A 113,688-nucleotide genomic window follows, 5' to 3' on the forward strand; every position below is an offset into this window, starting at 1 on the left:
GTTGTCCAGGTCTTGGCGCATCGCCAAGACCGCTCACACCCTGTTCGGTGTAACGATTACGGCACTTGAATACCGTGGCCGTCGTGGTTCGCAGTTGCTCCGCAAGGACTTTGGGTGGTTCACCGGAATTCAGCGCCAAAACGATTCGTGGTCGCAGAACAAGATTCTGACTCAGCGTGCTTGTTCGCAACCAGCTTTCCACCTCGAGTTGATCGTTTACCGTAAGATTAAAGGGTGCTGCTTTCCGGGCCAAAACACAGTCTCCGAGCTCGTAAATAATAGCTCGAATTATAGCGCACTTCCGCTTAGGAATTAACCAGACGGAACACTAGGGCATCCCGATGCTTCAACAAGTCGTCGGCTCGATTGAGCAGAAATTCGGCGTGCTGGAACAGTTGCCGAAGAATGTCATCAGGAATGATGTCAGTCTTGGCCTTGTTTGATCTCTTATGTCCGGACAGCGCGATAGCCGAGCTTTCGGGCCATGGATGCTCAAATCCGTGGGAGGTATCGCGCAGTAATTTCCAGCTTCGTTCCACAGTCGACAAGCGATTCCACTTCGTCATGCTGCTAATTTGTTTCCCCGGCTTATGCGGCGGGGTCAAACGCTGGACGTATTGAACGTAGCGGACCGCTACGAGAGGCGTGACCTGCGCCAGACCGGAGATCCCCTGGTCGTGCAACCAGTTCAGCCAGAGCACCAGATTCTGGAAAATAGTGAAGACCGAGGCATTGCTCAGCGCCTTTTCGCCCCAGATTGTTCGGCCCATGAGGATTTTGGCTTCGGATCTCAGTTGATCGCCTTTGATCCGGGTAAAATCCATCCTCCGCTCGCAATCCCTCCGGTTTCCAGTGCTCTTGGCTCTGGGCAACCACCACTCCGGGTCTTCATACCGGGAAAGCGCATATAACACCCCATCGGCCCGGTCCGTGGTGATGATACCGTGAAGTCCTTCACCCTGGGGCAAAGCCCGCAGCAAACGTTCACGGTCGGCCAGCACCTCTGCGCCGGTAATCTTGCTCATACCGCCATCCTCGCCATGCTCAGGTCTCGCCAGAACGGGTGCGGCTGGTGTTTCGCTCTCTCGCGCTGTTCATTCACGAGCGCTTGACCAAAGTGAGGCGCAATCTCTTCATCGATCAGTCGAATCACTTGCTTGAGGTACTTGGTCCAGCGTTTGCCGCCGAAGGTGTCGTAATTGCGCAGGGCGGCCCAGTAGAAGCTGAACAGGCGATAGAGGTCATCGCCGGTCACCACGAAGCTCTTACATCGGAAGCAGCCGAGGTAGTCCTGACAGGGCTCGCCGTTTTTCGGGGCGCGCTGCCCGCGACGGACATCCTTGCACGACGAAACGGGTGTTCGGTCACTGGCGATAATATTCGGCTGGCTAAGAAGCTCCTGAACACGCGCCTCGCCTAAAAACCGCATGTCGGTTTCCGCTTCCGGTGGTGCTTCCCAGTAGTGGGCATTGCCCGTTGAGACGGCATGTCGGCCTGTTCTGGCCGCCACCAAGGGGTCCTGCCCCGACATTTCCCACACACGATTCAAGAGCGTCTGGCGCAGCCGGCTGACATTCAATGTGAGCGGTTTACCATCGTCCGTTTTAAGCTGGTGCTGGTCAACAAATGCGTTGATGCTGTAATTCAATATGGAGTTCGTCAGTCGGCATGCTTTGCCCACGAACTTGCTACGAGTTCCCTCGTAGACCAGCAGCCGATTTGAGTCATCGAACTGGGCGCGTGTCGTAGCGTTCCTCGCAACGATCAGATCAATGGCATCAGCGGCATAGAGATGGATACTGGCCATCTCTGACACTTCCTCAGACTTTCTCAGTGCGACAACTTGCGTGGCGTTACCACGACGTTTAAAGCTCACTAACAGCCGCAGGTTGGATTTGAGCGGGTGAGGCTGTACGCAGTCTGTGGTCAGCTCCAGGATGGGCGTCAGGTTCATTCCGGTCGACAGCGCAATGGACAAGACGCATACGGCCAAGTCATAGCGACCCAGTGGCTCCGAGTGAGCCACAATACGCTCCATGTCTTTTCGCAGCGCTTTGATCAAAAACCGCTTTTCATTCTTGCTAAGCGCCCTCTGGCCCTTAGTTCGCCTGTTAGAACTCGGAAACGGACTGGCAGGCCAGACCGTTTTCATATCCACTTCTGGCCAGAACCCGAACCGATGGCATGCCACAAGCAGAGATTTGGTATGAGAGAAGTAGTTTTTCTGCGCGCCGTATTTGAGGGGCTCGTTTCTCAAGTACTGGAGGAATTGTTTGATGCTGTCGGCGTCGAGATCGGCCATGGTAAGGCGCTCACCACTAGCGGCGTGGAGTAACGACAGGAAGGGCGCAAAGTTACGAAAGCCATCTTTCCAGTAACTCGCAATCGTGCTCGGGCTGAGAGACTTTCCATTGGTTTTGACGCTTTCTGCGACCAGCCTTTCGATTGTGCGTTGGCAGGCAGCGGTGATGTTGTCATAGCCCTGGCCGTAAAATGGCCCGAAGTCCGCATTTCTGGCGCTTGTTGCGTTTTCGGGAAACGCAACGACGGTGTTCGCCGGTTTTGAAACACGCGCCTGATCAACGGTGGTGATTGTCCCCTCGATTGCAGTCTCGCCACACTCCTGAACACCAACCTCATGCCTCTCTAGCGTGAAATCCTTTTTCATGCGCAGGCCGCCTCCTTCGCCGTTTCTTCAATTTCTCTCTGATAGCTTGTGCGCAAATCGTCTTCGATGTCGTCGAGGAAATGCAGGTATTTTTCCGTAGTCGTGATGCTGCTGTGGCCGAGGCGATCTCGGACATAGATCAACGGATTGAACGTGGTGCTCTTCCGTGACATCAGTGATTTCAACGTGTGCGTCGCGTATGTATGACGAAGGATGTGGGGATGGCAGGCGAACGACAGCTTCAATCGGTTCAGTTGATTGTTGAGCGAGGTTCGAATGCTCCAGGGGTTGCCCTTGGCGGTTACAAAGAGGGCTTTTGGGTCTGTCCCGTGTTTGCGGATCGTTTCGTGACGCTCGTGGATCACGTAATCCCAGAGATCCGTCATCAATGATATCGGCACATGGATCGTCCGTGGTTTGTCTCCCTTGGTGCTCATCTCTTGGGGATCAAGCTCAACCACCACATGACTTCGAGCCGAGATCGACCGGGGTGCAGATATGTAGTGAACTGGAATTGTCAGCAGCTCTTCTTTACGCAAACCCGTTAGCAACGCCAACCGAACGATCAATCGGAGAGTTTTGTTCTTGATGGTTTTCAGCAGCTCATCGACCTGCTCTTTGTTGAGGACTTTGATCTTGGTTGGCGTGGTTTTCAGCAGTACATCAGGCTTTACGGCATACCCCCCGGACGTGTCTGTGTGTGCCAGGAAACCCTTTGTCTGTCTGACTCTCACCGTTTCAAGGTCATACGGCAACGTGCTTACCCAACCTTGTTTGAGGGCAAACTGATAAAACTTGATCACCAGGTGAAGTCGTCGGTTTACCGTGGAGGCGCTAAGGTTAAATCGATCAAAAGAAACGTCGCGATACAGGGCTAACAGGGTTTCGTGATTTCGGTGATCAAGCTCTCTCCAATCAAACCCATTGGCTTCAATGAACTCGAAATAATCACACAGATCCCTTCCAAACGTTTCCCAACTACGTCGGCTTTGCACACTTCCACGTTTTAAGCAGTGATGAACGAGAAATTCCATTCCTTCGACAAACACATCATGATTGGATTTGAGAAGAATCGGGAACCCTTCATAGGAGTGGCCCCTGATTCCAAACTCTGGTGTAGCAAGAAGGAACTCCACCCTCGGATCTCCAATACTGTATTTTTGTTCAGTATAAAGGGGTGGTTTAAGACTGCAACAGGAGAGTTACATTATTTGTGGTACAAAACATGGTCTATCTTTCCTGCTGACAGCCCGGCATCATCTGGCGGGAGCTGGGTACATTGAACGTGGCGGGAGTATACCATTCTGACCCGGGTAAAGGAGACACCCCGTAACGGGGACAAAGGTGTGACAGAGAGCGAGTTCTTCGTTCCGGACCTGTGCCGGGTGCGGGCCGTGTTCCTGTTGCTGGTCACCAGTGAACTGCTGGTTCTGGTGCTCGCCATCGTGCAGGCGGAGCGGGGCTGGATCGACTGGAATTACTTCGGGCTGTTGTCGCTGTTCGTGCAGTGGACCACCCTCACCAGTGCCGCCCTGATCTGCCTTTTGCGCACCCGGCTTGCACGGATGTCCGTCTCCGGTGCGACAACCACCATCGTCGCCATTGTGCTGCTGGATGTGCTCGCCTTCAGCCTGTTCGCCGACAGCGTACTGCACCCCCAGGACGGCGTGGCTGTCTGGCAGGGCGTGGCCAAGAAGATGCTGCTGGCGTTGCTGATCGTGCTCATGGTGCTGCGCTATTTTTACCTGCAGCACCAGTGGCAACAGCAGCGTGAAGCGGAAATGCAGGCGCATCTGGCATCACTGCAGGCCCGCATTCAGCCACACTTCCTGTTCAACAGCATGAACACCATTGCCAGCCTGATTGCCATCAATCCGGAACGGGCCGAAGAAGCCGTTCTGGATCTTTCGGAACTGTTTCGCGCCAGCCTTCGCACCGGCGACCAGCTGATTCCGCTATCGAGGGAACTGGCTTTGTGCCAGCGTTACCTGGCCATCGAAGCACTGCGCCTGGGCGACCGCCTGAAACTGGAATGGCAGATTGAAGAAGGCCTGGAGCACCAGGCCATTCCCCCGCTCACACTGCAGCCATTGGTGGAAAACGCCATCTACCATGGTATCCAGCCGCGCCCGGACGGTGGCACCGTCAGGATTGAAGCCCAGGCCAAAGGCGAATTTGTCTACCTGCTGGTACAGAATCCAAAGCCGGACCAGAATAAGCAGCAACATGACGGCAACCGAATGGCGCTGGCCAACATTCAGTCACGGCTACGGGCGCTTTTCGGTGAGCCGGCGGTGCTCAAACACAGCCACCAGCACGATGTGTACACGGTTACCCTGCGACTGCCGCGACGGAAGGCCGGCGAGCAGAGAGCCCGAAAACAATAAACCCCTGACCAACGGAACCGAGACAAGACATGACTGATACCCGCAGCGTCCTGATCGCCGATGACGAACCCCTGGCCCGGGAACGCATCCGCCGGTTGGTGGAGGCGGTTCCGGGGTATCGGGTCTGTGGCGAAGCTGCAGACGGCGACAGTTGCTTGAAACAGGTGGCGGAACTGGAGCCAGACATACTGTTGCTGGATATCCGGATGCCGGGCATGGACGGCATGGAGGCCGCCAGCAGACTTAGCCAACTGGCCAATCCACCGGCGCTGATCTTCTGCACGGCCTACGACCACTACGCTATCCAGGCATTCGACGTGCAGGCCATCGCCTACCTGCTCAAACCGGTTCGCAAAGAGGCCTTGGCGGAGGCCCTGGCCCGGGCCGGCAGGGTCAACCGGGTACAGTTGCAGGCACTCAACGGCCAGGCTGCCCACAGCCAGGAACAGTTGGCGGTGCGCACGCACCGCGGCACCGAGCTGATCGATCTGTCGGAAATCCTCTACTGCGAGGCAGATCAAAAATACGTCACCATCCATCACGCCCGGGGCGAAACCGTGTGTGACTACACGCTGAAGGAACTGGAAAACAGCTACCCGAGCACCCTGCTCAGGATCCACCGGAACACCCTGGTGGGGGTTCGCTTTATCCAGGCACTGAGACGGACGCCGGATGGCCACAATCTGGTCGCCCTGAGGGAAGGCCGGGGCGAACTGCCGGTCAGTCGCCGCCATGCCAGCAATGTCCGCCAGTGGCTTCAGGAACATCAGCCGGGCTGAATCAGCAGCGCGCCTGAGGCGGGAGCTGCGGGACTTTTCTGCCGCTACAAGGTAACCTTGGCGGACATTTTTCCGAACCGACAGTGAGTGTCATGTCCAAACGTACCCTTCGCATTGCAACCCGCAGCAGCGCCCTTGCGCTGTGGCAGGCGGAATTCATTAAGGCCGAGCTGGAAAGGCTGCACGACAACATCACCGTGGAACTGGTCAAGATAAAGACCCAGGGTGACAAGATCCTGGACGTGCCTCTGGCCAAAATCGGCGGCAAGGGCCTGTTCGTCAAGGAACTGGAAGAAGCCATGCTGGACGGCCGCGCAGACCTGGCCGTCCACTCCATGAAAGACGTGCCCATGGAATTCCCGGAAGGACTGGGGCTGGTGGCGATCTGCGAGCGGGAAGACCCGACCGATGCCTTCGTAAGCAACCACTATGACAACGTTGACGCCCTGCCCCACGGCGCCGTGGTTGGCACTGCGAGCCTGCGCCGGGAGGCCCAGCTGCGGGCCTACCGCCCGGACCTGGAAATTCGCGTGCTGCGGGGCAACGTCAACACCCGGCTGGCCAAGCTGGATGCCGGCGAATACGAAGCGATTGTACTGGCCAGCTCCGGGCTCAAGCGCCTGGGCTTTCACGAGCGCATCCGCTACTGCCTGCCCGACACGTTGTCGCTGCCGGCGGTCGGCCAGGGCGCCCTGGGCATTGAATGCCGGGTCGATGACCAGGATCTGCTAGCCATGCTTGAACCCCTGAAGCACAAAGACACCTGGGATCGCGTCACTGCCGAACGGGCTCTGAACCGTCGACTGGAGGGTGGTTGTCAGGTGCCAATCGCGGCGTACGCGCTTCTTGAAGACGACGATACAATCTGGCTGCGGGGCCTGGTGGGCGCAGTTGATGGCACCCAGATTTTCCGGGTCGAAGGCCGCGCGCCACGGGCCGAAGGCGAACGTCTGGGCCGGGAACTGGCCGAGGATCTGCTGGCTCTCGGAGCCGACAAGGTGCTGGCTGAAATCTATGGCCACACACCAACCTGATCCCGACCTGAACGGCCGGCGGATTCTGATCTGCCGGCCCGAACCCGAGGCATCGCGCCTGGCCAGCCGGTTTCGTGCAGCCGGTGCCGATGTACATATCCTGCCACTGATTGACCGGGAACCTCTGCCGGAAACGCCCGAGCGCCGCACACTCATTCTGAGCCTTGATGAATTTTCCCATGTGATCGCGGTCAGCCCGTTTGCCGCCCGACTGCTGCTGGAAGAGGTGGACACCTGGTGGCCCCAGGTTCCCATGGGCATCCGCTGGTATGGCGTTGGTGCCGGCACCGCATCCGTGCTTGCGGAACACGGTCTCAGCCCGCGGCGGCCGCCCGAGGGCTGGACCAGCGAGGCACTGCTGGCATTGCCGTCACTGCAAAACCTCCAGCATGAGCGGGTTCTGCTCGCTCGCGGGGAAACCGGACGCGAACTGATCCGCGAAACCCTTGAAGCCAGGGGCGCCCGCGTAACCCTGCTGCCCCTGTACCGCCGCTTTCGCCCTGACCACACGCCGGAGCGGATCCGGGCCACCCTCGATACCTTTGCTCCGGAGGCCATCGTCGCCCTGTCGGGCGAAACCTTGAACAATCTCATCGCACTATGTGCGAATAGCGGCCATAATCTATACGATAGGTTATTGATTGTTCCCGCAGATCGGGTTGCCGAACAGGCCCGGGCAGCGGGATTCCGAAATCCGTGTATACCAGGAAGCCTTGCCGATAACGACATCGTGGCCACGGTTGCAGCGCAACTTGCCGGCCGGGACGGTGGCTCCGGAAAAGCCAAGTAAGGACGCCCGTGACAGAGACAACGAATCAACTGCCCGCAACCGTTTCCAAGGAACCGCCTGCTCGCCAGAAACTCTGGCCGGTATGGCTGGTTGCCATTCTCGCCCTCATCATCGCAATCGCCCTGGCGCTCTGGAGCTGGCAACAGTGGAACAATCACCAGGCTGTCATGCAGACACTCCAGAGTCTGAAGCAGGACACCGCCCAGCTTGAAGATCTCTATGGCGACCGCGGCAGCCAGCAAAGCCAGCGCCTGCAGTCCCTCGAAGAGAAACTGGCGAGCCAGCGGGAACTTATTGCCACCCAGCAGCGCCAGATCGACCACAATGCCCGTGAACTGCTGGAAGCCGGAAACCGCACACGCACGGACTGGCTGCTGGCCGAGGCGGAATACCTTCTGCGCATTGCCAATCAGCGGTTGATGATCGAAAAAGACATCCGCGGAGCCATGTCGGCCCTGGAAGCGGCAGACGAAGTGCTGACTGAATCCGACGACATCGGTGTCTACCCGGTTCGCCAGCAACTGGCTCGCGAAATCCTCGCACTCAAGGGCCTGACCGGCGTTGACCGCACCGGACTCTACCTGACACTGGAAGCGGCCATCAACAGCATTCACCAGCTTACCGACCAGGCCCTGATCAGTGAGAACGCGCCCGGCTTTGTGGTCAGCGCTGCGGAAGGAGAAAGCGCTGGAACCGGCGAAGAACCCGGCGCTGTGGTACAGGCCTGGAACAAGGTGAAAGCAACACTGATGCAGGTGGTGGTTGTGCGCCGCATGGACGAACCGGTCAAGCCGCTGCTCTCTCCCGACCAGAGCGCCTATGCCCGACTGAACCTCCAACTGATGCTGGAAGAGGCAGAGATGGCGGTATTGCGGGGCAACCAGCCGCTGTATGAGCGCGCCCTTACCAAGGCCCGAACCACCATTGACGACTGGTACAACGCAAGCAATCCCCGGGTCACCGCCCTGAGTGACACCCTGGCTGAGCTGGCCGGCAAGAACGTGGACCCGGAGCTGCCGGATATCAGTCAGTCCCTGGACCTGCTCAAGGAGCGGCTGGCCGGACGCCTAAATGCCAACAATGATAATGGCGAGGACAACGCCGACGGCGGTAATGGAGGCGATGATTCATGATTCGCCTGTTACTGATCGTTCTGCTGGCGCTGCTGATTGGCACCGGCCTTTCCCTCGGATTGCAATATGATCTGGGCTACATCCGGATCAGCCTTGGCCATTACCTGATCGAAACCAACTTCTGGGTGGGGCTGGGCCTGATCGTGGCCCTGATCGTGCTGACTGTCCTGACCATCAACCTTATCCGCCGACTCAGAACCAGCACCGGCCTGGTGGCGGGCTGGATTGCCCGCGGCAATGAACGCCGGGCCCGACGCCGGACCACCCAGGGTTTGCTGGCGCTGGCCGAAGGCAACTGGCCCAGGGCCCGCAAACTGCTGACATCCTCCGCCAGCCATGCCGACACGCCCCTGATCAATTATCTTGCCGCCGCCCAAGCATCGTTCGAAACCGGTGATCACGAGGCCGTGGATGATCTGCTGCGCAAGGCCTTCGACAGCACCCCCGGTTCTGACATGGCCGTCGGTATTACCCAGGCCCAGCTGCAACTGGCAGGCAACCGCCTTGAACAGGCCCTGGCCACGCTGGTTCGCCTTCGCAAACAGTCGCCCCATCACCCCTTTGTGCTGAAACTGCTCAAAAACACCTATCTGCGCCTGGAAGACTGGCGCGAACTGTCCAGGTTATTGCCTGAACTTCGCAAACGCAGCGTGCTCTCGGAAGCGGAACTCAATGATCTGGAACGCCAGGTCTGGCATAACCTGCTGGAGCGTGCCGCGGAAGATTGCCGGCGCCAGCAGAAACAGGATCCCGATGCATCCCTGGAACCGCTGACCAGGCTCTGGGACGAATTGCCGGGCTTCCTGCGTCGCGACGAATACACCATAAGGGACTACGCCCGCCTGCTTGCCAGCCTTGGCGACGAGGTACAGACCGAAACCCTGTTGCGCAAGGTGCTGCGCAACCACTGGAGCGATGAGCTGATCAATCTGTACGGGCGGGTGAAGGGCCAGAAACCGGATGAACAGTTGTTACTGGCCGAACAATGGCTGAAAGACCGGCCCAACAACCCCGAGCTTCTGCTGGCCCTGGGCCGGCTGAGCCTTCGCAACGAACTCTGGGGCAAGGCCCGTGAATATTTCGAGACCAGCCTGCGGCTGAAGCGGAGCCGGGAGGCACTGGCAGAGCTAAGCCGCCTGAATGCCCACATGGGCGAGGAAGAAGCCAGCGTCAAATTGCTGATGCAGGGGCTGGCCAAGGATAACGGGCTGCCGGAACTGCCAATGCCGAGGGCTTAGCGCCAAGGTGTAATGAAAAAGGGCCAGATGAACGTCTCATCTGGCCCTTTTTTTATTCTACTACACAGGCTGCTTCACGAACGGGGGGCGTACTCCAGCACGTCAGAAAAGAACGCCTCTTCGGGCAGGCCCGCATCTACCAGAGCATCCATCAGTGTGTACACCATGGTGGGCGAACCGCTGGCATGGACCTCCACATTCTTCCAGTCCATACCGGATGCAAGCACCGCGCGAACCAGCTGGTCGTGATGGCCAGCCCAGTCATTATCCTCGTCATCTCCCACCACCGGCAGGAACGTGAAGCGGGGCCACTCGTCCTGCCACTGCTGTGCCAGGGCGCGAAGATACATGTCCTCGTGTCGACGAACTCCCCAGTACAGCTTGACCGGTTGGTCGTAGGACGTTTCCCGGAGGTAATCCACCAGGCTCTTCATCTGGGCAAAGCCGGTGCCGGCAGCCACCAGCAACAGCGGCCTGGTCGGCACTGACGCCAGGCAGGCTTTGCCATGGGGCAGCTCCACGGTTACCTCGCCACCGGACGTCAGGGCATCAATCACCTTCTGCGCGGACACCCACTCGGGGGTCGCCTGGATATGCAGCTCGATATTCTGGTCCGATGGACTGCTGGCGATGGAAAAGTAACAGGGGTCAGCATCAGGCAGATTGACCGACAGATATTGCCCGGCATGAAACGACAGCTCCCGACGCCGCGGAAGCTGTAGCTCAACGCGATAGACATCGTGACTGATCGACCTTACGTCCACGACTTTTGCCTGAAACTTGCCAGGCTGATTGTTTCCAGCTGCCATAACGGCGGATATCTCCAGTTCCAGATCCGTGAGCGCGATGCTACGGCACATCATCAAGCGCTCACCGATCTTTATAGTCTGTTGGTTTCGGGTATTAAGCGCGGCGCCCTTCAGTAACCGGGCCTCGCAGATTTCACATACCCCGTTGCGACAGGCTGCCGGCACAGCTACGCCAGCCCGCGCGGCAGCGCCGAGCAAGTCTGCCTCCGACGCCGCAATGAAGGCGATACCAGAGGGCCAAAGCCGCACCGCCCGATGTTCACTGCCCATATCAGTCGGGGCGCGATGCCGGACTTTCAATACCCAGGGTATCCCACAGCTCGTCGACGCGTTTTTTCACATCTTCGGTCATGGCGATCGGCTCACCCCACTCCCGGGTGGTCTCACCCGGCCACTTGTTGGTGGCATCCATCCCCATTTTGGAACCCAGGCCGGATACCGGCGAGGCAAAGTCCAGGTAATCGATGGGCGTATTCTCCACCAGCGTGGTATCCCGGGTTGGATCCATCCGGGTAGTGATCGCCCAGATCACGTCTTCCCAGTTACGGGCATTCACGTCGTCATCCGTGACAATCACAAATTTGGTGTACATGAACTGCCGAAGAAACGACCATACCCCCATCATCACCCGTTTGGCATGGCCGGGGTACTGTTTCTTCATGGTCACCACTGCAAGGCGATAGGAACAGCCTTCCGGTGGCAGGTAAAAATCCACGATCTCCGGGAACTGCTTCTGCAGAATCGGAATAAAGACCTCGTTCAGGGCCACCCCGAGAATCGCCGGCTCATCAGGCGGGCGACCGGTATAGGTACTGTGATAGATCGGATCCCGGCGATGAGTGACCCGTTCTACGGTGAATACCGGGAAGTGGTCCACTTCGTTGTAGTAACCGGTGTGATCACCGAACGGTCCTTCCGGCGCCATGTCATCCGGGTAGATGAAACCTTCCAGCACGATTTCGGCGCTTGCCGGCACCTGCAGATCGCTCAGCCCCGCCTTGACCAGCTCGGTCCGGCTGCCGCGAAGCAGCCCGGCAAAGGCGTATTCCGACAGCGTATCCGGCACCGGCGTCACCGCCCCCAGAATGGTCGCCGGATCGGCACCGAGGGCCACAGCCACCGGATAGGGTTGGCCGGGATTGCTCTTCTGGAACTCCTGGAAATCCAGGGCACCACCGCGATGACTCAGCCAGCGCATGATCAGACGGTTGCGACCGATGACCTGCTGCCGGTAGATGCCCAGGTTCTGGCGTTCTTTATGGGGCCCACGGGTAATCACCAGTGGCCAGGTCACCAGCGGCCCGGCATCGCCAGGCCAGCAATGCTGCACCGGAATCTGATACAGGTCCACCTGATCCTTTTCGATCACGACATCCTGGCAGGGCGCGGAACGCAGTACCTTGGGGCTCATGCGCATCACCTGCCGGAACAGCGGCAGTTTTTCGATGGCATCGCGGAAACCCTTGGGGGGATCCGGTTCCTTGAGAAACGCGAGGAGCTTACCGATGTCCCGAAGCGCCGTGACGTTATCCTGCCCCATGCCCAACGCTACCCGCTTCGGTGTCCCGAACAGGTTGGCCAGCACCGGCATGTCATAGCCCTTGGGGTTTTCAAACAACAACGCAGGACCACCTGCCCGCAATGTACGGTCGCAGATTTCGGTCATTTCCAGATGGGGGTCGACTTCAACGCTGATGCGTTTCAGCTCACCCAGCTTCTCCAGCTGGTCAATGAAGTCTCGCAGGTCGTTGTATTTCATCGGTTACTCCGTTCAGATATGCCAGTACTACGGAGATCGGTGGTCGCTGGACTGCTTTAAAGCAGTTGGAACAAACTGCGCGCACGTGGCATGAACGGCGGAGCCGGGGAGAACCTCCCCGGACCGTGCATTGCCAGGGATGGCAATGCCGAGCCCCCAGGGATGGGTTCACGGCGTGTCCGGGGAGGTTCTCCCCGGCTCTGCCCGCCCCCAAAACCAGAGGCGCTAGTCCTAGCTAGGAAGAGATCAACGACGCTTCATGGACTGGAAGAACTCGTCGTTGGTCTTGGTGTCCTTGAGCTTGTCCAGCAGGAACTCGATGGCGGCGGTATCGTCGTCCATAGAATGCAGGAGCTTGCGCAGGATCCAGACCCGCTGGATGTCGGCTTCACTCATCAGCAGATCCTCACGACGGGTGCCGGAGCTGCGGATATTGATCGCCGGATAGGTTCGCTTCTCGGCAATCTTGCGATCCAGATGGATCTCCATGTTGCCGGTGCCCTTGAACTCCTCGTAGATAACCTCGTCCATCTTGGAACCAGTGTTGACCAGCGCCGTGGCAAGGATGGTCAGGCTTCCACCTTCTTCCACGTTACGGGCGGCACCGAAGAAGCGCTTGGGTTTTTCCAGGGCATGGGCGTCAACACCACCGGTCAGGACCTTGCCGGAGGACGGGATCACCGTGTTGTAGGCACGAGCCAGACGGGTGATGGAATCCAGCAGGATGACCACGTCCTTCTTGTGCTCTACCAGACGCTTGGCCTTTTCAATCACCATTTCAGCAACCTGCACGTGGCGGGCCGGCGGCTCGTCAAACGTGGAGGCGATGACCTCGCCGCGCACGGTGCGCTGCATCTCGGTCACTTCCTCTGGCCGCTCGTCAATCAGCAGTACCATGACATGGCACTCTGGATTGTTGCGGGTGATGGACTGGGCGATGCTCTGCATCAGCAGTGTCTTACCGGCCTTGGGCGGGGAAACGATAAGCCCGCGCTGGCCTTTACCGATGGGCGCAACCAGGTCCAGGACCCGGGAGGAGAGATCCTCGGTACTGCCGTTACCGGCCTCGAGCATCAGGCGCTCGTCCGGGAACAGCGGCGTGAGGTTCTCGAAGAGAATCTTGTTTCGGGCGTTATCCGGCTTGTCGAAATTGATCTCGCTGACCTTCAACAAGGCAAAGTAGCGCTCACCATCTTTGGGCGGGCGAATCTTGCCTGCGACCGTGTCGCCCGTGCGCAGGTTAAACCGGCGGATCTGACTCGGAGAGACATAGATGTCGTCAGGCCCTGCCAGGTAGGAGGCGTCAGCGGAACGGAGGAAGCCGAAGCCGTCCTGCAGAATTTCCAGTACGCCGTCGCCGTAGATGTCTTCGCCGCTTTTTGCGTGCTTCTTCAGGATTGTGAAGATCACATCCTGTTTGCGCGAACGAGCCAGGTTATCGAGGCCCATCTCTTGCGCAATATCGAGCAATTCGGGCACGGATTTCTGCTTGAGTTCAGTAAGATTCATAGTTTGTTGGATTTTCAGGAATGGAAGTAAACGAGTATTGGAATGACAGGGGTGCCCCTGAACGTATTGATCGTAAAAAAACGCTGAACTTGGTGCTGGCCAGTTGGAGCAACCGGTGTAGATGGAGTCCGGAATTAAGGTACTGAAGCCAGAGAGTGGGAACAACCGTTCGCCGGGCAAGAGCGATCATCGGCCACCTGACTGGCAAATGTCAAGTGCACTGCACAAATTAACAGCAATTTCACGCCAAACCGGCCACAACCGGCCGCTGGCGCCTCCCCCTGATGGGTTACTCCCTTCCATTAAAAGCCCGTGATGGCGATACTGGCGTATAACAACTTTTCAACGATTATGGAGCCCATCCATGAGCAGTGTACCCAGTACCGAAATGAAACCCCTGAACGTTGCCCTGCTGACCGTCTCCGATACCCGTGGGCCTGAACAGGACACGTCCGGGCAATTTCTGGAGGACAGCGTGGTCGAAGCCGGCCACAACCTGGTCGCCCGCCGGATCCTGCCGGACGACGTCTATCTGGTGCGGGCCTTGTTGTCCGGCTGGATTGCCGATTCACAGGTGCACGCAGTGATCATTACCGGTGGCACCGGCCTGCTTGAACGAGATAGCACACCGGAGGCGGTAAGGCCTTTGCTCGACAAAACCATCGAAGGCTTTGGTGAGGAATTCCGCCGCCTGTCAGCCGCCGAAATCGGATCATCAACCGTGCAGTCACGGGCGATGGCGGGAATGGCAAACCACACGGTGATCTTCTGCCTGCCCGGATCGACCGGCGCCTGCCGCACCGGCTGGGAAGGCATTCTCCTCAGTCAGCTGGACAGCCGTCACACACCATGCAATTTCTCGGGGCTGGTCTTGCGCAAACCCGAGAAGCCCATGCAGCGACTCAACGAAGTCATTGGACAGCGCGCCAAGCGCTGAGGCAGAAGACATCCCGATCGGAGTTAAGACTTGATGGCCAAGCCAAACCTCACGCCCCTGGAAGATGCCCTGGACCACTTGTTGTCGGAAGCACCGGTGGTTGCGCAGATTGAAACCGTCGCACTGGCCGACTCCCTGGGCCGGGTACTTGCCGAAAACCACTATGTGCCGGCCGACGTGCCGCCGGCTGACAACAGTGCGGTGGACGGATACGCCCTGCGCAAACAGGATCTGCATGGAGACCGGCCAATACCGGTCTCGGCCCGGATTCCGGCCGGTGAAGCGCCGAAGCCCCTGGAACCCGGCACCGCTGCGCGCATTTTTACCGGCTCAGAGATTCCAGAGGGCGCCGACTCGGTGGTCATGCAGGAGCGGATTGAGGTGACGGAATCCGGCATTCTTGTACAGGCTGAAGTAGACGAAGGGCAGAACATTCGCCGCCGGGGGCAGGATCTCACCCGGGGCGATCTTGCTCTGGCAAAAGGTACACAGGTACGTCCCAATGAAATGGGAGTGCTGGCCTCCATGGGCGTTGCCAGGGTCGCCGTCCTGGCGCGGTTGAAAGTCGCGATCCTGTCAACGGGAGATGAGCTGGTGGACCCTGGCTTGCCGCTCGGCCCGGGCCAGATCTACAACAGCAACCGCTTCACCCTGATGGGGTTGCTCACCGAATCCGGTTGCGAGGTCGTTCTGTGCGAAACACTCAAGGACAAGCGCGAGGCGACCCGCGAAACACTGCGGCGTGCGGCCGAGGCCGCTGACCTGGTTATCACCAGCGGTGGCGTATCCGTGGGCGAAGAGGACCACGTGCGTGCAGTGCTGGAGGAGTCAGGCAGTCTGTCGCTCTGGAAGATGGCCATCAAGCCCGGGAAACCGGTGGCTTTTGGTGCCATCGGGGGGACCCCGGTGCTGGGACTGCCAGGCAACCCGGGGTCTGTGCTTGTCACTTTCCTGATGGTGGGCATGCCCTATATCCGGAAACGCCAGGGGCGCAACCCGAAACCTCTCTCGGGCGAGCGGATACCCGCAGACTTTACCATTGACTCGCCGTCGATACGCCGGGAGTTCGTCCGGGCCCGCAAGGAATCCCGGGGATCCGGGCCGGTGGTGGCCGCCTATCCCAACCAGAGCTCCGGCATCCTGAGCTCTACCTGTTGGGCCGACGGCCTGGCCGTGGTGCCTGAAAACAGCACCGTCAGCCCCGGCGACCTGCTAACCTACTACTCGTTTGCGGAACTGTTGAGCTGACCATGAGTGATAACACGATTACAGTGCGCTTCTTCGCCCGTCTGCGCGAAGACCTGAAAACCGACCAGCTGGCTATCGACGCCAGGCCTGGCCTCACAGCAGGCGATGTACTTGCAGAGCTGGCCAGCCAGGGCGGCCCCTGGGATCAGTTGCAGGGGGACCAGCCGGTTATGATTGCGATCAACCAGGCCATGGCGAAACCGGGCTCTGAGGTGAAAGCCGGCGACGAGCTTGCCTTTTTCCCGCCGGTCACCGGAGGTTGAGATGATTTCGGTCCAGTCTGACGATTTTGATGTAGCCGCTGAATATGCGGCGCTGCGTGACAGTGGTGTCGGCACCGGCGCCATTGCAACGTTTACCGGCCTGGTGCGGGACAGCGGTGACTTGCAGGGCGTTACCGGGCTTTACCTGGAACACTACCCCGGAATGACCGAACAGGTGATCCAGGGGCTCATTGATGACGCCTCGAAGCGCTGGGATGTGCGCAAGGCCCGGGTGATTCACCGGGTGGGCAGGCTGGCGCTGTGCGACCAGATTGTCTTCGTCGGGGTGTGCAGCGCCCACCGTGGGGACGCGTTCGCGGCCTGCGAGTTCATCATGGACGCCCTGAAGACATCCGCTCCGTTCTGGAAAAAGGAAATCACCTCAGACGGGGAGCACTGGGTGGAACAGAAAGAATCCGATCGGGCGCGCTCCGAGGACTGGAAGTAACTGGCCATAAAAAAACCGCCCGTGAGCCTGGGCTCAGGGGCGGTTTCTGGTGACCTGCCTGCAATCAGAGATTGCTGTCCAGGAAAGCCGCCAGCTGGGATTTGGAGAGCGCGCCGACTTTCGTGGCGTCCACGTTGCCGTTCTTGAACAGCATCAGGGTGGGGATACCGCGGATGTTGAACTTCGGCGGGGTCTGCTCGTTCTCGTCAATGTTGAGCTTGCAGACTTTCAGTTTGCCGTCGTATTCGTCGGCAATCTCTTCAAGCACCGGGGCAATCATCTTGCAGGGGCCGCACCACTCTGCCCAGTAGTCCACCAGAACGGGGACGTCGGACTGCAGTACATCCTGCTCAAAAGAAGCGTCGGTTACATTTACGATATTTCCGCTCATTACCTTTTCCTGATTCATGCACTACTGCTGCACATCGGCATGTCCCTTTCAGGGAATAACCTGCCGGGCACAGGTGCTGTTGACTGTCGCTGAAGGCTGTCCGGGTTATACGGACAACCTTTCACCCAAATCACGGTAAGACATACTTTACGCGATTGATCAGCCGGATGTGAAGCGGTAAGAACCGATCCAGGCCTGACCGTCGTCAAATGCGCGGTTTTCCGGTTACTGACAGGCCTGAGGGATTTCGCTTATAGTACCCCGCACGTTCATCTCAAAAGGATTCCGACCACGTGACGGCCGCATCCACCGCCGAAAACGCTGCCGCCTCATCCGAGGTACTCGCAGCCATCGACATGGGCTCGAACAGCTTCCACATGGTGGTTGCCAGACTAGTGCATGGGGAAATCCGGACCCTCGAGAAGATGGGAGAAAAGGTTCAGCTCGGAGCTGGGCTGGACCAATACAACCGGCTCACTGAAGACGCCCAGGAGCGGGCCCTCGCCTGCCTGGGACGCTTCGCTCAACGGCTCAAGGGCATGCCGCCAGAGGCGGTGCAGATTGTCGGCACCAACGCGCTTCGCGTGGCGCGCAATGCCCATCAGTTCATGGCCCGGGCCGAAGAAGCGCTGGGCTATCCGGTAGAGATCATTGCCGGCCGCGAGGAAGCACGCCTGATCTATCTGGGGGTTTCACATACCCTCTCCGACGACATCGGGCGTCGACTGGTTATCGATATTGGCGGTGGCAGCACCGAATTCATCATCGGCCAGCGGTTTGAACCCCAGGAGCTTGAAAGCCTGCACATGGGTTGCGTGTCGTTCCGTAACCGGTATTTCCCGGACGGCAAGATAACCAGGCGGCAGATGGACAAGGCAGTGACCCACGCAGAACAGGAACTGCTCAACATCCGCCAGCATTACCGCTCCGTGGGATGGCAAAGTGCGGTGGGCTCATCCGGCTCGATCAAAGCCATTGCCAGCGTATTGGCGACCCTGAAGATCACCGACGGCACCATTACCCTCGCCGCCATGCAGGAACTTCGCAAGCGGCTGGTGGACATGGGTAAAACAGAAAAACTGGGAGATCTGGGCGTACGCTCGGACCGCCAGAGCATATTCCCGGCCGGATTTGCCATCCTGATGGGGGCATTCCAGTCCCTTGGTATCAAGGACATGGCGTTCGCCGATGGTGCTCTGCGGGAAGGTCTGCTTTACGACATTGTCGGGCGAATCCAGCACGAGGATGTCCGTGAGCGAACCATTTCCGCGCTTCAGGAGCGTTACCACGTTGACCAGGCACATGGCGCTGCCGTTGAGGAAACGGCCGTGGCAGCATGGCGGCAGGTTGCCGACGCCTGGGCCCTGAACACCCCGGCAGATGAAGAAGTACTGCGCTGGGCCTGCCGACTGCATGAGATCGGCCTGACCATTTCCCATAGCCAGTACCATAAACACGGCGCCTATCTGTTGCGCTACTCGGATCTGCCCGGCTTCACCCAGCAGTTCCAGCGCGACCTGGCAACTCTCGTGCGCGGCCACCGGAGAAAATTCGCCTCGGCAATCTTCGAGGGCCTGGACCCGGAAGACATTGCCAGGCTGCGTTACCTCTGCGTGCTGGTGCGCCTGGCGGTTCTGATTCAACACCCACGCAACATGGAGCCGCCTCCGGCCTTCACCCTGACGGCACACAAGGACAAGTTGGTGCTGGAGTTTCCGTCAGGTTGGCTGGATGACAGGCCACTGACCCTGGCCGACCTGGAAAACGAACGGGACTATCTCGCCAAACAGGACTTTGTTCTGGAACTGAACGGCGGCTGAGCGCGCTCAGCCAGCCAACTCGGCCTCCAGGGACTCCACCTCTTCGCTGACTTCAAGCCACTGCGCCTCCACCTCTTCCAGGCGGGCGGTTGCGGTGGCCTGCTCCGCCAACAACTCTTTCAGACGGGTCTTGCCGCTGTCGTCGTAAAGGTCGGGTTCGGATAGCTGCTCTTCCAGAGCTGACAGCTTCTGCTGAAGCTGGTCCATTTCCTTTTCCAGCGCACTCTGTTTTTTACGGTAGGGGCTGAGTTTCTGGCGAAGAGCCGCCTCTGCCCGCTTGCGCGCCTTCCGATCTTCGGCACTCTCGCCCACCGCCTCAGCGGCCTCGGGCACCCCCTCCTGGCCGACCGGCACTCTCCTAGGTGCCTCGGTTTCGTCTTTCCGGCGGTCCGCCAGCCAACGCTCATAGTCTTCCAGATCGCCCTGGTACTCCGTTACCCGACCATCATTGACCAGCCAGAACTCGTCCACGGTGTTCCTTAGCAAGTGCCGGTCGTGAGAAACCACCACAATAGCGCCTTCAAAGTTCTGCAGCGCCATGGTCAGAGCCTGGCGCATTTCCAGATCCAGGTGGTTCGTGGGCTCGTCCAGCAGGAGCAGGTTGGGTCTCTGCCATGCGATCACGGCCAGCGCCACGCGGGCCTTTTCGCCACCGGAAAACGACCGGATGGCACTCAGGGCTTCATCGCCATGAAAATCAAAGCCACCAAGGAAATTCCGTATACTCTGCTCTGACGCCTTCGGGGAAAGCCGCTGAAGATGCAGGAAAGGGCTGGCATCCAGATCCAGGGACTCCAGCTGATGCTGGGCAAAGTAGCCGATGGCCAGATGCTCGCCACAGGTACGATCACCAGACATCAACGTGCCCTCACCCCGGAGTGCATCCATCAGGGTAGACTTGCCCGCACCATTGGGACCCAGCAGCCCGACCCTGCTGCCCGGCAACAGGGTCAGGTTAATGCTGTTGAGGATTGCAGTACTGCCGTGCCCGGCCTTGCCATTGCGTATCGACAACAGCGGATTGGAAACCTTCTCGGCCACCGGAAACTCGAAGCTGAACGGCGAATCGATATGGGCCGGGGCAATGCGCTCCATCCGCTCCAGAGCCTTGACGCGGCTCTGGGCCTGACGGGCCTTCGTGGCCTTGGCCTTGAACCGATCGATGAACCGCTGGATTTCGGCGATCCTGGCCTGCTGGCGTTCAAAACCGGCCTGCTGCTGGGCCAGACGCTCACTGCGCTGGCCCTCAAAGGCTGAGTAATTACCCGTATACAGTTCCAGGTTACGGCGATCGAAATGCACGACATGGGTAGCGACCCGATCCATGAAATCGCGGTCGTGGGAGATAAACAGCAGGGTACCGGGATAGCGCCGCAGCCAATTCTCGAGCCACAGACAGGCATCCAGATCCAGGTGGTTAGTGGGCTCGTCCAGAAGCAGCAGATCGGACGGTCGCATCAGGGCCTGGGCCAGGTTCAGGCGGATTCGCCAACCACCGGAAAACGCCGATACCGGCCGGTTCGCGTCCTCGTCCGAGAATCCCAGCCCGCGCAGCAAGGCCTCGGCCCGGCGGCCGGCGGACCAGGCCTCGTGCACATCCAGCTCACCGTGTATGCGGGCAATGGCATGATCGTCACCTGCGGCCTCGGCCCTGGCAAGTTCACCTTCCAGGCGGCGCAAATCCAGGTCGCCATCTAGAACAAAATCCCTCGCGCTGCGCTCGGTGGCTTCGACCTCCTGCGCCATGTGGGCAATCCGGCAACCACCCGGCAGAGAGACCGCGCCCTGCTCTGGCGCCAACTGGCCCAGCAAGAGCTGGAAAAGACTGGACTTGCCGGCACCATTGGCACCGACGATCGCGACACGCTGGCCGGGTTGCACCGTCAGGCTGACGGATTCTAGCAACCAGACGCCGCCCCGTTGTAAACTGAGATCGGTTATCGTTAACATGCTTTCATTTTATCAACGTAAAGTGTTCAGGGAAGGCACAGCGCCTATGTCGGTCCGCTCGGCGACCACCCCGGATTTTTCGACACCGCCGCTGGAACTTCCGGCAGATCTGGAACCGGACAACCCGCTCTGGCGTTTTGCCCTGGCGTTCTGGAAACGTCCGGATGTCCAGAACAGCTGCCTGGCGCTTCAGAATCAGGGCTGGAGCGTAACGCGGATTCTCGGTGCGGCCTGGCTTGCACTCTCTGGCAGGGTCTTCGCCGGGGTCGAGGACGCTACGGTAACAGAGTGGCGCGACCGTGTAACCGTTGCCCTCCGGAGCGCGCGGAAATCGCTGCCCGGCAGCGCCGACAACTGTCAGAAGCTTCGCACCGGCATCGCCGGCCTGGAGCTTGAAGCCGAACAGATTGAACTGGCCCTGAGCTGGCGAACGCTAATGACCATTAACCCGGAACACGCAGACATGCAGGGACGCGACGCACTGATCATCAACAATCTGTTTGCGGCAGCACCGACCTTACCCGTTGAGGACGATGCAAGGCCCTTGCTGAATACACTGGCCGATACTCTGGCCCACTTTCCCAAGGGAGACCATCAGCCATGATGATGAAATGGCTCATACGGCTCTCGTTCCCGGCTCTCGGGTTATTGCTGTTGCTGATTTTCTTCGGTCTGAACGACCCGGAGCAGGTCTCCGAACCTGTGGCAGAGCACGAGCAGCCCGAGATTCCCGCGTTTGAAGGACTGGTCCCGTCCCCGATTCCCACCGAGGGCCCCGAAATCGTGTTCAAATGGCAGGATACCGACGGCAACTGGCACTACGCTGACCAGCCGCCCGAACAGGGCCGCTGGAACACCCTCGCTATCGAGCGACGTGACAAGGTCTTCCCCCGGATTCAGCCGCAGGAGCCGGAAACAGACTGGCAATCTCCCTACAGCGCACCTTTCTCCCTGGGTCCCTCAGCTGCCGGTACCAACGGCAGCTGAGCTGACACGTCCGGTTTCTTAACACATGTTCAGTGGCATCTGATGCCGGAACCCGTTACCTTCTGCGTTCTGACAAACACAACGCGGGGCCCTGCCCCAAGCACCGACGTTAAAGGATAATGCAATGAAGAAAACGCTCCTTGCACTGGCAGTGACCGGCCTCGTGGCCGGCTGTTCCACACCCCCCGAAGCCCCGGAACAACCGAAACTGGATTCCACCGATCAGAAGGTGAGCTATGGCATGGGCCTGGTTCTCGGTGAGCGCATGGGTAACGACCTGCCGAATCTGCAGATGGACCAGTTCCTCCAGGGCATCCAGCACGGCCACGCCGGCGATGAAGAAGCCAAGCGCATGAGCCGCGAGGACATCCAGCAGGCTCTGATGACCTACCAGCAGCAGCTGCAGGAAGAGCAGGGCAAGCAGATGGAAGAATTGGCCCAGAAGAACCTGGATGCCGGCGAAGCCTTCCTTGCCGAGAACGCAGAGCGTGAAGGTGTGGAAACCACTGAATCCGGCCTGCAATACGAAGTACTTGAGCAGGGTGACGGCGAAAAGCCGGCAGCAACAGACACCGTTCAGGTGCATTACACCGGTGAACTGCTGTCCGGTGAAGTATTTGACAGCTCCCGCGAGCGCGGTGAGCCGGTTACCTTCGCCCTGAACCAGGTGATTCCCGGCTGGACCGAGGGCCTGCAGCTGATGAGCGAGGGTGCCCGTTACAAGCTCTACATTCCGTCCGATCTGGCCTACGGCCCCGGCGGCAACAGGGCGATCGGCCCCAACGAGACCCTCGTGTTTGATGTCGAGCTACTCGAGATCAACCCTGGCTCCGGAGACTAAGCGCCAGAACAGGCAGCTGTCAGTTCTGAGGCTGCCACACGAAAAAGCCCCAGCCGGCGATGCCGGACTGGGGCTTTTTTTGATTCAGGGATTTCTCAGGCAGAGGCTACTTTGCCGGCATGGGCATTGTGCAGATGCTCGATCAGGAAATCCTCCATCTCGAACCGGGTCTCCAGAGTTTCACCCAGCTTCGACAATTCACCGAACAGTTCTTTGACATCCTCTTCGGACAAATCCCGGCCATCCAGCCGGTCATTGAAGTTAAGGGCAACCTCGGTGGTTTGCTCAATACGGGGATAAACCTTGGCAGCCAGCTCCAACCCGCCATCGTTAAATTCCCGGGCCTCTCGCACCAACTGCTCGTAGATCTCGAAATGACCGGTAGACACGTAGTCCACCAGAACTTCACACAGGCGCACGAATTTTTCTCTCAATGCTTCGGTCTGCGAGAAGTCGCTTTCTCCGGACAGGTCGCAGTAATGCACCAGAAGCTCCTGACGCTCCTTGAGCCAGCGATCAATCAGCTCGCTGACGCCGCCCCAGCGCTCCCTGGCATTTCGGCAATTTTCCAACATGACGCCTGTTCTCCGCTTGTCTTGACTACTTCTGTTTCGGTTTTGATTTTTATTAGGTTTGGATCAAGTTACCCCATGGCTGCGGTTCCCCGCAACCGTTTCAGCCTCGAATCCATTCCCGGGGTTTTTGCCGGCGAAACATCAAAACCAGACCGGTGATGACAAGCAGCGAGAAAAAGACAGCAGTCCAGCCGGGAATGCTCAAACCCAGGAACCGCCACACCACTTCAGCGCAGTCCCCGGTGCCCTGGAGCGCGGTAGACAGAACTTCGAACCACGGCAGAACGTCCAGCATGTAGTCCACCGAAGGCCCGCATGCCGGCACCTGGTCCGCCGGCAGGCTCTGCAGCCACAACTGCCGCCCGGCGACACCCAGCCCTGCTCCGGCGGTCAGCACCAGCAGGAACCCATAGATCCGCACGCCGAATCCGGTGGGGCCATGGAGGAAGGCCAGGAAACTGACCAGACCGGCACCCATGAAACCGAAGCGCTGTAACCAGCAAAGCGGGCAGGGCTCGAGCCCCATCACATGCTCCATATAAAAAGCCACACCAAGGAGTGCGGCACATACAAGGAAAATAAGCCCGAAAACCCATCTGCTGGTCAAAAGAACACCTCGAATCGTGAATTGAAACTGCAAGCGGCCACAGGGCCTGCTATTCTCGTCACTTAACCCTAAACCACGATCAACTTCAAGCCTATGACACGCCAGCCAAAATCTGTTCTGACGCTTCTTTTTCTGTTGTTTGCAACGATCTCTTTGCCGGCCGTTTCCCAGGAAGAGGAAAATGCCGACGAGGACGTGGCTGAAGAAGAAAACAGCTTTACCGACTACATCAGCATGGATCCACCATTCGTGACCCACGTGGGTACGCCCGGCAACAAGCCAACCTATCTGAAAGCCGCGGTCAGTCTGCGGGCAAACAGCGCGAGCGCACGGCCTGCCGTGGATGCTCACATGCCCCGATTGCGACACGAACTGGTCATGCTGTTTGGTGAGCAAACGGATACCGATCGCCTCACCTCAATGGAGGGCCAGGAGGCGCTGCGCGAAGAAGCCAAACAGCGAATCAATGCGGTACTGGAAGAGCAGCAGACCGGCGAAAGCATAGCCGGCGTGCTGTTTACGGAGTTTGTCGTGCAGAAGTGAAGCTGGAACCGGCCAGTGGTTCAGGCGATCCGCGAGAACAGATCATCTGACTGGTCGCGGTCATCACGGGCCACCTGATCGGCATCATCCCAACCGGCTTCCCAGGCCGCAATAACGACGTCACCACGATAGGGGCAGCGGGATTTGTCCATGCCCATGTTGGCCGCCATATAGCCCTGTCGGTAAGCCTTGTTCAGGGCTTCCACGTCCCAGCCGAGTTTGATATCCCTTGCCATCGCAATCCCCTCCCGATCCTGATGTTACAAAAATTAACAGCCGGACCGGAGGGAGACAAATCTTTGTTCAGTTTCTGTGCGTCAGGTCCGCAGACTCCTGCGACGCCTCCCGAACCCAACGTTCAAGAGCGCAGGTACTGTTCCAGAAACTCGCTGAACGACAGGGTATCGGCGCTTTCCATGTCGGCCTGCTCGGTCAGGGATTCTGACGTCATAGCCTCAAACGCGCGGCGCACATCATCACCAAGACCTTCCTGCCTAAGGCTCTGCTGATGCTGCCGCGCCATTTCCATACCCCACTCCCGGTGACCCAGGCCAGAGGAACGCATGGCATCGAGAACCCGGGCAGACGGCACGGTCCATTCACCGGTCAACACTTCGCGCTGGGCGGCAAGGGCGTTGCGGTAGGTGTCATCACCCCGCCAACTATCGAGCAGTTCCGCAAGGGGCTCCAGCTGCGACAGAATGTCGTTCGCAGCGTCGGATACCGGGGTACGATGCCCACCACGGCAAAGCGCCAACTCTCGATAACGCCCATTGGCGACCACATCCTTGTAGTTGTCATCCAGGCGTTCACATTCGGCATCGCCAATTCGGGGAGAGTCTGCTAGCAGGCAGTCCAGCAGGAACAGATCCAGAAAATCGATCTGGGCCTCGTTCACACCAACCGGCGAGAAGGGATCAAGGTCCAAACATCGCACCTCAATGTACTCCACACCCCGGGCTTCGAGGGCCTGGATGGGCTTTTCCTCACGCTGCGTCGTGCGTTTGGGGCGCACCGCGCTGTAATACTCGTTCTCGATCTGCAGTACGCTGGTGTTGATCTGGATGAACTTGTCGCCCCGGCGGGTGCCGATCGACTCATACGCCGGCCAGGTGGTGTGAATGGCCCGATCCAGAGTCTGGGTGTAGGTGCTCAGCTCGTTGAAACAGATATTCAGGGATGCCTGTGCGTTGTTGTGGTACCCAAGATCGCCCATCCGTAACGAGGTTGCGTACTCACCGAACCAGGTGCGTTCATCAAATCGCGAGAGATCATGGTTCACGCCGGCTACAAAGCTGGCATCCAGGGCGGGCGAAGCACCGAACAACAACATCAGCAGCCAGCTGCGGCGGCGGAAATTGCGAATCAGCCAGAAATACTGGTCCGACTTGAAGTCTTTCAGGCTTTGCTCGTGGCCCAGCAATTCCTGCCACTTGTGCCAGAAACTGTCGGGCAGGGACAGATTGTAGTGGGCGCCCGCGATGCTCTGCATCATACGGCCGTAGCGCACGGCCAGTCCCTGCCGGTAAACATGCTTGAGTTGGCCAATATTGGAGCTGCCATACTCGGCGATGGGGATACTCGGGTCACCATCCAGCTCACAGGGCATGCTTGTCGCCCAGAACACTTCGTCACCCAGGTTCTGCTGCACAAACGTGTGGATATCCCGCAGCGATTTCAGCATGCCTGCCGTGCTGTCGAACACCGGCGTGATCAGCTCCAGCAAGGCCTCTGAATAGTCGGTGGTAATCCTCGGATGGGTAAGCGCCGACCCCAGGGCTTCGGGGTGCGGAGTCTGGGCGATGAAGCCGTTGCGATCCACCCGCAGCCCTTCTTTTTCGACACCCTTGAGGAAACCATCCCAGTCGCTGGCAGCGAACTGACGAAATACGGAATGGCGGGATTCAGCCATGGTCGACTCCTGCTGCGGCCGGCTTGCTCTTGTGCATAACCGGCCGGTGAAAAGATTGTAAACCCGTCAGCTGTCCTTGCGCGCCGAGGCAAGTGCCTGGGCCAGCGCACCAGCCATGGCGCCCTGTGGGGATTTCTGACCGGAACCGCCATTACCGGCATTCCGGTTTCCGCCCTTGCGGCTGGCTCCGGAGCGGTTGGCAGCCATTGGCTTGCCTTCGTTTTTCTCGCCAGGCTGATCGTCCATACGCATGGTCAGGGCAATTCGCTTGCGCGGGATATCCACGTCCATCACCTTAACCTTGACGATATCCCCGGCCTTGACCACTTCTCGGGGATCCTTGACGAAGGTGTGGGACAGCGCGGAAATGTGCACCAGGCCATCCTGATGCACACCAATATCCACAAACGCGCCAAAGTTGGTCACGTTGGTCACCGACCCTTCCAGCACCATGCCGGGTTTGAGATCGCTCAGGGTTTCGACCCCTTCCTCAAAACTTGCGAACCTGAATTCCGGTCGCGGATCCCGCCCCGGTTTCTCCAGTTCCGAGATGATGTCCTTGATAGTCGGCAAACCGAACTGTTCTGTTACGTAATCCTGGGGATTCAGACCACGCAGGAACGAGGAATCGCCGATGATATCGCCCACTTCGCGATTATTTTTCCGGGCGATGGCCTCGACCACGCCATAGGCTTCCGGGTGCACGGAGGACCGGTCCAGGGGGTTCTCGCCGCCGGCAATACGCAGAAAACCCGCCGCCTGCTCGAACGTGCGGTCCCCGAGACGGGTGACCTTGAGCAGCTGTTTCCGGTTGCGGAACATGCCGTTCTGGTTGCGGAACTCAATGATGTTCTGGGCGATGGTCTGGTTCAGGCCCGAGACCCTTGCCAGCAGTGGCGCTGACGCGGTATTCAGATCCACACCCACGCCGTTTACGCAGTCTTCCACTACGGCATCGAGGCTTCGTGACAGCTGCACCTGGGAAACGTCGTGCTGGTACTGCCCCACCCCGATGGATTTCGGCTCGATTTTCACCAGTTCGGCCAGCGGATCCTGCAACCGGCGGGCAATGGACACCGCGCCGCGAATGGTGACATCCAGATCGGGCAGTTCTTTTGAGGCGAACTCGGAGGCTGAATAGACCGAAGCACCGGACTCACTGACCACGATCCGGGCCAGCTTCAATTCGGGGTAACGCTTGCTGAGGTCGCCGACCAGCTTCTCCGTTTCCCGGGAAGCGGTGCCATTGCCAATGGCCACCAGTTCAATCTTGTACTCCCGACACCAGGCCGCCAGCTGCTCGATGGAACGGTCCCATTGGTTCTGCGGCGCATGGGGGAAGATGGCACCGTGGCCGGCCACCTGGCCAGTGCCATCGATAACAGCCACTTTCACCCCGGTGCGTAGCCCTGGATCCAGGCCCAGGGTCGGACGTGGACCGGCCGGCGCAAGCAGCAGAAGATCCTTGAGGTTGGCGGCGAACACGTTGATGGCTTCGGTTTCTGCCGCTTCGCGGACCTGTGCCATGAGATCGGTTTCAATCTGGGTGGAGAGTTTCACCCGCCAGGTCCAGCGAACCACCTCCGAGAGCCATTTGTCGGCAGCACGACCATTGTCCCGGATATTCCAGCGAGCGGCGATGCGCTGCTCGGCCGGGTGGGGCGCACGGCGGTCATCCTCGGCATCACCAACAACAATCGTGTAACCAAGAACGCCCTCGTTCCTGCCCCGAAGGATGGCCAGGGCACGGTGGGACGGAACTTTCTTAAGCGGCTCAACGTGGTCGAAATAATCACGGAACTTGGCCCCCTCGTTTTCCTTGCCTTCCACCACGGTGACGTTCAGCTGGCCTTCCTGCCAGATAAAGTCCCGCAGGCTGCCCAGCAGCTCGGCATCCTCGGCAAACCGCTCCATCAGAATGTAGCGGGCGCCATCCAGGGCAGCCTTGGTATCTTCCACGCCGGCTTCTTTGTTCAGGTAGCCCTGGGCAGTGGTTTCAGGATCGAGAGTCGGATCATCATAGAGGGCGTCAGCCAGCGGCTCCAGACCCGCCTCGCGGGCAATCTGGGCCTTGGTCCGGCGCTTGGGCTTGTAGGGCAGGTAAAGATCTTCCAGACGGTTCTTGGTGTCGGCGTCCTGGATGGTGGCCTTGAGCTCGTCGGTCAGCTTGCCCTGCTCCTCAATGCTCTTGAGGATAGTGGCACGACGGTCTTCCAGTTCCCGCAAATAGCGCAGACGTTCTTCCAGGTTCCTCAGCTGGCTGTCATCCAGTGAGCCTGTGATCTCTTTCCGGTAGCGGGCGATAAACGGAACGGTCGCGCCTTCGTCGAGCAGTTCGACGGTGGCATTAACCTGTTGCTCGCGGACACCGAGTTCCTCGGCGATACGCCTGGAGATACTGTTCATGCAACCTCTGTCTGATGCTTTGCCAATAAACCAGCAAAGGTACAGCGGCTTACTGCTGCAGGCAAGCGGCCTGTCCCCGCTTGTTCAGGAATTGCACAAGATCCGCCCAGGGCATGGGCCGGGCGTAGTAATAGCCCTGGATTTCATCGCAATGCTGCTGGCGCAGAAACTCCAGTTGCCCTTCGGTTTCCACGCCTTCGGCGACGACGCTGATCTGCAGGCTGTGGGCCAGGCTGATAATGGCCCGGATAATGTGTTCGGCGTCTGCGGAATTACCCAACTCCTGCACAAACGACTTGTCGATCTTCACCAGCGAGATGGGCAGATGCTGGAGATTGCTCAACGATGAAAAGCCGGTGCCGAAATCGTCCAGGGCAAAACTGATACCCAGCTGGTTCAATTCCCGCAGGCAGCGCTGGGCGTACTCCGGGTCGTGCATCATGGCACTCTCGGTCAGCTCCAGCTCCAGCAGACTGGTATCCACGTTGGCGTTAAAGATGATGCGGAAAATGGTTTCGGTCATCTTGCGATCGTGAAACTGCCTGAACGACAGGTTGACCGCGAACACCAGCCCGGGGAAACCGAGCTCGGCGGACTCCTGCAGGCGTTTGCAGGCCTGCTCGATGACCCAGTAACCAATGGGCACGATCAACCCGCTGCGCTCGGCAACCGGAATGAATTCGTCCGGCCCCACCAGCCCGCGCTCCGGGTGATTCCAGCGCAACAGGCATTCGACACCCCGTACTTCTTCCGTGGCCAGATCAATCCGGGGCTGATAGTAAAGCTCCAGTTCCTTGCCTCGAAGGGCGTTGCGGAGGTCTGCCTCCAGACGAAGCTGGTAACCGGCGGAAATGTGCAGCTGGCGGTCGTAAAAACGGTAGCTGGTGCCCGGATCCCGTTTTGCTTCGAACATGGCGCGGTTGGCCCGGCGCAACAGATTCTCGGCGCTGTCTCCGGCTTCCGGGTAGGTTGCGACACCAAGGCTGGCACTGACCACGACCGTCTGGCCATCAATCGTAACCGGCTCATCAAGGGCGTTGACCACCTTGCGGATAATCTGGGTGATATCGAGGGAGTCCTCGACCTTTTCAACAATAATGGCCAGTTCGTCACCCCCGATACGCATCAGCGAATCGACGCGACGAAGAGAATGACGAAGACGCTCTGCCAGCTTCATCATCAACTGGTCGCTTTTCTGGTAACCGAAAGATTCATTAATGCTGCGGAAGTCATCGATATTGAGGTGCAACAAGGCCAGCCGATGGCCTGCACGCTCAGCCCGCAGCAAGGCCTGCTGGAGACGATCGAAGAAAAGGTCCCGGTTGATAAAACCGGTGGCGACTTCGCGGCCCAGCTGACCATGGGCGGACTCGGACAACTGGTCCCGATACCAGAGGCATTTCACGGCCCGACGGAACGTCCAGTGGTCCAGGGTTTGACGACAAAGGTAATCGGCAGCTCCGGCAGCCAGCAACTCTGGCGCGCGCTCCATCGGCGGCTCGGCACTGAGGGCCAGAACCGGTTTTTCATTGCTGGCGACCGCCAGATATTGCAGGAAAGACGCCTCTGAGCCACCATGGAACACGCAGTCCCAGACGATGACATCAAAACTGGCGTTACGGATCAGATCATCACAATCCACCAGATCCGGGCACCAGGTTGCGTCCGCACTGATGTCGACGTCACCCGCCAGAAGAGCATTCAGCCAGAGAAAATCAGCGTAGTCTGGTGTAAGAACCAAAAGGCGCAACTGTCCGGGCCTCATGGTTTCCAGTGGCAGTGTCATCAAGCAGGATCCATTTATGCGTGAACAACCGAGTCCGTTCTGTTAATCATAGTCTATAGATCCCCAAGGTACAGTAACTCTGTCTGGTGTAGAATAAGCCCACGTCCGTTATCCCCATTTCGTTCCATTCTGGCCATTTATTTGTGAACAAGCTCAACCCGAGACAAAGCGAAGCAGTCCGCTATGCCGATGGCCCGATGCTGGTGCTTGCCGGGGCAGGCAGTGGCAAGACCAGCGTGATTACCCGCAAGATTGCCTACCTGATCGAGCAACTTGGAATACCGGGGCGTCATATTGCCGCAGTCACCTTCACCAACAAGGCTGCCCGTGAAATGAAAGAGCGGGTTGGCAGGATCGTTGACCGGAAGCTGACCCGGGGCCTGATTGTATCTACTTTTCACAATCTTGGCCTCAACATGATCCGTGAGGAGCACACGCATCTTGGCTACCACCCCGGCTTCTCGATCTTTGATGCCGAGGATGCCAAGGCCCTGTTACAGGATCTGATGCTCCGGGAAGCCAGCGCCGAGGCCGGGGACGAACTCAACGACATCCAGATGACCATCTCCTCCTGGAAAAACGCCATGCGGGGGCCCGCCGAGGCCCTGAGCAAGGCTGCCGATGAGCGTGAACAGCGTATTGCCATTATCTACAAGAAATACAACGAGTACCTGAAAGCCTACAACGCGGTCGATTTTGATGATCTGATCCTGCTGCCCGTGATGCTGTTCCGCTCGAATCCGGACGTGCTCGCGAAATGGCGGCGGAAGATTCGCTACATGCTGGTGGATGAATACCAGGACACCAACGTGTGCCAGTATGAACTAGTCAAGCAGCTGGTGGCCGAGCGGGCCGCGTTTACCGTGGTTGGAGACGACGACCAGTCCATCTATGCCTGGCGCGGTGCCCGGCCCGAAAACCTGGCCCAGCTCAAGGAAGACTTCCCTAGCCTGAAAATCGTCAAGCTTGAGCAGAATTACCGGTCCACTGCCCGGATCCTGCGCAGTGCCAACACAGTAATTGCCAATAATCCCCACGTGTTCGAGAAGGCGTTGTGGAGTGATCACACCATCGGCGAGGAAATCCGGATTGTCCGATGCCGCAACGAAGACGCGGAAACCGACCGCGTTGCCACCGAGATCCTCGACCAGAAACTAAAAAAAGGGCTCGATTTCCGGGACTTTGCCGTGCTGTATCGGGGTAACCACCAGGCACGACTGCTGGAAATGAAGCTGCAGGCCTACCAGATCCCCTACCGCATCTCCGGCGGCCAGTCGTTTTTCTCAAAGAACGAGATCAAGGACGCCATGTCCTACCTGCGGCTGTTGATCAATCCGGACGACGATGCCGCGTTTCTTCGGGTGGTCAATGTGCCACGCCGGGAGATCGGTCCGCGCACGCTGGAGCAGCTCAGTCACTACGCCCGGTCCCGCAACGTCAGCCTGTTCAAGGCCCTGGGTGACATGGGCGCAGAGACCCACGTGACCGAGAAGGGGCTGGATCGCCTGCGGCGTTTTGCCCACTGGGTGGACGCCACCTGCGAGCGGCTACACAGCGAAAACCCGATACCCGTGATCAAACAGCTGTTCACGGACATCGAGTACGAGGAGTGGCTGCACCAGCACTCCGGCACCCCCAAACAGGCCGAGCGGCGGATGGAGAACATCTGGTACCTGGTGGAGTCCATCCAGCGCATGCTCGACGATGGCAAGGGCACGGCCGATGAGCTCGGCATCGAGGATGCCATCACCAAACTGATCCTTCGGGACATGATGGAACAGCGGGAAGAGGACGATGACAGCGACAAGGTTCAGCTGCTCACCCTGCACGCGTCGAAGGGCCTGGAGTTTCCCCACGTGTTCATCATGGGGCTTGAGGAAGAAATCCTGCCCCACCGAAGCAGTATTGAAGAAGGTAATATCGAGGAAGAACGGCGACTGATGTACGTGGGCATTACCCGCGCCCGGGAAACGCTGACCCTGACTTACGCGGCGACCCGGAAACAGTACGGCGAGAAACTCGAAACCATCCCGAGCCGCTTCCTTGATGAGCTGCCCGAGGAAGACCTCAAATGGGAGGGGACTGGCGACCTGGATGTGGAAGCCAATCAGAAAAAGGGAAAAGCGACTCTCAGTGCCCTTTTGGGCGATCTCGGCCTGTAAATTTCAAATTTTTTTACAATCACTGCAACTTTTGAAGACCTGATCCGTTTCTGCAAGTGGGATACCTCATCCCGCTCCGACAACAACAAGATCAGGAGGACTTCATGTCCAGAAATTCCAATCGCTTGTGTCAGCTTACCGGTTCGCTCTTTCTCATCACGGCAGGAGCCACCCCAGCCAGCGCGGGGCTCCTTGGCGGGCTACTCGGATCATCTACCGATGATTCAATAGTGCAGACGAACCAGGACAGAGACCCGGCAAAAGGCTACTTCAGCGAACCTTTTGCGGAACCAACCATCATCGTCGACGGTGAAGCTGTTGAAACCGATGAGAAATGCATCACCCGGGCCGATGGCATGGATGAGTGCAAACCGGCCGCAGGTACCATGGCCCTGCTGAAAGACGGTCGCCTACTCTACCTGAATGCGCTCGAGGGTACCGAAAACGTCGAGCTGTCAATCGTCGCCGAATTCGGCGAAGTCTCGGTCAACGATCAGACCCGTGTATTGTCGCTTGATGAAAGCGACAACCCGTCCTGGCTCAAACCGTCCCCATTGGATGCCGGTGCCAATCCGGACGGCAATGACAGCGAGACCCTCCTCAACGGCACCGAACTCGACGGCTTGATTGATACTGCAGATAACACCAGTAAAAACGACGGTGCGCTGTTCTGCTCGGATGTTATTGGCCTCGCAAACGGCGATGTGATGGCTGTCGGTGGCACCGACTACTACTCGGAGCCCGGCATAGACGGCCTGCCACTCGGCGTTGCAGAGCTGGAAGGCATCAAGAATTCGCGGATATTCGATGAGGCGACCAACACCTGGCGCCAGAGCGGTGATATGACCTACGGCCGCTGGTACCCGTCGCTGGTCACTCTGGGCAATGGCGACGTCTTTGTGGCGAGCGGCGTCACCAAGCTTTTGAAGCCCGTCTATCCGGACGAGCCTCTGAATAGCGGACGCAACGTCGTCCAAACGGAAACCTACAACCCTTGCGCAGGCGTGTGGACGGAGAATCCTTCGACCGCAGACAGGTCACTGCCGCTTTACCCGCGAATGCATCTCCTGCCCAACGGTCACGTGCTCTATAACGCGGGCGGCCAGGCGTTCAATCCATTTGGCCAGGGGTATGACCAGGCCTTGTGGAACATTGTCGCCAGCTACAATCCCGCAACCCAGCGCTGGAACGACATCGGCTATGCCGGACTGCCCCTGAGACTGGATGAAGTCGGGCTGGACCAGCTCAGCAGCACACTGAATATCACCAATCTTTCCCTGGACCAGATCGGCTCATTGCTGGGCGATGTGCTGGAAGCTCCGTCTGATCTGCTGGAGAGCGGCGCAGAGCTGGGCGTTTCAGAGGACGACCTTCGAATGGCCATTGCCGGTGGCATGCGCGGCTCCACGTCCTCAACCATGTTACCTCTCAAGCCAAACGCCAACGGTGAGTACACGGACGTCGAGCTTCTGACTGCCGGTGGTGTTCCCAGTTACGCTCTACTGACCAATCCCGGCGGCTACCTGCCCACGGATCAGAGCCGGATCGACCGCATAACCACGAATGGCGATGACATCGGCTACGAATCAAGACTCACTGGCTCGCTCAACCAGCCACGCTGGTATGGCACCAATGTTCTCATGCCTGACGGCAGCGTCATGGTATTCAGTGGCGGCAACCGCGATGGTGTCGTAGCACCCGGCCTTGAGGGCCCAATTCGCACGGCCGAGCGCTTTGATCCGGAAACGGGCACGTGGACTGAAATGGCAACGGGCCACAGGGCACGGACTTACCACAATACAGCGGTACTTATGGAAGACGGTCGTGTGATGATTGCCGGGCATTCGCCGATCAATACCGCCTACCTGACCTTCGTCGATCTTCAGGACTTCGGTTTGGCGCCGTATGACGGACGGGATCCCAGCTTTGAAATCTACACACCACCCTATGCCATGCGTGACGACCGCCCGGAAATCCAGAGCGCGCCGCGCAACCTGAGCATTGGTGATCGCTTCAATATAAAGGTTGACCAGGCCGACCAGATCGACAAGGCGCTGCTGATTCGCCGGACGGTCATGACCCATGTGATTGATGGCGACCAGCGCGCCATTGAACTGGTCATGGAAAGAGGCAACGGCAACAAGCTGACCCTGAAAATGCCAGACAACCACAACGTGGTCCCGGCCGGCGAATACATGCTGTTCGTGAGCAAAGAGACGACTGAGGGAAGGGTGCCATCAATATCGGCTCCCATCACCGTGGTCAACGAGAACCTCGAATGCATGGCGCCAACCCAGATGGCGGGCGACACCACGACCGCCGACGGAATTATCGAATCAACACTTGAGATTCTGTAACCAGGCAACGGGAGTACATTATGAAAAACGGACGGATCAGTACTGGCGGCTTGCCACTGGTTTTGTTCGGCCTGATGCCCCTGCTGGCTTCCTCGCCAGCGGGGGCGCATGGGGCACCCGACGCAGAGGGCGCTCCCTCTGAGATCGTGCAGGCCCGCATTACCGAGCAGCCGAACATTCAGGGATTGAACGCGATGATTCTGGATGCCCCACGCCCGGGCATCCTGTTGAGCTACCGGGGCGACACCCCTCTGACAGTATTGGGAACCCAAGACGAGGCATTTCTCAGGTTTACTGGCAAGACCGTCATGGTCAATACCGAAAGCCCGAGCTGGCGGTCTCTGCCAAACGCCCCCACTCTCTCGGGAACGCCCGTTGAGGAGAGTGACAGATGGGCAGTGCTGTCGCAAAGTGCCAGTTTTGGCTGGCTAGACCCACGCCTGGCAGCGATGGAGAGCATGCATCACCAGGAACCAGAACATCAGAGCTGGTCGATCAGCCTGCAAACCGCCTCCGGCGAAACAGCGATTATAGTCGGCGAGCTGAGGCGTAAACCGCTCCCCTGACCGCCTAAACCGGAAGGCCGAAAGGCCATAAGAAAAAGCCCCCGAATATCGGGGGCTTTTCTTTTACTCAAAATAGCCTTACTGACTTTCTGCCACCAGGTGCTCGACAGCCGCCTGAATTTCTTCATCCGGACAGCTTGCACAACCGCCCTTTGCAGGCATGGCATTGAAGCCATTGATCGCGTGACTGACCAGAGTGTCCAGCCCTTTATCGATGCGAGGAGCCCAGGCATCGGCATCACCAATCACAGGTGCACCAGCAGCACCGGTGGTGTGACACGCCATGCAAACCGCGTCATACACTTCGCTACCTGAACGAGGACCAGAGCTGGCGGTCTCGGTCGGAGCAGCAGCACTGCCACATTCGTCACCCTGCAGACACACTTCGCCAACCGGCTGGATACGTGCACGGATTTCATCTTCGACGCTTGCCATTACGGCGCTAGCTGTCAGGCCTGCAACGACCAACACAGCAGCCAGGACTCTCTTCATCTTCACAATGCACCTCGCATTTGAGCGTTATAATCTTCGGTCGCCGCATTATAGCGACTGAAACCCGGCAAAAAAACCAAACAGCAAAATCATAAATTGATTTCAACCATTTTAATTGCGATTTCGTAAGTCAGAGGGTGTTTCGCGAACAATCCGGTTACCATGGTGTTCGCCGACGTTTCATCATTCAGGACCTGTTTCCATGACCAATTCGGAACCGACTTCACCCCACCCGTTGCGCAAACCGCTGCTGATTGCCGAATTTACGGCGCTTGCCGTTTTGCTGGCTTCCATGGGGTGGTTTTCCAGCCAGACCAGCGACGGTCAGACCATCAGCGCCGGCTGGCTGCTGATTCCAGCCTTCGCCAGCCTCGGGGTCTTCATCAGCTTTATCGGCCTCATGTACCTGCGCTGGGTAGCCTCGGCGGAAAGTGGCAACCGGTTCAAGCACAAGGTTATTTTCTCACTTCTGGCCGTCACCCTGATCGGCGTCTGGATCTATGGCATTGCCAACACCTGGTTCAGTCTGACCGCCAGCTAGGAGAGCACCTGATGACATCCCCACACCTGTTGGCGCCGCCCACGGCCATCATTACCTTCTCGTTGATGCTGTCGGTGCCTGTAAACGTGTCGGCACAGACTGAGGAAGCGCCCTCCATTGATTCACCCGAACAGTGCGCCCTGATTGACGATGGCATCAAGCGACTGGCCTGTTTTGACAGCCTCTACAAACCCACTGAGAGCCAGGCCCAGGCATCGGAAAGCGCCAAGGAACAGGCCGAGAAGAGCGCGGAGCAACTGGCGCCCAATGGTAAAGATCTCGATGCCGTTGCCGGCAGTGCCTTGGAAGGCGATTCCGACGCAGGCGTTATGTCTGCCTTGGTGGACCGCTATGTGGCCGCCGAGAAAGCCGTGTTTTCCTTTTCCGGCAGCTTTGTGGGGCACCGGCCCACCTACATCCTGCCGGTGAGCTGGGTGAAAGACCCGAACGAATCGCCATCCAGTCCCCGGCTAGGGTCCATCGGTTATGACTACGACCTGGAACGGGAAGAAGCCAAGTACCAGATCAGTTTCAAGGTCCCACTGCTGACGGGAATTCTGGATGACCGCACAACACTCTGGTTTGGCTATACCCAGACCTCGTTCTGGCAGGTGTACAACCAGGACGACTCCGCGCCTTTCCGGGAAACCAACTACGAGCCGGAGATATTCGCCCGATACCAGACCGACTGGGATATCGGACCGGGCCGACTGAATGGCGTGACCCTCGGATTCAATCACCAGTCCAACGGGCAGTCTGAACCGAAGTCCCGGAGCTGGAATCGCATCATGGGCTCAGCCGCGTACAGTTATGATCGCTGGCTCTTTATGGTCCAGCCCTGGTATCGGATTCCGGAGAACAATGACGATGATAATGCGGACATCCAGCGCTACCTGGGGTATGCCAATTACCATGCGGTATACAAGCTGACCGAGGATCGGACGTTTTCGTTGCGGCTGATGAATAACCTGCGGTCGGATGATAACAAGACGTCGGTGGAGTTCGGGTACAGTTTCCCAATGGGGGATACGGTTAAGGGGTTCTTCCAGTACTACAACGGGTATGGGGAGAGCCTTATCGACTACAACCACCGGATTCAGCGGTTTGGTATCGGGATTATGCTGAACGACTGGCTCTGACTTCAGGTGCAAGACCGACTGGGACGCTTGTCCTCCTGAAACACGCTCCTAACGGCACATCCCTGTGACGCTTGGGCTCCGCCATCCCTGGCTCCGCACAGTTTCATGAGGACAAGCGTCCCACTCGGCCCCAAAAAAAGGGGTTACCTCTCCTCGTTCAACCTCTGCATTTCTGCCAGCAATTCTTCAGTTTTCTCTTCCATCAACGGAATATCCGCCCTCGATTCGACGTTCAAACGCACAACCGGCTCGGTGTTGGACATCCGCAGGTTGAAGCGCCAGTCGTCGAATTCGATGCTTACGCCGTCCACGTGGCTGACGTTTTTTGCGCCAACGCTGTATTTGGCTTCAATCGCCGCGATGACCTTGGGGGGATCATCGATGGTGCGGTTGATTTCGCCGCTGGCCGGGTAGGCTTCGATTCGGGCATCGATGAGGGATGACAGGGTCTGGCCTGACTGGCAGAGGCGCTCGGCGATCAGCAGCCACGGGATCATGCCGCTGTCGCAGTAGGCGAAATCCCGGAAGTAGTGGTGGGCGCTCATTTCGCCACCGTACACGGCGTCTTCGTCACGCATCCTCTGTTTGATGAAGGCGTGGCCGGTTTTACTTTCGATGGCTTCGCCGCCTGCTGCTTTTACCAAGTCCAGGGTGTTCCAGGTCAGGCGGGGGTCGTGAATGACTTTGCCGCCACCGGTTTTGCGCAGGAACTGGTCGGCAAGCAAACCAACGATGTAATAGCCCTCTATGAAACGGCCATTCTCGTCGAAGAAGAAGCAGCGGTCGTAGTCGCCGTCCCAGGCGATGCCCATGGCGGCGCCTTCTGCGATAACGTCGTCGGCTGTCGCCGCCCGGTTTTCCGGGAGGATCGGATTGGGTACGCCGTTGGGGAAATGGCCGTCCGGCTGGTGGTGCACTTTCACAAATTCAAAGGGCAGGTGCTGCTCGAGTTCGTCGATCACCAGGCCGGCGCCACCGTTGCCGGCGTTGCAGACAATGGTCAGCGGACTGAGGGGGCCGGCATCGATGTACCCCAAGAGATGGTCCACGTAGGCGCTCATCACCTCTAGCGGTTCATAGCGGCCCTGCTCGGGCGCATCACCAAAAGGCTCCAGCACCCGGTCGCGGATCTCGTTCAGACCGTTGTCGGAGCTGATCGGCCGAGATTCGGGGCCGACCATTTTCATGCCGTTGTGATCTTTGGGGTTGTGGCTGGCAGTCACCATGATGCCGCCGTCCATCTTGTAATGGCTGGTGGCAAAATACACCTGCTCGGTGCCGCACAGGCCGATATCGAACACATCCGCACCAGCAGCCATCAGGCCAGAGCTGAGCGCTTCGGCAATGTCGGGGCTGGACAGACGGATGTCATAGCCAACGATCACTTTCTTCGCACCGGTGATTTCCACATAGGCGCGCCCGATTTTTTCCGCCAGGACCGGATTCAGTTGATCCGGCACCCGGCCGCGCAAGTCGTAGGCTTTAAAACAGGACAAGTCCATTGTCTGATGTTACTCCGCGGCGGATGACTGAAGCTGGATGTAGTTCTGAATACCCATCTGGGAAATCATTTCCAGCTGGGTTTCCAGCCAGTCAATGTGCTCTTCTTCGCTATCGAGAATGCTGCGGAAAAGTTCACGACTGGTGAAGTCCTGCACTTCCTCGCAGTAGAGGATCGCCTCTTTCAGGTCGGTGTGGGCGATTTCTTCGAGTTTGAGATCGCAGGAAATCATTTCCTCGACGTTCTCGCCAATCAGCAATTTGTTCAGATCCTGGAGATTAGGCAGGCCTTCGAGAAACAGGATCCGCTCGATAAGCTGGTCTGCATGCTTCATCTCGTCGATGGATTCTTCGTATTCCTTGGCGGCCAGCTTGGTAATGCCCCAATCCTTGTACATGCGGGAATGGAGAAAGTACTGGTTGATCGCGGTCAGCTCGTTGCCGAGGACCTTGTTCAGATGCTGGATGACCTTTTTATCGCCTTTCATAGTCGGGCTCCCTGATGGCCGAATAAATCAGACTCCTAGGATAGCCGCTTATCAGGCCGGAGAAAAATAGAACCGGGCAATCGATTCGGTCAGGCGGGCTGGGCGAGCATATTGGCCATGGCCAGGTAATCGGGCCTACGGCTCTCACGCAGAATTTCGCGGGCGGTGCAGGCACAGCGGCCACATTGGGTGCCTACACCCAGCTCTTTACCTAGCTGGCGCATAGAGGAAATGCCGTTATCGGCAGCTTCGCGAATTTCCCGATCGGTTACGCCGTGGCAAAGGCAAACGTACATAGCAGTGACTCACCTATGACAATAAAAGTTAGTGATAATTATTGTCATTGGCATCCAAGAATGCAACCCTTTTGGCTTAATTTTGTGCAATGTTTTGTGTGTCGGGCTCACGACTCACGGGTCAGATTTCGGCAGCCGGCCTCTGTCACCACGACGTTGTCCTCAATACGGATGCCACCGCAGCCTCTCAGCTTGCCGATCAGCTCCCGGTTCAGGTATTGCCCAAACTCCCCTTCCAGCAAGGGATCCAGCAACGAGGGAATAAAATAGAAACCTGGTTCAATGGTCACCACTGTGCCCGGCTCCAGCCTGCGGGTCAGGCGAAGGAAGGGCGCGTCTTCCGGGGGCGGCGTTGGCTTTCCCGCGACATCATGAACCTGTACGCCCAGGAAATGACCGATGCCATGGGGAAAGAAAACCCGGGTGATGCCTTTCTCGACAATATCCTCGTCATCCAGGCCCGACACCAGCCCGGTCGCTGACAGCAAAGCCGCAATCCCCCCATGAGCCTTACGATGTATGTCGATGTAGTCCACCCCGGGCGCGACCATGTCGCAGAGCCTGACCTGAAGCCGGTCGAGACCGTGGATCAGCGCCGCGAAGTGGGACTCTCCCGGGCCTGCCGTGGTGCGGGTTATATCGGAGCAGTAGCTCCGAAAACGGACCCCGGCATCGATCAGCAGGCTGCGGGTCTGCCCTGGCGGCTGCGTATCGTAATACTGGTAGTGCAACGTCCCGGCGTGCTCGTTCAGCCCGATAATGCTGTGATAAGGCGCTTCGGCTTCCCGCTGACCGGTTGCCTGCTGGTAGGCCAGATTGATGCCAAACTCGCTCTCACCGACCAGGAACGCCTCCCGGGCCGCCGCGTGGCCTGCCAGAGCCAGTCTGTTCGCCTGCGCGAGACACTCGATTTCGTAGGGCGTTTTGCACACGCGGGTCTCGTCCAGATCCCTCAACAGAGCCTCCGGGTTTTTCTCACCCGGAATATTCCATATCAGGGCAGGATCCCCGATCACCGCAAGGCTTTCCGGATCATCCAGCAACGGGGCCTCGGGTGAGGCACTGCTGCGAACCTCGATGAATTGCTGCCAGGGCTCTTCCGCCAGTGGCGAATTGGCGTGCCAGAAGTCGACCGGTTCGAACAGCCAGAGCACGGGCTTGTGCCCGGCCCGGATCCAGAGCCAGCAGTGTTCGCGACCGGCCAGCCCGGTCCAGTGCAGAAACGGACCATAACCCTGGAAATGCCAGGCCTGGTCATCTCCATAACGGTAAGGCGCGGCGCCGGAAGCAATAAGCAGGCTGTCGTAGCCATGCTCTGCCAGGGCCGATTCGTATCGGGCCTGCAGTTCTTTCAAGTGATCGGTCTGCAGCGACAACAGCGCATCATCAGGCATGGCCATCTTCCAGTGTTTTCCAGAGCGTTAAAAGATCGTCCGAGCGGGTATCACGGAGACGGATCAGGCGAATCTCAAGGGGGACATCCCAGACTTCGTCACCGGCTCGCACCAGACTGCCGAACTGTTCGCTTTTTTCCATCATGCGCCGGGGCAACCAGCCCATGCCGAAACCCTGCTTCACCAGCGCCTTGATGCTGGCGGACTGGGTGTTCTCGTTCAGGGGTAACAGGTTGGCCGTCAACCTGCTGCGGGCAAGATGGCCTTCAATCGCCGATTGCAGGAAACCACGACTGTGATAAGCGATCAGCGGTACCGGCTGTTCCGGGCTGCCCGGCAAGGCAAACCGCGGATGCCCCTGATCGCCAGCAACACTGACCGGAACCAGGGATTCGCGAGCCAGCACCAGCCAGTCGTAACTATCGGCAGTCAGCCTCCCGCCCCAGGGCAGATCGGGATGCCAATAGCACAGCACCAGATCACACTCGCCACTGTCCAGCGCCTCCAGAAACTGCTCCCCCACCCAACTGGTGGCATTCAGATTTAGCTGCAAACGCTCGGCAATGCCCGCGTCTTTCGCCCAGCCCTGGTAAAAGTGCGAAAACAGACCCTGCGTGGAACCCACACTGATCCTGGCAGACACCTCGGCTTCAAGGGCGCTGATTCGATCACGGGTATCCCGGACATCCCGGGTGATTCGCTCGCACAGCTCCCGGAATATCTCGCCAGCAGGCGTCAGCGAGAGCGGCAGCGTCTGGCGGTTGACCAGCGTGCTGCCCATGGCTTCTTCCAATAATTTGATCCGGCGGCTGAACGTAGGCTGGCTCACGTGCTGCAACTCGGCAGCACGTGAAAAATGGCGCGTTCGGGCCAGCGCCAGAAAATCTTCCAACCAGCTTACTTCCATGGAGTCCCCTGAGGGTATGTCGTTGTATCGATGCGAGTTCTGCTGCTGGCATCATAGCCTATCGCAGCGGCGCCGTTACAACCGGCCCTCTTCCACCGCGTGGCAGGCCACCTGGGTACCGCCATCCGTGGTGATCAGCTGCGGAATTTCCTGCCGGCAGCGCTCGTTGGCGTAGGGGCAACGCCCATGAAACACGCAGCCCGACGGCAGGTTCACCGGCGTCGGCACCTCTCCTTTCAGGCGGATGTGGTTGGGGCGATCGTCCTCCAGTTTCGGAATAGCCGACAACAGCGCATGGGTGTAGGGATGTCGGGGCGCGGAAAACAGCGTTTTCGTATCCGCCAGCTCACAAACCCGCCCAAGGTACATGACGGCAACCCGAGTGCCGAAATGCTCAACCACCGCCAGATCGTGGGTAATAAACAGGTAGGTCAAGCCCCGGCTTTCCTGGGCGTCCATCAGCAGGTTCAGCACCTGGGCCTGGATCGACACGTCCAGGGCCGAGATCGGCTCGTCGGCCACGATGAACTCCGGATCAACTGCCAGGGCCCGGGCAATAGCGATCCGCTGGCGCTGGCCACCGGAGAACTCGTGGCCGAAGCGGCTACCCCAGTCCGGATCAATGCCCACCGAATGCATCACCTCATGGATCTTGTCCCGCACCTGTACCGGCGACCAGTCCGGATGGTGGAACCGGATCGGCTCCTCCAGGGTCTGCTGGATGGTCATGCGGGGGTTCAGGGAGGCGTAGGGGTTCTGGAAGATCATCTGCATCTTGCGACGGTAAGGCAGAGAATCCTTACGCTCGAGATGATCGATACGCTGACCGTCGTAGTGGATCTCGCCGGCGCTGGGCGACAGCAGGCCCATCACGGTTCGGGCCACGGTCGACTTGCCACAGCCGGATTCGCCCACCACGCACAGGGCCTCGCCCTTCTGCACTTCCAGATCCACGCCATTGATAGCGTGCACGGCTTCCTGTTTGCGGCGGAAACGGCCACCCTCGAAGGTGATCTGCTCCAGCAGGCTGCCGGACAGGTCAAAGCGTTTCTCAAGACCGCGGATACTTACCAACGGGGAGGTCATGATTCGGCCTCCTGCATGCGTTTCTCCTGTTCAATCAGGTTGGCAACTTCGTAACAGGCCACATTCACATTGCCCGAGCGCACATACTCCGGCATGGCCTGCTTGCACTGCTCGGTGGCGAAGTTGCAGCGGGGATGGAACGGACAGCCGGAGGGCACGTTCTTCAACGATGGCATGGAGCCGGGAATCTGGAACAGCCGCTCGCCGGGCTCGCCCATCTGGGGCAGCGCGTTGATCAGCCCCTGGGTGTAGGGGTGCTGGGCATCGTTGATAATTTCCCGGGTCGGCCCCTGCTCGATAATCCGGCCGGAGTACATGACCAGCATTCGCTGGGTCACCTGGGAAACCACGCCCAGATCGTGGGTAATCAGCATCAACGCCACGTTCTCCTGTTCGCACAGGTTCAGTAGCAGATCCATGATTTCCGCCTGAATGGTGACATCCAGAGCCGTCGTGGGCTCATCCGCGATGATGATTTCCGGATCCAGCAGCAGGGCGATGGCAATGATCACCCGCTGGCGCATGCCCCCGGACAGCTCATGGGGGTATTGATCGAGACGCTTCTCCGGAGAAGGAATCTGCACCTTCTGCAGCCGGTCCAGAGCAATGGCACGGGCTTCTTTTTTACTGATTTTCCGATGGGCAAGGAGAGCCTCCACCATCTGGGTTCCGATGGTGAGGACCGGGTTCAGGGTCATCATCGGATCCTGGAAGATCATGGCGATACGGTTACCACGGATTCGGCGCAGCTCCCGCTCGCTCATGGCGGCGAGGTCCCTGCCCTCGAACAGGATCTGTCCGCCGGCGATGTAGCCCGGCTTGGCAATCAGGTTCAGGATGGAAAAGGCAGCCACCGACTTGCCGGCACCGGACTCCCCCACCAGGCCCAGGCGCTCGCCCTTGTCCAGGCTGAAGCTGATGCCGCGCAGGGCTGTCAGGTCGCCACCACGCACGGCAAAGCGCACATCGAGATCTTTAACTTCCAACAGTGCCATGGTGTTACCCCTTGTACAGCCGTGGGTTCATTACATCCCGCAACCAGTCACCCAACAGATTGATGACCAGCACGAGCACCACCAGCACCAGGCCCGGGATCAGGGTGATCCACCAGGAACCGCTCTGGATGTAGTCAAAGCCGGATTTGATCAGCGACCCCAGCGACGGCTGGGTCTCCGGCATGCCCAGGCCCAGGAATGACAGGGCCGCCTCGGAAATGATGGCGTTGGCAATCTGGACCGTGGCAATAACAAAGATCGGTGACAGGGTGTTGGGCAGGATGTGCCGGAACATGATCCGGCGGGTCCCGAAACCCATCACCTTGGCGGCGTCGACGTATTCCTTCTTTTTTTCCGCCAGCACCGAGGCGCGGACTGTCCGGGCAATCTGGGGCCACTCTGCGACCCCGATGATGAAGATCAGCATGTAAATGGCGATCTCACCGAACATCAGGTTACCGAAGCTCGCCTTGAACACTGCGCCCACGATGATGGCAACCATCAGGGTGGAGAACGACAGCTGAACATCGGCAATGCGCATCAGCACCGCATCGACCTTGCCACCCAGGTAGCCGGCGAGGAGACCGAACAGAATGCCCAGAAACGCCTGCAGGACCACCGCCCCGAAACCGATCATCAGGGACACCCGGGTACCGTAAAGAATCGTGGACAGCAGATCCCGGCCCTGGGCGTCGGTGCCCAGAAGAAATGCCGGATCGGCTCCGCTCATGCCCACCGGGGGCAGCTCAGAATTCATAATGTTGATCTGCGCCAGATCGTAGGGATCGGCGGGCGCCAGCAGGGGCGCGAACACCGCCGCCAGCACCATCAGCAGCAGCACGGCAAAGCTGACAATCGCCACCTTGTCGCGCTTGAAGCTGTACCAGAAGAAGGACTCGCGGAAGCGGTACCAGCGGGAAACCGTTGCCGTTGTCATGCTTTCTTTCCTGTCAGTTTGACGGTGGGATTCACCAGACCGTAGATCAGATCCACCAGGGTATTGGTAACCACGAAAATCAGGCCCACCACCATCAGGTAAGCCACGATCAGCGGAATGTCACTGCGGGTAATGGCCTCCAGGAACATCAGGCCCACGCCCGGCCACTGGAACACGGTTTCCGTAAGGATGGTGTACGCCACCATAATGCCGATCTGCACGCCACCCACGGTGATCACCGGAAGCATGGTGTTCTTGAGTGCGTGCAGGAAGTTGATGCGGCCGGCGCTCAGGCCCTTGGCCCGGGCGTAACGCACATAGTCGCTCTGCAGCACTTCCATCATCTCGGCCCGGATCAGCCGGATAAACAGCGGCAGCATGATCGAGGCCAGCGACACCGACGGTAGGATCAGGTGCATCAGACCGGTACCGGTGAAGAAGCCCGATTCCCAGGTGCCGAACAGGTGAGTCAGCTCATCACCACGCCCGTAAGAGGGCAGGCCGCCCTCAGTGGAAAAGAAGTCGTTCAGCCACTGCCCCCACCCGGTATCGGACGGAAACCAGTTCACCGTCACACCAATGGAGAACAGCTGAATCAGCACAATGGCCGTCAGGAACACCGGGATGGAAATACCCACGGTACTGACGCCCATAAAGAATTTGGATAACCATGCCTGGGGCCGGATAGCGGCATAGACACCAATCGGCACGGAAAGAAACACAATAATCAGACTGGCACCGATGACCAGCTCCAGCGTCGCCGGCAGGTGCTCGGCGATCACTTCCAGGGTCGGCTTGCTGTAGAAATAGGAGTTGCCCAGGTCGCCCTGGAGCGCATTGCCTGCAAACCGCAGGTACTGCACCACCATCGGGTCGTTCAGGCCAAGCTCCTCTCGAATGGCTTCCCTCTCCTCTTCGGAGACGGACATCCCCACCATTTCCTGAAGCGGGTCCCCGAGGCCATCCTGAATGGCAAAGGCAATCACGCTGATCACAAACATGACCAGAAACGCCTGGGAAATCCGCTGAACCAAAAACGCTAACATGGAAAGCTTCCGGATAAGGCTTGCAAACAAAAGGCCGGCGCCGGATCACTCCAGCGCCGGCCGGCCATCAAAGGCAGTTACTCAACAACCAGATCACCCAGGTACGGGAAGTTCATGACATTGAGCACCGGCTCAATATTCACGTTCTTCTTGGAGGCCCAGGCCAGGTCCTGCCAGTGCAGCGGAACAAAGGCGGCATCATCGTACAGACGCTGTTCCACTTCCTGCAGCATGGCGGCACGCTTGTCCAGGTCGGTCTCGACGTTGGCCTTCTGTACCAGGGCGTCGATTTCCGGGTTGCAGTAGTTACCGGCGTTGTACTGGCCAGCGCCAGTGTCGGCATCCGGGCAGAAGGTCAGGAACTCGTAGAAGTTGGCGGAGTCCTCGGTATCCGCGTGCCAGCCGATCATCATCATGTCAGCGGCGCGGTTGTCATACTCCGGCCAGTACTGGGCCTTTGGCAGGGTTTTCAGATCCACCTTGATGTTGATGCGCGCCAGCATGGCAGCCACTGCCTGAGCGATCTTGTCGTCGTTCACGTAGCGGTTGTTCGGCGCCATCATGGTGATTGTGAAACCGTCCTCGTAACCGGCTTCCTTCATCAGCTCCTGGGCCTTGGCCACATCGAAGCGCGGTGTCAGGGACTCGTTATAGCCCTGGTAGCCTTCAGGCGACATCTGGGCAGCAGGGGTGGCGAAGCCTTTCATGATCTTGGCGGCAATGCCTTCCTGGTTGATGGCATAGGCAATCGCCTGGCGAACCTTCGGGTTCTTGAAGGCTTCCACTCGCTCCTGGTTCATGTGGAACAGGATGATGCGGGTGCCACTCATGGTGACCAGGTTGGCGTTCTTGTCGTTGCGGATCCGCTCCAGATCATTGGGCGGAACCGGGGCGATAAAGTCGACACCACCGGACAGCAGCGCAGAAACCCGGGTGTTGTTCTCTTTGATCGGAGTCAGCACGATCTTGCCGACGTTACCCGGGGACTCGGTATCCCAGTAGTCGTCGAAGCGCTCGAACTCGACGCGGACACCCTGCTTGCGTTCGGTCACGGTGTAAGGGCCGGTGCCCGACAGATTCTCGGATGCGAACGAGTTGCCATGTTTGAGGATGGCGCTCTTGTCTTTGCCGTCTTCGGTCTGGCCGCTGTAGAACTCGCTGTCGAACGGCCCTATGTGTCAGCGTAGTTGTCGCCTGAATATTTCAGAGGACAACCATGCCCCATTATTCACCGGAACGTAAAGAAGCCATTCTCCAGAAGATGGCCCCACCTCACAGTCTGACTGTTGCCGAGTTGGCCAGCCAGGAAGGCATCAGTACCGCAACCTTGTACAATTGGCGTAAAGCCGCCAGAGGACGAGGTGCCGTTTTGCCATCGAATTCAGCTCATCCAGACAAGTGGAGTAGCGAAGAGAAGTTCCGCATTGTTCTGGAAACCGCCCCGATGACGGAGGCGGAAGTTAGTGAATATTGCCGTAGGAACGGCCTTTACCCGGAACAAATCGAAACCTGGAAAGCCGCCTGCATGGGAGCCAATGCCCTGTCGGATGAACAGGCCAAGCAGAATCGGCAAGCGGCCAGGGCTGAGAAAAAACGAGTCAAAAAACTCGAAGCCGAGTTGCGACGCAAGGAAAAAGCTCTGGCAGAAACGGCTGCACTGCTGACGCTGTCAAAAAAAGCCGAGGCGATCTGGGGCCCCAAAGACGAGGACGAATGACCAGCCTCCCGGATCGCCAGCAGGCGGTTACCCTGATCCAAGAGGCTCAGGGTAACGGAGCCCGGCTGGTCAAGGCCTGCGCCTTGCTGAACCTGAGTATACGCACTTATCAGCGCTGGACGGCAGATAAGGCCGTCAGCGCCGATCAACGACCGGTGGTGCCCAGACCAGCACCCACCAATAAACTCTCGGAGGCGGAGCGTCAGGCCGTGGTCTCACTGTGCAACCAGAAGGAATATCGAAGCTGTCCGCCGGCCTTCATCGTTGCGGATCAACTGGATCAGGGTCGCTACCTGGCCTCGGAATCCACCTTCTATCGGGTTCTGCGGGAGAAGGATCAAGTACACCCCAGAGGTCGGCAAAAAGCGCCCCAGAGCAAGCGCAGGGCAACTACACACAAGGCCACAGAACCGAACCAGCTGTGGTCGTGGGATATCTCATGGCTGCCGGGGCCAGCAAAAGGCACCTGGTTCTACCTGTATCTGATGCTGGACGTATACAGCCGCAAGATCGTCGGTCACGAGGTCTATCACAGTGAGACCGGCGAGCTTGCCAGCGAGTTCATCGAGAAGGCCTACTGGCGTGAACACCTGGCGACGAAGGACAAGCCTCTAGTGCTGCACTCCGACAATGGCAGCCCCATGAAGGCCTCGACCTTCTTGGAGAAACTGTACGATCTGGGTATTACGCCCTCGAACAGTCGCCCCCGGGTCAGTAACGACAATGCCTACTCGGAGTCGTTGTTCAAAACCCTGAAGTTCCGCCCGGGGTTCCCGGTAAACGGCTTCAGAACGATCGAGGAGGCCCGCAAATGGGTACTGGCGTTCGTGCGCTGGTACAACACCGAGCACCGACACAGCGCCTTGAACTACGTAACACCTCAGCAACGCCATACGGGCGAAGCTGATCAGATCCTGGCCCAGCGAAAACAGATTATCGAAGCGGCGAAAGCCGAGAACCCGCGTCGCTGGTCTGGTGATATCCGAAACTTCAGCTTGCCGGAATCAGTCACTCTGAACCCGGAAAAGGCGGCCAATTGTTAAAGAGCTGATGACTTAAACGCGACATCTACGTTGACAGACTCCGCACCGTCACGGTCGCGAATCTGTCTCTGTCGCCGCAGCAGAAATCACAGATCGCCGAGGCCATCACAACGGCCCACAACGCCCAAACCGGCGCTCCCCGGTTCTTTGCCCAGGTTCTGTTTTATGCGGCCAATGAGGGCGATCACTTTGTGGGTGGCAGAGTGAACACCGCGCCTGAGGTGTATGTGTACGGCCTGGTTCGGGAGGGCAGAACCACCCAGATCAAACAAGCCCTGATGAGCCAGATGCTTGAAGAAATTGCCCAAATCGTGGACATCACAGCTGAAAATGTCTGGATCTATCTGCAAGACGTTCCGGCCACCCAGATGATCGAGTTTGGGCGGTTTTTGCCAGCGCCGGGAGAGGAAGCTGAATGGGAAAAGGGAATGTCTCCGGAAAAGCGCGCCAACTTGCCCAAATAACCGCATTAATAGATCTGTCCCGGTTTTCAGAAAATTGAGGACAAAGCGCAAATAGATAGATATTAAAGCTGTCGGAGTATTGCAAATAAAGCAGGGAGTTACTTTAAATCGACATCAGTAAAATGGACATATCCGGTAAGCACTCCATCGGTGAATCTATCGATCGTTCCTGTAAAGCGGATGACGTCTTCTTGGGAGAGTGAGAGCGCCTGATTGTCGGGGACTTCCTCAAGGAAATAATCGGCCAGCGCTCTTTGATCCCCGTCGCTAAGCTCAATCCTATTGCCCCGGTAGCCCGGCTCAACATCGATAACGGTCCCCGTCCAGGTCACGCGCTTGCCGACGAACTGGGATTTCTTTTCAGCTTCCTGGGCTGACGTGAGACCAGAAGTATAGATCTGATCCATCATCTGGTCATAGGACAGGCTTAGGTGTTCGGCCTGAAAACCGGGGATCTGGAAGCTTTTGCTGAAAACACCGGCCAGAGCACCAACAACCAAGACGATCATGAATATCATCTTGGGTTTGCTGGACTTCAGCTCCGCCCACATATCGTCAGCAGATTCATTTTTCATTGGGCACCTAATTTCCTTGGCAAGAGGAAAACACCAGAAGCAACTTCCACATCAGTGTTTTCCGGTAACTTCCGTTGTCATAAGCTTACGAAAGGCTGCAGGCATGCCCTTCCAAGGAACGGCTTTATCTGTGTAATAACTAGCCCGCGCCAACTGCTTGTCGCTGAATTTCGTCATATCTTCAAACACTGCGATTACCCGCATGGGATCCTTCAATTGCTGGCTCATGCTCCACAGTAGCTCCGCTTCCATTAAGCGCTCGCCAGAGGTTGCAACCACAACGGAAATCGGAATTTTCGACATGAAGTAAGCGTCGACAAAGATCTGCTGGTTCGGGTCAGCAGCGAAGTCATAGCGAGCTTCAATCTGCGTTTCCTTCTCCACTTCCCGAAGAACACTCATGATTTGATCTTTGAAGTCAGATATCTTGCGATCCTGCCGAAACGCAGACAGGACCTGCATCTGCGCGGAACACTCTGCTACACGCATTGCCGCGTCAGCCACCTCAGCAGCTGAACTAGCTACAGCAAATAACTCTTCGTCCACCTCGTCCCAAAATACCTGGTGACTGAACTCCAAAGATTTGATCCAAGCCTGGGGCTTGCCTTTTTCGATGCTGACGCCATCCGTCATCAGCCGAAATGCGGCCTCGCCGTTATCGTCTATTCGGAAGGTTCCGTCGGATATAGGCAAAACGAATAGAACAACGCTGTCACCGTCGTCATAGGTGAAAGGCGTGGAAATGGATACACCTCCGGCTTCTGTCGGACGAATATAGAAGCCTTTGCATAGCTCCGACTGAAGTTGTTTTGTGTCCATTAGAACAGCCCTCCCTGCTCGCTGGGCAACGAAATGCCAAGGCATTTTAGAGCTTGGTCGACCAAATTAATACGATCAATATCCAATTTCGGGTCCAACCGTCGAGTTTTACCGAAAGCCAACTCCTTGACTCCTGGAAGAGCTCTATTGGTTAAATCACGGCCATCCTCACAGTTGAAATGGACGTGAAACCCTTTGTGCGACGGGTGATAGTCCATTCTTGCGATTGGAATAAGATCTTCACCCTGCGATAAGAATAGCCAAGCTGAGAATTTTCGCTTGTCAAAGTAGGCGCCATCTCGCCATAGAAACAAAGCTCGGTAGTTCCCACCAGCATCCATTAAATCTGTGTGTTCGACCCTACGACTCTTCATGTTGAGGAACTTCGGCATATCCCTCGATTTGCTGGCGGGTCTAAAAACGATGGAGCGGACGGCCTTTGGGTGCCTGATATGGTCCCTGACCTGCTGGCGGGTGAACATCCATTTCCTCCTACCTCAGTACTGACCACCAAAATACGCGGCCAATGATCCTGATATTGTTATCAACTACGTGTTGAGCGGAATATTCTTCAGTCCCATGCTCTGATGAATTCTGGATTACAATCTTAATTCCGCCACCTGGTCGACGGTGCGGGTACTTTACCCGAATATTGTTTCCATTGAACAGGGATACAGAACCTCCGAGTGACGCGATTTGTTAGGCTTCAGAATGTTTATCGCTTCCAAGCGCCTGAACTTTTTTTCGGTGTGCTTCTACAGACTGTGCTACTACCTTTTTTTGTTCCTCAGATAGCTCTTCTAGCTTTGGCAATGTCCTCTCAAAAGTTTTAAATCGCGCCGCCATACCATCTAAAGAAATACCATCAATAGTACTCCTGTCAACAAACATGGACCATAGATTCCAAAGTTCATAAGGCAACTCTTGTCCGGAAACTATTTTATTTGCTATCCAGAGATAGACATCAACGATTTGCAAACCTATAGAATCCGAACTCTTTGAAATCGTGAGCTCTTTATCAGAAAGGCCCTCGTTCAATATTTCAGATTTTTCAAATGTAGAAAAAAGTGGATGATTAAGATAAATGTCCTTCTCTTTCTGAGGCGCCTTCCTAATTCCCTCAGAAATTCTTGAAAGGTTGTAATGGGTTCCAATCTGAGCATTATTGAATTGATTCTGTCTATCGACGATTATTGAGTTAGCTCTTTTTCGCCTTTTCTTTCGAACCCGACGAGCAATACATGAAACCACAAACTGAAAGCCCACTGCGTTTGGAGAAATCATCTTTTGATCTGGGTGACCAAAGTCTAAATGCAGTGGATTCGCAATCCCATAATTCATCGCATCAACGATGATTTCTACAGAGCGAGCGTCCAGCCCAGACTGGACAACGCGGTCTCGCACTTCGGAAAGCAGATTGACAATGTCATCGGTATATCTTTCTATTCGCTTTGCTATGCATAAGCGCCACGACTCGCGAAGTAGCTTTTCATCGAACAAGATAGATAATTTGTGAATTACAAGGTATCTCATGGGAGTCCAATAAACATCCCACTTGACTGCCTCATTTAGTCCAGCATCGAATACTGCATCAAAAAACAAAACAAGCGCATAATCAGGCTTTTCGATAAAATAGTAGTCGAAGTCGAATTCCATCCTTTCCTGAAGTTCGATCAAGTGATCAGCTATTTTTACGAGACCACCAAACCCTAGCTCATTTGCATGTATTTGAGGTTGGCCAATTTCCTTTAATATCTTTTTATGTGTAGAAAGGCACAGTGCATCGACGTTTCTCTTGCTAGAGAGCACCCCATAGCTTAGTCGAGGTTGAGCTTCGTCAAAAAGATTGTTGCCTGTATTCCCTGACTCGTCGATGTGGAAAAACATAATTTAAGCCTAACAGTAAATAGATAGCGCGCTTCTTTATTGGAATCATTTGAGCGTCAATAAAAGCTCAGAACCAAAAACTCAGATTTCGCCAGTTAAACCACTTAAATCAATACGCTCCGTTGCGTTAACATTCTGGTCGCTCCGTAATCATTTGAGAGCTTCGTTTCTGCAATAACGAAGCACCAACCATCCCCCGGCACTTGGGAAATGCCTTGCAGCCATAAAAGTCCTTCCCAATATTCTCTCCACGCTTCACCGTGCGCTTTACCATCTCACCCTGGCACTTCGGGCATCGTGGCTCACTGTTTTTCTTCGCCACGACCTCCTTCACATGCTTGACGTGATATCTGTGATTTTTGAACGTAGCCGCCAGCCGCCCGGATTCAATGGCTTCGATTACCTTCTGAACCTCAACATCCGACAGCCGCTGCTCGGTTTGGGCTTTGATATAGCGGACATACCCACCACCGTGGGTCACGTTCTCCGGCATTGGCGTTTTGAACGTCGAATCCCCCACAAAGACCACTACCGAAAACACCTGCTCATCACTCAGCTCCAACAGGCTTTGCAGTGTCTTAACGTGTTTGTAGTTCTGGTGCAGCGGGTTCTGAAATTTCTGCGAGTACTTGAAGATCTTCTGTGTCCAATACCGCTGTTTGGCGTTACCGAAGATCCAGCCCTTCATGTTCTTGGTTTCCACCACAAACACCCCGTACCGGGAAACGATGATGTGGTCGATCTGGGTGGTGCCGTCTTCCGTGGGCAGGGTGACATTCTTGATTAGGTGGTAACGGGTTTTATCGAGAAAGAGTTTGGCGGAAAGGTTAACCACCGCTTCCCCGGCTCTGCCTTTGAACCAAGGCGATTTGATGACCGCCGCAACGAGGAAGAACGGAATCAGATACCAGATGGCCGTTGGAATGGCGTTTTGGAGGGTGTGCAGTAGCTGGGTGTGGTCCATCCGTTATCCTTAACAGCGGCGTCAGTCCGTTTCTTCTGAATACACACTAGCCTAATCGTAAGGTAACTTCCTACCCTTCGGACGTAAAATTTAGTAATTCAAAAACGGAAAAGCCGCCCGAATCAGGAGCGGCTTTTCAAACCAATAAGGAGCAAATCAGTCTAGGTCTCTCCTCAATCCTGCCCGCCTCGTTTATGCCGCATCAGCGCGTAGATGCCAGCAGCAACCGCAGCACCAGCCGCCAGGAAGTATTCAATATGCACTCCATCACCAAGTGCTTCATGGCCGGCGTGACCAAAGGCAGCACCTGAGATCAGTAGCAGGCCGGCAGTCATAGTCAATCGGTTAGTCAGTTGCATAGTTTTCTCTCCGTAGTTCGTTTAAATCTCAAAATCCGGTTTCTCTAAGCAGTCTCGGCAAGCTTCTCAGGCCGGCGCTCCGGCAGCATGCCCCGCTCCAGAATGAAGCTGATGATCGTCTCCAGCCCTACTCCGTCGTAAAGGTTGGTGAACACGAAGGGGCGTTCGCCGCGCATTTTCTTGCTGTCCCGCTCCATCACATCCAGGGAGGCGTGCACCTGTTCCGCGATGTCGATCTTGTTGATGATCAGCAGGTCGGATTTGGTGATGCCGGGGCCGCCTTTGCGGGGGATCTTGTCGCCAGCGGAGACGTCGATCACGTAGAGGGTGAGGTCGCTCAGTTCCGGGCTGAAGGTGGCGGAAAGGTTGTCGCCGCCGGATTCCACCAGCACCAGTTCCAGGTTCGGGTGGCGGTTTTGCAGGTCGTCGATGGCCGCCAGGTTCATGGAGGCGTCTTCGCGAATGGCGGTGTGGGGGCAGCCCCCGGTTTCCACGCCGAGGATGCGGTCTGCGGCCAGGGCTTCGTGGCGCAGGAGGAAGTCGGCGTCTTCCCGGGTGTAAATGTCGTTGGTCACCACGGCGATGTCGTAGTGATCCCGCAGGGCTTTGCACAACTGGCGCAAGAGGGCGGTTTTGCCGGAACCAACCGGGCCACCCACTCCAACTCTCAGACAATGTGTCATGGCAGATCTCCTCAATTGTTATTCAGCTTCTGAAAAGCCGTGAATACTGTGTTTCATGCAGTGCACTTCCGAGCGCCAGTCCCGGCAGGATGGGCCCGAGTTCGTGATCGTTTCGTTCCAGGGCCGTGTCTACCGCCACCGCCAGTTGCGGCCGCAGCCGTTCGATAATGCGCTGTGCGGCGGTATGGCCGAGGGGCAATGCCTTGCAGGCCACCGCGAGCTGGTTTTCCAGCCAGGCCCAGGCGAAGCCGAGCAGCGTCTGGCGCACCGGTAAAAAGCGTTTATGGGCGGCCCAGGCGAACATGGTGATGTAGCCGGGCTCTTCCGGAATCAGGTGTGGCTCTGGCAGCAGCTCCAGGTTGCGCAAGAGAGTAACGAGGGCGCCGCCGAGGCGGGTGTCTTCGTCGCTCAGTTCGGCGGTTTCCCGGGTGGCGTGCAGCCAGTCGTTCCACTTTGCCAGCGCAATGGCATCACCTTCGGCCCAGGCGGTCTGCAAACGCACCAGCAGGGGCAGTTCGCAGCGGCTGAGGCCGTCTTCCAGCACGCCTTCAATCCACTGGGCCAGTTCGGCTTCGTTGTTCACCCAGCCCAGTTCGAAGGCGCTTTCCAGGCCCTGGGACCAGGCGAAGGCGCCGATGGGCAGTGCGGGGCTGACCAGTTGCATCAGGCCCAGCAATGCCAGGTCGTCCACCTGCGGGGTGGCGGCCTCAGTGGGTGTGTTTGTGACTGTGACTGTGGCCATGGCTGTGCCCGTGGTCGTGATCGTGTGAATGGCTGTGGCCGTGGGAATGGCCGTGGGAATGGCCGTGGCTGTGCCCGTTTCCATGGGAATACCCGGCCTGGGTGTAGGCTCCGGGTTCCGGATCGAATGGCGCGGTGTGGTGCACAAGTGTGGCACCCAGGCGTTCCGCCAGTTCTTCCAGCACGTGGTCCGGGGTAATGCGCACGTAGGCGCCTTTGTCGTCCATGCCGATGGCCAGGGTCACGTGGCGGTTGCCCAGGTGGTAACACAGGCGCGCCAGGGGCTGGCCGTTTTCGATTCGGGCGGTGACCACCTGTTCCTCGGCCGCGCGGATGCGAATGATCTCTCCGGTTTTTGCCAGTAGCAGGTCGCCGTCCCGCAGCACGGGGCCGCGATCAAGAAACAGGCCCACGTCCACCCTGGTCTGGGTGGTGGCGCGCAGGCGGCCACGGATGCGCAGCTCGTACGGCAAAATCAGGTTATCGAGGATTTCGGAGCTGTCGATTTCGGCAGCTTCCTGTTCGCTCAGGCGTTTTGTCAGTTCCAACATAATCAGTTCTCCAGTACCCGGCTCAGAACAGCCTTGAGCTGTATTGATTAAAAGAGATGGTAGCGCTGGGCCAGGGGCAGTTCGGTGGCGGGCTCACAGGTGAGCAGTTCGCCATCGGCATGCACTTCGTAGGTTTGCGGGTCCACGGTGATGTGCGGGCACGCGTCGTTCAGTTTCATGTCGCCCTTGCGCACCTCACGTACGCCCTTGCAGGCGGATAATGGGCTGTCCAGGCCAAGCTCTTTGCCAATACCGGCATCAATTGCCGCCTGGCTCACAAAGCTCAGGCGGGTGGCACTGGCCGCCTTGCCGAAGGCGCCGAACATGGGGCGGTAATGCACCGGCTGGGGCGTGGGAATCGAGGCGTTCGGGTCGCCCATGGGTGCAGCGGCAATCATGCCGCCTTTGAGGATGGTGGCCGGCTTCACGCCGAAGAACGCCGGGCTCCAGAGCACCAGGTCCGCCAGCTTGCCCACTTCCACGGAACCCACTTCATGGGCGATGCCATGGGTGATGGCCGGGTTGATGGTGTACTTGGCGATGTAGCGTTTGGCGCGCAGGTTGTCGGCGCCACGGTCTTCGTCTTCCGGCAGCAGGCCGCGCTGCTGTCTCATCTTGTGGGCGGTCTGCCAGGTGCGGCACACCACTTCGCCCACCCGGCCCATGGCCTGGGAGTCTGAGGCGATCATGGAGATCACGCCCATGTCCTGCAGGATGTCCTCGGCGGCGATGGTCTCGCGGCGGATGCGGGAGTCGGCAAAGGCGACGTCTTCCGGGATGTTCGGGTCCAGGTGGTGGCACACCATCAGCATGTCGAGGTGTTCGTCGATGGTGTTCACGGTGTAGGGTCGTGTCGGGTTGGTGGACGACGGCAGCACGTAATCCTTGGAGCAGGCGGTGATGATGTCCGGTGCGTGGCCACCGCCGGCGCCTTCGGTGTGGTAGGTGTGGATGCAACGTTCTTTGAACGCGGCCAGAGTGTCTTCCACAAAGCCGGATTCGTTCAGGGTGTCGGTGTGAATCGCCACCTGCACATCGTATTTGTCGGCCACGGTGAGGCAGTTATCGATGCTGGCCGGGGTGGTGCCCCAGTCTTCATGCAGCTTCAGGCCAATGGCGCCAGCCTGGATCTGCAGTTCCAGGGATTCCGGCAGGGAGGCGTTGCCCTTGCCCAGAAAACCAATGTTCATGGGCAGGGAATCCACCGCCTGGAGCATCTTGCCAATGTGCCACGGGCCCGGCGTGCAGGTGGTGGCGTTGGTGCCCGTGGCCGGGCCGGTGCCGCCGCCGAGCATGGTGGTGATACCGCTCATTAGCGCTTCTTCCACCTGCTGGGGGCAGATGAAGTGGATGTGGGCATCGATGCCGCCGGCGGTGAGGATCTTGCCCTCACCGGCGATGATTTCGGTGCCGGGGCCGATCACGATGGTCACGTCCGGCTGGGTGTCCGGGTTGCCGGCCTTGCCGATGGCGGCGATGCGGCCTTTCTGGATGCCCACGTCGGCTTTGACGATGCCCCACCAGTCGAGAATCAAGGCGTTGGTGATCACGGTGTCCATCACGGCGGCATCGGCACGCTGGCTCTGGCCCATGCCGTCGCGGATAACCTTGCCGCCGCCGAATTTTACTTCGTCGCCGTAGTGGGCGGCGTCGCTTTCCACTTCAATCCACAGGTCGGTGTCGCCGAGCCTTACCCGGTCGCCGGTGGTTGGGCCGTACATGTCGGCGTAGGCTTGTCGGGTAATTTTCATTTCTGGCCCTCCAGTTTGCCCATGACTTCCTGCCGGAAACCGTAGATTTCACGGCCGCCCGCAAACGGGATCAGCGTCACTTCGCGGCTCTGGCCGGGTTCGAAGCGGATGGCGGTGCCGGCCGCCACGTCCAGGCGGTAGCCACGGGCCTTGGCACGGTCGAAATCCAGGGCCGGGTTGGCTTCGGCAAAGTGGTAGTGAGAGCCGATCTGGATCGGGCGGTCGCCGGTATTGGCCACGTCTATCTGGATGCGCTCACGGCCTTCGCAGAGTTCGATGTCGCCGTCTTTGAGCTGGTATTCACCGGGAATCATGGCGCGCTCCTTACACGATGGGGTTGTGGACGGTGACGAGCTTGGTGCCATCGGGGAAGGTAGCCTCCACCTGCACTTCGTCGACCATTTCGGCGATGCCGTCCATCACGTCATCACGGGTGAGGACTTCGGTGCCGGCGGCCATCAGCTCGGCCACGGTGCGGCCCTCGCGGGCGCCTTCCATGATTTCGGCGCTGATCAGGGCCACGGCTTCCGGATAGTTGAGCTTCAGGCCTTTGGCTTTCCGGCGCTCGGCCAGCAGGGCTGCTGTGAACAGCAGCAGTTTGTCTTTGTCTCTTGGCGTTAATTCCATCGTTGTTTGCTCCGTTGATCGCGTCGCATTCTGCTTGTTATTCAGGTCAGCCAGATTCGGGGAACGCTGGCAGGCTGGCCGGTGAGTCTTGGTCTGATCAGTTCCCAGGCTTGCTGGCACAGGGCCCAGGCTTCGTTTCGTTCCTGCCCCAGGTAGCGCAGCAGCACCACACCCCGGCGGCGGGTCACCGCCCAGCGGTGGCTTTCCGGAAGGGTTTCCCTGAGTTCTTCAATGGCGGCGGCTTCGTCGTCCAGGCCGACCACCCAGAGGGTGGCCTGCACGGTGGCGCCGCCCTGGCCCCAGTGGCCTTTGAACCTGGCGTGGTTCGGGTCCATCAACTGGCGTTCCAGCCACAGGGGGCGGCCGTCCATCAGCAGGCGGAATTTCTGCTCCAGGTGGCCCGAAACAAACGGCAGTTTGCTGGCCGGGCGCCCGAGGGCAAGGATTTCCCAGCCGATGCATCGGGCGCCGGCTTCCAGTTCAATGGTGGTGGTCTGTTCGCCCCGGGAACCATCAAACGCCAGGGTTTCCTGGGGCAGGTATTCGAGAATGCCGCCCTGCTCCACCTTCAGCCGGGTGTGCTGGGCCCAGGCCACCCCATGGCTGTCGGCCTTGTAGAGCTTGGCCGCCGCTGGCGTGGTCAGCAGGGTGTGCGAGTCTTTACCTACACGTGCCTCGATACTCAGTGCATCGCCACTCACCAATCCGCCCGGCGGATGCAGTAGGTACACGTGGCAGCAGCCATGACGGCCTTCCGGGTAAAACGGACGTTGCACCCGCAACGGGCCTTTGTGGCGTACATGGGTCATCCGGGTGGCGGTGTTGCTGCCATCCGGCCGGGCGTCGAAGCCCAGGGCAATGGACGCGGCCCAGTGCCGCCCGGCGTCGAAACGATGGCCGGAGTCGTGGGCGGGTTCGATGCGTTCAAAAACCGTCATACCGTCAGGTGCTTCTTGATGAGTTCATCGGTGAGGCCGGCGATTTCGTCTTCAGCTACCCGGCGACCGCGGTCGAGGATGGCAAACCGGTCGGCGTATTTGCGGGCGAACGGAAGCTTCTGTTCCACCAGCAGCACGGTCAGGCCGTCCTCCTCGATGAGCTTGCGGATCACTTCACCAATCTGGGCCACGATGTTGGGCTGGATGCCCTCGCCCGGCTCGTCGAGGATCAGCAGGCGCGGCTCGATCACCAGGGCGCGGCCGATGGCGAGTTGTTGCTGCTGGCCGCCCGAAAGGTCACCGCCGCGGCGATGGCGCATTTCTTTCAGCACCGGAAACAGTTCATACACCCGCTCGGGGATTTTCTTGCTGCCGTCCTTGCGCACGGCAAGGCCGGTGCGCAGGTTTTCTTCCACGGTCAGTAGCGGGAAGATCTGCCGGCCCTGGGGCACGTAGCCAATGCCCAGCCGGGAGCGGTCTTCCACTTTCTTTTTGGTGAGTTCCACGTCGCCGGCGAATTCGATGCTGCCGCTTTTGGTGGTTTCCTCACCCATGATGCATTTCATCAGGGTGGTCTTGCCCACGCCGTTGCGGCCCATCACGCAGGTGCACTGGCCCTGGGGTACGTCCAGGTCCAGATCCCAAAGGGTGTGGCTCTCGCCATAGAACTGGTTGAGTTTTTCAATCTTCAGCATTACGCCTCCTCCCCGAGATACACCTTGATCACTTCCGGATCGTTGGAGACCTGGTCCATGGAGCCTTCGGCCAGCACGCTGCCCTGGTGCAGCACGGTCACCTTGCGTGCGATGGAGCGCACAAAGCCCATGTCGTGCTCCACCACAACCACCGACTGTTTGCCGGCGAGGCTGGTGAGCAGTTCGGCGGTGCGTTCCATTTCCTGTTCGGTCATGCCCGCTACCGGTTCGTCCACCAGCAGCAGCCGGGGTTTCTGCATCAGCAGCATGCCGATTTCCAGCCACTGTTTCTGGCCGTGGGAGAGGATGCCGGCGAGGCGGTCGCGCAGGGATTCCAGGCCGATCATTTCCAGCACTTCATCGATGCGGTCGCGGTATTCGGCTTTCATGATGGCGGTGAGCGTGGGGAACACCCGCTTGTCCGTCGCCATGGCCAGCTCCAGGTTTTCGAACACGGTGAGCGCTTCGAACACCGTGGGTTTCTGGAACTTACGGCCGATGCCCAGGCTGGCGATGTCCGGCTCGTTCATGGTGAGCAGGTTGTGGCGGCTGCCGAACCACACCGAGCCGGTATCCGGCCGGGTTTTACCGGTGATGATGTCCATCATGGTGGTTTTACCCGCGCCGTTGGGGCCGATGATGCAGCGCAGCTCGCCGTCGTCGATGGTGAGATTCAGGTTGTTGATGGCCTTGAAGCCGTCAAAGCTTACGTTCACGTCTTCCAGATACAGGATCGGCCCGTGGCGCACGTCCACCGGGGACTGCACCTGGGTCAGAAACTCGAACACATGCTCGCGGTCGGTCAGCTCCTGAAACAAGCTCATACAGTCGCCTCCTGCGCGGTGGGGGTATCGTCATCTTGGCTGGCTTTCCGGCGCTTCTGCAGCAGCCCGGCAATGCCCTTGGGCAGGAACACGGTCACCAGCACGAACAGGCCGCCGAGGGCGAACAGCCAGGCGTCCGGCATGATGCCGGTGAACACGGTTTTGGCGTAGTTCACCAGGATGGCCCCGATCACCGCGCCGTAGAGGGTTGCCCGGCCACCCAGGGCCACCCACACCACGATCTCGATGGAGAACAGAGGCGAGAATTCGCTGGGGTTGATGATGCCTACCTGAGGCACGTACAGCGCCCCGGCCACACCCGCCAGCATGGCGGAGACCACGAACACGAACAGCTGCACCCGCTCCACCCGGTAACCCAGGAAGCGGGTTCGAGCCTCGGCATCCCGGCAGGCCACACTCACCCGGCCCAGCTTGCTGGTCACAATGCCCCGGCAAATCACGTAGCCGATGGCCAGGGCGATACCGGTTGCGATGAACAGCCCGAGGCGCGTGGCGTCTGTGCGCAGGTTAAAGCCGAGAATGTCTTTGAAGTCGGTGAGGCCGTTGTTGCCGCCAAAGCCCATCTCGTTGCGGAAGAAAGCCAGCATCAGCGCGAAGGTGAGCGCCTGGGTGATGATGGAGAGGTACACCCCGGTTACCCGTGAGCGGAAGGCCAGGAAGCCGAACACCAGCGCCAGCAGGCCCGGGGCCAGCAGCACCATGATGAAGGCAAACCAGGCCATGTCGAACCCGTGCCAGAACCAGGGCAGCTCCTGCCAGTTCAGGAAAACCATGAAGTCCGGCAGGATCGGGTCGCCATACACGCCGCGATCACCAATCTGGCGCATCAGGTACATGCCCATGGCATAGCCGCCGAGAGCAAAGAAGGCGCCATGGCCCAGGCTGAGGATACCGAGGTAACCCCACACCAGGTCCACGGCCACTGCCAGCAGGGCGTAGCAGAGGTATTTGCCAAGAAGCGTGACGGTAAAGGCGCTCACGTGCAGGGCGCTGTCCTGGGGCATGAACAGGTGAAGGAAGGTCACCAGCACCACGGCCGCGAACAGCACGCCAAGAAATATCTGGGTTGAACGTTCCTGTAAGGGTCTTGTTAACCACATACCTTAACCCTCCGCTGCCCGGCCTTTCTGGGGGAAGAGCCCCTTCGGCCGTTTCTGGATGAACAGGATGATGAACACCAGCACGATGATCTTGGCGAGTACGGCACCGGCCCAGGGTTCAAGCAGCTGGTTGATGGTGCCCAGGGAAAGCCCGGCAATGAGCGTGCCCCAGAGGTTACCGACGCCGCCGAACACCACCACCATGAACGAATCGATGATGTAGTTCTGGCCCAGGTTCGGGCCCACGTTGGTGAGCTGGGAGAGCGCCACCCCGGCCAGGCCGGCGACGCCGGAGCCCAGGGCAAAGGTCATGATGTCTACCCGGGTGGCGCGGATGCCCATGGAGCGCGCCATGGCACGGTTCTGGGTAACAGCGCGCACTTCCAGGCCCAGGCGGGTCTTGCGCATGATCAACATCAGCCCGGCGAACACGATCAGCGCAAAGGCCAACACGTAGAGGCGGTTCAGGGTCAGCGAGAGCGCGTCGTTGATCACCAGGGAGCCGCTCATCCAGTCCGGCGTTACCACGGTGCGGTTTTGCGGAGAGATCACCGTGCGCACCAGCTGCTGCAGGATCAGGCTGATACCGAAGGTGGCCAGCAGGGTTTCCAGCGGCCGGCCTTTGAGGTACTGGATTACGCTGCGTTCAATGATGATGCCGGCGGTGGCCGCGACCATGAACCCGGCGGGAATCGACAGAATCAGCGCCAGGCCAGGTTGGCCGGGGAAGAGTTGCTGCATGCCCCAGGTGGTGTAGGCACCGAGCATGATCAGTTCGCCGTGGGCCATGTTGATCACGCCCATCACGCCAAAGGTGATGGCCAGGCCGATGGCGGCAAGGACCAGAACCGAACCGAGGGAAAGGCCGAAATACAGGGTCTCGGCGGCGCGGTTCAGTTGGAGTTTCTGTTCAATGCTTTCGAGGGCCTTGGCGGCACGTTGAGCCAGCGCCTCGTTGTCACCGCGAACGGCTTCGTTCAAAGCGGCGCGGGCCCGGGGATGCAGGCTGCCGGCGAGCACGTCCACGGCCTCCAGGTTGCCCTCGCCCACCCGGTAGATGGCCAGGGCTTCTTCAATGCGGTTGCGTACAGCCGCGTCTTCTTCTTTCGCCAGCTGAGCCTCAAGCGGCTCGACCAGAGAAGCATCCACTTTGCCCATCATGTCCTGCGCGGAGGCTTCGCGCACATCCGGGTCTTTGGCATTCAGGTCCAGCATGGCCAGTATGCCTTCAAGCTGGCCCCGTATGCGGTTATTGATGGCGACTCTGTCCAGCTCACGGCGGGACATTTCACCCATATTCTCTCCGGTCAGCGGATCGGCAATTTCCCAGTCCCTGCCCCGGTTGTTCAGTACCAGTACAACCTGCCCGGTGTCTTTTACCCGGCTCAGGCGGTTATTTCCGTAGGCTTCGAGCCAGCCCCTGGCTCTTTCATCACCACTGCTGACGATGGCGTTCACCGCCTCTTCCACTTTACTGGCCGGCGCCTCTGCGAGATTGATCAGCAGAGCCTTGCCAGGATCGTCTTCCTGCGCCGTTGCAGGCAGCGATAGCAGGGAAAACAGGGCGATAAGCAGCAATGTGAGCGATCGGCAAATGCTCATGAGAGTGTCCTGTCTGTTTCAAGCGTGTTGCGGGGCAACAACCGGAGGCTTAACTACCCCCGGCTGTCGATGGTGCTTTACCGTCTGAGCCTTACTCGGCTTCAGCGGCCATTTCGCCCGCAGACGCGCCACAGGTGCCGGTTGCGGTGTTGAACGTGCCGCAGAACAACGGCTTGCGCCAATCTGCAATCATGTCCCGCGAACCAGGCAGGTAGTCAGACCAGGCATCGCCCGCGACCAGACCAGAGGTTTCCCAAACCACAGAAAACTGGCCGTTGTCCTGGATCTCGCCGATCAGCACCGGCTTGGTGATGTGGTGGTTGGGCATCATGGCGGCGTAGCCACCGGTGAGGTTGGGCACGGTCACACCGATGATGGCGTCTTTTACCGCATCAACATCTGTGGTGCCGGCCTTCTTGACCGCTTCCACATACATGTTGAAGCCGATGTAGTGCGCTTCCATCGGGTCGTTGGTGACCGCTTCATCATTGCCGGTGTGCTCAATCCACTGGTCGATGAAGTCGTAGTTGGCGTCGTTGTCCACGCTCATGAAGTAGTTCCACGCAGCCAGGTGGCCAACCAGCGGGCCGGTGTCGATACCGGAGAGTTCCTGCTCACCCACGGAGAAGGCAACAACCGGGATGTCGGAGGCCGCGATGCCCTGGTTACCCAGTTCACGGTAGAAGGGCACGTTGGCGTCGCCATTGATGGTGGAGACCACGGCGGTCTTCTTGCCGGCGGAACCAAAACGCTTGATATCAGACACGATGTTCTGCCAGTCGGAGTGACCGAAAGGCGTGTAGTTGATCATGATGTCTTCCTTGGCCACACCCATGTCCATCAGGTAGGTCTCAAGGATCTTGTTGGTGGTGCGCGGGTAGACGTAGTCGGTACCTGCCAGAACCCAGCGCTCCACGCCGATTTCGTTCATCAGATAGTTAACCGCAGGAATCGCCTGCTGGTTGGGCGCAGCGCCGGTGTAGAAGACGTTTTCGGAGGATTCCTCACCCTCGTACTGAACCGGGTAAAACAGAAGGCCGTTCAGCTCTTCCACCACCGGCAGTACGGATTTACGGGAAACCGAGGTCCAGTTACCGAAAATCACGTCGACTTCTTCCTGGGCCAGAAGCTCGCGGGCTTTTTCAGCAAACAGCGGCCAGTTGGAGGCCGGGTCTACAACAACCGCTTCCATCTGACGACCGAGCACACCGCCCTTGGCGTTCTGTTGTTCGATCAGCATTTCAACGGTGTCTTTCAGAACGGTTTCACTGATGGCCATGGTGCCGGACAGTGAGTGCAGGATGCCCACCTTGATGGGATCTTCCGCTGCAACGGAGTTAAAAGAGATGGAGAGAGCGAGCGCAGAGAGGCCAAGTTTCACGTGTTTTTTGAGGTTCATTTCAGGCGTCCTTTTCTTAGTTGGGTATGCAGTTCGTCTTCAAACGCAGCAGGGCCTTTGCATCTGCTGTTCCATAACCCTTATATCTCCATTAAAAACAGAGGCTTATCTAGTATACAAGGCAAACCAGAGGCATCCGCGCTCCTGAATACGCCTCCGGAGTGCAGCATTCTTGAGCGTTTTTGGTGCGGCCGCACCTGATATGGGCAGACCTGAACCGTCTTGTGCCTCAAAAATACTCATAACCTTATGTTTTCTGCTCACTATCAAGAAAAATTGGCAAATGGCACAAGCATTGCCATTCCACATGTATACAAGTTGATTACGCACATGAGGATGACCAATGCCTTCAATGCTCGGATGGACCATCAGGGACTGGCAGACTGCTTATAAAGAGGGCGCTACGCCCGAGTCATTGCTGGGTGAGTTACTGACCGGCCTGGACAAAAAAGACGTCGCCTGGATTTCGCTTCTGGACCAGAAAGGCCTGGATGAGGCCCTTGCCGGGCTGAAACAGAAACTCCAGGACGCCGGCGAAGAGATCGACAAGCTGCCGCTCTACGGCATTCCCTTCGCCGCGAAAGACAATATTGATGCGGCAGGATTTGAGACAACGGCAGCCTGCCCGGCCTTTGCCTATACCCCGGAAGAAGACGCCACCACCGTGGCCAGACTCAAGGCCGCCGGCGCCATCGTCATCGGCAAAACCAACCTGGACCAGTTCGCAACCGGCCTGGTGGGCACCCGCTCTCCCTATGGCGCCGTGCCCAACAGCTTCAAACCGGACGTGGTGAGCGGCGGCTCCAGCTCCGGTTCGGCTTCTGTGGTTGCAAGAGGTCTGGTGCCTTTTGCCCTGGGTACCGACACCGCCGGTTCCGGCCGGGTGCCTGCCGGGCTGAATAATCTGGTGGGGCTGAAACCGACCAAAGGGCTCTTCAGCATTCGCGGCGTGGTACCGGCCTGTCGTTCACTGGATTGCGTGTCCATTTTTGCGCTGACCGTGAATGACGCCGGCCTGGTCTCGGATACCATGGCGGGCCTCGATGCCGCCGATGCATTTTCCCGCAAGCCTCCCTATGCGCTGCCTCTGGATGGGCCAGCCCTTCGGCGGCCCGGCCCCATCCAACGACTGGCGATTCCCGACCACCCGCAATGGTTTGGTGATCAGAAGGCAGAAGCGGCCTGGAATACCGCCGTCAGCCAGTGGCGACAACAGAATGTGGAACTGGTGCCGCTGGATTTCAGCCCCATGCTGGAACTGGCTGCACTGCTCTACGAAGGCCCCTGGGTGGCTGAACGCCACGCGGCGGTGGAATCGTTCATGGCCAGCCACGGCGATGATATGAACCCGGTGGTCAAAGGCATTATCAGCAAGGCCGGGAATTTCAGCGCCACGGATACCTTCAAGGCCCAGTACCGCAAGGAAGAGCTGCAGCGCCAGATCGATGAACTGTTAGCCGATGTGGATGCCCTGCTGGTGCCCACGGCTCCGACGGCTCCCACCATCGAAGCGGTAAATGCGGACCCGGTTGCACTCAACAGCCAACTCGGCACCTACACCAATTTCGTGAACCTGGCCGACATGAGTGCGCTCGCGATTCCTGCCGGTTTCCGGGACGACGGCCTGCCCTTTGGCGTTACCCTGATAACTGGTGCCTGGAAAGACACGGAGCTGCAACGCCTGGCGTGCCAGTGGCTGAATGCCCACCCGACCCCTTTGGGCGCTACAGGCAACGACCGCCCCGAAGAAGCCCCCGGGGCCGCCATTTCGACACCCACCATCAAGGTGGCCGTTGTTGGTGCCCACCTCAGTGGCATGCCCCTGAACACCCAGCTCAGTGAGCGCTACGCGGTTCTGCTTGAGCAAACCACAACGTCTGCCAACTACCGGCTGTTCGCCCTACCAAACACCACACCGCCGAAGCCCGGGCTGAAACGGGCGGCCCCTGGCGAAGGCAGGGAAATCATTGTGGAAGTCTGGGAAATGCCCGCCTCGGCCTTTGGCTCCTTTGTGGACCTGATTCCTGCGCCTCTGGGCATAGGCAACGTCGAGCTGGCTGATGGCCGGTGGGTAAACGGTTTTGTTTGTGAGGGCTACGGCTTCGAGGGCGCAGAGGATGTAACAGAGTTCGGTGGCTGGCGCGCCTATATCGCCTCCAGAGCCTGACCAAGCCGGGGCAATCTGGCGCTCCACGAGGGGAAACGGTGCCAATGGCAAACCCTAGACGAAAAGAGTCCGTAGCCGACAGGGTCTATGAGGCCCTGAAAGAGGACATCTTCGAGTTCCGCCTAATCCCCGGCGACCGATTCAGCGAGGGGGATGTCGGAACCCGCCTGAACGCCAGCCGGACACCGGTGCGGGAAGCACTGTACCGCTTGCAGCGGGAGGGCCATGTGGAGGTGCTGTTCCGCAGTGGCTGGCAGGTAAAGCCATTCGATTTCCAGCAGGTGGAGGAACTCTATGACCTGCGCATCACTCTCGAACGGGCGGCCGTGCACAAAATCTGCAACCTGCCTGAAGAGCCTGCAGCACTGCGAACCCTGGTAGCCCTCTGGAACCCGGACCATCCATCCGAGCGCGCGGTGGGCAGCACCGTCAGAATGCTGGACGAGAGCTTTCACTGCGATCTGGTGGCCGCTGCCGGAAACCGGGAGATGACACGAATTCATCGTGAGATCACCGACAGGCTGAGGATTGTGCGGCGCCTGGACTTCAGCCGGGACGAGCGTATTGATGCCACTTACGTGGAGCATGCCGCGATTCTGGAGGCACTGCGCAACGGGCAGGCAAGCGAGGCGGCGGATCGTCTCACCCGTCATATCCGTGCCAGCCAGAAGGCCGTGCGGGAAATCACCATGGAGCGAATCCGCGAGGCGGCTGCTGCCCACCGCAGTGAGCAATAAATTGCCTCTCAGGCCCCGGAAATACTGAACCCAGGTTCATAATTGAACCCGCCGAAACGCTTACAGATTCGTAAGATATATCGCACAAACCATGGAGCGATTCTCCGATAGGTAGGAATTCGATACACAGTAGAATGATCAGTGTCAGGGATGACAAGCCAGCAAGGAACGTTGGCTCAAGGATGAGAACTCCAGGGAAGAGCCCTCCGCGGCTCGGGAGTTGCCCGAAGGATCAGGGCTTACAGGGATGATCACAGGAAAGACGCGCTCAGGATGAGTCGCACGCCTGAGGGAACAGGCAGGGGTCAGCCACGGAATCGGGGATCACAAGGAATGTGGTCCCGTCCGTGCACTCCCCGTACCCACAGACATTTCTGCTCTCTTCTTTACATTTCGCTTCTGCTGCTTTGCGCCCTGGCACAAAACCAAAAAACGCAACACAGCTTCAGGAGCTCGTATCTATGAAACGCACACCGCTTTTCGCAACACTCGTTCTGCTGTTCAGCCTGGTTACCGGTTTTGCCTACGCCCAGGACGCCGCTATCAATATCAACACGGCCGATGTGGCTACCCTCGCCAGCCTGAACGGCATTGGCCAGAGCAAGGCCGAAGCCATCGTTGCCTATCGCGAAGCGAATGGTCCTTTTGCAGTTACCGCAGACCTGGCAAATGTGAAGGGCATTGGCGAACGTACCATCGAGAAAAATGCCGCTCGCCTCACCGTGAAGTAATACCCCGGGCAGTGGCGCGCTGCCGCTGCCCTTCCTCTTTCTGAATCCCTTTCCTCCCTCTTTCCGGCTACCCATAAAGTCGTCTGGCAACACCGCGCTCGCCACCCTATTATTGCTGGATAACAATTCAAAAACCGTTGAGCATCCGCACATGGTTGATCCGATCAAGGTTTATCCTGCAAAACCCGCGAAAGTCTATTTCTACGGCACCTGCCTGGTGGACATGTTCTACCCCGATGCGGGCATTGCCGGCGTGGAACTTCTGGAGCGTGAAGGCATTGAGGTGCTGTTTCCCCAGAACCAGACCTGCTGTGGCCAGCCAGCCTACACTTCCGGTTATCACGACGAGGCCCGATCAGTAGCCAGGGCCCAGCTCGACCTGTTCCCCGGCGACTGGCCCATTGTGGTGCCATCCGGCTCCTGTGGCGGGATGATGCGCAAGCACTACCCCGACCTGTTCAAGGACACCACGGATGAGGTGAAAGCCGCCGAGGTCGCTGGCCGGGTCTGGGAGCTGACGGATTTTCTGCTCAATGTTTGCCACATCAAACTTGAAGATTTGGGCGAACCCACCACCGTGGCCATGCACACCTCCTGCTCCGCCCGCCGGGAAATGGGCGTGGCCGAGGTTGGACCCAAACTGCTGGGACAACTCAAAAACGTGAACCTGGTAGAGCAGATCCGGCCGGAGGAATGCTGCGGGTTTGGCGGCACCTTTGCGGTTCGCCACCCGGAGATTTCCAGCGCCATGGTGAGCGAGAAGGTGGATGCACTGGTGGATACCGGCACCAGGCAGTTTGTCACCACCGATTGCGGCTGCCTGATGAACATCGCCGGCTACGCCGAGAAAAACCAGAAGCCTGTTGAAGGCCAGCACATTCTCAGTTTCCTGTGGTCGCGCACCCAGGGCAAAGGGGGCAGCAGTCATGAGTGAGACAGCCGAGCACACTGGCCATCACATCGACGTGAAAGAGTTCCATCCGCGGGCTCAGGCGGCCATTCACGACCCCAAGATCCGCAAGAATTTCCGCAGCGCCATGGACGGGCTGATGTCCAAGCGCAAGACGGCGTTCGAGGGCTGGGATCTGGAAACCCTCCGGGATCTGGGTGCCAACGTTCGCCTCCGCGCCCTGGCCAACCTGCCAGATTTGCTGGAGCAGCTTGAGAAAAAGCTGATCGAAAACGGCATCAGGGTGCACTGGGCGGTGGATGGCGATGAGGCCTGCCGGATTGTGCGGGACATCTGCAAGGCCCGGGATGCCAAGACGGTGATCAAGGGCAAGTCCATGGTCTCCGAGGAAATGGAGCTGAACCATTACCTGGAGGAACAGGGGATCGAAGCCCTGGAATCGGACCTGGGCGAGTACATTGTGCAGTTGGCGGATGAAACGCCATCACACATTATCATGCCGGCGATTCACAAGAACACTGGAGAGATCTCCCAGTTGCTGCACGAGAAAACCGGCACGGATCTGTCCAACGATGTGGAATACCTCACCGCCAGTGCCCGCCTGCAATTGCGGGAAAAGTTCATGAATGCCGATGTGGGCGTTTCGGGGGTTAACTTTGCGGTGGCGGAGACCGGCACCCTATGCCTGGTGGAAAACGAAGGCAATGGCCGGATGACCACCACGGTGCCCAAGTGCCATATTGCCGTTACCGGCATAGAAAAGGTGGTGCCGAGCATGGAGGACGTCTCTGCCCTGCTCGCCCTGCTGACCCGGTCTGCTACCGGCCAGCACATCACCACCTACTTCAACATGATTTCCGGCCCGCGCAAGGCCGAGGAGCTGGACGGGCCCGAAGAAGTGCATCTGGTGCTGGTGGATAACGGCCGCTCGTCGATCTACCAGGACGACGAGCTGCTGGACACCCTGCGCTGCATCCGTTGCGGCGCCTGCATGAACCACTGCCCGGTGTACACACGGGTAGGCGGCCATGCCTATGGCACCACCTATCCGGGCCCGATCGGCAAGATCCTGATGCCGCACCTGATTGGCCTGGACGAAGGCCGGCACCTGCCCAGCGCCTCCAGTCTGTGTGGCGCCTGTGGCGAGGTCTGCCCGGTGAAAATCCCCATTCCCGATCTGTTGGTGCGACTGCGCCAGGAATCGGTGGATGGCGACAAGCTCCACCCGGCCAAGGTCCGTGGCCACGGGGCCAAGCGAAGCTCAATGGAAGCGATGATCTGGAAAGGCTGGGCCTGGATGCACGCCAGCCCCGGCATTTATCGCTTCGGCACCGGTGCCGCCAGCAAATTCAGGGCATTGCAGCCCTCGAAAGCGGGCGCCTGGACCGATTACCGCACGCCCCCCAAACTGGCGGCCAAAACCCTGCACCAGCGAATGAAGGAGCGTGGCCAATGAGTTCCCGGGAAACGATTCTTCAGCGTCTGCGCAACCGAACCGGCGGTGAACTGACGGTGCCGGAGTGCGACTTTTCAGTTCTGGTACGGGATGACTGGTCGACAAAGGAGCGTATCGAGCGGTTCGAGAAGATGATCGAGTCGGTCCACGGCGAGGTGCACCACTGCACCGAAGACATGTGGATGGAACGCCTGGCGGAGGTGCTGAACACCCGCGGGGCCAGGAATCTGCTGATTCCAAAACAACACGAAATCGGACAGTCACTTCGCACTGCCGGTCGTAACGATCTGCCGGAACTGTTGATCTACGACGAGCCTATCGAAAGCTGGCAGTCGCATTTGTTCAACGAGGTGGACGCCAGCATTACGTCCACCCGCGGCGGTATTGCCGAAACCGGCTCGCTGATCCTGTGGCCAAACGAGGACGAGCCACGGCTAATGAGCCTGGTGCCGCCGGTGCACATTGCCGTGCTCCGGGCCTCTGAGCTCTATACCACCTTCCACGAAGCCATGAAGGCCCAGAACTGGGCCGCTGGCATGCCGACCAATGCCCTGCTAATCTCTGGCCCTTCCAAAACCGCTGACATCGAGCAAACCCTTGCCTACGGTGTTCACGGTCCCAAAGAGCTGATTGTGTTGATTATTGAATGATCCAAGGCGCCCTGTTGATCGCCCTGGCTGCCCTGCTATGGGCGACCACGGGCATTGTTGCGAAATTTCTGTTTACCGGTACCGAACTGCAGGCCATTACGTTGGGCTTCCTGCGACTGGCCGTGGCTTTGCCGTTTTTCTGGCTGCTGATGCGACGGGAGCAGGCACGCCTTGAGCGAGCCAATCCGGGCGCTAAAGTGCCCGGCAGTTCCCTACGGAGCCTCACACGCAAGACCCTGATTCCGCTGGCAGCCCTTGGCCTGTTCCAGGCGTTCTACCAGGGCAGCTACCTTCTGGCCGTGGACCTCACCGGTGCCGGCATCGCCACCCTGATCGCGCTCTGCCTTCCGCCAGTGCTGGTGGCAATTCTTGCTGCGCCTCTTCTGGGAGAGAAGCCCAGCCTTTTGACGGTTCTGTCGCTGTTTGCCGCCATCGCGGGCACGGGCATGCTGGTTCTCAGCGATATGGACACCACCGGTACACTTCGGCTTGCGGGCATTCTGGTGGCGTTACTGGCCGCCTGCGTGTACACCGGTTTCACGCTGACCAGCCGTTACAGCTCTGCCGGGACACCGGTGTTCACCACGGCGTTTATCTGCTTCTTCACTGCGGCGCTGATTCTGTTGCCGGTGGTTGCCCTGTCTGGCGGTTTCGAGGGGCTGGAAACTCTCAGTATCGGGCACTGGCTGATGGTGGTGTATGTGGGGGTGGTGCCAACCTGTATTGGCTATGTGTGCTTTTTCTCTGGCATGAAAACGACACCGGCCACGCTCTCCAGCATCATTGTGACTCTGGAACCGCTGTTTGTGGCGCTGCTGGCCTGGGTGTTTCTGGAGGAGATTCTGGGGCCGATTGGTATTGCGGGGGCACTGATACTGACCGCAGCGGTGGTGGTGGCCTCCCGCTACGGCCGTAAACCCGCAGCCGGCCAGGAGGCCGGTGCGGAGTAAGGAAGATCAGTCTTCCTTGCGCTGTTTCTCAAGCATGTCCGGCTGCAGGATTTCAATCCAGTAGCCGTCCGGGTCTTTGATAAAGGCCAGGCCTTTCATCTTGCCGTCGTCCGGCTTTTTCACAAACTCCACACCGAGCTTTTCAAAGCGGTCGCAGGCGGCGTAAACGTCTGGCACCGCTACGCCGATGTGGCCGAAGCCCTGAGGTTCGTCGTTGCCATTGTGGTAGCCGAAGTCGTTGTCGTCTTCGGTGCCCCAGTTGTGGGTGAGCTCAAGCATGGCTTCGCGGCCGAAGGTGTAGGTGGTGCGGTGGGCATCGTCCTGCGGCACGAGGCCGGCCTGGCGATCATCCAGGTAGCCAAGGAAATACAGGGTGAACTTCATTTCGGGGAAGTCCAGTTTGCGAACGAGGCGCATGCCCATCACTCGGGTGTAGAAGTCCATGGAGCGCTCGGGTTCCTTGATGCGCATCATGGTCTGGTTGAAGACGTAACCTTCGGTTTCGGGAACGGTTTCTTCGTATAGGCCAGGGGCCTGTTCGAAATGCTTGGGCATGTTGGTTTTCCCTTTTTTTCGCAGGATTCAAAGGTTATACCTGTGTGCGTTTCAGGGGGATTTCAAGGGCGTGAAAAAAGACCCCGGGGCCAGAGACGAACCGCAGGGGTCTTGAGGGCCGGTTTTTTAGGCCGGCGTTTCTTCAGAGACGCTCTGAAGTTTGGGGGCTGGCAGGGGTGCGAGGATTCATTTCTTTCGGGAAGCCGAACTCGCTTCGCTCAGACAGTCGTTTCCCTGCAGAAATGAATCCTCACACCCCGGCCGATCGAGCTTTTGAGTCAGCTCGCCTTTTCTGACGCTAGACCAACTGGTGTTCTTCGCCTTCGTAATAAGCCTCTACCCTTGGGTTCATTACCCGCCGCCAGAGTGGGGGGACCATGGCCAGGACGATCATTGCGGAGTAGCCAGCCGGTAGTTGGGGAGCCACTTCGTGGTGGCGGAGGATCTGGTAGCGGCGTTTGGCCCAGGCGTGGTGGTCGCTGTGGCGTTGGAGGTGGAACAGGAAGACGTTGGTGAGGAAGTAATTGCTGTTCCAGCTGTGTTCGGGGCCGGTGCGTTCGTAGCGGCCGTTTTCGAGTTTTCTGCGGTGCAAACCGTAGTGTTCGAGGTAGTTGACGATTTCCAGCAGGGTGAAGGCGATTAAGCTCTGCCCGAGGAAGAAGGCGGCGCCGAGCCAGCCGAAGGCGATGGTGAATCCTGCCAGTACCAGGGCGCTGAGGCTGTACCACCAGATCAGCTCGTTGTGCCAGCTAACAGGCTTGTGGCCTTTGCGTTGGAGGCGTTCGGCTTCCAGTTTCCAGGCGTTGAGGAAGTTGCGTACGTAGGCCTGGGGCAGGAAGTTGTAGAGGGACTGGTTGTAACGCGATGAGGAGGCGTCTTCCGGGGTGGAAACGTGGACGTGGTGGCCGCGGAGGTGTTCGACTTTGAAACCGGCGTAGCAGACCAGTGACAGCAGGAAGCCGCCGGCCCGAGTTTCGAGTTTTTCGTCTTTGTGGATGAGTTCGTGGGCGACGTTGATGCCGAGGCCTCCGACGATGCCGATGGAGACGATCCAGCCAATACTGCCCACCAGGCTGAAGGTGCCGGACGCCAGTTCCAGCATGCTCCAGACCAGTAAGGCTGCAAAGCCTGCCACCCAGCCCAGGGTAATGGCTTTATAGAACCGTTCGCCGACCATCCGCGGCACGTCGGTTTCTTCATCCGGGTTCAGGGAATCCTTGCCGAGCAGCATGTCCAGTACCGGGATGATCCCGAACACGACCACGGGGACGCCCCAGGAAAACAGGTTCACCAGATCAGTGGCCTGGCCGGCGGCCAGCAGCAGAGGCGGCAGCAACAGGGGCACCATGGCGATCAGGTAGCTGTACTTCTTGAGGGTCAGCAATATCCTTCGGCGGGTGGCCTCGCGATTGACCGATAACTGCGTTGTGCTCATTGGGTTCTCTCCATCAAATGCTTGTTGGTGAAACTCTGATCACCTGTTGTTTTCTGCATTATTGTCCTACAATACATCAGTCGTCAACATTTCTGGCGAGGTTTTTTGACAATTGTCAGGAAGCCCCGCCGAATCAAGGCGTTGTCGCTATCGCACTCCGAGGCTGTGATAAACTCATGCGCATATACTCTTCCGCCGGTCGGCTTACTGCAGCAGCCGACCGGTTTTTACGACCTGTCCAGAGAGCCTTTATGGATTTTCAGGTGCCGAACACACTGGCCGAGCAGATTGCCAATTACCTTGCAGAACGGATCATGACCGGGCAGATTCGTCCGGGTGAGCGGATTCAGGAGGCCACGCTCGCCGGTAAACTGAAGGTGAGCCGGGCATCGGTGAAGGAAGCCCTGTACACCCTGGAGCGCTGGCATCTGGTGGAGATCACGCCCCGTAAGGGCGCTTCGGCAACCCGGCTGGATGCGGCCCATGCTTCGGAGCTCTACGATGTTTATATGCACTTGCTGATGATGATGGCGGTGCGTTTGTGCGAGCGCTGGCAGGAACGCGACAAGCCTCTGGTGCTTGGGGCGGTGAGCAAGGTTGTTGACAAGATAAACGACGGATCTGCCGACATCTCCGGGGTGGTTGAGGCGAGTTTTGATGTGATGGATGCCTGTTGTGAGGTGGTGGGGAATCCGTATCTCACGGAGGCACTGTCGAATTTCAAGCCGGCGGTCAGTCGGGCCTATTATCTGAGTGCCGATCGGTATCGTCGAGGTTTGACGCAGACCAGTGAGTTTTTTGCCAATCTGCCGCAGGCGGTGCTGGCGCGGGATTCGGATAAGGCGCAGGTGTTGATTCGGGAGTTTGCGGAGCACCAGAAGTCTCTCATTCACCAGGCTCTGACTTCTTAACCTCGACCCTGGAATCCATGGGGTTCGCCGCCAGCGACACTGGACACCCACCACACCCTACGCTGTAAACTGCCCGTCTCACTCTGACGGGCAGCCCATGACTGACTCCACTGAAATCAGCTATTCAAAGCGCGCTTCTGGAAAAAGACTGGCGATGTTCAGTCTGTTGTTTCTGGTACTCACCGCTGCCGGGCTGTATACCGTTTACCATCTGTTCGCCGAACGCACCCTTACCTTCGATACCAGGCTGATCGCTCCGGGAACCCTGTTATCGGTGGCTGGCCTTCTGCTGGTTTATTTCATCTCGGATGGCCTTCGGCTCTATTTTACGCTGAGAGCCCTGGGGCACAGGATTCCCCTGCCGGCCATGGTGCGACTGGTGTTTATCAATCTGTTCTTTTCCAACATCACGCCGATGGCCACCGGGGGCGGTTTCGCCCAGATCTGGTTTCTGAGCCACCATGGCGTTCCGATTGGGCGTGCGACGGCTGCGACCACGATCCGGACGATCCTGGCGGTGCTGTTCATATTTTCGCTGACGCCAGTATTCCTGCTCACGCTCAAACCCCTGGACGGCAATTCCATTACTGGCGATATCGGTACCGCTCTGGCAGTTCTGATTGTGTTGTACCTCGGCTTTTTCCTGGTTCTGCTGTTCCGGACCCGCTGGCTGATCGGCCCCCTGACCCGGCTGCTGAGGGCCGCGCGTCGGCTCCATCTGATCAGTGAACCCCGCCATCGGCGCTGGCAGTTCAAGGCACGCCGGGAAATGCTGCGGCTGTCACGGAGCTTCGGTGACTACCTGCGTGGCGCTCCGGTTTTCGTCTGGCTGTCCATCCTGTTCACCGGGGTGTTTCTGCTTAGCCTGTTCAGCTTCCCGGCGCTGCTGATGCACAGCCTGGACTACAGTGTTGACTATGTGATGTCCGTGGGCCTGCTGGTTGTGACCACCTTCGTGATGTACTTCTCGCCCACGCCGGGCGCCTCAGGCATCTCGGAGGGTGTTTTCGGGAGCTTCTTCCGGGATATCCTCTCGGGAAACCACCTGATTCTGGTCATCGTCTGCTGGCGTCTGCTGACCATCTATCTGGGCATGATTATCGGGCTGGTGGTGCTACAGAAGGAACTTGTTGCCAATCGCAGGAGAGCCGGATGATCTTCCGAAACCCACTCAAGCTGCTGTTTTACCTCTGTCTTCTGGTGGTGTTTCTGCTGGTTGGCTACAAAACCTACCTGAATCTGTTCACGGAGGATTTCGAGGGGGTTCATACCGAGCAGGTAGAACGGATTTATCAGGCACTTGAACCCGGCGAGCCCTTCAGTTTCGCGGTGGTGGGCAATATCAATAATTCGGTGGGCATCTTCGAGGACCGCATCATCCCGGAGCTGAATCGATCCGGGCTGGATTTTCTGGTTTCGGCGGGGAACGCTGTCAGTGGTGGCGGCGAAGACAAGTACCGGGCACTCTACGGCACTCTGAGCCACCTGGAGATCCCCTATCTGCTGACCTTCGGTGCCCACGAGTACGAGGACTTTGGCAGTTTCCGTTTCTACGATCACTTCGGCCCGCACTTTTTCAGTATCGAAGCGGGCAATAGCCGGCTGATTTTTCTGGACAGCACCGGTAAAACTCCCTGGCGCTGGCAGATCCGCTGGCTGAAGGATTTGCTGGCCCAGGACACGTCGAAGGCGAGGATCTTGTTCATCGGGCACCCTCCCCTTCATCCGGACGAGAATGCCCCGTTCGACCAGAAGGATGATTACCTGGCGCCGCCCGAGTTCCGGGACGCCCTTCTACAGGCCATCGAGGAGCATGACGTTGACCGGGTATTTTCAGCCAACCTCTCGCTCTATTCGGAAAAGACGGTAGAAGACACCACCTTCGTTACCACGGGTGGCGCCGGTGGCCTGGTTATGAACAACGACACCAGTTTCTATCACTACGTGCAGGTGAATGTAGACTCAGATGGCGAGGTAACACACCGTCTGCAGCGACTGGAAGTGGGCCAGCACCCGGTTCTGAAGCGGCTGGAAAGTCTCTGGTTCTTTATCTACTCCCTGTTCTACACCGGTTACCTCAACTTTATTCTGATCGTCGCCGTGTTTGCGGCCATTGCGATCAAGCTGTACGGCGCCATTTTCATCGGCAAGGATTATTACCCGGACTACGACCTGGACCCCTCGCCCTGGCTGGACAAACCGATGCGGGTGGCCATGTTTACCAACAACTACCTGCCCTTCATCGGCGGGGTACCCATTTCCATTGAACGCCTGCGCCGGGGCCTGGAAGCGCTTGGCGATAAACTGCTGGTCGTGGCGCCCCGCTACAAGGGGCAGCCGGAAACCGAATCCCACGTTTTGCGAGTGCCCTCGCTACTGGCCATGGGCGAGAAGCGGGAATTCCGGCTGGCCAATATTTTCCTCGGGCGGATTCGCAAACGGGTTCGGGCGTTCAAGCCGGATATCATCCATCTGCACCATCCGTTCTGGCTGGGGTCGCTGGGCCTGTTCGTGGCTCGCACCCTGAATATCCCGGCCATATACACCTACCATACCCGCCTGGAGCATTACGCCCACTTCGTGCCGCTACCCGGCATGCTGTTCCGGAACCTGATTTCGCACGCGCTGATCAAACGCTTTGCCAACAAGTGCGACGGTGTGATCGTGCCTACCTACTCCACGGAGGAATATCTGCGGATGATCGGGGTTAAAACACCGACCTTCGTGCAGCCTACCGGCATTGAATATCACAAGTTCCAGGAGGTTCAGGAAAAGGACGTCGAGCAACTCCGGGAGAAGCTGAAGCTCAGGAATGAGAAAGTGTTTGTCAGTGTTTCCCGGCTCTCGAACGAGAAAAACATCGACTTCATGATTGAGGCCATTGATGCCCTGCGGCGGGAAACCCATGTGCCCTTCCGGTTCCTGATGATCGGCGATGGCCACCAAAAGGACCGCTTGCAGAAGAAGATCGAAGACCTGGGACTTCAACAACACTTCACCCTTGTTGGTGCCGTGCCGCCGGACGAAATGGCCACCTGGTACCGACTGGGGGATGCCTTCCTGTTCGCCTCCATCTCCGAAACCCAGGGCATGGTAATTCTGGAGGCGATGGCTGCCGGTTTGCCGGTCGTAGCGGTTCGCTCCAGTGGCATTGAAGACGTTGTCCGACACGGGTTCAACGGCTTCAAGACGCCGGAAAAACAGGACCAGTGGCGGGCGCAAGTCAAAAAGCTACTGGAAGACGACGATCTGCGTGAAAAACTCTCCGAACAGGCCCTGGAATTTGCCAGGGACTACTCAGTGGAGCAGTTCGCCCAAGACGTCCGCACCATCTACGCCACCACACTCGCCATGGCCGCGAAGAAACGAAAAGGCTCGATAATCCATCCTGAATAGGTGGGGTTACAGTTTTCCGCAGCGGCCTGATCGGGCTAGACTGAATTCACGTATTACAAAGACAGTTTTAGCTATCAGACCTGGTTATTATCGGAGACTAACGTGAGCGGCATCCCCGTCGGAATCAGCACCTGCCTGCTGGGCAAGGAAGTTCGCCATGATGGCGGCCATAAACATTCCCGCTACTGCACCCAGGTGCTCTCGAAACACTTTGATTTCCGCTCCATCTGCCCGGAGCTGGAAGCGGGCCTGGGCGTTCCGCGCCCGGCGATCCACCTGCGTGAATACAGTGATGGCCTGCGCCTGATCGAGACCAAGGGCGCGGCGGACCATACCGACGCCATGCAGGGCTTTATCGAACAGGTGATGCCGACCCTGGCAGACCTTCGGGGTTACATCCTGATGGCCAAGTCTCCCAGCTGTGGCATGGAGCGGATCAAGGTACATAACGAGGATGGCAATGTAACCCGCCGGGATGGCCGGGGCATGTTTGCCGAGGCGCTGCTGAAGGCCTACCCTCTGATGCCGGTGGAAGAGGAAGGCCGACTGAACGACAACATGATCCGGGAGAATTTCGTTGAAAGAGTTTTCGCCTACGACGACTGGATGCAGAACGTGGCCGGAGACAAGCTCTCGGCCAGGGCGCTGATTGAATTCCATACCCGCCACAAATTCCAGCTTCTGGCTCACTCCGAAAAGATCTACCGCCAGCTTGGTCCGATGCTTGGAGACCTGAAGTCCGAGCCGTTGGAAGACATTGCCGAACGCTATATCCACCAGTTCATGGAGGCCATGAGCAAGAAGGTAAGCCGGGGTTCACACATGAACGCCATGCAGCATCTGATGGGCTACCTCAGGGATTCCATGGGCGATGAAGACCGCAAGGTGTTGATGGAGCAGATGGAGGCCTACCATCGTGGCGAGGTACCGCTGGTGGTTCCCATGACGCTGCTGCGTATGGCCCAAAGAAGGGAGCCGGTGGATTACCTGCATGCCCAGCAGTATTTGACGCCCTACCCAGATGAGCTGGGGCTGCGTAACAACGTCTGAAGATAAAGTTGGGGTCAGATGAAATTTTCATCTGACCCCGAATTCACGCAGTTAGAAACCGTAGAGCAGCGAGAGTGACGTTTCGGTGTCGGTGTTTTCGGAGCCGGCCGGAGCGTCAGACACGTGCTTGACCCGGAAAGCAGCCTTCATGGAGAGATTCCCCACCACGTTCGCCTGCAGCGATGTTTCCGATTCGGTCACCGTGTTGTTTTCGTCCAGGCCAACTTCGGTACTGAGCTTCTGACGGAACAGGGAATTTTCCGAAAGGGCGTAATCAAACTGGCCAGCAAGGCGGGCGATGGCCTCTTCCTCGGTATCCTCGCCTTCCGCATTCACCATATCCAGCTTGTTGTAGCGGTAACCGGCGCCTACTGAGAGGTCCAGAAACGAGCGATCTCCGGAGTTCCAGACCCGGTTGCCGTAACCCGTGGTTACGGTTGATTCGAAGTCGTAGCCGGAGAAGCGATCGTCTTCATAGGAGCCACGGAGAAACCAGTACCGGTTCTCGGCGAACTTGTAGTCGGTCTCCAGGGCGGCCTGATATTTCTCGGCAGTGGTTTCGTCTTCAGTCTCGGAATAGTTGGTGCGGAATTCGCCGGTGTTACGCCAGGTTTCGACTTCATGGACCAACCCCAGGCGACCCTTGATGTTGGTCTCTTCGGTAGTGCCCGAGGTGATCAACACACCCAGCTCGGTTTCGCCCTTCCAGTTGTCTGCCTCCTGCGCACTGGCAAAGGGCGCGATTGCAACTGCGGTAATGGCTACAGCCTGTCGTAAATCCATGAAGTCTCCTTTGGGGGTTGGTCAGGCGCCCTCGGTGCTCCTCGCCCTCTCGCCATCGAGGCTTTTCCGGGCCTGACGTTCTCTTTCAGCCTTTTTCCGGGCCTTGCGCTCGGCAATGATGCGCGCGGCTTCACCACCAACGTGGGCTTCGCCCCGCTCCTCTGCCAGACGCATCTGGCGTTCACGCTCGGCAAACCGGGCTTTCTGCTCTTCGGTCAGCGATTCGATGCACTGATGGCAGCTCACACCCTGTTCATATTCGGGGCGCTGCTTGTCTTCTTCGGTAATCGGCCTGCGGCAGGCATGGCACTGGTCGTAATCGCCACGCTCCAGCCGGTGGTTAACCGTTACCCGGTCATCAAAAACAAAGCACTCTCCGTGCCACAGGCTCTGCTCTTCCGGTACCTCTTCCAGGTATTTCAGGATGCCACCCTTGAGGTGATAGACCTCCTCGAAACCCTGCTCCTTCAGATACGCGGTGGATTTCTCGCAGCGGATTCCACCGGTACAGAACATCGCCACCTTCTTGTGCTTCGAAGGATCCAGGTTCTGTTTCACGTATTCCGGGAACTCCCGGAAGGTATCAGTGGCCGGATTGACGGCATTTTCAAAGGTGCCGATTTCCACTTCGTACTGGTTGCGGGTATCCACCAGCACCACATCCGGATCGGAAATCAGTTTGTTCCATTCTTTCGGATCCACATACGTGCCGACAATCCGCTTCGGATCAATACCGTCCACACCCATGGTGACGATCTCTTTCTTGAGCTTCACTTTGGTGCGTTTGAACGGCTGGATGTCCACAAAGGACTCTTTGTAATCAATGCCGTCGAACCGCTCGTCGCTGGCGATCCAGGCTTTCACGGCATCAATGCCTTCGCGGCTGCCGGCAATGGTACCGTTGATGCCTTCGCGCGCCAGCAGCAAAGTGCCATGCACGTCTTTATCAAGCATCAGATCCAGCAGCGGCTGGCGGAGGGATTTGTAATCGTTCAGGACTGCGAACTTGTACAGTGCGCAGACAACAACATTGTTGCTCATCATGTTCTCCTGCGGGCCGGACCGTAAATCCGGAGCATGGTTTAGAGGTTCATCTGAGGCGGGAGCCTGAGAGGGCGCAAATTTTAACCAACTCAGGCTCACGATCAAGTGCGGGGTTACCCGGGGTTCAACAGGTCACTCCGCCCCGTTGGCCAGTTCGCGCTCAACGACGGCGGAAAGTTGGCCCCAGCCGGGACGGGTCAGGCGGATGTTATCCACCAGAACCGTCGGCGTACTGGTTACCCGAAGCTGCATGGCCACTTGGCGGCTCTGCTCGACAGCTTCCCGGTGCAACTCGGTGGTCATGCACCGGCGGAAGCGCCGCTCTTCAAGGCCCAGAGCACCGGCGTAGCGGGTAAAGGTGGCAACCGGATCGTTCGAGCCGCTCCACTCGGTCTGGGAATCGTACAGGCGTTCGTGCATGGCCCAGTAGGCGTCCTGATCCCCGGCACAGCGTGCTGCCTGGGCGGCTGGCATGGCGTTCTGATGCTGCTGTAATGGCAGATCAAAGTAGACAAAGCGAACCTTGCCCTCAGCCACATACTCTTCCTTCAACTGCTTGCTGGCAGAGGCAAAGTTGCCGCAGGCGGGGCATTGATAGTCGGCAAACTCACGCACCACGACCGGTGCGTCGTCGGGACCCACGGAGACACCGAACTGGTCCAACTGGGCGGGGAAGTCCTCGGCATTCGGAGCGGCCACAGGCAGCCCGTCAGACGTTGGTTTTGGTGGAGCGGTCAGGAAAAATACGCCAAGAAGCACTGCCGCAAGCGCAAGCAGTCCGATACCCGCATACAAAAGCTTGTTTGATTTTCCTTTTTGGGGCGGCGGCGCACCGGTTTCCTTGCGACGTTTTGCTTCACCCATGGAGGGACTCCTTATTGTGTTTATGGTTTCCGGAATTAATTAGCTCGCGACCGTTTTCAGATCGAGCGTGGCACGCTAAGATCCTTTATATTCTACAAAAGTTCCAACAAAAATTAAGGAATCCTCATGCCATTGCCCGCTTCCCTGACAGACTCTCTCTCACTGCCCCTGGTGGCCGCACCCATGTTTCTGATCTCTGGGCCCGAACTGGCGCTCGCCTGCTGCAAGCAGGGCATCGTTGGCAGTTTCCCGGCTTTGAACCAACGCACCAGCGAGGGCTTTGAGGAGTGGCTCATCCAGATGAACGAAGAGCTGGCCGCTTACCGAAGCGCCAATCCGGAAGCAAAAACGGCGCCCTACGCCGTGAACCTGATCGTGCACCGGACCAATCCGCGCTGGCAGGCAGACCTGGAACTGTGTGTTAAACATAAGGTGCCCATGATCATCACCTCCCTGGGCGCCGCCAGCCAGGTGGTGGAGGCGGTGCACAGCTACGGCGGGGTGGTGTTCCATGACGTGACCAACCAGAAGCATGCCCGCAAGGCGGCCGAAGCCGGTGTGGACGGCATTATTGCCGTGGCAGCGGGTGCCGGTGGCCATGCGGGCACCATCAACCCGTTCGTTCTGGTGCATGAAATCCGGGAAGTCTTTGACGGCACGATTTTGCTGGCCGGGGGGCTATCCCATGGTGAGGATCTGCTGGCGGCCCAGGCCCTCGGTGCGGACCTGGCCTACCTGGGTACCCGTTTTATAAACACGTTCGAGTCCCAGGCCGACGAGGCCTACCGGAACATGATCATTGAAGCGGTTTCAGGCGACATTATTCATACGCCGGCAGTATCCGGTGTGCCCGCCAGTTTTATGCGCCAGAGCCTGGAAGCGGCCGGCTTCCCCATGGACGAACTGAACCAGGCCGGCGAGATCAACTACGGCGAAAAACTGAAGCCTATTGATGATGAAGCAAAGGCCTGGAAAACCGTGTGGTCCGCCGGCCAGGGGGTCAGCCAGATCCACGACGTGCTGTCCGTCTCGGAACTGGTGAGCCGTCTGACCGAGGAGTACAGAAACGCCCGGGAGCGCCTGTTATCGACAGGTTCCTAAACCTGGAACTGTGAGGCTTTATCCTTCAACGAGGTCAGTGTCCGGGCAATCTGGCCGCTGGCCTCGTCGGAGCGCTCAATGGCTTCTACCGTCTGGCGGGATGAGCCTGCAATATCGCTCACGCTCACACTGACTTCAATGGCATGCCGGCCCTGCTCTTCCGCCACGGATGAAATAGCCATGGCCCGATCCTGAAGGCTGCTGAGCAGCTGGTTGATCCGGTCGAAATGCTCGTCAGCCCGACGGAATTCCGACGACGACTCTGCAACCTGGCCTGACACTTCACCGATAGCGCTGACCGCCTGTTGGCTGCCCTTCTGCAAACGCTCAATGATGGACTGGATCTCCGTGGTGGACTCCTGGGTCCGGCTTGCCAGGGTGCGGACCTCATCGGCCACCACGGCGAAGCCCCGGCCGGATTCTCCTGCGCGGGCCGCCTCAATAGCGGCGTTGAGAGCCAGCAGGTTGGTTTGCTCTGCGATGGCACCGATCACCGACAGCACCGAACCGATTTCCTTGCTCTGGTGGTCCAGCTGATTAACCGCATCTACTGCCTGCTCAACGTTACGGACCACCTGATCCAGCCGGTTTCGCACATCCCGGGAAATACCGGCGGTGGCCTCGCTCTCGGAACTGACATTACTCACCGATCCGGCGATGTCCTGTATGTTCTCAGCCACCTCAGAGATGCTGCGGGACATGGCTTCCATGGTGCCGGACACCTCCGCCACTTCCTGTTCCTGACGGTTCACGGCCGCCACCGCAGTGCGGCTGATGTCACCCTGAGCCTGGGCCTGGCCGGCGGCCGATTCGGCAGACTCTTTCACGTCGGAGACCAGCTCCTGGATACGGGCAATGAAACGGTTCACGCCCTCGGCCATCTCAGTAAGCTCATCCTTGCCTTTCATGGACACCCGGCGGGTAAGATCGGCCTCGCCATCGGCGATACCCCAGATCGCCGAGCTCAAACGGAAAACTCTGGGCAGCAAGCCTCCGCCGAGCACCAGGGCCACCAGCAGGATCAGAACCACCACGGAACCGATTGCCAACATGCTCAAATTGGCGGAGAGGCTCGAGGCTTCGGTATTCAACGCCTCCACAGTGTTCTGGATTCTGGAGCGAGTGTCAGCGTCCATACTCGCCAACTGCTGCTGAAGGCGCCGGTTAACCTGTTCGGTTTCTGCTTCCAGGGTGTCATGCAGCGCGTCGATGCTGCCGGTGATGGTAGTGCTGAATTCCTGCTCCAGAGCCGCCAGGTCCTGATTGATGCCTTCGAGCGACAGTCCCAGCTTCAGCTGACCAATGGCGGAACCCTGGGGAGCGATATCGGCCGTAATGATGACCACGTTGGGGTCGCGACTTGCCGCATCCAGGACCCGATTTGCCGCACCACGACCTTCCCCCTGCTCCATTAAGGTGCGCACCCGGTCATCGGTGCGGTCCACATAACGGGTCAGGCGTTCACCGTACTGGTCGTAATACACGGCAAACAGAACCGATTCACGGGCGTCGGCCAGTTCGACAAGATCGGTGAGGCGCGGGACATCCCGATCCCAGATCAGCGGGGCCGCAACAGCGGCGAGGACATCAGCCAGACCCTGGGCTTCCGCCATGACAGCAGTGCGAACGTTGCCGGCAACGCGTTCCTGCTGCGCCGTCTGCTGGCGGGTGAGTTCGGCGGAGAGTTCCTCGGTGGTCTTCTGCCGCATGGTCTCCAGGCGGGATCGGACATCCTCACGGGTATCCCCGAAGGAGGCACTGACCTGCTGGCTGCTGGCCTCAAGGGCGGACCCTGCGGTGTCTACCAGGCGCTCTACCTGGCTGGAAATCAGCCACTGGCTGACCAGGACCTGAACCAGACCGGCAACGACCAGAACAACAAAAACCGGTCGGAGAAGGCGGCTAGAGATCAGCCGCCGGATAAAACTGAGTGACATACGGACTCCGCTAGCATGTGTGCTTCATGCATCCTGCACAGTCGGCAACAGCGTCCCTGCCTGGCGTGTCCGTATGTATAGCAAAACCCGGGCCGGAGTGGGCCGCATTTATGTACGGGTTTTGTAGTTAATCGTCATCGCTTTCTTCCAGATCGATTTCGTCGGCGATGAAGTTGTTCCCGTTCCTCGAATATTCAACTTCGAGAATCAAAAGCTCGCCATCATCAAAACGATCAATAATTTCACTTTGAGTATTACTGTCGTAAACCGCTGGTCCGGCATCGATCGATACACCGAGAACCGTGATGGTGCTCGGAGTGATGCTCGTAAGCTTTCCTTCAAGCTCGTAAAGATCTCGATCATCGAAATCTGCAATTTCGTCATCAACCTCCACCTTCAAAGCTTCGATAAATACATCTGCACCCTGCTCTTTCTCAATGCCCTCGACCTCCACTGTGGTCGAACCAATGGGGAGGGTCTGGAATGAGATACCAGAGCCGTCTTCGACAGTGAAGGCAGTCGTCGACGAAATCCGAACTTCAACACCGCCGACTAGGAAAGAGTTGTCAGCAGAGGAAGAAACTACTCCCTTCACTTTCGCATTGCCGTCCCGGAGTTCAATTTCCTCCGCTTCAACAACCGTATCCGAGACGAACTGCCCTTCCACCTGTATCAGGAGCCCTTCGGTAAGCTCGTCGAGAGTAATGCTGTCATCCAGTTCGGTTGCATCTGTCACCCGAACGGTCAGACCTCCCATCGTAAACTCTCCCGGGCGTGAGCTGATACCGGAAGCGGTATAGGGCGCATCAATTATCGCGGTGAACTCGATATCGTCAGCACTGCTGCGACTGAAGCGTCGGGCGTCGTCCCGGTCAATGGTAGCGGCAGTCAACACGCTTCCTGACAGGGTTCCCTCTACCTCCAGGACAGCGCCGTTGATCAGGTTCGCCTCGGTCAGGTCTGATCCGAAACTGACGCTGTTCTCATCATATTCAACGGTGATCGTGCCAATCGTGAATTGATTCTGGGATATATCCACCGCTGACAATGTGCCTTCCAACTCGATACTAGTCAGATCCGGATTGATGACCGCGATGTAGCCGGCCCGATAGGAGCCATCGGCCTGACGCCAGGCGCTGACACGGACATGATCTGTGATAGAGGGTTCGCCAAGCAGTGTGGCGTAAGTTGTGCCGCGAACCACCGTCTGGCGATCAACCCGCACGGATTGCCCCATCACTGAAAGGGTCACGAATTCACCGGCACCACTTGGATCGGCGGTCACTAGGTCTACCGGACCCCGCAATGTATCGTCGTAACTGAGCTTCTCGGCCGTGCCTTCGCCATCATCAAACCACTCGCCTTCAACCCTGAGAATCATTCCTTCACTCAGAAGGCCTTCAGCAGTGATGCCGTCATTGCTTTCCACTTCCCGATTCGGAATGTCATCGGTGCTGAATTCAACGCCATTAACAAAAACACTTCCGAATCCGGAAACCGGACCAACGCTGGACCCGGTGCCCCGGATACCACCATCGGCAACATCAAGGCCTCCGCCAGCGCCACCGCAGGCGGAGATCGCCCCGAAGACCACTGTGCCGGCTGCCAGCCCAATAACACGATTGCAGAAGTGCCGTTTCATAACCTTTATCTCCGTAACCGGCGTTCCTGGCCGGCATCTGTCATATCGCTTGTTTAAAGCGCCTGCGGAAACTTTTTTATTCCCCACCCCGGCCGCCTTTTCCGGCGGGCTCTTCAAAGAAGAAGATGCTCACGCCGGTTCGGACGGGCTCACCGGATACACTTTCAGGCTCTTGACCGGATATATCCCGATCATGGGGACCAAGCCACTTGTCCAGTTCTTCCAGAAGAGACTGGGAACGTTCGGCTGCATGCCTGCGCCAGCGCTCCATCACTTCCGGAGGGATATTGTTGTAGGTCAGGGTTCTCTGGAACAGAGGTGGCTGCCCGGACTCGTCACTGACCAGATTGTGATCAATGGTTGCGATGAGATCCGATACGTCCTCACCGAAAATCTGCAGCATTTCCTCGCTGTCTCCGGCCGGGACAAAGGCCCTTTGCTGCAGGACCAGGCGGCCAGATTCCCCCTCCACGGAAACCACCCCCACCCGAAGCAGTTCATCCAGCACGGAACGGGGCGGCATGTCGCCGCTGTAGCGTTTGACCAGCTCGCTGAAGCTTGCAGGCCCGTCGAAAGCCAGCATGGCAGGCTCTCCGTCCTTGGCCTGAAACACCGCATCGTGGACCCAGCCCGATACCACCCGGGACGCCCGGTTGGTATGGAGCACGTCGCGGCTCCCAGCATCCTCCCCTGCCAGGATCTCCCGCTGGCGTTTGACTTCCTTGCGGGTCAGCCCGGTCATGACTGCAGCCCGTGAGTCCGTGGGCTTTCTCCGGTCGTCGGTGAAGTCCTCCAGGGCGGCTTCCACGTAGGCACGTTTAACCAGCTCGGAGAACTCACCAAAAGGAATACCATTGCGCAACAGCAACCTCGCCAGAGGGCGCAGAATGCGAAACAGCGCTTGATGCAGGGGGTTGGGCTTTTTCATGTTTGGGATTGTATTCCCATAGCGACTTCGAAAGCCAGGATGCGGGCCGACAACTGTCCGACCCGCACCTTCGGCTCACTGATCAATCATCATTGCTGCCATTGCCGTCGTCACTATCGTCATCGACTTCGACGTTGTCGGTGAGCTCATACTCGCCACCGCTGGTCTGGCGATACTCGATTTCCACTTCATCACCAACCTGGGCGCCGGACAGGCTGTAGCCATTTCGGAGCACCTCAAGATTCATGATGGTGATGGAATCGGCTCCGATGGCACTCACCCGTGCCTCAAGCTCAAAATCGTCATCGTCATCGTCATCCTCACGCTCGATGCTGATGGCCTCGAGGAATCCGCCTTCACTGCTCTGCTGGCGACCTTCAATTTCGAGATAGTCACCCACCTGCAGGCTCTGGATATCCTGGACGCGACTGCGAAGGCCATCTTCGTCATCGTCGTCGTCATCAATCAGGGTGTTGCCGGTCAGCTGAACCCGGACGCCACTGACGACCATGGTTTCATTGGTCAGATCAAGAGACTCGATGCGACCATCCAGCTCGGCATCGGAATCCCGGCCTTCGATCTCTTCAGCCACCAGGACGCCATTGCGGAAATCCCCTTCCACTTTCACGAACAGGCCATCCGCAAGGCTGCTTTCGCGGAGATCGTCGAACTCGGTGCCCCCATCAATCTGGACGCGCACCCCATTTACCGAGAACTGTCCGCTGGCGGCGTCATAGTCATAAATGCTTCCGGAGATTTCGACATCGTCATCATCGTCGAAGAGGTCATCCTCATCATCGATTTCCTCGGCCAAGATGGTGTTGCCGTTCAGCGTCCCTTCCACTTCGACAGCGATTCCGTTTGCCAGGTCATCGAGGGAGAAATCATCGTCTCCTACCGCACTGGTGTAATCGATAATAAAACCGTTGATGGTGAAGGTCTGGGCGCTTGTGTCCAGATCGGCAACAACGCCTTCGATTTCTACTTCGTTGTTGTCATCGAATTCCAGGCCAATGGCCCGGGCACCAACAAAGCTTGCCCGGAAGCTGCCATCCTCAAGACGCCAGGCGCTGACCCTTATACGATAGCCCTGGGGGTTGTCGGCAAGAGCCGTTGGTGTTGCGCCGCGGAAGACGGTTTTGCCATCCAGGGCAATGCTCTGGCCAAGCATGGTCAGAGTTCCGGTGCGGGTAACCTCATCCCAACTCATGCCGGAAATCGGCCCGCGCAGGGTATCGTCATAACTGACTTTGTCCGCCCGCCCCTGACCACTGTCATCCCAATCGCCCTCAATTTTGAGGATCATGCCCTTTTCGAGCTGATCCTCGCGTTCCAGGCCATCGTCGCTGCTAACGCTGCCGTTGGTCTCAAATCGGGTACCGTTCACGTAAACACTGCCGAAACCGGATACCGCCCCGACACTGGTCCCCGATGAAGCATCACTTGTTGAGGCGTCTCCAGAGCCACCGCCTCCGCAAGCGGCGAGCGCGCCAGCAAGAGCGCCGGTCATGGCCAGTTTCACTGCAATTGCTAAAGGTTTGCGATTCATCGTTCTTCTCCAGGCTTGTTGTTGCGTCCCCGGGCGACCACGTCTTAGCACCCGACAATAAAATGGGATTTTTTTCCCATATCTTTATTTGGGAATTTAATCCCATTATTTATGGCTGTCCAGTTTTTGATCATGAAAATTTTGTGAACTTTATGGAGCAAAAAACGTAAATCTTTGAACGTTCAGCCAAAACAGGTTCATTACGATGTTGGGATTTTTGAAAGGCGATCCGAAGAAAAAACTGCAGAAACAATACGAGGCGAAGCTCGCCAAGGCACTGGATGCCCAGCGCAATGGCGATCTGAGAACTCATGGAACCCTCATGGAGGAGGCAGAAAAGATCTACGCCGAGATCCAGGCGCTGGACGAAAAGAAATAAGCGGGGGGAGCGTTTACTCCCCCATCAATTGCCGGATGCGGTGATTGAGACGGGCCACTTCCCGACGCATTTCCTCCACCTCATCGAGCAGTTCCAGAGACATGGCCAGGCCGGGCAGATTCATTTTCAGGTCCCTCTGTAATCTCTGCGCTTTGCGCAATCGGCTCAGGGCAGCGACATCGAACTCCCATTGCCGTGCCTCCGGGTAATCTTCCAGCGGGGCAATGATCCCGTAGTCCACCAGTTTTATGACAAACTCGGCATGGCACTCGCCACGCTCGCATATTTCACGCAGGGTGAAGGTGCTGCCATCCTGGTCGACCACCTCTACCGTCAAAATATGATCCTGCTTGCTCATACCTTACTCCCGCTCACACGTGAAGCTTGCTGCGTGGATTGAATTGCTTCTCGGCCTCGGCCAGCTGCTCGTAGAGCTTTTCGGCCTCAGGGCTGTGTTTCTCGGGCATGGCAATCTGCAGGATGACAATCTGATCGCCCGGGTGCTTGCCCGGGAAACCCTTACCCTTGAGGCGCAGCTTCCGTCCACTGGTGGAGCCCTTCGGCACCTTCACCTTCACCTTTGAGCCAATCGTTGGCACGGTCACCGTTGCCCCCAGAGCGGCCTCCCAGGGGGCGATCGGAACCGTGACCAATACGTCCCGGCCCTCCACCGTGAAATGCGGATGGGGTGCCAGCTCCACTTCAATGAACAGATCGCCTGGTTCTCCGCCACCAACGCCCGGCGCCCCCTGGCCTTTGAGGCGAATATGCTGGCCCTCGCGCATGCCTGCGGGAATCTTCACTTTCAGGGTCTTTTGCCGCGGCATCACCCGGCCATGCTCATCGGCCTCATGTACCGCAAAAGAAACCTGCTTTTCACAGCCGTGAAACGCTTCTTCCAGGAACAGCGCAATCCTGGCGTGCACGTCCTCACCGCGCATTCTCATGTTCTGGCGGAAACCGCCACCACCGTAGCCCCCGGAGAAACCGCCCTGGCGACCACCGCCGAATATCTCCTCGAAGAAGTCGCTGAACTGGCGCGCGTCGGCATCGGTATAACCTCCGCCACCGAAACCGGCACCGCTTTGCCAGCCCGGAGGCGGCTCGAAAGAACCATCCGCCCTGGCGCCGTATTTACGCAGCTGGTCGTACTCCGCGCGCTTCTCGGGATCTTTCAGTACTTCGTAGGCTTCACCCACTTCCTTGAATTTGGTGTCGGCGTCCTCTTCCTTACTGACATCCGGATGGTATTTCCGTGCCAGCTTTCGGTAGGCTTTTTTTATCTCCTCGGCGGAGGCAGACTCACTCACACCGAGCACGGCGTAATAGTCTTTGAAGTCCATCAGGATCCTCACCACTGGTTATTCTGCTGGGCGTACGCCCGCTTACTAACCACTATATTTGATGAGATTGGGGAAATTACAAGGGGAAGGTCGTTCGTACTTGAGGTGGGTCAGGCATTTGGGGCGGAGATCCGCCCCAAATGAATAACATAACTTACTTAACTTTCGGATCCAGCTCACCGGAGGCGTAACGCTCGAACATGCGTTCAAGGTTCACCGGCTTGATTTTGCTGGCGTTGCCGGCACAACCGAAGGCTTCGTAGCGTGCGATGCACACTTCGGTCATGGCCTTCATCGTTTCCTTGAGGAATTTGCGCGGGTCGAACTCGGCCGGGTTCTCAGCCAGGAAGCGACGAACGGCGCCAGTGCTGGCCAGACGCAGGTCGGTATCAATGTTGACCTTGCGCACGCCGTGCTTGATGCCCTCTACAATTTCTTCGACCGGCACACCATAGGTTTCCGGAATCTCGCCACCGTATTCGTTGATGATCTTCAGCCACTCCTGGGGTACGGAGCTGGAGCCGTGCATAACCAGGTGGGTGTCCGGGATGCGAGCGTGGATGGCTTTGATCTGGTCGATGGCCAGGATGTCGCCTGTGGGCGGACGGGTGAACTTGTAGGCGCCGTGGCTGGTGCCGATGGCAATGGCCAGGGCATCAACGTGGGTTTTCTTGACGAAGTCCGCCGCTTCTTCCGGGTCGGTCAGCATCTGGCTGTGATCCAGGGTACCTTCGGCACCGATGCCGTCTTCTTCACCGGCCTGGCCGGTTTCGAGAGAACCCAGGCAACCCAGCTCGCCTTCTACGGAGACACCGCAGGCGTGGGCCATTTCAACGGTGCGACGGGTAACATCAACGTTGTATTCGTAGTCGGTGGGGGTTTTACCGTCTTCACCGAGGGAGCCGTCCATCATCACGGAGCTGAAGCCCAGCTGGATGGAGCGCTGGCACACGGAGGGGCTGGTGCCGTGGTCCTGGTGCATGACCACCGGGATGTGCGGGAATTCCTCGATGGCCGCCAGGATCAGATGGCGCAGGAAGGGAGCGCCAGCGTACTTACGGGCACCGGCGGAGGCCTGGACAATCACCGGCGAATCGGTTTTGTCGGCGGCTTCCATGATGGCGCGCATCTGTTCCAGGTTGTTGACGTTAAAGGCTGGCACACCGTAACCATGCTCGGCGGCGTGATCCAGCATTTGCCGCATCGAAATCAGGGCCATGGGTCGTCTCCTTCATTTGGACTTTGGGGATAGTTGGATTCTTTCAGTAACTCGTTACGCGCCGCGTTCTTCCAGCACGGCTACTGCCGGGAGCGTCTTACCTTCTACGAATTCCAGGAACGCGCCACCACCGGTGGAGATATACGAGATTTTGTCAGCAACGCCGTACTTGTCAACGGCGGCGACGGTGTCACCACCGCCAGCGAGGGAGAAGGCGTCGCTTTCGGCGATGGCTTCGGCCAGAGCTTTGGTGCCGTTGCCGAACTGGTCGAATTCGAAAACACCAACCGGGCCGTTCCAGAGGATGGTTTTGGCGTTCTTCAGTACGTCGGCGAACTTGCCGGCGGTTTCCGGGCCTACGTCGAGGATCATGTCGTCGTCGCTGACGTCGGCGATGTTCTTGGTGGTTGCGGTGGCGGTTTCGGCGAACTCGCTGGCAACAACCACGTCGACCGGCAGCGGGATTTCAACGCGACTGGCGATCTCTTTGGCGGTGTCGATCAGGTCATGCTCGCACAGGGACTTGCCCACCGGGTGACCAGCAGCGGCCAGGAAGGTGTTGGCGATGCCGCCGCCCACGATGATGGAGTCACAAACTTTTTCAAGCGCGTTGAGCACGTCCAGTTTGGTAGAAACCTTGGAGCCGCCAACGATGGCAACCACCGGTTTGGCCGGGTTGTCCAGGGCTTTGCCAAGGGCTTCAAGCTCGGCCGCCAGCAGCGGGCCGGCGCAGGCCTCTGGGGCGAATCTCGCCACGCCGTGGGTGGAGGCCTGGGCGCGGTGCGCCGTGCCGAAGGCGTCCATGACGTAGACATCGCACAGGGCCGCGTACTTCTTCGCGAGGTCTTCGTTGTCTTTCTTTTCGCCCTTGTTGAAGCGAACGTTCTCGAACAGGACAACTTCGCCATCGGCGACTTCAACGCCGTCCAGATAGTCCTTGATCAGGCGAACTTCCTGGCCCAGCACCTTGGTCAGGTGGTCGGCGACCGGCTTCATGGAGGAGGCTTCGTCGTAAACGCCTTCCTCCGGGCGGCCCAGATGGGACATCAGCATGACTTTGGCGCCCGCGTCTTTAGCCGCCTTGATGGTGGGCAGTGACGCGCGAATGCGGGCGTCACTGGAGACTTTGCCGTCCTTGACCGGCACGTTCAAATCTTCGCGGATCAGCACTCGCTTACCGGCGAGGTTAAGGTCGGTCATTCTCTTGATGGCCATAACGTTCGTCCCTTCAACAAAATTTCAGATTAAGAATGTTTGGTTAACCAGCTTTTGCTGACATCGAGCATCCGGTTCGCGAACCCCCACTCATTATCGAACCAACACAGCACTTTCACCATGGTGCCCCCGGTGACCCGGGTCTGGCCGCCATCCACCACGCCGGAGTGGGCATCGTGGTTGAAGTCGGAGCTGGCCAGCAGTTCGTCGGTATAGCCGAGTATGCTCTTTAACGGGCCGTTGGCGGCCTCTTCTAACAGGTTGTTCACCGCTGCCACGTTGGTGGCTTTGCCCACGTTCACCACCATGTCGATGGCGGAGACATTCATGGTCGGCACCCGCATGGCGACCGAACTGAACTTGCCTTCCATGCTCGGCAGCAACCGCTCAATACCTTTCGCAAGACCGGTTTCCACCGGAACGATGTTGTGCAGGGCGCTGCGGGTTCGTCGCAAATCCTGGTGGTGGTAGGCATCGATAACCGGCTGGTCATTCATGGCCGCGTGAATCGTGGTGGTACTGCCCTGCTGCACGCCAAAGGCGTCGTCCAGCACCTTGATCACAGGCACCAGGCAGTTGGTGGTGCAGGAGGCGGCTGCAACGATCACGTCTTCCGGTGTGAGATCAGCGTGGTTGACCCCGTAGACAACGGTGCGGTCCACATCGGACTCGGCCGGCTGCGAGAAGAGCAGGCGTCTGGCCCCGGAATCGATGTGCTTCTCGGCCGTAGCACGATCCGAGAAGGCGCCGGAACATTCCAGTACCAGATCGACATCAAGCAGGCGCCAGGGCAGCTCTGCCGGGTCAGCGTGACTCAACACGCGGATGGCATCGCCATTGACCATCAGGTCCTGACCCGATACCGAAATGTCACCCTGGAAACGCCCGTGGGTGGAATCGTATCGGGTCAGGTGGGCAATGGTGTCGATATCCGACAACTCGTTGATCGCGACCACCTGAAGGTGATCGCGGAAGCCGTTTTCATAAAGCGCACGCAACACGCACTGGCCGATTCGGCCGTACCCGTTGATGGCGACACGAAAAGGCGCAGAGTCCGTCATCAGGCGTCCAGAAGCTCAGCAGCCACTTCCAGGACATTGTCGACGGTAAAGCCGAATTCCTTGAACAGCTCACCGGCCGGGGCGGACTCACCAAAGGTGGTCATGCCGATGATGCGACCGTCCAGGCCAACGTACTTGTACCAGTAATCGGCAATGCCGGCTTCAATGGCGATGCGGTTGGTGACATCCAGCGGCAGGACCTGCTGCTTGTACTCGGCGCTCTGGGCATCGAACACGTCCGTGGACGGCATGGAAACCACGCGCACGTTCTTGCCCTGATCACGAAGCTGGGCAGCCGCATCCTGCGCCAGGCCGACTTCGGAGCCGGTGGCAATCAGGATCAGGTCCGGCGTGCCTTCGCTGTCTGACAGGATATAGGCGCCCTTGGCTACGTCCGCCAGCTGTTGGGCATCGCGCGGCTGTGCCGGCAGCCCCTGACGGGAGAAGACCATGGCGGTCGGGCCATCGGTGCGCTCAAGAGCTGCTTTCCAGGCCACTGCGGATTCAACAGTATCCGCCGGACGCCACATGCTCATGTTGGGCGTGGTGCGCAGACTGGCCATCTGCTCGATAGGCTGGTGAGTCGGGCCATCTTCACCCAGGCCGATGGAGTCGTGGGTGAACACGAAGATGGAACGCTGCTTCATCAGCGCAGCCATGCGCACGGCGTTGCGGCAATATTCCATGAAGATCAGGAAGGTCGCGCCGTAGGGCACGAAACCGCAGTGCAGGGCGATGCCGTTCATGATCGCAGCCATGCCGAATTCACGGACACCGTAATAGATGTAGTTACCGCTGGCATCTTCCTTGGTCAGACCCTTGGTGTCGGACCAGATAGTCAGGTTGGAACCGGCCAGGTCGGCAGAGCCGCCCATCAGTTCCGGCAGCAGCGGGCCGTAAGCGTTCAGAGTGTTCTGGGACGCCTTGCGGGAAGCCACAGTCTCGGCCTTGTCCTGGCATTCCTGGATGTAAGCCTGGGCCTTCTCGGCAAAGTCGGCGGGCAGGTCGCCAGCCATGCGGCGCTTGAACTCAGCCGCCAGTTCCGGCTCCGCTTTTTCGTAGGCGGCAAACTTCTGTTCCCACTCGGACTGGGCAGCGGCACCTTTTTCACGGGCGTTCCAGGCACTGGCGATGTCGGCCGGAATTTCGAACGGACCGTACTGCCAGCCCAACTGCTCGCGGGTCAGGGTGATTTCGTCGTCACCCAGGGGGGCACCGTGACAGCTTTCCTTGCCCTGTTTGTTCGGGGAACCAAAGCCGATGATGGTCTTGCAGCAGATCAGCGTGGGCTGTTCGGTGTTGGCACGGGCGGCTTCGATCGCGGCGCGAATGGCGTCAGCATCATGGCCGTCGACTGCGGGAATCACCTGCCAGCCGTAAGACTCGAAACGCTGCGGGGTGTTATCAGTAAACCAGCCATCCACTTCGCCATCGATGGAGATGCCGTTGTCGTCATAGAAGAACACAAGCTTGCCGAGGCCGAGGGTGCCTGCCAGGGAGGCAACTTCGTGAGAGATGCCTTCCATCAGGCAGCCGTCGCCGAGGAACGCGTAGGTGTAGTGGTCAACGATCTCGTGGCCCGGACGGTTGAACTGCGCTGCCAGGGACTTCTCGGCAATGGCGAAACCAACGGCGTTGGCAATACCCTGGCCCAGGGGGCCGGTGGTGGTTTCGATACCCGGGGTGTAGCCGTACTCGGGGTGGCCCGGCGTCTTGGAGTGCAACTGACGGAAGTTCTTGATGTCTTCGATGGAAACGTCGTAACCGCTCAGGTGCAGCAGGGAGTACTGCAGCATGGAGCCGTGACCGTTGGACAGCACGAAGCGGTCCCGGTTGGCCCACTGAGGGTTGGCCGGGTTGTGGCTCAGGTAATCGTTCCACAGAACCTCGGCGATATCCGCCATACCCATGGGCGCACCCGGGTGGCCGGACTTGGCTTTCTGAACCGCATCCATGCTCAGCGCGCGAATGGCGTTGGCGAGATCTTTACGAGACGGCATTGACGTTTCTCCAGTGTTTTGCAGGAAAAGAATTCGTAGTGATTAAAGGGCGATCAAAATGAGGCGCGTATTTTCGCCGATTAGTGTGTGCCGGGGCAAATCGGCATGTGCCTGTTTCACGATTGTTTGCCTGCGGATTTCCGAAAGGGCCTGATTTCAAAGAACGATAAATCTATATCAAAATTTTTTGATATGCCTATTGATTGACCACCCGAAGCCCCCTACACTTCGTTTCCATGACATCCATGAACACATACGCCGACAACCTGTCCTCCGTGGACGCACTGGCCCCGATCTTCAAAGCGGGCGGGGATCCGTTGCGGCTGGAGATTCTGCGTGTGTTGAGACGGGATACGTTCGGAGTTCTGGAGCTCAGCCAGTTGTTTGATATGCGCCAGTCCGGTATGAGCCACCACCTGAAGGTAATGAACAAGGCTGGTCTGCTTGAGCCCCAGCGTGAAGGCAATGCGATTTTCTATCGCCGCCCGCTGCACCTGGACAGCGACAAGCCAACCGACCAGACCATCCGACAGATATTTGAAGCGGTAGACCGGGTGCCACTGCCACCACATCTGCAGGAGCGCATTGAGGCCATTCGCACTCAGCGCGCAGACCAGTCCCAGGCTTTCTTCGCCCGGCATGCAGAGCAGTTCCGCGAGCAGCAGGAACTGATCGCCGCTTTTGATCTTTACGCAGAGCCGGTCGCGGAAATGATCCGCAAACGGTCCCGCAAACATCAATGGCAGGCCGCACTGGAAATCGGCCCCGGCGAGGGTGCCTTCCTACCGGTTCTGGCAGAGCTTTGTGGGCATGTGGTTGCCCTGGATAACAGCCGGGACATGCTGGCCAAGGCCACCCGCACCTGCATTGACGAACGGCTGAACAACATCGACCTGATAGAAGGTGTTACCGACACCCTGCTGGCCAGGGGCGACGCCTTCGACCTGGTCGTTGCGAATATGGTTCTGCATCACGTGCCCAGCCCCGCTGACATCTTCCTTGATGCCGCGGCGTTGATGAACAACGGCGGCTGCTTCGTAATCAGCGACCTGTGCAGTCACGACCAGGACTGGGCAAAAGCAAACTGCGGTGATCTCTGGCTCGGGTTTGAGCCGGAAGAGCTTACCACCTGGGCCGCGGACGCCGGCCTGGTTGCCGGAGAACAGCTGTTTATCGGCTTGCGGAACGGGTTCCAGATCCAGGTTCGGGAATTCTGGAAACACAGCGGTCAGATTTGACGACCTGGATCGCAATATCAACAAATTTTGATATACGGATACGTAGTTTTACGTATCCTCACACAGACCAACAAACCGGATACCGGAAAGCGCTTTAAGAAAACCGCTTACCGGCCTGAATTTGAATCGCTCACAGAGGAGCATGCGCTATGGCTGACTACAACATCTTCACTTCCGAATCGGTCTCTGAAGGCCATCCGGACAAACTGGCAGACCAGATCTCTGATGCCGTGCTGGATGCCATCCTGACCGACGATCCCCATGCCCGCGTTGCCTGCGAGACCATGGTAAAAACCGGTGTGGCCATCGTTGGCGGTGAGATCACCACCAGCGCCTGGGTGGATCTGGAAGACCTGGTGCGCGGTGTCATCAAGGACATCGGCTACACCTCCTCGAAAGTGGGCTACGACGGCGACACCTGCGGCATCATCAACATTATCGGCAAGCAGTCCGTCGATATCGCCCAGGGCGTTGATCGCAAGAAGCCTGAAGACCAGGGTGCCGGCGATCAGGGCCTGATGTTCGGCTATGCCAGCAACGAAACCGACGTACTCATGCCGGCGCCGATCACTTTCTCTCACCGTCTGGTGCAGCGCCAGGCCGAGGCCCGCAAGAGCGGCCTGCTGCCGTGGCTGCGCCCGGACGCCAAGAGCCAGGTGACCTGCCGCTACGAAAACGGCCGGGTTGCCGGTATCGACGCCGTGGTTCTGTCCACCCAGCACGATGAAGACGTGACCCAGGAAGACCTGAAAGAAGCGGTGATGGAACTGATCGTCAAGCACGCCTTGCCGCCCGAGCTGCTGCACAAGGACACTCAATTCCACATCAACCCGACCGGCAAGTTCGTGATCGGTGGCCCCGTTGGTGACTGTGGCCTGACCGGCCGCAAGATCATCGTCGACACCTACGGCGGTATGGCGCGCCACGGTGGTGGTGCGTTCTCCGGTAAGGATCCGTCCAAGGTTGACCGCTCTGCCGCTTACGCCGGCCGTTACGTAGCCAAGAACATCGTCGCCGCCGGCCTGGCCGACAAGTGCGAGATCCAGGTGTCCTACGCCATCGGCGTAGCCCAACCGACGTCGATCTCCCTGAACACCTTCGGAACCGGCAAGATCAGCGACGACAAGATCATTGAACTGGTGCGCCAGAACTTCGATCTGCGCCCGTATGCGATTACCAACATGCTTGACCTGCTGCATCCGATGTATCGGGCAACAGCCGCCTACGGCCACTTCGGTCGCGACCCCTATGAAATGACGGTTGGCGGCAAAACCTTTACCGCCTTCCCGTGGGAGAAGACCGATCGCGCCGCGGCCCTGAAAGATGCGGCTGGTATCTAAACCGATTTCGGGCGTATGTCATCAGGCATACGCCCAAGCCAAACTGATTGAACTGACAGGAGAACACCATGAGCACTCCCGCAGAAAAGCTGAACAGCTTTGACGACTACAAAGTTCGCGATATTTCCCTGGCCGGCTGGGGCCGCAAGGAAATCAACATCGCTGAAGGCGAAATGCCGGCCCTGATGAAGCTCCGCGAGAAATACAAAGCCGAGCAGCCGCTGAAAGGCGCCAATGTGATGGGCTGTATCCACATGACCATCCAGACCGCCGTGTTGATCGAGACGCTGATTGAACTGGGTGCGAACGTGCGCTGGTCCTCGTGCAACATCTTCTCCACCCAGGACCAGGCCGCGGCCGCCATCGCCGCGCAGGGCATTCCCGTGTTTGCCTGGAAGGGCGAAACCGACGAAGAGTACGACTGGTGCCTGGAGCGTACAGTCGGAGCCGATGTAGACGGCTGGGAACCGAACATGATTCTGGACGACGGCGGCGATCTGACCGCCCTGCTCCATGAGAAGTACCCGGAAATCCTGGCTAACTGCCACGGCGTGACCGAAGAAACCACCACCGGTGTGCATCGTCTGCAGGAAATGCTGCGCGAGGGCACTTTGAAGGTGCCGGCCATCAACGTGAACGACGCGGTCACCAAGGCCAAGAACGACAACAAATACGGTTGTCGCCACAGCCTGAATGACGCCATCAAGCGCGCTACCGACCACCTGATGGCAGGCAAGAAAGCCCTGGTGATTGGCTATGGTGATGTAGGCAAGGGCTCTGCTGCTTCCCTGCGCCAGGAAGGCATGATTGTAAAAGTGACCGAGGCCGACCCCATCTGTGCCATGCAAGCCTGCATGGACGGATTCGAAGTTGTGTCTCCGTACATTGACGGCGTGAACACCGGTACCGAGTCTGCCGTGAACCGCGACCTGCTGCAGAACACCGATCTGCTGGTCACCACCACCGGCAACATGAACGTGTGCGACGCGCACATGCTCAAAGCCCTGAAAAGCGGTGCCGTGGTGTGCAACATCGGTCACTTCGACAACGAGATCGATACCGCCTACATGCGCAAGAACTGGGAATGGGACGAGGTGAAGCCGCAGGTGCACGTTGTGTACCGTGACAAGGCCACCAACGACCACCTGATCCTGCTGTCCGAAGGCCGCCTGGTGAACCTGGGCAACGCCACCGGTCACCCGTCACGGATCATGGATGGCTCCTTTGCCAACCAGGTCCTGGCCCAGATGTACCTGTTCGAGCGCAAGTTCGCCGATCTGCCGGAAGATGCCCGCGAGAAAGGCGTATACGTTCAGGTTCTGCCCAAGCACCTGGATGAGGAAGTGGCTCGGGCCATGGTGGAAGGCTTTGGTGGTGTTATCACCAAGATGACGCCGGAGCAGGCCAAATACATCGGTGTACCGGTCGAAGGCCCGTACAAGCCAGAAAGCTACAAGTACTGATCGGGTAAACAGATGCAATCCCAGAAACAGTTCAAGCGCCGTTTCAGCTTTGAGTTTTTCCCGCCCAAGACCGACCAGGGCAAGGAAAAGCTGCAGAACGTGCGCAACCAGCTGGCCGAGGTGAACCCGGACTTTTTCTCGGTTACCTTCGGCGCCGGTGGTTCCACCCGGGACCGTACCATCGAGACCGTGCTCAACCTGCATAGCCAGGGCATTTCCACGGCACCTCACCTTTCCTGCGTCGGGGGCACCCGCCAGGAAATCGGCGAGCTGCTGGATCTGTACCGGGAGCACGGAATCAACCGGATTGTCGCCCTGCGGGGCGACATGCCCTCGGGTATGGGGGCCGCCGGTGAGCTGCGCTATGCCAACGAGCTGGTGGAGTTTATCCGCGAGCACAGCGGCGATAACTTTAACCTGGAAGTAGCCGCGTACCCTGAGTTTCATCCTCAGGCCCGCAACGCCGAAGAAGATCTGAAGAACTTTGCCCGCAAGGTTCAGGCCGGTGCCAACAGCGCCATCACCCAGTACTTCTTTAATGCAGACAGCTACTTCTACTTCATCGACCGGCTGGAGAAAATGGGCGTTACCATTCCGGTGGTACCGGGCATCATGCCCATCGTCAATTTCTCCAACCTGGTTCGTTTCTCCGACATGTGCGGCGCGGAAATTCCTCGCTGGATTCGCAAACAGCTCGAAGCCTACGGCGACGACAGCGATTCCATCCGCCAGTTCGGTGAGGAAGTGGTTACTGAGATGTGCGAGAAGCTCCTGGCAGCAGGCGCGCCGGGCTTGCATTTCTACACCCTGAATCAGGTAGAGCCCAGCATCAGCATCTGGAAGAATCTGGGCATCAGTGAGCGGGAGAAGATTGCGTTTTAAGGCTTCGCGCTATCCGCTCTCCACGAAATAAAAGGGGCAGATGAACACTTTCATCTGCCCCTTTTTTATTCCCCGTCCGGCGGGACCTCCCCGCCAAGCATTTGATTTCCTGTATACATCTGCGTAATAGTCTAAAGTGTATGTGATGCAGTTCCATCAACGCTCCCCGGAGATCGCAGTCAACAGCAGTGATTGGTCCGGCTTGCCTTACCGGGCAAATGGAGCCTCATAAGAAAGAAAAGGAGAATGTATGAGCACGAAGTGGCTGAAGACCGTAAGCGCCAGCCTGGCACTGACCGTTGCCGCAGGAACCGTGAGCGCAGAAACCCTGCGCGTCGTCACTGACCCGAGTTTCGTTCCGTTTGAAATGATGGACCAGGAAACCGGTGAGATGATCGGTTTCGATATGGAGATCATCCGCGAGGTAGCCGACCGTGCAGGTTTCGAAATTGACCTCAACACCATGGACTTCAACGGCATCATCCCCGCCCTGCAAACCGGCAACGTCGACATTGCCATTGCCGGCATCACGATTACTGAAGAGCGTGAAGAAATCGTCGATTTCTCCGACCCGTACTACGACTCGGGTCTGCGAATCCTCGTTCGCGAGGGTAATGACGACGTTAGCGAATTCGACGACCTCGAAGGCAAGAAAATCGGCACCAAGATTGGTAGCACCAGTTATGACTACCTGGTCAAGAACCTTGACGCCGATGACGGTGTAACCCCCTACCCGGGCAGCTCTGATATGTACATGGCGCTGATGTCCCGTGCCATTGATGCAGTGTTCTACGATGCGCCAAACGTAGGCTACTTTGCCCGCACCAAAGGTGAAGGCAAGGTGACAACCGTCGGCCCGCTTTACGAAGGCCAGCAGTATGGTATCGCCCTCAAGAGTGGCAGTGAGTGGGTTGATGATGTAAACGAAGCCCTTGCCGCAATGAAGGAAGATGGTACTTACAAAACCATCTACGAAAAATGGTTTGGCCCCATGCCCGAGGGCATGTAAGGGCTCCCGGGCCCCAGAGGTCTGATTCCCTTTGCCGGGGCTTCACTGCCCCGGCACTTCGTGACTCCAAAACTCTGCGGAGACTCTCACTGTGGAATTCCAGTTTCAGTTCGACTGGCAGGCAGCCATCGACTCCATCCCTTTTCTGATAAAAGGGATCCCCTACACCCTGCTGATTTCCTTCGGCGGTCTTCTGATCGGTTTTGCTCTGGGCATTTTCTTTGGCCTGCTGAGCATCAACAAGAAGTGGTTCCTGCGGTGGCCGGCAACCGCCTACATCGAAATCTTTCGTGGCACTCCGATCCTGGTTCAGGTCCTCTTTATTTTCTATGGCCTGCCCGATCTGATTGGCGGTCCAATTGATCCCTTGACGGCCGGCATCGCGGCCATCGCTTTGAACTCCGGCGCCTACATATCCGAGGTGGTCCGGGGTGGCGTTCAGTCCATCGACAAGGGCCAGACCGAAGCCGGGCTTTCTCTGGGGCTGTCCCGAACCCAGACCTTCTGGTCTGTCGTGTGGCCTCAGGCCTTCCGCCGGATGATTCCGCCGCTGGGTAACCAGGCCATTGTCAGCATCAAGGACACATCCCTGTTCTCGGTGATCGGCGTCGGCGAGCTGGTCCGCCAGGGCCAGATCTATATTGCCAACACCTTTACCGCCTTCGAGGTGTATTTTGTGGTCGCGATCCTCTACCTGGCCATCACCCTGTCCCTGTCCATCATTCTCCGCTTCGTTGAGCGCCGCGGACTGGCTTCTGTCTGAAGGAACGTTACCCATGACTCAGATTGTAAAAATGAAGGGCATGAACAAGTACTTCGGGAAACTGCATGTCCTCAAAGATATTGACCTTACCGTTGAACAGGGCGAAGTGGTGGTTATTATCGGCGCCAGCGGCTCCGGCAAATCCACCCTGATTCGCTGTGTGAACGGCCTTGAAGAATATGAATCCGGAACACTGGAAGTGGACGGCCAACAGCTCGCGCCCAAGAGCGGCAATCCGAAAGCTCTGGCTGAAATCCGCAAGGAAGTCGGCATGGTATTCCAACAGTTCAACCTCTTCCCTCACCTCACGGTGAAAAAGAACATCATGCTGGCGCCCAAGAAGGTCAAGGATGCTCCGGAAACTGTTGCCAATGCCACCGCCGAGCGGTTGCTCAACCGTGTGGGCATCGGCAACCAGGCCGACAAGTACCCCAGCCAGCTGTCCGGCGGCCAGCAACAGCGGGTCGCAATCGCCCGAGCGCTGGCGATGGAACCGCGCCTCATGCTGTTCGACGAGCCAACCTCAGCCCTGGATCCGGAAATGATCGGTGAAGTGCTGGATGTTATGCGGGAGCTGGCCAAAGAGGGCATGACCATGATGGTCGTCACCCACGAGATGGGCTTCGCCCGGGAAGTGGCCGACCGCGTGATCTACATCCACGAGGGCCAGATTGTGGAACAGGGTAAACCGGACGATGTGTTCGACAACCCTCAGAACGAGCGCACCCAGGCGTTTCTTTCGCGGGTGTTGGCGCACTGAGCCAAACCCAGCTTTGAAAGCCTCCGCTTGCGGAGGCTTTTTCCTGAATGCCCGCCGGCGAACTGCAAGTTCCGGAGGAGGGAGAGCAAGTGGAGGAAGTAACCTAGCCTGTCTGCATACTGATCGCCTGCAGTACCGATAATTGCAACCCGCTCGGGGTGCAACCTGTAAGGATTAATTACAAGCTCCTCGGGAGGGCAATCGGCAGGCGCAATCATACCCGCCGACGAGCCCGAGATCGCTAATGGGCGTGCATTCCGGCAAACTCGAGAATCCTGTCTTTTTCAGTGTGCAGAGTTATCTCGATACCGTCGCCCTCCAGGTTGGCAAGGGTTTCCTCGAAAGCCTCTACACGAAGGTCATTAACCTGTCCAGGCTCCGGGCCTTTAACCGGAAATAACACGGGGCCTTTCAGCAGATGCCGCTTGCGGAGCTGATCCACTTTCAGCTTCCACTTGCCACCATGTTCGATAATGGCCGTGGAATCGGTCTGCCCCAGGAACAGGGGCTTGATTACCCGAATGGCCTCGTTGTCCTTTTGCTCAACGAAGGGGAAGGTGACTCCGTATAGCTGATCTTCGATCCGACGCTTGGTAAAACGCTTTGCCAGATCCCGGTGTTCCAGGAGTTGCTTGATGCCCTTCTCGAGAATGGTCTCCTGATATTCCCTGGTGACGAAGTTCCGGCCAACGTAATATTCGTAGAGCTCAGCCAGTGTTTGCTCTGGATTCTCCGCCAGCACTGCCCGCTGCTCGCTGAAACGAACGATGGTTTCACGGGGTCGGATCAGTTCCTGAAACAGACCTTTGTGAAATCCATAATCCCGGTCGTTGTCACCAAACTCGCCGACCTGGTCTTTGAGCATGCCCTGTACTCTGCGCAGCTCAGCATCCAGATTCGCCATGGTTTTGAGGTACAGTCCCCGGTCCAGCTCCTCAAAGAACTGGGTGATACGGGCATGCTTTTTCCGATGCAGTTTAAAGCCCAGGTAGCGGGTTTTCGGTGCCCACAGCAAAATACCGACGTTGGCGAACTCGCCCGTCTCGATATAAGGCATAAACCGCACGATGGCGTATTGGCACGCTGTCCTGGTCATTTCCGGTTCCAAAAGTTGTCGCTACGAAAACGCTGCAAGTGTGTCAGGAATGAATCCGGATCAAAGTCCAGTTTCATCGTCATCTCAGAGTCTATGTAAAACCACTCCTCGGGAATGGCCTGGATAATGCCGTCCCACTCCCTCAAAGCCTGTTCCAGCCTTTCAGTATAGTGCTGGCGCTCAATCAAGTCATCGAACACATCTGGCACGCTGTCCTTGAAGGCGTGATACCGAAAAAATTGGTCGGCATCGAAATCAGGGTCGAACGCCTGGTTGTGGTCAATGACCACGAGGCGCTGAGTTTCCGCATCCCAGAACAGATTGGCGTTTCCGCCGTTTTTCGTCAATTGACGAAAAACGTTCGAGATCCACCAATCGAAAACGAGGAGAGAGCCACGCATTTCCGATGGGACATCATGAATCTGGGAGAAAGCCAACTCCGTTATCCTCTGCTCCACGGATCCAAAAGCCGGGCCGCGACCCAACGCAAGCGCATCTTCCGCTGATAATACATCGGTTAACTCGTCGGGAACATCGACAAGTCTGAACGGAGCTACGGGAATTCCCATGGCCAGAGCGAGGTTGCCAGAGATCCATTCGTTAATCTGACTCTGTCTGCCCGCCCCGCTGCCTTTGACGAAATAAATCTCTCCATCGTCGCCCCTGCAGATGAACGGCAGAGTCATGCCGTGTTCCGAGCGGCGCAACACCTCGACGATCTCGACTTCATTGGGAGGCAAACTGGACACAGGTGTGAAATTCCCTTTTTCTCGGTAGTAACCACGGTACATCTTGTTGCTGACGGTCACGGTAGAACGACCCAACCGTATCCCATATTCTCTTCTTGTGGAAGCGCAGATAAACCGGCAAGTTTATTTGATCAGTAATCGCATTGCGGCACACAAGGATACATAACTGACTGTAATTTCATGCACTTATAATTTCACCGCAAATCAAAGTCGGCCTAAACAAGACTTCGATAGAATATATAGCCAGAAAACCATGATCCGCATCCACTGCACAAAGAAACTTGATACGAAGCTGCCGCTGGATTCGTCCGCTCGTCTCAAACGCAAACTGCCGATCCCACATGCCGCTAATGACGAGCCTGAGAGCCCGCTTAGCGGCTGGCACGCCAACCTGCTCACAATCCAGCGCCGCAACTGCGTGTTTTTTGTTCACGACAGCACCCGCTTTCCGTTGCTGGCAACCTGCCTGACAAAACCGGACTTCGCGGAGCTGGACTGGTGGTTTCAGGATGCATTGATGAACACGCTGCTCAAGTCCGGCGCGAATCAGGCACAGATGGACGCTGCCGAAAGCGCCCTCGCAGAACTGGTTTGCGACTTGGAGTGCGACCGTTCCGTGCAGGCGACCATGAACCGGATGGGGCAGGATCTTGAGCATCAGATCTGGTATAACCGGCTCTCAATCAGCGATCTTGCACCCTACAGAACCGGCGCGTGGCTGGCGGAAAGGCCCTGCACGGTTAAGGGAGTCAAAGGCGCGATCTGGCCGCAGCGGGAGATGTTGGCGTTGTTGGATACCATTAATCGATAGCGCTTTGTTGTCTTAACTGCGCCTGCAATCGATGATCGATCCGCCCTGCTTCTCGCACCATATTCACGCCCATGCTTACTCGGGCCACGTCCATTAGATCAGCCGGAATCGCTCGCTTCTGTGTTTCGGAGAACCAGGCAAGGACATCACACAGATGCCAGATTGCTGACGCGCCCTCATGGACCGGCATTGGAAAACTGGCCAGATGGGTTTGAATGAGCTTTCGCATGTTCTGGCGGGAAAACATCAGCAGGCTCGCCATGTCGGAAATACCCACAAAATCCGGCCCGGCCTCCACCAGGCGGGCCTCAGGAACCGCCCGTTGCACATCCTGCAGCGCGCTCAGCATGGCTTGTTCTGCTGACTCGGCCTCGCGTGTAAAGTTCAGAGCGAGCCGGCCTTTTTGGCCGAGGCCGATGATGGCGTCGTCGCATCCCGCTTGAAACAATGAGCTCTCGAGCTGGTCATGTGCAAAGTCTTGTGGAACTGAATATTTAAGCGTGAAGTCGTATTCACGATTCATGGTCTTCAACTCCGTTAGCGAGTCAGTTCTGCACAGGCCAGCGCCGCTTCTATATCTTTGTTCGCATGTCTCTTGCGGGGCACTCGTGCCATTCCTTGGGCAAATCATATACAGCAAGGTTGTCATATGACAACCTTGCTGTATCGAAAAGTTAGGCCGGATTGAGCTTCGTGAGATACCGGCGCGCCACCTTGCCAAAGATCAGCAAGCACACGAGGGTCTGCAATAGAACGGCAACCGCAAAACCGATCATCACAAGGCCCATTGGAAGCTCTGAGATAACTATCATGAGGTCATCAATCACAGGGGCATCGGCTGAAACGAACGGCAGAGCGATGAGGGAAATGAAAGAGACAACCAGCGCACTGATGTTCACAGAGACGGACATCATCCAGTTCTCCCGGAGCGTCGGCGCCCTACCAAACGCCGAAACCGATGCGGCCATTGCGCCATAGGCGGCACCGATCATCGCCCCGATTTGCACGCCGGAATTCATATCGATGTTGAATACCTCACCGATCGTAATAATGCAGAGCTGGAGAGCGGCGTAGAGGCCGGTAAAGTTGAGAATTGTCTTTGTGATCATATTTAAGCTTCCTTGCTTTTTTGGTTTTTAATTTATTGGCACGTTCTCAAGAACTTCAAAATCTCAGACACTTGCGCTGCGGCAGATGCCGGCAAGCCCAGCAGTTTGCCATCGGCGGGAGCGCTTCATTCAGACTGCATTAATACACCTGCCACCAGAACAACGGCGAGCGTTCCATACATTGACAGAACAGGAACGAGACACCACGCTTGCCAGAGCTTTGGCAGCGGAACATCTGGGTCGCCCAACGTCGATGCTCGCCTGTGCCAGAAACGAGACGAACAATTACGGAAAACAAGGAACGCAAAGACATGGCTGCACCTGACGAGACGACCGACAAGCGCCTCTGACCAGATCTGGCTGATACTGGAAAGACTGCCAGAATGCGTCGCGACTCGTTGTTCTATTTTTTTGGCATAACGAAACCCCGTGGTCACGATCACAAAGATGAACAACAGGTTCAGCAGAATGCCTCCAGCCACCACATGTGCTGCAAAGATTCGCCATTCATCACTCACGGTTGCTCGCCCCATAGCTCGGTTTTGTAAGAGAAAAAAGGGGCTGTTCACAGCGGGCGACTTTTCACTCAACAATCACCAAAAAAATTGCCGACAACGCAAAGATCATTGCGCAGACAAAAGTAAAGCTGACAGGGATAAGCGCCCACAGCTTTAAATTCCTGGGAGTCGCCTTATCCTCTGTACCCATTCGCAACGCAACTTTGCTACCGATCACAGGGAGATTCCTGTAGGTGAAAAAGGCCCAGACGTTCATGGCACGAATCCACCTTCCCCAGGGGCCATCGCCCCACAGAATTTTTGTCATATCCAGGTAGGCGCCGGGCGCGGCAATCTTGGCCTCTACCACGCGTATCCTCGAAAACGCTACTGTCACTGTAAACAGTATTCCCAGTAAGCCGCCTATCATGGAGGCAATCCCCAAGAACGCTGAAATAACTGTGAGTGCCTCGATCATCAGCAATGACCTAAGTGATATTGGTGCCCATCATGGAGTCACCTTCACTACGCATTTCTCTTTTGCGTAACGACAGCTCAACGTCCTACCTGGCGGGCGCAGGGATGACCCCTTTGTCAATGTAATGCTGCACCTGCGCTTGATAGCCGGAGGGGTCACCATTTGCAGCTTCAGCACGTAATTCGTCGATTACCGGGGCGGCAAAACCTGAATCTTCGTCACCCGCGCAATCCCGACACGATGCTCGCCACCACGCCAGAGCCTGGCCTTTGCCTGAGAAGCCAACGATAAAGTAATGCCCATACTTCGGCGTCGGATAATCTTCGAACCACTCGGCAACGGTCTCACTGAATTCCTCGGGCATGGGTAGCGAGACCTCGTAAAATTTCTGCTCCCTGTGCGAAAACCAGCGGGCTTCGACCCGTTCCGGAACTGGTGCCGGGTCTATAACAATTCGGCCGCCAGTTGGAGGCGTTTGATCATACCCGTAACTGATTGCTCCACCGGGTATTCTGCGGTCGCCGTTCAGTGTTACCTCTTCAACCCAGACCGGCCACCCGGATGGCCCCCCGGAGACGATGACGGTGTATTCATAGGTTTTTCTCTCCGAAGAGCAGGCAACAAGGCCAGTGATCAACACCAACAACACCATCTGGCGGCTGATGGCGAGACAATTTGCAACGTGCTTTGTCATGGTCGTGCAGTGACCTCTTGTTGTTGGACGGCTAACGAGGGCCTGTTATAGAAGATCCTTCTCTTACCAGAGTTCTCAGGAAGGTGAGGCAATACATCCTCTCGATGTGAGGTATGCATGTATTTCCCCAAATACTTCCTAGCAGCAAAGAGGTTGGCTCCAGCTTCCTGCCAAGCGTCAATAGCTTTCTTAAGGTCATCGGGGATTCTGTGGTTGGCGTTTGACAAATCCATAGGCGACATGGGCAGGCCCTCTGATACCGCCATCTCATACATAAGGTGAAGAGCATGAATCGCCAATTCCTTTCGAGTTGCTCGCCTCTCCTCCGCGATTACATCCGTGCCCTCAACGCGAGCCTGGATGTTGCGGTGATCATTTCGGTTAAGCGCTTCAATTTTTTTCTGGGCACTCTGGATTGTCCGATAATTCATACCATGACCAGAAAAGACTCTGACAGTGAAGATTTCGTGATTCTGGATACCTCCAACCGGATTTTCATAACCCCCACCAACATCCGAGTGGACACCCGGCAATGCTATCTCTGAGAAATTGGATGGAAGTCCAGCAGGTTCCCGGATACTCGAAAGGGGGAAGTTTCTACGGATCTCATGATGAGCGGTCAGATGAACAATCCTGTCGGCACTGTCCGGCCTGAGATTGACATTAAAATCCAGGTTATTTTGATTTCCGGGAAGATAGAAGCTTCCTACAGTATCGAATAATCCTATAAATCCGACTCTTGCAGTGATATCGCGAGGAAACGCATTTAACTTACGAAAGCTAACTACCGACGTTGACAGGCTCGGCTCATTTATCTCTGGCAAAATTATTGAGGCGGGCCACTCATTAACGAGATTCACGAAATGCCGGGCCAGCGCGGCTCCCCTGCTAAACCCGAATACATCCAACACAACTACATCAGGCTTACTTTCGTCCAGAATGTCGTTGAGTGCAGTGATCGCTGTCTGAATCCGTTTGTGGCCCCCTTCGGGACCTACCCCCAAGGCCAAACCAATTATGTCTTCGCGAGCGTCAAAGCCGTCTGGCGCGATATGCCCGGCAATCGTTCCTGGCCCGGGGATGTAAATCCGCTCTGAATTTGCTCCAGACTCGTAGAGATCAAACAACTTCGCGACATTGGTAATATCCCTATCTGGCAGGTGTTTGTCGTTGTCTTTGTGGTTGGCAGTTCCATCGAAGAAGATGCCTATTCTCAGCGAATTTCCAGCTTTCTCTCGCTTGTTAGGACGAGTAAGAATCTAATCTTGACTATGCTTCAAATCGGCGTCATCGGCACGACTACCGTCTCGCAATTGAGATGGCCCAGTCTTCATTTCTGCATCCAAAAGACCCTCAACTCCACTCTTGGATTCTGCAGCATCAAAAATCCTGCCTAACTTCGCAGGGGCGCTGGATACTCCCGAAAATGACGCCGGCGTGTGAGTATCACCAATAACCACCGACCCCGACCCAATAGTCACACCGCCACACGAAATCGCCCCGCCTGTCACCGCCGCCGGTTTGCCGTTGATCATCACGGTGGACGAACCACCGGTGATGGTGCGGGGATGGGGTGGATGCTTGGGTTTGGAATGGGGTGCCAGCGGGTCGCCTACCCGGGCAACGGGCCTGCCATCAATCAGCACATCGGGGGAACCGGCAATCACCGGCGTGGGCGGGAAACCTTCGTGATCGGAGCCGAGGTCTCCGAGCAGAACAATCGCTTTACTCATGTCGCGTCCTTTGCGTTATTTGCCGGGCCATCCTGGCCCGTTGCGGGTAAAACGGCAGTTTATACTGAAGCGCTCTTCCAGCCAAACCCATCGATCTCACAGTGTGACGGAATCAAGAGCGAGGAAACGTCAGGCAATACCGGGCCAGCTCGACCCGAAATCCGGGTGGCCGATACCCGCTGTTAACTGTAATATTCGCACAGGTTAACAGCGACAACCCAGAATCAGACCGTCTGACGGAGAATTATCATGCGCAATGCTGACCTCGTCACCCGTGGCCTCAAGTCCGTGTGGCACCCCTGCACCCAGATGAAAGACCACGAAGGCGCCGTGCCCCTGGTGCCCATCAAGCGTGGCGAGGGTGTCTGGCTTGAGGACTTTGAAGGCAATCGATTTATCGATGCCGTCAGCTCCTGGTGGGTCAATCTCTTTGGCCACGCCAATCCGAGAATCAACGCGGCGATCCAGAAGCAGATTGGCGAGTTGGAACACGTCATCCTCGCGGGTTTTACCCACGAGCCGGTGGTCAATCTGTCCGAGCGACTCATCGAGGTTACTCCACCCGGCCTGAACAAAGTCTTTTACGCCGACAACGGCTCCTCGGCCATCGAAGCGGCCCTGAAGATGAGCTTCCACTACTGGAAGAACCACGGCAAACCGGGCAAGAAGAACTTCGTGAACCTGAGCAACAGCTACCACGGTGAAACCCTGGGCGCCCTCGCACTCGGCGATGTATCGCTTTACAAGGACACCTATCAGCCGCTACTGATGGAAGTTCTGACAGCCCCCTCACCGGACGCCTTCAACAAGGAGCCGGGTGAGACCGACGAAGCCTATGCATTGCGCCAGTTTGAGGCCATGGAAAAGCTGCTGGCCGAGAAGCACGACGAAATCTGCGCCGTGGTGGTGGAGCCGCTGATCCAGTGCGCCGGCGGCATGCGCATGCACCATCCCATCTACCACACCAAACTGCGGGAAGCCTGCGACCGCTATGGCGTGCACCTGATTGCCGATGAGATTGCCGTTGGTTTTGGCCGCACCGGCACCCTGTTTGCCTGTGAGCAGTCGGGCATCACTCCGGATTTCATGTGCCTGTCCAAGGGGCTCACCGCCGGCTACCTGCCTCTGTCGGTGGTACTGACCACCGATGATGTCTACAACGCCTTCTACGACGACTATGAGACCCTCAAGGCGTTTCTGCACAGCCACAGCTACACGGGCAACCCCATTGGCTGCGCCGTGGCGTTGGCGACCCTGGACATCTTCCGGGATGACAATGTGATTGAGAGCAACCGCGCGCTCTCCACGTGCATGGCCAAATCCGTCGCCCATCTTGCGGAGCACCCCAATGTCGGCGACATTCGCCAGCATGGCATGACCATGGCGGTGGAAATGGTGAAAGATAAAGCGTCGAAAACGCCCTTCCCCTGGCAGGAGCGCCGTGGCATTCGTGTTTACCAGCATGCATTAACCCGCCAGGCCTTGCTTCGCCCCCTGGGTAATGTGGTTTACTTCATGCCGCCTTACGTGATCACCGAAGAACAGATCCGCCATCTGGGCCAGGTTG

At 58.0% G+C, this 113,688-nt stretch carries 112 protein-coding genes (1 of these 112 only partly in view); 44 read left to right on the forward strand and 68 right to left on the reverse strand.

The window, feature by feature from the left end:
- The 4 genes from AC13DD_RS16495 to AC13DD_RS16510 form a co-directional block, all read right to left on the reverse strand.
- A partial coding sequence (locus AC13DD_RS16495) for a helix-turn-helix domain-containing protein (protein ID WP_482931503.1) occupies positions 1-253 on the reverse strand: 253 nt, incomplete at its 3' end.
- 52 nt (positions 254-305) lie between these two features.
- Positions 306-1,025 carry a hypothetical protein gene (locus tag AC13DD_RS16500; RefSeq protein WP_482931504.1) on the reverse strand — a complete coding sequence of 240 codons (720 nt, stop codon included), beginning with the start codon at positions 1,023-1,025 and terminating at the stop codon, positions 306-308.
- Positions 1,022-2,668 carry a phage integrase SAM-like domain-containing protein gene (locus AC13DD_RS16505; RefSeq protein WP_008169877.1) on the reverse strand — a complete coding sequence of 549 codons (1,647 nt, stop codon included), beginning with the start codon at positions 2,666-2,668 and terminating at the stop codon, positions 1,022-1,024. The genes AC13DD_RS16500 and AC13DD_RS16505 overlap by 4 nt, the downstream gene beginning before the upstream one ends.
- Entirely contained in the window at positions 2,665-3,804 is a 1,140-nt protein-coding gene (locus AC13DD_RS16510; RefSeq protein WP_092033539.1) for a tyrosine-type recombinase/integrase, read from the reverse strand. Before AC13DD_RS16510 ends, AC13DD_RS16505 begins: the two co-directional genes overlap by 4 nt.
- 210 nt (positions 3,805-4,014) lie before the next feature.
- On the opposite strand from AC13DD_RS16510, the gene AC13DD_RS16515 reads away from it, so the two are divergent.
- The 6 genes from AC13DD_RS16515 (at position 4,015) to AC13DD_RS16540 (ending at position 10,029) form a co-directional block, all read left to right on the forward strand.
- Positions 4,015-5,055 (forward strand): sensor histidine kinase, encoded by a 1,041-nt coding sequence (locus AC13DD_RS16515; RefSeq protein ID WP_053114162.1) that lies wholly within the window; start codon positions 4,015-4,017, stop codon positions 5,053-5,055.
- Positions 5,056-5,084: 29 nt separating this feature from the next.
- Entirely contained in the window at positions 5,085-5,834 is a 750-nt protein-coding gene (locus tag AC13DD_RS16520; RefSeq protein WP_014575852.1) for a LytR/AlgR family response regulator transcription factor, read from the forward strand.
- Between the two features lie 92 nt (positions 5,835-5,926).
- Entirely contained in the window at positions 5,927-6,868 is a 942-nt protein-coding gene (hemC, locus tag AC13DD_RS16525; RefSeq protein ID WP_014575851.1) for a hydroxymethylbilane synthase, read from the forward strand.
- Positions 6,849-7,658: a uroporphyrinogen-III synthase gene (locus AC13DD_RS16530; protein WP_053114160.1), complete on the forward strand. Its 810-nt coding sequence runs from the start codon at positions 6,849-6,851 to the stop codon at positions 7,656-7,658. The genes hemC and AC13DD_RS16530 overlap by 20 nt, the downstream gene beginning before the upstream one ends.
- Positions 7,659-7,666: 8 nt before the next feature.
- The gene (locus AC13DD_RS16535; protein WP_482931505.1) at positions 7,667-8,791 is read left to right on the forward strand and encodes a uroporphyrinogen-III C-methyltransferase; all 1,125 of its coding nucleotides are present in this window, start codon (positions 7,667-7,669) and stop codon (positions 8,789-8,791) included.
- Complete coding sequence (locus tag AC13DD_RS16540) at positions 8,788-10,029, forward strand: heme biosynthesis HemY N-terminal domain-containing protein (RefSeq protein ID WP_053114155.1); 1,242 nt, start codon at positions 8,788-8,790, stop codon at positions 10,027-10,029. Before AC13DD_RS16535 ends, AC13DD_RS16540 begins: the two co-directional genes overlap by 4 nt.
- A 74-nt stretch (positions 10,030-10,103) precedes the next feature.
- Here the strand turns inward: AC13DD_RS16540 and AC13DD_RS16545 are convergent, their stop codons facing one another.
- The 3 genes from AC13DD_RS16545 to rho form a co-directional block, all read right to left on the reverse strand.
- Positions 10,104-11,108 carry an FAD-binding oxidoreductase gene (locus tag AC13DD_RS16545; RefSeq protein ID WP_053114153.1) on the reverse strand — a complete coding sequence of 335 codons (1,005 nt, stop codon included), beginning with the start codon at positions 11,106-11,108 and terminating at the stop codon, positions 10,104-10,106.
- A gap of 1 nt (position 11,109) precedes the next feature.
- A complete protein-coding gene (ubiD, locus tag AC13DD_RS16550) occupies positions 11,110-12,597 on the reverse strand; it encodes a 4-hydroxy-3-polyprenylbenzoate decarboxylase (RefSeq protein WP_062782888.1) in 1,488 nt (495 codons plus the stop codon).
- Between the two features lie 246 nt (positions 12,598-12,843).
- Positions 12,844-14,106, reverse strand: a complete 1,263-nt coding sequence (gene rho, locus AC13DD_RS16555) for a transcription termination factor Rho (RefSeq protein WP_008169890.1) — start codon at positions 14,104-14,106, stop codon at positions 12,844-12,846.
- A gap of 364 nt (positions 14,107-14,470) precedes the next feature.
- Here rho and moaB point away from each other — a divergent pair, with 364 nt between their 5' ends.
- Genes moaB through AC13DD_RS16575 form a run of 4 tightly spaced genes read left to right on the forward strand, consistent with a single transcriptional unit; the run spans position 14,471 to position 17,002 of the window.
- Entirely contained in the window at positions 14,471-15,043 is a 573-nt protein-coding gene (moaB, locus tag AC13DD_RS16560) for a molybdenum cofactor biosynthesis protein B (protein WP_008169892.1), read from the forward strand.
- 33 nt (positions 15,044-15,076) lie between these two features.
- Positions 15,077-16,291 (forward strand): molybdopterin molybdotransferase MoeA, encoded by a 1,215-nt coding sequence (locus AC13DD_RS16565; protein WP_482931506.1) that lies wholly within the window; start codon positions 15,077-15,079, stop codon positions 16,289-16,291.
- 2 nt (positions 16,292-16,293) lie between these two features.
- Positions 16,294-16,554: a MoaD/ThiS family protein gene (locus tag AC13DD_RS16570; RefSeq protein WP_041644897.1), complete on the forward strand. Its 261-nt coding sequence runs from the start codon at positions 16,294-16,296 to the stop codon at positions 16,552-16,554.
- Position 16,555: 1 nt separating this feature from the next.
- Positions 16,556-17,002: a molybdenum cofactor biosynthesis protein MoaE gene (locus tag AC13DD_RS16575; RefSeq protein WP_482931507.1), complete on the forward strand. Its 447-nt coding sequence runs from the start codon at positions 16,556-16,558 to the stop codon at positions 17,000-17,002.
- Between the two features lie 64 nt (positions 17,003-17,066).
- Here the strand turns inward: AC13DD_RS16575 and trxA are convergent, their stop codons facing one another.
- On the reverse strand, positions 17,067-17,393 hold the full coding sequence (gene trxA / locus AC13DD_RS16580; protein ID WP_008169901.1) for a thioredoxin TrxA: 327 nt from the start codon (positions 17,391-17,393) through the stop codon (positions 17,067-17,069).
- Positions 17,394-17,686: 293 nt separating this feature from the next.
- Between trxA and ppx the strand changes: the two genes are divergently transcribed.
- On the forward strand, positions 17,687-19,213 hold the full coding sequence (gene ppx, locus AC13DD_RS16585; protein WP_053114142.1) for an exopolyphosphatase: 1,527 nt from the start codon (positions 17,687-17,689) through the stop codon (positions 19,211-19,213).
- Positions 19,214-19,219: 6 nt separating this feature from the next.
- Here ppx and AC13DD_RS16590 read toward each other — a convergent pair whose 3' ends face one another.
- Positions 19,220-21,163 (reverse strand): ATP-binding cassette domain-containing protein, encoded by a 1,944-nt coding sequence (locus tag AC13DD_RS16590; protein WP_050898233.1) that lies wholly within the window; start codon positions 21,161-21,163, stop codon positions 19,220-19,222.
- Positions 21,164-21,209: 46 nt separating this feature from the next.
- Here AC13DD_RS16590 and AC13DD_RS16595 point away from each other — a divergent pair, with 46 nt between their 5' ends.
- The 3 genes from AC13DD_RS16595 (at position 21,210) to bamJ (ending at position 22,991) form a co-directional block, all read left to right on the forward strand.
- Positions 21,210-21,767 (forward strand): TIGR02444 family protein, encoded by a 558-nt coding sequence (locus tag AC13DD_RS16595; RefSeq protein ID WP_008169909.1) that lies wholly within the window; start codon positions 21,210-21,212, stop codon positions 21,765-21,767.
- Positions 21,764-22,150, forward strand: coding sequence for a DUF4124 domain-containing protein (locus AC13DD_RS16600; protein ID WP_008169912.1), 387 nt, complete (start codon positions 21,764-21,766; stop codon positions 22,148-22,150). Before AC13DD_RS16595 ends, AC13DD_RS16600 begins: the two co-directional genes overlap by 4 nt.
- A gap of 124 nt (positions 22,151-22,274) precedes the next feature.
- The gene (bamJ, locus tag AC13DD_RS16605) at positions 22,275-22,991 is read left to right on the forward strand and encodes a BamJ family beta-barrel-assembly machinery protein (protein WP_482931508.1); all 717 of its coding nucleotides are present in this window, start codon (positions 22,275-22,277) and stop codon (positions 22,989-22,991) included.
- Positions 22,992-23,086: 95 nt separating this feature from the next.
- Here bamJ and AC13DD_RS16610 read toward each other — a convergent pair whose 3' ends face one another.
- On the reverse strand, positions 23,087-23,566 hold the full coding sequence (locus AC13DD_RS16610; protein WP_008169916.1) for an Rsd/AlgQ family anti-sigma factor: 480 nt from the start codon (positions 23,564-23,566) through the stop codon (positions 23,087-23,089).
- Between the two features lie 100 nt (positions 23,567-23,666).
- Positions 23,667-24,173 (reverse strand): disulfide bond formation protein B, encoded by a 507-nt coding sequence (locus tag AC13DD_RS16615; protein ID WP_175497417.1) that lies wholly within the window; start codon positions 24,171-24,173, stop codon positions 23,667-23,669.
- Positions 24,174-24,266: 93 nt separating this feature from the next.
- Between AC13DD_RS16615 and AC13DD_RS16620 the strand changes: the two genes are divergently transcribed.
- Entirely contained in the window at positions 24,267-24,716 is a 450-nt protein-coding gene (locus AC13DD_RS16620; protein WP_053114134.1) for a flagellar basal body-associated FliL family protein, read from the forward strand.
- A 20-nt stretch (positions 24,717-24,736) separates the two neighbouring features.
- On the opposite strand, the gene rmf is transcribed toward AC13DD_RS16620, so the two are convergent.
- The 4 genes from rmf to AC13DD_RS16640 all read right to left on the reverse strand — a co-directional run bounded on the left by rmf (position 24,737) and on the right by AC13DD_RS16640 (position 30,820).
- Complete coding sequence (gene rmf / locus AC13DD_RS16625; protein WP_008169923.1) at positions 24,737-24,952, reverse strand: ribosome modulation factor; 216 nt, start codon at positions 24,950-24,952, stop codon at positions 24,737-24,739.
- 122 nt (positions 24,953-25,074) lie between these two features.
- Positions 25,075-26,628 (reverse strand): glutamate--cysteine ligase, encoded by a 1,554-nt coding sequence (gene gshA, locus AC13DD_RS16630; RefSeq protein ID WP_053114132.1) that lies wholly within the window; start codon positions 26,626-26,628, stop codon positions 25,075-25,077.
- A gap of 66 nt (positions 26,629-26,694) precedes the next feature.
- On the reverse strand, positions 26,695-29,034 hold the full coding sequence (locus AC13DD_RS16635; RefSeq protein WP_053114130.1) for a Tex family protein: 2,340 nt from the start codon (positions 29,032-29,034) through the stop codon (positions 26,695-26,697).
- Between the two features lie 49 nt (positions 29,035-29,083).
- Positions 29,084-30,820 (reverse strand): putative bifunctional diguanylate cyclase/phosphodiesterase, encoded by a 1,737-nt coding sequence (locus AC13DD_RS16640; RefSeq protein ID WP_014575830.1) that lies wholly within the window; start codon positions 30,818-30,820, stop codon positions 29,084-29,086.
- Between the two features lie 143 nt (positions 30,821-30,963).
- On the opposite strand from AC13DD_RS16640, the gene rep reads away from it, so the two are divergent.
- The 3 genes from rep (at position 30,964) to AC13DD_RS16655 (ending at position 35,905) form a co-directional block, all read left to right on the forward strand.
- A complete protein-coding gene (rep, locus tag AC13DD_RS16645; protein WP_014575829.1) occupies positions 30,964-32,982 on the forward strand; it encodes a DNA helicase Rep in 2,019 nt (672 codons plus the stop codon).
- 104 nt (positions 32,983-33,086) lie between these two features.
- Positions 33,087-35,339 carry a galactose oxidase early set domain-containing protein gene (locus AC13DD_RS16650; protein ID WP_273070154.1) on the forward strand — a complete coding sequence of 751 codons (2,253 nt, stop codon included), beginning with the start codon at positions 33,087-33,089 and terminating at the stop codon, positions 35,337-35,339.
- Between the two features lie 20 nt (positions 35,340-35,359).
- Positions 35,360-35,905, forward strand: a complete 546-nt coding sequence (locus tag AC13DD_RS16655) for a hypothetical protein (RefSeq protein ID WP_104271556.1) — start codon at positions 35,360-35,362, stop codon at positions 35,903-35,905.
- A gap of 78 nt (positions 35,906-35,983) precedes the next feature.
- Here AC13DD_RS16655 and AC13DD_RS16660 read toward each other — a convergent pair whose 3' ends face one another.
- Entirely contained in the window at positions 35,984-36,397 is a 414-nt protein-coding gene (locus tag AC13DD_RS16660; protein ID WP_053114121.1) for a c-type cytochrome, read from the reverse strand.
- Positions 36,398-36,599: 202 nt separating this feature from the next.
- Here AC13DD_RS16660 and AC13DD_RS16665 point away from each other — a divergent pair, with 202 nt between their 5' ends.
- Positions 36,600-36,938 carry a hypothetical protein gene (locus AC13DD_RS16665; RefSeq protein ID WP_014575826.1) on the forward strand — a complete coding sequence of 113 codons (339 nt, stop codon included), beginning with the start codon at positions 36,600-36,602 and terminating at the stop codon, positions 36,936-36,938.
- Between the two features lie 11 nt (positions 36,939-36,949).
- On the forward strand, positions 36,950-38,077 hold the full coding sequence (locus AC13DD_RS16670) for a phospholipase A (protein WP_104271558.1): 1,128 nt from the start codon (positions 36,950-36,952) through the stop codon (positions 38,075-38,077).
- 143 nt (positions 38,078-38,220) lie between these two features.
- On the opposite strand, the gene AC13DD_RS16675 is transcribed toward AC13DD_RS16670, so the two are convergent.
- The 10 genes from AC13DD_RS16675 to AC13DD_RS16720 form a co-directional block, all read right to left on the reverse strand.
- Positions 38,221-39,579, reverse strand: coding sequence for a phosphohexomutase domain-containing protein (locus AC13DD_RS16675; protein WP_273018254.1), 1,359 nt, complete (start codon positions 39,577-39,579; stop codon positions 38,221-38,223).
- Between the two features lie 9 nt (positions 39,580-39,588).
- The gene (gene bfr, locus AC13DD_RS16680; protein ID WP_014575823.1) at positions 39,589-40,065 is read right to left on the reverse strand and encodes a bacterioferritin; all 477 of its coding nucleotides are present in this window, start codon (positions 40,063-40,065) and stop codon (positions 39,589-39,591) included.
- 89 nt (positions 40,066-40,154) lie between these two features.
- Positions 40,155-40,361 carry a bacterioferritin-associated ferredoxin gene (locus tag AC13DD_RS16685; protein ID WP_148610028.1) on the reverse strand — a complete coding sequence of 69 codons (207 nt, stop codon included), beginning with the start codon at positions 40,359-40,361 and terminating at the stop codon, positions 40,155-40,157.
- Between the two features lie 107 nt (positions 40,362-40,468).
- Positions 40,469-41,755 carry a Xaa-Pro dipeptidase gene (pepQ, locus tag AC13DD_RS16690; RefSeq protein ID WP_482931509.1) on the reverse strand — a complete coding sequence of 429 codons (1,287 nt, stop codon included), beginning with the start codon at positions 41,753-41,755 and terminating at the stop codon, positions 40,469-40,471.
- Complete coding sequence (locus tag AC13DD_RS16695; RefSeq protein WP_273070159.1) at positions 41,748-42,662, reverse strand: LysR family transcriptional regulator; 915 nt, start codon at positions 42,660-42,662, stop codon at positions 41,748-41,750. Before AC13DD_RS16695 ends, pepQ begins: the two co-directional genes overlap by 8 nt.
- Positions 42,663-42,737: 75 nt before the next feature.
- A complete protein-coding gene (locus AC13DD_RS16700; RefSeq protein WP_339623875.1) occupies positions 42,738-43,748 on the reverse strand; it encodes an ABC transporter ATP-binding protein in 1,011 nt (336 codons plus the stop codon).
- Positions 43,745-44,743: an ABC transporter ATP-binding protein gene (locus tag AC13DD_RS16705; RefSeq protein WP_104271564.1), complete on the reverse strand. Its 999-nt coding sequence runs from the start codon at positions 44,741-44,743 to the stop codon at positions 43,745-43,747. Before AC13DD_RS16705 ends, AC13DD_RS16700 begins: the two co-directional genes overlap by 4 nt.
- Before the next feature lie 4 nt (positions 44,744-44,747).
- A complete protein-coding gene (locus tag AC13DD_RS16710) occupies positions 44,748-45,680 on the reverse strand; it encodes an ABC transporter permease (protein WP_273070163.1) in 933 nt (310 codons plus the stop codon).
- Positions 45,677-46,726 (reverse strand): ABC transporter permease, encoded by a 1,050-nt coding sequence (locus tag AC13DD_RS16715; RefSeq protein WP_053114107.1) that lies wholly within the window; start codon positions 46,724-46,726, stop codon positions 45,677-45,679. Before AC13DD_RS16715 ends, AC13DD_RS16710 begins: the two co-directional genes overlap by 4 nt.
- A gap of 77 nt (positions 46,727-46,803) precedes the next feature.
- Positions 46,804-47,901 carry an ABC transporter substrate-binding protein gene (locus AC13DD_RS16720; protein WP_482931532.1) on the reverse strand — a complete coding sequence of 366 codons (1,098 nt, stop codon included), beginning with the start codon at positions 47,899-47,901 and terminating at the stop codon, positions 46,804-46,806.
- A gap of 41 nt (positions 47,902-47,942) precedes the next feature.
- Here AC13DD_RS16720 and AC13DD_RS16725 point away from each other — a divergent pair.
- A protein-coding gene (locus AC13DD_RS16725; RefSeq protein WP_085986444.1) for an IS3 family transposase occupies positions 47,943-49,486 on the forward strand; the annotation gives its coding sequence in 2 pieces (ribosomal slippage) (positions 47,943-48,414 and positions 48,414-49,486; 1,545 coding nt in all).
- Between the two features lie 68 nt (positions 49,487-49,554).
- Positions 49,555-49,950, forward strand: coding sequence for a tautomerase family protein (locus AC13DD_RS16730; RefSeq protein ID WP_482901901.1), 396 nt, complete (start codon positions 49,555-49,557; stop codon positions 49,948-49,950).
- Between the two features lie 98 nt (positions 49,951-50,048).
- Here AC13DD_RS16730 and AC13DD_RS16735 read toward each other — a convergent pair whose 3' ends face one another.
- The 18 genes from AC13DD_RS16735 to urtA all read right to left on the reverse strand — a co-directional run bounded on the left by AC13DD_RS16735 (position 50,049) and on the right by urtA (position 65,486).
- A complete protein-coding gene (locus AC13DD_RS16735; RefSeq protein ID WP_405417000.1) occupies positions 50,049-50,525 on the reverse strand; it encodes a hypothetical protein in 477 nt (158 codons plus the stop codon).
- 51 nt (positions 50,526-50,576) lie between these two features.
- Entirely contained in the window at positions 50,577-51,344 is a 768-nt protein-coding gene (locus AC13DD_RS16740) for a DUF1828 domain-containing protein (protein WP_405417002.1), read from the reverse strand.
- Positions 51,344-51,826 (reverse strand): hypothetical protein, encoded by a 483-nt coding sequence (locus AC13DD_RS16745; RefSeq protein WP_405417004.1) that lies wholly within the window; start codon positions 51,824-51,826, stop codon positions 51,344-51,346. The genes AC13DD_RS16740 and AC13DD_RS16745 overlap by 1 nt, the downstream gene beginning before the upstream one ends.
- A 217-nt stretch (positions 51,827-52,043) precedes the next feature.
- Complete coding sequence (locus tag AC13DD_RS16750; protein ID WP_405417006.1) at positions 52,044-53,231, reverse strand: DUF3800 domain-containing protein; 1,188 nt, start codon at positions 53,229-53,231, stop codon at positions 52,044-52,046.
- A gap of 127 nt (positions 53,232-53,358) precedes the next feature.
- Complete coding sequence (locus tag AC13DD_RS16755) at positions 53,359-54,195, reverse strand: nuclease-related domain-containing protein (RefSeq protein WP_405417008.1); 837 nt, start codon at positions 54,193-54,195, stop codon at positions 53,359-53,361.
- A gap of 173 nt (positions 54,196-54,368) precedes the next feature.
- Positions 54,369-54,554 (reverse strand): hypothetical protein, encoded by a 186-nt coding sequence (locus AC13DD_RS16760; RefSeq protein ID WP_139216036.1) that lies wholly within the window; start codon positions 54,552-54,554, stop codon positions 54,369-54,371.
- A 44-nt stretch (positions 54,555-54,598) separates the two neighbouring features.
- The gene (ureG, locus tag AC13DD_RS16765; protein ID WP_041645525.1) at positions 54,599-55,237 is read right to left on the reverse strand and encodes an urease accessory protein UreG; all 639 of its coding nucleotides are present in this window, start codon (positions 55,235-55,237) and stop codon (positions 54,599-54,601) included.
- Between the two features lie 22 nt (positions 55,238-55,259).
- Positions 55,260-55,979: an urease accessory protein UreF gene (locus AC13DD_RS16770; protein ID WP_092031957.1), complete on the reverse strand. Its 720-nt coding sequence runs from the start codon at positions 55,977-55,979 to the stop codon at positions 55,260-55,262.
- Positions 55,945-56,529, reverse strand: coding sequence for an urease accessory protein UreE (locus AC13DD_RS16775; protein WP_092031960.1), 585 nt, complete (start codon positions 56,527-56,529; stop codon positions 55,945-55,947). The genes AC13DD_RS16770 and AC13DD_RS16775 overlap by 35 nt, the downstream gene beginning before the upstream one ends.
- A gap of 47 nt (positions 56,530-56,576) precedes the next feature.
- Entirely contained in the window at positions 56,577-58,280 is a 1,704-nt protein-coding gene (gene ureC, locus AC13DD_RS16780; RefSeq protein ID WP_092031962.1) for an urease subunit alpha, read from the reverse strand.
- Positions 58,277-58,594, reverse strand: coding sequence for an urease subunit beta (locus AC13DD_RS16785; RefSeq protein ID WP_008175206.1), 318 nt, complete (start codon positions 58,592-58,594; stop codon positions 58,277-58,279). The genes ureC and AC13DD_RS16785 overlap by 4 nt, the downstream gene beginning before the upstream one ends.
- Positions 58,595-58,604: 10 nt before the next feature.
- Positions 58,605-58,907 carry an urease subunit gamma gene (gene ureA / locus AC13DD_RS16790; protein WP_092031965.1) on the reverse strand — a complete coding sequence of 101 codons (303 nt, stop codon included), beginning with the start codon at positions 58,905-58,907 and terminating at the stop codon, positions 58,605-58,607.
- 41 nt (positions 58,908-58,948) lie between these two features.
- The gene (locus tag AC13DD_RS16795; protein ID WP_092031968.1) at positions 58,949-59,845 is read right to left on the reverse strand and encodes an urease accessory protein UreD; all 897 of its coding nucleotides are present in this window, start codon (positions 59,843-59,845) and stop codon (positions 58,949-58,951) included.
- Positions 59,842-60,540, reverse strand: coding sequence for an urea ABC transporter ATP-binding subunit UrtE (gene urtE, locus AC13DD_RS16800; RefSeq protein ID WP_008175218.1), 699 nt, complete (start codon positions 60,538-60,540; stop codon positions 59,842-59,844). Before urtE ends, AC13DD_RS16795 begins: the two co-directional genes overlap by 4 nt.
- Positions 60,540-61,364 carry an urea ABC transporter ATP-binding protein UrtD gene (gene urtD / locus AC13DD_RS16805; protein ID WP_008175220.1) on the reverse strand — a complete coding sequence of 275 codons (825 nt, stop codon included), beginning with the start codon at positions 61,362-61,364 and terminating at the stop codon, positions 60,540-60,542. The genes urtE and urtD overlap by 1 nt, the downstream gene beginning before the upstream one ends.
- Entirely contained in the window at positions 61,361-62,485 is a 1,125-nt protein-coding gene (gene urtC, locus AC13DD_RS16810; protein WP_008175221.1) for an urea ABC transporter permease subunit UrtC, read from the reverse strand. The genes urtD and urtC overlap by 4 nt, the downstream gene beginning before the upstream one ends.
- Before the next feature lie 3 nt (positions 62,486-62,488).
- On the reverse strand, positions 62,489-64,087 hold the full coding sequence (gene urtB / locus AC13DD_RS16815; protein WP_008175223.1) for an urea ABC transporter permease subunit UrtB: 1,599 nt from the start codon (positions 64,085-64,087) through the stop codon (positions 62,489-62,491).
- 91 nt (positions 64,088-64,178) lie between these two features.
- A complete protein-coding gene (urtA, locus tag AC13DD_RS16820; RefSeq protein ID WP_008175225.1) occupies positions 64,179-65,486 on the reverse strand; it encodes an urea ABC transporter substrate-binding protein in 1,308 nt (435 codons plus the stop codon).
- A 352-nt stretch (positions 65,487-65,838) separates the two neighbouring features.
- On the opposite strand from urtA, the gene atzF reads away from it, so the two are divergent.
- From atzF to AC13DD_RS16855, 7 genes are all read left to right on the forward strand, one after another.
- Positions 65,839-67,653, forward strand: coding sequence for an allophanate hydrolase (gene atzF, locus AC13DD_RS16825; RefSeq protein ID WP_482931533.1), 1,815 nt, complete (start codon positions 65,839-65,841; stop codon positions 67,651-67,653).
- A 44-nt stretch (positions 67,654-67,697) separates the two neighbouring features.
- Positions 67,698-68,390: a GntR family transcriptional regulator gene (locus AC13DD_RS16830; protein ID WP_008175230.1), complete on the forward strand. Its 693-nt coding sequence runs from the start codon at positions 67,698-67,700 to the stop codon at positions 68,388-68,390.
- Between the two features lie 461 nt (positions 68,391-68,851).
- Positions 68,852-69,121, forward strand: coding sequence for a ComEA family DNA-binding protein (locus tag AC13DD_RS16835; protein ID WP_008175232.1), 270 nt, complete (start codon positions 68,852-68,854; stop codon positions 69,119-69,121).
- A gap of 151 nt (positions 69,122-69,272) precedes the next feature.
- Positions 69,273-70,055 (forward strand): (Fe-S)-binding protein, encoded by a 783-nt coding sequence (locus tag AC13DD_RS16840; protein WP_008175233.1) that lies wholly within the window; start codon positions 69,273-69,275, stop codon positions 70,053-70,055.
- Positions 70,048-71,487 carry a LutB/LldF family L-lactate oxidation iron-sulfur protein gene (locus AC13DD_RS16845; protein ID WP_008175234.1) on the forward strand — a complete coding sequence of 480 codons (1,440 nt, stop codon included), beginning with the start codon at positions 70,048-70,050 and terminating at the stop codon, positions 71,485-71,487. Before AC13DD_RS16840 ends, AC13DD_RS16845 begins: the two co-directional genes overlap by 8 nt.
- Positions 71,484-72,137, forward strand: a complete 654-nt coding sequence (locus AC13DD_RS16850) for a LutC/YkgG family protein (protein WP_104270684.1) — start codon at positions 71,484-71,486, stop codon at positions 72,135-72,137. Before AC13DD_RS16845 ends, AC13DD_RS16850 begins: the two co-directional genes overlap by 4 nt.
- The gene (locus tag AC13DD_RS16855; RefSeq protein WP_053112909.1) at positions 72,134-73,087 is read left to right on the forward strand and encodes a DMT family transporter; all 954 of its coding nucleotides are present in this window, start codon (positions 72,134-72,136) and stop codon (positions 73,085-73,087) included. Before AC13DD_RS16850 ends, AC13DD_RS16855 begins: the two co-directional genes overlap by 4 nt.
- 6 nt (positions 73,088-73,093) lie before the next feature.
- On the opposite strand, the gene gloA is transcribed toward AC13DD_RS16855, so the two are convergent.
- Together gloA and AC13DD_RS16865 are read right to left on the reverse strand one after the other, a co-directional pair.
- Entirely contained in the window at positions 73,094-73,642 is a 549-nt protein-coding gene (gloA, locus tag AC13DD_RS16860) for a lactoylglutathione lyase (protein ID WP_008175256.1), read from the reverse strand.
- A gap of 298 nt (positions 73,643-73,940) precedes the next feature.
- On the reverse strand, positions 73,941-75,077 hold the full coding sequence (locus AC13DD_RS16865; protein ID WP_482931510.1) for an alkane 1-monooxygenase: 1,137 nt from the start codon (positions 75,075-75,077) through the stop codon (positions 73,941-73,943).
- A gap of 251 nt (positions 75,078-75,328) precedes the next feature.
- Here AC13DD_RS16865 and AC13DD_RS16870 point away from each other — a divergent pair, with 251 nt between their 5' ends.
- The 4 genes from AC13DD_RS16870 to AC13DD_RS16885 all read left to right on the forward strand — a co-directional run bounded on the left by AC13DD_RS16870 (position 75,329) and on the right by AC13DD_RS16885 (position 80,434).
- Positions 75,329-75,988, forward strand: coding sequence for a GntR family transcriptional regulator (locus AC13DD_RS16870; protein WP_273157349.1), 660 nt, complete (start codon positions 75,329-75,331; stop codon positions 75,986-75,988).
- Positions 75,989-76,085: 97 nt separating this feature from the next.
- The gene (locus AC13DD_RS16875) at positions 76,086-77,144 is read left to right on the forward strand and encodes a lysylphosphatidylglycerol synthase transmembrane domain-containing protein (RefSeq protein ID WP_474546023.1); all 1,059 of its coding nucleotides are present in this window, start codon (positions 76,086-76,088) and stop codon (positions 77,142-77,144) included.
- Positions 77,141-79,384, forward strand: coding sequence for a glycosyltransferase (locus AC13DD_RS16880; RefSeq protein WP_008175264.1), 2,244 nt, complete (start codon positions 77,141-77,143; stop codon positions 79,382-79,384). Before AC13DD_RS16875 ends, AC13DD_RS16880 begins: the two co-directional genes overlap by 4 nt.
- Before the next feature lie 102 nt (positions 79,385-79,486).
- Entirely contained in the window at positions 79,487-80,434 is a 948-nt protein-coding gene (locus AC13DD_RS16885; protein ID WP_008175265.1) for a YbgA family protein, read from the forward strand.
- 51 nt (positions 80,435-80,485) lie between these two features.
- Here the strand turns inward: AC13DD_RS16885 and AC13DD_RS16890 are convergent, their stop codons facing one another.
- From AC13DD_RS16890 to AC13DD_RS16900, 3 genes are all read right to left on the reverse strand, one after another.
- The gene (locus AC13DD_RS16890) at positions 80,486-81,217 is read right to left on the reverse strand and encodes a DUF481 domain-containing protein (protein ID WP_008175266.1); all 732 of its coding nucleotides are present in this window, start codon (positions 81,215-81,217) and stop codon (positions 80,486-80,488) included.
- 21 nt (positions 81,218-81,238) lie between these two features.
- A complete protein-coding gene (gene trhO / locus AC13DD_RS16895; RefSeq protein WP_008175267.1) occupies positions 81,239-82,258 on the reverse strand; it encodes an oxygen-dependent tRNA uridine(34) hydroxylase TrhO in 1,020 nt (339 codons plus the stop codon).
- Between the two features lie 135 nt (positions 82,259-82,393).
- Positions 82,394-83,125, reverse strand: a complete 732-nt coding sequence (locus tag AC13DD_RS16900) for a DsbA family protein (protein ID WP_008175268.1) — start codon at positions 83,123-83,125, stop codon at positions 82,394-82,396.
- 126 nt (positions 83,126-83,251) lie between these two features.
- Between AC13DD_RS16900 and AC13DD_RS16905 the strand changes: the two genes are divergently transcribed.
- Entirely contained in the window at positions 83,252-84,226 is a 975-nt protein-coding gene (locus AC13DD_RS16905; RefSeq protein ID WP_273157356.1) for a nitronate monooxygenase family protein, read from the forward strand.
- On the opposite strand, the gene AC13DD_RS16910 is transcribed toward AC13DD_RS16905, so the two are convergent.
- The 4 genes from AC13DD_RS16910 to AC13DD_RS16925 form a co-directional block, all read right to left on the reverse strand.
- On the reverse strand, positions 84,223-86,163 hold the full coding sequence (locus tag AC13DD_RS16910) for a methyl-accepting chemotaxis protein (protein ID WP_482931511.1): 1,941 nt from the start codon (positions 86,161-86,163) through the stop codon (positions 84,223-84,225). The two genes, AC13DD_RS16905 and AC13DD_RS16910, sit on opposite strands and share 4 nt — an antisense overlap.
- Positions 86,164-86,290: 127 nt before the next feature.
- A complete protein-coding gene (locus AC13DD_RS16915) occupies positions 86,291-87,805 on the reverse strand; it encodes a DUF5666 domain-containing protein (RefSeq protein WP_273018217.1) in 1,515 nt (504 codons plus the stop codon).
- A 76-nt stretch (positions 87,806-87,881) separates the two neighbouring features.
- The gene (locus AC13DD_RS16920) at positions 87,882-88,733 is read right to left on the reverse strand and encodes a DUF6502 family protein (protein ID WP_092031976.1); all 852 of its coding nucleotides are present in this window, start codon (positions 88,731-88,733) and stop codon (positions 87,882-87,884) included.
- A gap of 82 nt (positions 88,734-88,815) precedes the next feature.
- Positions 88,816-90,282: a DUF5666 domain-containing protein gene (locus AC13DD_RS16925; protein WP_273083320.1), complete on the reverse strand. Its 1,467-nt coding sequence runs from the start codon at positions 90,280-90,282 to the stop codon at positions 88,816-88,818.
- A gap of 205 nt (positions 90,283-90,487) precedes the next feature.
- Here AC13DD_RS16925 and AC13DD_RS16930 point away from each other — a divergent pair, with 205 nt between their 5' ends.
- Positions 90,488-90,661 carry a DUF6435 family protein gene (locus AC13DD_RS16930; protein WP_008175274.1) on the forward strand — a complete coding sequence of 58 codons (174 nt, stop codon included), beginning with the start codon at positions 90,488-90,490 and terminating at the stop codon, positions 90,659-90,661.
- Positions 90,662-90,674: 13 nt separating this feature from the next.
- On the opposite strand, the gene AC13DD_RS16935 is transcribed toward AC13DD_RS16930, so the two are convergent.
- The 6 genes from AC13DD_RS16935 to tkt all read right to left on the reverse strand — a co-directional run bounded on the left by AC13DD_RS16935 (position 90,675) and on the right by tkt (position 97,499).
- On the reverse strand, positions 90,675-91,019 hold the full coding sequence (locus AC13DD_RS16935; RefSeq protein WP_053112922.1) for a chaperone modulator CbpM: 345 nt from the start codon (positions 91,017-91,019) through the stop codon (positions 90,675-90,677).
- A gap of 13 nt (positions 91,020-91,032) precedes the next feature.
- Positions 91,033-92,004: a DnaJ C-terminal domain-containing protein gene (locus AC13DD_RS16940; protein ID WP_474546020.1), complete on the reverse strand. Its 972-nt coding sequence runs from the start codon at positions 92,002-92,004 to the stop codon at positions 91,033-91,035.
- 154 nt (positions 92,005-92,158) lie between these two features.
- Positions 92,159-93,223: a class II fructose-bisphosphate aldolase gene (gene fba / locus AC13DD_RS16945; protein ID WP_048496096.1), complete on the reverse strand. Its 1,065-nt coding sequence runs from the start codon at positions 93,221-93,223 to the stop codon at positions 92,159-92,161.
- Between the two features lie 54 nt (positions 93,224-93,277).
- A complete protein-coding gene (locus tag AC13DD_RS16950) occupies positions 93,278-94,438 on the reverse strand; it encodes a phosphoglycerate kinase (RefSeq protein WP_273157360.1) in 1,161 nt (386 codons plus the stop codon).
- 29 nt (positions 94,439-94,467) lie between these two features.
- Complete coding sequence (gene gap / locus AC13DD_RS16955; RefSeq protein ID WP_008175297.1) at positions 94,468-95,499, reverse strand: type I glyceraldehyde-3-phosphate dehydrogenase; 1,032 nt, start codon at positions 95,497-95,499, stop codon at positions 94,468-94,470.
- Positions 95,499-97,499, reverse strand: a complete 2,001-nt coding sequence (gene tkt, locus AC13DD_RS16960) for a transketolase (RefSeq protein WP_008175300.1) — start codon at positions 97,497-97,499, stop codon at positions 95,499-95,501. The genes gap and tkt overlap by 1 nt, the downstream gene beginning before the upstream one ends.
- Before the next feature lie 236 nt (positions 97,500-97,735).
- Between tkt and AC13DD_RS16965 the strand changes: the two genes are divergently transcribed.
- The 7 genes from AC13DD_RS16965 to AC13DD_RS16995 all read left to right on the forward strand — a co-directional run bounded on the left by AC13DD_RS16965 (position 97,736) and on the right by AC13DD_RS16995 (position 104,954).
- Positions 97,736-98,737, forward strand: coding sequence for an ArsR/SmtB family transcription factor (locus AC13DD_RS16965; protein WP_039882088.1), 1,002 nt, complete (start codon positions 97,736-97,738; stop codon positions 98,735-98,737).
- A 149-nt stretch (positions 98,738-98,886) separates the two neighbouring features.
- Positions 98,887-100,077 carry a methionine adenosyltransferase gene (metK, locus tag AC13DD_RS16970; RefSeq protein WP_008175302.1) on the forward strand — a complete coding sequence of 397 codons (1,191 nt, stop codon included), beginning with the start codon at positions 98,887-98,889 and terminating at the stop codon, positions 100,075-100,077.
- A 68-nt stretch (positions 100,078-100,145) separates the two neighbouring features.
- Entirely contained in the window at positions 100,146-101,540 is a 1,395-nt protein-coding gene (ahcY, locus tag AC13DD_RS16975; RefSeq protein WP_008175303.1) for an adenosylhomocysteinase, read from the forward strand.
- A gap of 12 nt (positions 101,541-101,552) precedes the next feature.
- Positions 101,553-102,422, forward strand: coding sequence for a methylenetetrahydrofolate reductase [NAD(P)H] (gene metF / locus AC13DD_RS16980; protein WP_482931512.1), 870 nt, complete (start codon positions 101,553-101,555; stop codon positions 102,420-102,422).
- A 250-nt stretch (positions 102,423-102,672) separates the two neighbouring features.
- On the forward strand, positions 102,673-103,431 hold the full coding sequence (locus tag AC13DD_RS16985; RefSeq protein WP_008175305.1) for a transporter substrate-binding domain-containing protein: 759 nt from the start codon (positions 102,673-102,675) through the stop codon (positions 103,429-103,431).
- Between the two features lie 91 nt (positions 103,432-103,522).
- Entirely contained in the window at positions 103,523-104,194 is a 672-nt protein-coding gene (locus AC13DD_RS16990) for an amino acid ABC transporter permease (RefSeq protein ID WP_014578168.1), read from the forward strand.
- A gap of 13 nt (positions 104,195-104,207) precedes the next feature.
- Positions 104,208-104,954 carry an amino acid ABC transporter ATP-binding protein gene (locus tag AC13DD_RS16995; protein ID WP_092031996.1) on the forward strand — a complete coding sequence of 249 codons (747 nt, stop codon included), beginning with the start codon at positions 104,208-104,210 and terminating at the stop codon, positions 104,952-104,954.
- Positions 104,955-105,195: 241 nt separating this feature from the next.
- Here AC13DD_RS16995 and AC13DD_RS17000 read toward each other — a convergent pair whose 3' ends face one another.
- Positions 105,196-106,050, reverse strand: coding sequence for a DUF3037 domain-containing protein (locus tag AC13DD_RS17000; RefSeq protein ID WP_482931513.1), 855 nt, complete (start codon positions 106,048-106,050; stop codon positions 105,196-105,198).
- Entirely contained in the window at positions 106,047-106,859 is an 813-nt protein-coding gene (locus AC13DD_RS17005) for a HipA family kinase (protein WP_482931514.1), read from the reverse strand. The genes AC13DD_RS17000 and AC13DD_RS17005 overlap by 4 nt, the downstream gene beginning before the upstream one ends.
- 193 nt (positions 106,860-107,052) lie before the next feature.
- Between AC13DD_RS17005 and AC13DD_RS17010 the strand changes: the two genes are divergently transcribed.
- A complete protein-coding gene (locus AC13DD_RS17010; protein WP_053112933.1) occupies positions 107,053-107,610 on the forward strand; it encodes a DUF6933 domain-containing protein in 558 nt (185 codons plus the stop codon).
- Here the strand turns inward: AC13DD_RS17010 and AC13DD_RS17015 are convergent.
- The 7 genes from AC13DD_RS17015 to AC13DD_RS17045 all read right to left on the reverse strand — a co-directional run bounded on the left by AC13DD_RS17015 (position 107,600) and on the right by AC13DD_RS17045 (position 112,121).
- On the reverse strand, positions 107,600-108,133 hold the full coding sequence (locus AC13DD_RS17015; protein ID WP_092031998.1) for a DNA-binding protein: 534 nt from the start codon (positions 108,131-108,133) through the stop codon (positions 107,600-107,602). The genes AC13DD_RS17010 and AC13DD_RS17015 overlap by 11 nt on opposite strands.
- 151 nt (positions 108,134-108,284) lie before the next feature.
- Positions 108,285-108,719 (reverse strand): ABZJ_00895 family protein, encoded by a 435-nt coding sequence (locus AC13DD_RS17020; RefSeq protein ID WP_273156928.1) that lies wholly within the window; start codon positions 108,717-108,719, stop codon positions 108,285-108,287.
- Between the two features lie 125 nt (positions 108,720-108,844).
- The gene (locus AC13DD_RS17025) at positions 108,845-109,237 is read right to left on the reverse strand and encodes a hypothetical protein (protein WP_139216037.1); all 393 of its coding nucleotides are present in this window, start codon (positions 109,235-109,237) and stop codon (positions 108,845-108,847) included.
- Between the two features lie 64 nt (positions 109,238-109,301).
- On the reverse strand, positions 109,302-109,694 hold the full coding sequence (locus AC13DD_RS17030; RefSeq protein ID WP_053112936.1) for a hypothetical protein: 393 nt from the start codon (positions 109,692-109,694) through the stop codon (positions 109,302-109,304).
- A gap of 85 nt (positions 109,695-109,779) precedes the next feature.
- A complete protein-coding gene (locus tag AC13DD_RS17035) occupies positions 109,780-110,388 on the reverse strand; it encodes a DUF2931 family protein (protein WP_053112937.1) in 609 nt (202 codons plus the stop codon).
- Positions 110,385-111,647, reverse strand: a complete 1,263-nt coding sequence (locus tag AC13DD_RS17040; RefSeq protein ID WP_199185500.1) for a phospholipase effector Tle1 domain-containing protein — start codon at positions 111,645-111,647, stop codon at positions 110,385-110,387. The genes AC13DD_RS17035 and AC13DD_RS17040 overlap by 4 nt, the downstream gene beginning before the upstream one ends.
- Positions 111,648-112,121: a type VI secretion system PAAR protein gene (locus tag AC13DD_RS17045; RefSeq protein ID WP_082220541.1), complete on the reverse strand. Its 474-nt coding sequence runs from the start codon at positions 112,119-112,121 to the stop codon at positions 111,648-111,650. It lies immediately after the preceding gene.
- A gap of 249 nt (positions 112,122-112,370) precedes the next feature.
- Between AC13DD_RS17045 and AC13DD_RS17050 the strand changes: the two genes are divergently transcribed.
- On the forward strand, positions 112,371-113,688 hold the 5' portion of the coding sequence (locus AC13DD_RS17050; protein WP_053112939.1) for an adenosylmethionine--8-amino-7-oxononanoate transaminase. The gene runs 35 nt beyond the window's last position; only the first 1,318 of its 1,353 coding nucleotides appear in the window; it begins with the start codon at positions 112,371-112,373; the stop codon falls past the right edge of the window.

The organism is Marinobacter sp. L-13, assembly GCF_056857715.1.

Coding starts and splice junctions, on each gene's coding strand:
- AC13DD_RS16500 (WP_482931504.1), bottom strand. CDS start 1,025: ATGAGCAAGATTACCGGCGCAGAGGTGCTGGCCGACCGTGAACGTTTG.
- AC13DD_RS16505 (WP_008169877.1), bottom strand. CDS start 2,668: ATGAAAAAGGATTTCACGCTAGAGAGGCATGAGGTTGGTGTTCAGGAG.
- AC13DD_RS16520 (WP_014575852.1), top strand. CDS start 5,085: ATGACTGATACCCGCAGCGTCCTGATCGCCGATGACGAACCCCTGGCC.
- hemC (WP_014575851.1), top strand. CDS start 5,927: ATGTCCAAACGTACCCTTCGCATTGCAACCCGCAGCAGCGCCCTTGCG.
- AC13DD_RS16530 (WP_053114160.1), top strand. CDS start 6,849: ATGGCCACACACCAACCTGATCCCGACCTGAACGGCCGGCGGATTCTG.
- AC13DD_RS16540 (WP_053114155.1), top strand. CDS start 8,788: ATGATTCGCCTGTTACTGATCGTTCTGCTGGCGCTGCTGATTGGCACC.
- AC13DD_RS16545 (WP_053114153.1), bottom strand. CDS start 11,108: ATGGGCAGTGAACATCGGGCGGTGCGGCTTTGGCCCTCTGGTATCGCC.
- ubiD (WP_062782888.1), bottom strand. CDS start 12,597: ATGAAATACAACGACCTGCGAGACTTCATTGACCAGCTGGAGAAGCTG.
- rho (WP_008169890.1), bottom strand. CDS start 14,106: ATGAATCTTACTGAACTCAAGCAGAAATCCGTGCCCGAATTGCTCGAT.
- moaB (WP_008169892.1), top strand. CDS start 14,471: ATGAGCAGTGTACCCAGTACCGAAATGAAACCCCTGAACGTTGCCCTG.
- AC13DD_RS16565 (WP_482931506.1), top strand. CDS start 15,077: ATGGCCAAGCCAAACCTCACGCCCCTGGAAGATGCCCTGGACCACTTG.
- AC13DD_RS16570 (WP_041644897.1), top strand. CDS start 16,294: ATGAGTGATAACACGATTACAGTGCGCTTCTTCGCCCGTCTGCGCGAA.
- AC13DD_RS16575 (WP_482931507.1), top strand. CDS start 16,556: ATGATTTCGGTCCAGTCTGACGATTTTGATGTAGCCGCTGAATATGCG.
- trxA (WP_008169901.1), bottom strand. CDS start 17,393: ATGAGCGGAAATATCGTAAATGTAACCGACGCTTCTTTTGAGCAGGAT.
- AC13DD_RS16590 (WP_050898233.1), bottom strand. CDS start 21,163: ATGTTAACGATAACCGATCTCAGTTTACAACGGGGCGGCGTCTGGTTG.
- AC13DD_RS16595 (WP_008169909.1), top strand. CDS start 21,210: ATGTCGGTCCGCTCGGCGACCACCCCGGATTTTTCGACACCGCCGCTG.
- AC13DD_RS16600 (WP_008169912.1), top strand. CDS start 21,764: ATGATGATGAAATGGCTCATACGGCTCTCGTTCCCGGCTCTCGGGTTA.
- bamJ (WP_482931508.1), top strand. CDS start 22,275: ATGAAGAAAACGCTCCTTGCACTGGCAGTGACCGGCCTCGTGGCCGGC.
- AC13DD_RS16610 (WP_008169916.1), bottom strand. CDS start 23,566: ATGTTGGAAAATTGCCGAAATGCCAGGGAGCGCTGGGGCGGCGTCAGC.
- AC13DD_RS16620 (WP_053114134.1), top strand. CDS start 24,267: ATGACACGCCAGCCAAAATCTGTTCTGACGCTTCTTTTTCTGTTGTTT.
- rmf (WP_008169923.1), bottom strand. CDS start 24,952: ATGGCAAGGGATATCAAACTCGGCTGGGACGTGGAAGCCCTGAACAAG.
- gshA (WP_053114132.1), bottom strand. CDS start 26,628: ATGGCTGAATCCCGCCATTCCGTATTTCGTCAGTTCGCTGCCAGCGAC.
- AC13DD_RS16635 (WP_053114130.1), bottom strand. CDS start 29,034: ATGAACAGTATCTCCAGGCGTATCGCCGAGGAACTCGGTGTCCGCGAG.
- AC13DD_RS16640 (WP_014575830.1), bottom strand. CDS start 30,820: ATGACACTGCCACTGGAAACCATGAGGCCCGGACAGTTGCGCCTTTTG.
- AC13DD_RS16650 (WP_273070154.1), top strand. CDS start 33,087: ATGTCCAGAAATTCCAATCGCTTGTGTCAGCTTACCGGTTCGCTCTTT.
- AC13DD_RS16655 (WP_104271556.1), top strand. CDS start 35,360: ATGAAAAACGGACGGATCAGTACTGGCGGCTTGCCACTGGTTTTGTTC.
- AC13DD_RS16660 (WP_053114121.1), bottom strand. CDS start 36,397: ATGAAGAGAGTCCTGGCTGCTGTGTTGGTCGTTGCAGGCCTGACAGCT.
- AC13DD_RS16665 (WP_014575826.1), top strand. CDS start 36,600: ATGACCAATTCGGAACCGACTTCACCCCACCCGTTGCGCAAACCGCTG.
- AC13DD_RS16670 (WP_104271558.1), top strand. CDS start 36,950: ATGACATCCCCACACCTGTTGGCGCCGCCCACGGCCATCATTACCTTC.
- AC13DD_RS16675 (WP_273018254.1), bottom strand. CDS start 39,579: ATGGACTTGTCCTGTTTTAAAGCCTACGACTTGCGCGGCCGGGTGCCG.
- bfr (WP_014575823.1), bottom strand. CDS start 40,065: ATGAAAGGCGATAAAAAGGTCATCCAGCATCTGAACAAGGTCCTCGGC.
- AC13DD_RS16685 (WP_148610028.1), bottom strand. CDS start 40,361: ATGTACGTTTGCCTTTGCCACGGCGTAACCGATCGGGAAATTCGCGAA.
- pepQ (WP_482931509.1), bottom strand. CDS start 41,755: ATGCCTGATGATGCGCTGTTGTCGCTGCAGACCGATCACTTGAAAGAA.
- AC13DD_RS16695 (WP_273070159.1), bottom strand. CDS start 42,662: ATGGAAGTAAGCTGGTTGGAAGATTTTCTGGCGCTGGCCCGAACGCGC.
- AC13DD_RS16700 (WP_339623875.1), bottom strand. CDS start 43,748: ATGACCTCCCCGTTGGTAAGTATCCGCGGTCTTGAGAAACGCTTTGAC.
- AC13DD_RS16705 (WP_104271564.1), bottom strand. CDS start 44,743: ATGGCACTGTTGGAAGTTAAAGATCTCGATGTGCGCTTTGCCGTGCGT.
- AC13DD_RS16710 (WP_273070163.1), bottom strand. CDS start 45,680: ATGACAACGGCAACGGTTTCCCGCTGGTACCGCTTCCGCGAGTCCTTC.
- AC13DD_RS16715 (WP_053114107.1), bottom strand. CDS start 46,726: ATGTTAGCGTTTTTGGTTCAGCGGATTTCCCAGGCGTTTCTGGTCATG.
- AC13DD_RS16735 (WP_405417000.1), bottom strand. CDS start 50,525: ATGAAAAATGAATCTGCTGACGATATGTGGGCGGAGCTGAAGTCCAGC.
- AC13DD_RS16740 (WP_405417002.1), bottom strand. CDS start 51,344: ATGGACACAAAACAACTTCAGTCGGAGCTATGCAAAGGCTTCTATATT.
- AC13DD_RS16745 (WP_405417004.1), bottom strand. CDS start 51,826: ATGTTCACCCGCCAGCAGGTCAGGGACCATATCAGGCACCCAAAGGCC.
- AC13DD_RS16750 (WP_405417006.1), bottom strand. CDS start 53,231: ATGTTTTTCCACATCGACGAGTCAGGGAATACAGGCAACAATCTTTTT.
- AC13DD_RS16755 (WP_405417008.1), bottom strand. CDS start 54,195: ATGGACCACACCCAGCTACTGCACACCCTCCAAAACGCCATTCCAACG.
- AC13DD_RS16760 (WP_139216036.1), bottom strand. CDS start 54,554: ATGCAACTGACTAACCGATTGACTATGACTGCCGGCCTGCTACTGATC.
- ureG (WP_041645525.1), bottom strand. CDS start 55,237: ATGACACATTGTCTGAGAGTTGGAGTGGGTGGCCCGGTTGGTTCCGGC.
- AC13DD_RS16770 (WP_092031957.1), bottom strand. CDS start 55,979: ATGGCCACAGTCACAGTCACAAACACACCCACTGAGGCCGCCACCCCG.
- AC13DD_RS16775 (WP_092031960.1), bottom strand. CDS start 56,529: ATGTTGGAACTGACAAAACGCCTGAGCGAACAGGAAGCTGCCGAAATC.
- ureC (WP_092031962.1), bottom strand. CDS start 58,280: ATGAAAATTACCCGACAAGCCTACGCCGACATGTACGGCCCAACCACC.
- AC13DD_RS16785 (WP_008175206.1), bottom strand. CDS start 58,594: ATGATTCCCGGTGAATACCAGCTCAAAGACGGCGACATCGAACTCTGC.
- ureA (WP_092031965.1), bottom strand. CDS start 58,907: ATGGAATTAACGCCAAGAGACAAAGACAAACTGCTGCTGTTCACAGCA.
- AC13DD_RS16795 (WP_092031968.1), bottom strand. CDS start 59,845: ATGACGGTTTTTGAACGCATCGAACCCGCCCACGACTCCGGCCATCGT.
- urtE (WP_008175218.1), bottom strand. CDS start 60,540: ATGCTGAAGATTGAAAAACTCAACCAGTTCTATGGCGAGAGCCACACC.
- urtD (WP_008175220.1), bottom strand. CDS start 61,364: ATGAGCTTGTTTCAGGAGCTGACCGACCGCGAGCATGTGTTCGAGTTT.
- urtC (WP_008175221.1), bottom strand. CDS start 62,485: ATGTGGTTAACAAGACCCTTACAGGAACGTTCAACCCAGATATTTCTT.
- urtB (WP_008175223.1), bottom strand. CDS start 64,087: ATGAGCATTTGCCGATCGCTCACATTGCTGCTTATCGCCCTGTTTTCC.
- urtA (WP_008175225.1), bottom strand. CDS start 65,486: ATGAACCTCAAAAAACACGTGAAACTTGGCCTCTCTGCGCTCGCTCTC.
- atzF (WP_482931533.1), top strand. CDS start 65,839: ATGCTCGGATGGACCATCAGGGACTGGCAGACTGCTTATAAAGAGGGC.
- AC13DD_RS16830 (WP_008175230.1), top strand. CDS start 67,698: ATGGCAAACCCTAGACGAAAAGAGTCCGTAGCCGACAGGGTCTATGAG.
- AC13DD_RS16835 (WP_008175232.1), top strand. CDS start 68,852: ATGAAACGCACACCGCTTTTCGCAACACTCGTTCTGCTGTTCAGCCTG.
- AC13DD_RS16840 (WP_008175233.1), top strand. CDS start 69,273: ATGGTTGATCCGATCAAGGTTTATCCTGCAAAACCCGCGAAAGTCTAT.
- AC13DD_RS16845 (WP_008175234.1), top strand. CDS start 70,048: ATGAGTGAGACAGCCGAGCACACTGGCCATCACATCGACGTGAAAGAG.
- AC13DD_RS16850 (WP_104270684.1), top strand. CDS start 71,484: ATGAGTTCCCGGGAAACGATTCTTCAGCGTCTGCGCAACCGAACCGGC.
- AC13DD_RS16855 (WP_053112909.1), top strand. CDS start 72,134: ATGATCCAAGGCGCCCTGTTGATCGCCCTGGCTGCCCTGCTATGGGCG.
- gloA (WP_008175256.1), bottom strand. CDS start 73,642: ATGCCCAAGCATTTCGAACAGGCCCCTGGCCTATACGAAGAAACCGTT.
- AC13DD_RS16865 (WP_482931510.1), bottom strand. CDS start 75,077: ATGAGCACAACGCAGTTATCGGTCAATCGCGAGGCCACCCGCCGAAGG.
- AC13DD_RS16870 (WP_273157349.1), top strand. CDS start 75,329: ATGGATTTTCAGGTGCCGAACACACTGGCCGAGCAGATTGCCAATTAC.
- AC13DD_RS16875 (WP_474546023.1), top strand. CDS start 76,086: ATGACTGACTCCACTGAAATCAGCTATTCAAAGCGCGCTTCTGGAAAA.
- AC13DD_RS16880 (WP_008175264.1), top strand. CDS start 77,141: ATGATCTTCCGAAACCCACTCAAGCTGCTGTTTTACCTCTGTCTTCTG.
- AC13DD_RS16890 (WP_008175266.1), bottom strand. CDS start 81,217: ATGGATTTACGACAGGCTGTAGCCATTACCGCAGTTGCAATCGCGCCC.
- trhO (WP_008175267.1), bottom strand. CDS start 82,258: ATGAGCAACAATGTTGTTGTCTGCGCACTGTACAAGTTCGCAGTCCTG.
- AC13DD_RS16900 (WP_008175268.1), bottom strand. CDS start 83,125: ATGGGTGAAGCAAAACGTCGCAAGGAAACCGGTGCGCCGCCGCCCCAA.
- AC13DD_RS16905 (WP_273157356.1), top strand. CDS start 83,252: ATGCCATTGCCCGCTTCCCTGACAGACTCTCTCTCACTGCCCCTGGTG.
- AC13DD_RS16910 (WP_482931511.1), bottom strand. CDS start 86,163: ATGTCACTCAGTTTTATCCGGCGGCTGATCTCTAGCCGCCTTCTCCGA.
- AC13DD_RS16915 (WP_273018217.1), bottom strand. CDS start 87,805: ATGAAACGGCACTTCTGCAATCGTGTTATTGGGCTGGCAGCCGGCACA.
- AC13DD_RS16920 (WP_092031976.1), bottom strand. CDS start 88,733: ATGAAAAAGCCCAACCCCCTGCATCAAGCGCTGTTTCGCATTCTGCGC.
- AC13DD_RS16925 (WP_273083320.1), bottom strand. CDS start 90,282: ATGAATCGCAAACCTTTAGCAATTGCAGTGAAACTGGCCATGACCGGC.
- AC13DD_RS16930 (WP_008175274.1), top strand. CDS start 90,488: ATGTTGGGATTTTTGAAAGGCGATCCGAAGAAAAAACTGCAGAAACAA.
- AC13DD_RS16935 (WP_053112922.1), bottom strand. CDS start 91,019: ATGAGCAAGCAGGATCATATTTTGACGGTAGAGGTGGTCGACCAGGAT.
- AC13DD_RS16940 (WP_474546020.1), bottom strand. CDS start 92,004: ATGGACTTCAAAGACTATTACGCCGTGCTCGGTGTGAGTGAGTCTGCC.
- fba (WP_048496096.1), bottom strand. CDS start 93,223: ATGGCCCTGATTTCGATGCGGCAAATGCTGGATCACGCCGCCGAGCAT.
- AC13DD_RS16950 (WP_273157360.1), bottom strand. CDS start 94,438: ATGGCCATCAAGAGAATGACCGACCTTAACCTCGCCGGTAAGCGAGTG.
- gap (WP_008175297.1), bottom strand. CDS start 95,499: ATGACGGACTCTGCGCCTTTTCGTGTCGCCATCAACGGGTACGGCCGA.
- tkt (WP_008175300.1), bottom strand. CDS start 97,499: ATGCCGTCTCGTAAAGATCTCGCCAACGCCATTCGCGCGCTGAGCATG.
- AC13DD_RS16965 (WP_039882088.1), top strand. CDS start 97,736: ATGACATCCATGAACACATACGCCGACAACCTGTCCTCCGTGGACGCA.
- metK (WP_008175302.1), top strand. CDS start 98,887: ATGGCTGACTACAACATCTTCACTTCCGAATCGGTCTCTGAAGGCCAT.
- ahcY (WP_008175303.1), top strand. CDS start 100,146: ATGAGCACTCCCGCAGAAAAGCTGAACAGCTTTGACGACTACAAAGTT.
- metF (WP_482931512.1), top strand. CDS start 101,553: ATGCAATCCCAGAAACAGTTCAAGCGCCGTTTCAGCTTTGAGTTTTTC.
- AC13DD_RS16985 (WP_008175305.1), top strand. CDS start 102,673: ATGAGCACGAAGTGGCTGAAGACCGTAAGCGCCAGCCTGGCACTGACC.
- AC13DD_RS16995 (WP_092031996.1), top strand. CDS start 104,208: ATGACTCAGATTGTAAAAATGAAGGGCATGAACAAGTACTTCGGGAAA.
- AC13DD_RS17000 (WP_482931513.1), bottom strand. CDS start 106,050: ATGACCAGGACAGCGTGCCAATACGCCATCGTGCGGTTTATGCCTTAT.
- AC13DD_RS17010 (WP_053112933.1), top strand. CDS start 107,053: ATGATCCGCATCCACTGCACAAAGAAACTTGATACGAAGCTGCCGCTG.
- AC13DD_RS17015 (WP_092031998.1), bottom strand. CDS start 108,133: ATGAATCGTGAATACGACTTCACGCTTAAATATTCAGTTCCACAAGAC.
- AC13DD_RS17020 (WP_273156928.1), bottom strand. CDS start 108,719: ATGATCACAAAGACAATTCTCAACTTTACCGGCCTCTACGCCGCTCTC.
- AC13DD_RS17030 (WP_053112936.1), bottom strand. CDS start 109,694: ATGATCGAGGCACTCACAGTTATTTCAGCGTTCTTGGGGATTGCCTCC.
- AC13DD_RS17035 (WP_053112937.1), bottom strand. CDS start 110,388: ATGACAAAGCACGTTGCAAATTGTCTCGCCATCAGCCGCCAGATGGTG.
- AC13DD_RS17045 (WP_082220541.1), bottom strand. CDS start 112,121: ATGAGTAAAGCGATTGTTCTGCTCGGAGACCTCGGCTCCGATCACGAA.